Origin of the sequence: Qipengyuania sp. NPDC077563, from assembly GCF_044901345.1 — a bacterium.
Taxonomy (GTDB): domain Bacteria; phylum Pseudomonadota; class Alphaproteobacteria; order Sphingomonadales; family Sphingomonadaceae; genus Qipengyuania; species Qipengyuania aestuarii.
Map to the genome: position 1 here is coordinate 613930 of NZ_JBJDPC010000002.1, position 113510 is coordinate 727439.

Genomic DNA, 113510 nt, shown 5'->3' on the forward strand with positions numbered 1-113510 from the left:
ATGCGACTGCTCGACGATCCGGATGATCTCGAACTTCTCGGATGCGGGATACCTCATTCGTCGTCTCCCCAAGCCCGGTCATGCTTTTTTTGAGCAGCCGGTTCTCCAAGATGAGATCGGCCACGCATTCCTTCAGATCGCGCTTCACGGCGCAGACCCTTCACCTCGTCCGTGGTCGCAGCACGCGCAGTGTCGCCAGCCAGGCGGCGCTTGCCTGCTTCCATGAACTCCTTGGACCAGGTGTAATACAGGCTCTGCGCGATCCCTTCACGGCGGCACAGCTCGGCAATGGAGTCATCGCCGCGCAGGCCATCAAGGACGATCCTGATCTTGTCCTCGGCTGAAAAGTGTCGGCGGGTCTTGCGCCGGATGTCCTTCACTACCTGTTCGGCAGGGGCCTTGGTCCGCGATTTTGCATTGGAGGATTTGGGCATCGTCTTCGTTCCTTCGTCACTACGACGAAGCCCAAACCCTCCTTAAATCACAACCTCAAATCTGTGCCATAGGCGCTGACGGGAGACAGTAAAGGTACAGGATGATCTCAAACCCTCCGACGCTCTGAGTATCGTCAAGAATGGTCCTCAGACCTTTGAGGGGCGTAGGCTGGGACTGTTTGTATCTGAAGGGGCGCCAGCGGCCCTGGTGAGAGGACTGCGCTCGGCGGTAAAGAAGGCCGATGCGGTTTGTGAAATCGTGACACCCAAGATCGGCGGTGTAATGCTTGATAACGGTGATAAATTGGAAGGTGACGAGAAGATCGATGGCGGCCCATCGGTTCTCTACGATGCTGTCGCGCTTGTGATGAGCGAAGAAGGCGCGCAGCACCTCGTTGACGACGCACCATCGCGTGATTTTTTGACTGACGCTTTTGCGCATTGCAAATTTATCGCGTTCAACGAGCCGGCACGCGCGATGTTCGAAGCGGTCGGACTGGCGGGCGATCTCGACGAGGGTTGCGTTGAGTTGACAACCCAGAAATCAGCACGCGCTTTTATCGACGAGCTCGGACCGTTGCGTTATTGGGAACGTGAAACGGCTGTGGATGCAGACGCTTGACCTACTAGCTTTTCGCTCTTTGCACACCTTCCAAAAGGTCTACCTCGAGCTGGCCTCCGTGCAACATCGCTATGTCGCCAGTCGTCTCAAGCACCACGGCACGCACGGCTGAAAAGCGAAGAACGTTTGCTTCGCGCAGCTTGGCAATAAGATCGCTTCGCGCAACACGGGTGCGCCCTAGCGCGCGCTCGTCGATCACACCATCGCGCATTAACAAGATGGGCTCATTCTGTATGACCTGTTCGAAGGTATCGGACTCCTTTCCGATGCGTGCGATCGCCCACTGAACCGCAAAGATCGCTGCAAGGGCAAGGAGCGCCTGACTGAATACAGTCCAGGTCGAAGCCTGCGCAGCGCCGGCGAGCAAGGATCCGGATGCGACCGTGATGACGAAATCGAAGTTCGTCATCTTCGAGAAGGACCGCAATCCCACTAGGCGCACCAGACCAATAACTCAAAGCACCGCGAGCGCGGTCAATGCGGCGCTTCGCACAAGAAGATCGGGCAGACTTCCGTCTACGAACATTTTCTCGTCTCAATTATTGGTTTGATCGGATCGGCAAACTGCCGCTCTACCGCTTCGTCAAGGGACTTTGCTACATGCTCGCGATCAGCGCGCGACAAAGATTCGTACACGGTTGGCACAAATAGCCTTTCTCCCGCGCCTTTGTAGGATGTGAGGTAAGTCCAGTCATTCCGTCGCGCTACACCCGCGGCATTTGCGATTTTGTCCAAAATAATCCCCGGCTTCGACACTAAAGTTTCGTGTGACACAAAAGCATGAGCACCCGCCTGATCGGCTACTGCGATCCAGTTTTTCAGCTTGGCCGTCCGCTTAGCGATCGCGTTGGCGAATGGTCTTCCGGTCGACGGACAGCGCTCTTCGATGATGGGGTGTGATAGAAATCGCAATTTGACGAAACGCCCCAAAAGTCATCGTCCCAAACACTTTCCCATGGCGCGCGGATGAAATCGGAAAAGGCGAGCTTCTTAAGATCGGAGTCAGCATGCCACGGGTTTCTGTGCAGGCTTCGTAACCATTGATCTGGTCTGCGTGCGATGACGAGTACCAGCACGTCATTGGGTAAGCTGAACCACTCCGGCACCAGCCAGTGCTTGAAGCCGTATTCTTCAGTAAACGTCAGTTCGGGGAAATTGGCTTCGATTAATTTGATCAGCGCGTTGGTACCGCTGCAACGCTGACCGTAGACTTGAACTCGCCGGATCATGAACCGCCTCATTTGTTCTTCGCATGTTCCCCTAGGCGACTACCAACTCGGGGAGATTTCGGACCGAAAAATCGTGTGATCTTTGTTATGTTGCAGAAACTTAAGCGGTACATTCGCGTAGAGCTCGCATGGGTAAGCTGCGTCAACGTGAACGGGTGCCAATGGAAGTCGATGCGGAGCCACTGGTTTCGTCTCTTCAGACGCATATTGAAGACCAAAATTTTCCCTGCGTCGGCGCTAAGTCCGCGCTCAATTCCGGGCTACTTGAGGTACGATCGGCTTGGCAGCTGACAAGCGCATGGGACGATGTTTCGATCCATGAGGGTTTGCTTCGCTGGCGCGATCTCTATGAGAATGATCCAAGCGGACTTCGCAGTTTCGTGGTGGTCTTTTCCGGTCCGTTGGACCTAAGCGAAGAAGCGTTCGAATCAGCGATGTGGGAGCGATTGTCTTCTCTCGCAGCCAAAGATGGGTGGCGTGGGCAGCGCTATGATCCGAGCGTCAGCAGCGATCCGAGCGATCCGCATTTCTCTTTGAGCTTCGGGGGCAGGGCATATTTCGTAGTCGGAATGCACCCTAACGCCTCGCGGCCCGCGCGGCGCACGCGATATCCAACGCTCGTGTTCAATCTACACGATCAGTTCGAGCGCCTACGAGCCGAACAGCGCTATGAGAAGCTTCGCAAAGCCATTCTCCAGCGCGACGAACAACTCGCCGGGTCGATTAATCCAATGCTTGCCCGGCACGGGGAAGCGAGCGAAGCGCGTCAATACAGTGGGCGAATAGTGGGGGAAGATTGGGAATGTCCGTTCAAAGATCCGAGACAATAGGGAAAGAGCGGATCGAACCGCGTACTGGTGTAGCTTTCGAGCTCCGCGCTGGAGACGCTCTGACCGTGTTCGATCCGGAGGGATCGCAGGTGAGCGATCTCGTTGCCTTTGCAGCCGAAGATCCACGCGAATGGCTATCCAACGGACGCACCTTCGATTACGAAGAGACTATCGATCTCGGGATCGGATCGCGCTTGTGGTCGAACCGATCGCGCATCATGCTTGGTATCGAGGACGACACGGTCGGCAAACACGATTTTCTGCTCACCCCGTGTTCGAAGGACACCTTTTTACACTTCTACCCGGACAGACCCTCTCATCGTGGTTGCTTTGGAAACCTGGCCACTGCGCTCGAGCCATATGGTATCGACGAAGATCATATACCGACCGCGTTCAATATCTTTATGAACGTGCCGGTATCCTCATCCGGTACGATCGAAGTGTTGCCGCCGCTCAGCAAACCAGGCGACTTCATTCGCTTTCGCGCGAATATGGATCTGATCATCGGACTGACGGCATGTTCGGCCTACGCTTCGAATGGCGGCAGCTTTAAACCGATCGATTATCGCATCGAACCAGGAAAGCCGAAGCGATGAACTTCCTCGATATTCTCGAGTGGTATGGCGCGATTTCAGCGGTAGTCGCCGCGCTGGTCGTTGCGTCCAATATCTCCACCCGGGTATCGGGCTGGGCGTTCGTACTCTTCGTTACATCTTCAGCCGCATTGATAGTATGGGCTTTTATGAGCGAAGACGCCGAGGGCATTGGATGGCAGAATATCTGCCTTCTGGCGATCAATCTGTGGGGCGTCTATCGCTACTTGATTCGCGCTGAACCTGATGCAGGATCGACTGAAAGGAAGACTGCATGAAATCGGCCTGGATCTCCATTCTTGCTGCTGGGTTAGTTTTGGCAGTGGGTATTGGCGGCCATTATGCGAACGGGGCCATCTACTCCTCGCTTCATGCGCGCGAGATGATCGAAGCACTGAGTTCGCCGGCGCTTTATCTCGGCAGCGCAATCGCAGCGAGTTCAGCAACAACAATGGCACTAATGCTGACCCTTCTAGGGCTTGTCCGGCGGGTCGATTCCGAGTTCGACCAATCGATGTACAAGCGCGTCTATCATATCAGTTTACTCAGCGCCTTCCTACTGGGTGGCTCGGTCGTGATGCTGCTGCTGATGACTATGCCGATTGGGGAGTTCGATGAAATACCATCGGTCTGGTTCCCGAGCCTCTACAAGGTTCTCTACTGGCTGGTCGTAATTCTGAGCGCCATGCTAGTCGCTATGGTCGCGCTGCTGTTTACCGCCATCCGGACGCTTATTGTGAAGATCACGCCTCATGACGACGTCTGAACGGCATACCACTATGAGCTTTATGACCGCTGAAACTCAAAGGCTTTCCGGAATGCTTCATGCCTAAACGCCCGCTCGTCTTCTTCGCGCATCACCAGGGGCGTGGCCATGCCAATCGGATTATGGCTATTGCGGCGTACATTCCTCACGACCGCCCGCTTCACATTCTCACCGCGAAGCCCGACCAATTCGACGACATGCCGCGCCATTCGAAAATCACGCAGCTGCCTGATATGATCGGGGCGCCTTCGCGTAGCAACGCGCTTCACGAAGAGCCGACACCATCAATTATGCATTGTGTGCCATTGGGCGTCGACGAGATGCGTGAGCACATGCGGATCATTGCCAATACCCTTGGCGAAGTTGATCCTGCGCTCTTCGTCATCGATGTTTCGGCCGAAATTGCCCTACTGGCGCGGATTATGAGCGTTCCGGCCATTTCGATCCGCATGCATGGCTCTCGCAATGATACGGGACATCTGGCCGCTTACGAGGCTTCGGTAGGTATGCTCGCCCCCTTCGATGAAGTGATCGAGCAGGAAGACTATCCTGCCTGGGCACGTGAGCGCACCTATTACACCGGCGGACTGTGTACGACCGACGGTTCAGTGCTTGAACGCGAACTGGCACGCGAGAGGCTTGGTCTTCCAACTGACAAATCGATCACTTTGGTAATTGCAGGGGGCGGTGGGTCGGGGACTCCCTATGCGCCGCTAACGGTGGCCGCACGAGCCGAGCCCGATGCACTGTGGCTCATCGCAGGGCCTTTACACAAAGAGGGGCACGAGACCGATTTCGGGAATTTGCGCCAGCTTGGCTGGGTCGACAATCTGAACGAGTATCTTGCCGCAGCCGATCGCGTCGTCGCCTCGGCCGGCGACAACACCGTGCATGAGATTGCACGGTTCGCCAAACCGTTTCTCTGCATTCCTGAGTGGCGCTATTTCGATGAACAGCGCCGCAAGGCGATCGAACTCGACCGGGTTGGGGGAGCGATCTATCGCGAAACCTGGCCAGCGTCGATTCCGGAGTGGAAGGAAGCGCTTGCTGCTACAGATAATCTAGATACGGCCAATCTGGCGCAACTTCACGAGCCGGATGCAGCGCGACGAGCTGCGGAATGGTTGGAGGCGAAAGCCAGGGAGTACTGGACCGCTAGCTAAAGCGAATGTCCGACCCCTGCTGGGTAGCCTCGACCTCCTGCGCGCTCGGTTCGCGACGTACCTCTATCGCATCGTCATACCGCGTGATTAGGCCGCGTCTTTCGAAATCGTCGAGCCAATAGTCCATGCACCACTTGCCCCAACGCTCGCGAAAAAGCTGCGCGTTGCGAACGATAGATTGAAAATGTTGCAGAGGGGGTTTGTGTACGGCGTGATGCTGGTGAAAGCAGAGCGTGCCGCCAAGCCAAAATAACGGCGCTTCAATAGCTGCGAGCCGCTCGGCGAAATCGGTTTCTTCAGCGCTGTAGCCGACATAGGCTTCGTCCATTCCGTCCGCGTTGCGCCAGGTGTCGAAACTGAGCGCGAAAGCCAGTCCCCATAGCTCGCCGTAATCGTCGATTGGCATGGTTGCCTTGTTGAACACTTCGGGCTTGGCGGGATGTCTCACCGCTTCTTGCACCAACCGAGAATAGTCAGGTTTGGGATCGTAAGCGCTGAACCAACCATTTTTGCAGGCGGGAAGATATCTTACTTCCGGAAGATAGACCCCCGACCAATCCTCTTCGAATGCTTCATCCACGCGGCGAACAAATTCCGGATCGGGAATGCAATCGACATCGAGAAATGCGAGGATATCTCCGCTAGCCGCCTTGGCTGCTTTGTTTCGTGCCTTGGCTAGGGGTAGCGAATCGCCCGGCACATGAACACATCGGATCGGACAAACCGCCTTTTCCGGAAGTGTAGGGGGCTCGTCCTGCATATAGGCGACGACGATCTCGTCGGGTTGGCGAGTTTGCGAGGCCAACCCTGCAAGCAGATGGTCGAAATGATTCTGGCGTCCGCGAATGAGCGTCAGGATCGATAAAGACCGGTAATTGCTCACCAGCTGCCTGCCGATTGGTAGTGCCGCACGCCTTCGAGAACCCCGGCGGCATGCGTTTTCGACGCGACGAACGCATGGGACAGAGCGGGATCTTCGCCCAGGCCGTCCGACCAGTTTCCAACAATCACCGGATGAGGACAGGCGACGAGCATCGAACGATCGTTACCGCTATCACCGGCCACAACAACTCTTGACTGGGTCAGCCCCAATCGAGCTGCAGCGTGGACAACGGCCGCTTGCTTTCCCCCGCCACGCGGAAGGATATCCAGATACCGACCATGGCTGGCAATGATTTCGACCGCCAAACCTTCTTTATCGAAGGCAGCGCGAATTTCATCTGTTGAAAGCTCGCCCGTGAAGAAACTGGCTTTGCCGACTTTCTGCTCGAGCAAAGCCTGCGACCGCAAGTTTAGTCTTGTCGCAACATCGTGCACCCGTTCGTGGTCCCAGTCGCGTGCGAGTCCGGCCTTCCAGGCTTCATCTTCAACAAAACAGCGACGCTCCCGATCGTACCAGTGCATTGCCGTACCGACTCCGCTGATGATGACATCGGGGTTGGGAACCCCTTCCGCGGCAAGAATAGCTTGAGCGCTGTGGAAGCTGCGGCCGGTTGCAATGCCCAGCGCAATATTCTCGCTGTTCTTGGTCTGCCACCGAAGAAATTCGCGCAAAGCCTCCCGGTCGCCCAGCAGCGTATTGTCAATGTCGCAGACCAAAAGCCGGCCCCATGAGGGCGCATTTTGCGGGGGCGAAACCAGATCGTTCAGCAATCGGTGATAGATGCGGCAATGCGCTTGCCAATCATATGCACTCGCTGCGTCACCGCCGACAGAGGCATAGCGAATCCAGCTCTTGCGATCGGCAATGATCGAAAAGCAGGCGTCTGCGATCGCGCTGCGATCGGTCGGCTGAACCAATACGCCGTTTTCGCAGCGCTCAATGATATCATTGGGGCCGCCACTATCGGTTGCTACCACTGGGAGATGCGAAGCGGCTGCTTCGAGCAAGGTCAGCCCAAAGGGTTCGTTCAACGCCGGATTGACGAACACCCCGCCGCTTTCTCTCGCGAGCGCGTAATAAGCCGGTATGTCGCTTGGTTCATGGCTCTTTGGATAAGCCACATGGCCGTAAAGGTCGTGGGTTTCGACCGCGGCGATAAGCTCTTCGATAACCTCGCGGCATTCCTGTTCGAGTTCCGATAGCTGTGACCGGCACCCGGCAACAATAACCAAGTTTGCGCGTTCGCGCAGTTCTGAGTGTGCAGCATAAGCTTCAACGAGCGCGACCAGGTTCTTCTTACGTACAGGCCGCGCGATCGCGAGGATGATGGGTTTCTCAGAATCGCATAGAAATCTTGCAACATCGCTGCGGACCTTGTTGCTCACAGGCGCATTCTTGAACCGTTCCAAGTCGCAGCCAGGCGGGATGACGCGAATGCGGCCGCTATCTATCTTCGAGTAGTGGGCGTACTGGGCTTCCGCTTCGTCCCGCGAACTCGAAATGACGCCGCTCGCCTTTTCAAGCACTCTCTCTTCGATTTCGATCCGCCGTTCGAGTTCATCACTCGTCGCACCATTCGCCTGACGCTTTACGGCTCCCAAGGAATGGGCGGTAAAAACATAGGGGATGCCCAGTTCCTCAAACGCTGCCCGCGCCAGGATACCAGCATCGGCATAATGCGCATGGATGATGTCGGGTAGCTTCGGACAGCTTTTCAGATAGTCGAGAAAGGCTTTGCAAAGCGCGTCATGCTGTTCGTGCAGTTCCTCTTTTGTCAGGTAGCCTTCGTTGCCATCGGCAAGCCGCACAAGCCGAATGTCGCCGCGGATCTCGCCCGTTCCGGGGGCAAACTCATCGGAAAGTGCGGGATCTTCAAACCCACGCGTTACGATATCGATCCGATCAATCTCCGGGTCCAGTGCGCTCGTCTCAGCAAGCTCAAGCAGATATTTGATATGCCCGCCTGTATCAGCGGTAATGCCATAAGGAACATCGCTAAGGGTTAGGCATCCCTGCAACGCGATATGGCAAACAAACATCCAGAACCACCTTTCACAGGGGGTCTAACTGGCGTAACCCATTCTTGTTTCTAATGAATCGAGTAATAAATGTTACATCGCCTAAAGATCGCGCATATCGCGCCGGTCATATATCCGGTCCCACCTAAACAATATGGAGGAACCGAAAGGGTCATCGCCGATCTGGTGCGTGAGCAGACATACGATCATGATGTAACCGTGTTCGGACCCGCCGATTGCAAGATTGAGCGCGCGCAGTTGATCGGCGACTATTCCTCGGTATCCGCATACAAAGAAAACGTAGCACAGGCACCGCCGGGGTTACCGGCTGAACTGGAAGCGCAGCAGCTGTGCGATCTCGTGCGCTACGCGCGCGACTTCGATATTCTTCACCTGCATGGAAGCGCTCATGCGAGCGGAGTTTGTGCTGTTCTCGATGTTCCGGCGGTGCGCACTATCCATTGGCGTGCAGACGAACCAGATCATGTCGAACACTTCCGCGCTTTTCCCAGGGAGAAGATCATCGCCATTTCGCACGACCAGTCCCGCGCGGTGCCGCACTCCTCGCTCGCCGGCATTGTCCATCATGGGCTGCCGAAGGATCGTTATACGCGAGGCGAAGGCTCAGGTCGCTATCTCGCCTTTCTAGGCCGCATGACCGACCAGAAGCGTCCAGATCGAGCCATTCAGGTCGCGCACAATTCCGCGCTCCCGCTAAAGCTCGCTGGGCCGATCGATCCGGGCAACCCAGACTATTTCGTCCAAAAAGTCGCGCCGCATCTTGGCAAAACCATTGAGCACATTGGCAGCGTAGATGACGCACAAAAGCAATCCCTCTTAGGCGATGCAATGGCGTTTATCTTCCCAATCGACTGGCCCGAGCCATTTGGCCTGGTGATGATCGAAGCGATGGCCTGCGGGACGCCGGTTATTGCATGGAACCGAGGCAGCGCTAACGAAATCGTCGAAGATGGTCTTACCGGGTATGTCGTGAACTCGATCGAAGAAGCGGAGCGCGCGATCGAAAAGGTTCAGGAGCTCGACAGGCAGCAAATCCGCGGGCGGTTTGAGGAGCGCTTCTCCTCAACGCGAATGGCGCGTGAAACCATCGATATTTATCGAGACGTACTCGCTCAGTGATCATAGAGGCCATCAAGAGCAAGTTCACCTTTACCATAGAGATAATCGGGCGAGAATTGTGCCAACTTGCACAAGCCAACTTCATCGAGAATTTCTATTACGCCGTCACCTTGTGCGATGAGCAGACCGCGCTCGCGCAGCATACGAAAGCTGCGATTGGCATGCACTGTGGTAATGCCGCACGCTTCGGCGAAATCGCGTTGTAGCAAGGGTATCGGGAAATTCTGCCCGTCATAGCGCCCGACTAGCCTCAATCGCTCGATTAGCTCGCAGACGAGATGCGCAATGCGTCCCTCCGCGTTAAGCCGACCAAGCCGGAATATCCATGTTCGATACATGGCAGCATCGAGCATGGTGGAAAACCACATAACTCGTCCAAGATGTGGATACTGATCCACTAGCTCTGCCATTGCTTTATGCGGCACCTGCGCCACTTTCACAGCGTCCAGTGTCCCGACCGAATGGTCCAGATGCTTCATGGCAAAGCCATGCAGATCGACGAAATCTCCAACGATATTAACCCCGACCAGTTGTCGCTCGCCCTTCTGGTCGTCCAACTGTCGAAGCATGGATCCTTCGACGATGAAGTAGGAGTTTTCGATCCGCTCTCCGCGCTCTACAAGTGTCTTTCGCGGTTCCAAATCGTCTTTCGCGGTTCCAAATCGACGGTGCGCGCGACCGCATTATCCAAGGCACGTTTTTCTTCGTCGCTTAAGTCGTGCCGCAGACGACCCTTCAAAAATAAATCGGTAAGCATGGCGATCCTTTCGCAGCGGACCAAATTGCGTCAGTTCGCGTTTTGGGATCGCTATGTCATTGTTCAGCCGTTGATATGGCTGGTTCGCAAGTTGCAGCTTCTCATGCTGGTGTTTGTCGATTCTAGCAAGGGTCACGATTTGAGCGGCCGACCCAAGAACTATCGATGCGCGGTGTTTGTGGCTTTGGAAACCACCGACCCTGTAGTGAAGCCATGAACGAGCGTGGAAAGAAGGATCGTGAAACCGACCGTTGCCCACAATTCGCCTTCATCGACAAGATCGAGCTGTCCTCCAGCATAAGCGAGATAATAGATCGAGCCCAGCCCGCGCACACCATAAAAGGAGATGATCGCTCGTTGCCGAAGAGATAGATCGCTGCCGAACAGCGATACCATTCCCGTCGCTGGCCGAATGAGAAAGATGAGCGCGCAGCCGAGCAGCGCATGAGGCCAATCAAGGTAGGGCCATAGCACCGGCAAAGCACCGCCGAGCAGGACCAACAGGATTGCTGTCAACGCATGCTCGAGTGCTTCGGAAAAGCTATGTAGGCGCGTGTGATAATCATGATCTGATTCCCCGCGCCGCAAAATAAGTCCCATCGCAAACGCTGCAATGAGCCCATATCCTTCAATCAATTCGGTCGCGCCGTAGGTCAGAAGAACGGCGGCAAACGCAATCACGCCTGAGGACGTTGTTGCAAGCGGATTGTTGCGGGGGAGGGCGAACAATACCTTGCCCAGAAGCCATCCAGCGACAAATCCAGCGAGAGTGCCGATCACTATCTTGTAAATGACGTACAGCCCGAACCATTTCCATAGCCACTCTTCGGCTGCGCCTGTTGCGGCAACAAGGAAAATGCCGAGATAGACGAATGGGAACGCCAGTCCATCATTCAGGCCCGCTTCGGTCGTTAGCGCAAAGCGTACTGGATGTTCGCCACCCTCGAGCGGCGGACCCACCTGAACATCGGCAGCGAGCACGGGATCGGTTGGCACCAGGACCGCTGCGAGCAACACTGCACCAGCTAGTGTCATACCGATCAGCATTCCACCGAGGGCCACCACCAGAATGCACAACGGCATCGCTATCAACAGCAGCCTGATCGCGCGACCATTTAGCAAAATCGGCAATGCGATCGAGCCGAAGGCCCGTTCCAAACAGCGCTATGATAACGGCAAGTTCGGACGCAAATTCCAAAAAACGGGCTGATCAAGCGGGCTGAAGGCCTCCGGTACGCCTGGCAAAAGACCGAAGACCGCCAGTCCACCGAGGATCAACAGTCCGGAAGCTGCTGGTTCGCGACCTGAGAAACATCGTGGAAGCCAATAAGCAAAAACGATCGCCAATCCGCACCCTGCGAGCAGGATGTGGTAAGGTGCAAAAGCGAAGAAGGGTTCGTCCACGACTATGAGCGTATGAACCGAAATGCGACGATGCGGAACACCGTCACATCAAGAACCAGATCGCGATGAGCAGCAAAACGGCTGCGAGGGACATCAGGCTAGCGATAAGCTTCATATTGAACTGCTTGATCGGCTCGATCTCGTGCGGATCCATACGTTCGATCACGCTGCACGCCTTGTTTTCGGCAAGGTAGAAAATTGTGATGCCGACGACAATAAAGACGCTGGCAATCGCGCGTGCCACCCATGCCGGTTCGATCTTCGTGAAGACCGCATTGAAGGCCAGGCCAATACCGACCGCAGCCATGCCGGTGCGCATCCATCCTGCAAAGGTGCGTTCATTCGCAAGGATCGTTCGGTCTTCGGCTAAGTCGGTGCGCTGTTCGCTGAGATCTTCACCCGACGCCAATGGATTGCTCCGCAAGAACGTCGATCGCCTGCTGCTTGAAAGTCATTCAATACTTCGCTGGCGGATCGCTTGCCGGAAAACTCTCGTCCAGAGCCTGGTCGGTTTCGTCCCAATTTCCCTTGGTCTCATCACGGGTTGCTTCTGGACCGGCGTTGCGTACACCATCGTCGGGTTCCCCTTTAGCGTAGGCTGGCGCGCTTCGTTTCTTCGAGAATTGACGATATCCGAAATACCCCAGTACGCCCAAGGCGGCAAGTCTCATCAGCATGTCGATTTCCTTTCGCGAACGATTTGAGAACGCGAAGATAGCTACGCAGTTTCTTTGGAGTAACATTTATCAATCAGCATGTTCGCCTCGGTCGCTGAATACGTCGGAGACGAAAGTCTGGCTCCGAAGTAGGGCCATTGTCATTATGGGTGCTTCTAGCGTTAGTAGAACTAGCTATCCGTCTGCCTGCGGACGGCCACCGACATTGGCAAGAATTTGCGGTTCTTCGGGCCGTTCGTCACTATCGGCGATAACGCTGAAACTGGCATCGGTTTCCAGAATGACCCACTTAGCCTGGCCGATCTCGTGCAAACCGTTTTCGCGCAATGCGCCCATGATTTCCGCGTCACTGATGCGTTCCTTCCGCATGTTGTCGCGCAGATAATCGCCGTTATCAACTAAGAGGGTTGGCCTCGCCTTAATAAGGTTGGCGACCATATCGCTTCTCAGCACGATGCTCGTCGTCAGCCATTGGAGGAGCATGAGCCATGAGGCTGCCACCAAAGCGTCTGCGACCGAGACGTTTTCGAGAAGTATGCCAGATGTAACCAGGCCGCCCAGAGCCACAGTTATAATCCAGTCGAAATTGTTCATCTGCGAAGTGGTGCGTTTCCCCGAGATTCGTACGAGAATGATGATCGCCAGATAAATCACCGTTGCCGAAAGCAGAATATCTTCCAAGCGGTTCACACTGTTGAACCACGTATTGATGTCTCCGGTCATGGCCGTAGCCCCTTCTGATTGGGTTTCTGCATCTATTGCGCAATTGCTCTAGCGTTCGTCGACTGACACCGAGTTGATAAATGTTGGTCCGAAAGTTCGGAGCCGGACCCGGCGGCATCCCATTGTTTGGTCGTGGCATTTCGCAGCAATGGAGGATGAAGGTGGACGAAATACCAGTGAAGAAGAAGACGACCATGGTGGCCATGGATATTGCTGGCATTGGTGTTACTGGCCGCACTCTTGTTTTGATTGGCGACAGCTGCCGACGATGACGATGCGGTAGTCGATACCACTGCCGAGCTTTCCGATGCTTCCCATCGAGCAACGGTCGTAAACGATGACCTTCCTACCGCGACGGTTGCTAAAGCGAATTATGCGCTTGGCGACGTAGTCGAGAACCCGACAGAATTTATCGGACGAGACGATTTTAGCGGCGGGGTGAGCATGCCCTCGGTTCCGACCGATCGCGGCTTTTGGATCGAAGCGGACGGCGCGCGGCTTTTCGCTGTGCTTATCGCTCGCCTTCGCGAAGTGCCGGTTGATATTAATGTCGGTCAAAAGCGTCGCGTTGCGAAAGGCATGCTGCGCGATGCGACGTTCATCGCTGACATTCCAGGTGAAGAGCTCGAAGCCGACACATTGGCGAGCCTTGAGGATGAAGATGTCTATCTTGTGGTCCACGAAGACGACATCGAAATCACCGGTCGCAGGGCGTTTGAAAGTAAGTGACGTGACCCCCAGCTTTCCCCCAGCTGGGATTAGAGCCGGGCGGTTGTGTTGCGCATAAGCGCGGTTGAAGCAATGGGCTGCGTAGCGGAGCCCGTAGGGCGTAGCGGAACAGGCCATTGCTTATCCAGTTCAGCGGCGAACGCCGCCGGTGTTGCGTAACCGAGAGACGAGTGTAGTCGCTCCCGATTGTAGTCTTCGACCCAGGCCGCGATCTCGACCCGGGCATGGGCCATGCTCAAGAACAGCGTCTCGTTGAGCAATTCGGCGCGCATGCGGCCATTGGAAGCGCAGCTGGCCGAAGGCGTACCTCTCGACATAGCCATTCTGCATCGGCCTTCCGGGCGCGATGTAATGCCACTCCACGCCGACCTCGCCGCACCATGCCAGCACAGCGTTGCTGGTGAGCTCGGTGCCATTGTCGCTGACGATCGTGCCTGGCTTGCCGCGCTGTTCGATCAGTGCGGTCAGCTCGCGAACGACACGGCGACCAGAGATCGAGGTGTCCGACACCGCGCCAGGCACTCCCGGGTCACGTCATCGACCACGTTGAGCACCCGGAACCGTCTTCCCGAAGCCATCTGGTCGTGAACAAAGTCCAGGCTCCAGCGCTGGTTCGGCAAGGCGAGCACCCGAGCAGGCGCCCTCGTGCCAACGACACGCCTGCGACTGCGTCGTCGTCTGACCGCCAACCCTTCCTCACGGTAGAGCCTCTGGGTCTTCTTCCGGTTGATCATGTTCCCCTCCCGACGCAGCAGGATGTGCAGACGGCGATAGCCGAACCGGCGACGCTCATTGGCCAGCTCGCGAAGCTTCTCGCGAAGCTCGGCATCATCGTCCCGGGTGGAACGGTAACGCACGCTCTTGCGATCAGCATCGATGACACGGCACGCCCGCCGCTCGCTCATCCCGTGACAGGCCTGAAGACGAACGACAGCTTCCCGCTTCGCGGCGGGCGTCAGAACTTTTTTGCCAAGAGATCCTTCAGCGCCGCTTTGTCCAGTATCGCATCGGCCAGCAGCCGCTTGAGCTTCGCGTTCTCGCTCTCCAGCTCCTTGAGCCGCCGGGCACCGGAGACCTCCATCCCGCCATACTTCGACTTCCAGTTGTAGATCGTCGCTTCAGATACACCGTGCCGACGGGCCAGGTCAGCGGTCCTGGCTCCCGCCTCCGCTTCCTTCAGCACCCCGATAATCTGCTCTTCTGAAAACCTCGTACGTTTCTTCGTCTGTCCTTCCTTCAAGGCCAGACTCTAATCGCTCGTGGAGGAAAATCAGGGGGTCACGTCATACCCGGCGAGATTGGCTTGCACAGCCTGCTAAGACTCAATTTGTAACTTCATCTTATCAGGCTATTTCTAACTAGATGAATCTTTATCTCCTGTTCTTTGATCCGGATTATGGTCCAAAGGACCTCGACTTGTGTGGTGACGGCATCAGATTGCGTGACGGACTCTATCTCATCCAGAGCGAACTGACCCGCTCAAAACTGTATCATCGGATCAAATGGCAACTGAAGGATGGCGCGGCACTTCTGGTCGCCCCGTTGGCGGATGACCCCAAGTTCAAAGGAATGGAAGCTGGGTCGCTGAAATGGCTTAGGGACATCGAAAGTTAAAACCTTCCTGCGCTTACTTCACATTTTGCGGCGGTCGCTGCCAGCGACGAATTTAAAAATCGCCGTAAGTCACAGGTCCTGATAATTACTGCTACCAGCTTTCTTCTGGCGGCAATTATCATCGCTCACAAGACCCGGCCAACCGGGTGATCCTGATCGCGCCGGCAATCCTGCAAGGTCTGCTGTTCGGCTACGCCGCCACCTATGACCTTACCAGCGTGCCTTACGCGCTTGTCGATCAAAGTCACAGCCAGGAATCCACGGAGCTGCTAGCCCGGATCGATGGGACCGGTGTGTTCCAGAGGCAGGCGACATTGGCCAACAATGCCCAGATTGCAGATCAGATCGACAGCGGCAATGTCGTCCTTGCCATCAGTATTCCGTCTGACTTTGCCAGCAGGCTGGGTGCAGGGGAGGCCGCCCCTGTTCAGGTGATACTGGACGGTCGCAATTCGACAACCGCGGGCACGGCAGCGTCCTATATCGCTGAAGTTGTGGGCAGCCTCAATGCAGAGCGCGGCGTGCGCAGTCCCATCACCATCACACAGCGAGCGTGGTATAACCCCAATCTGGAATCGCGCTGGACCATCATGCCTGCGCTGATCGCTGCGCTTTCCATCCTGCAAACCCTGTTGCTGTCTGCCCTGTCTGTGGCGCGGGAGCGGGAACAGGGCACCTTCGATCAGCTCCTGGTAACGCCGCTGACGCCGATCCAGCTCATGATCGGCAAGGCTGGGTCGCCAATTGTGATCGGTCTGGTGCAATCGACACTGATCCTGCTGCTGATCCGCTTCTGGTTCCAGGTGCCGATGAACGGGTCTTACCTGCTGCTCTACTTTGGACTGCTGAGCTTCACCGGCGCTGCCGTCGGCATCGGCCTGTCGATTTCCGCGGTGGCGCTGAATATGCAGCAGGCGATGCTCTATACCTTCTTTCTCATCATGCCGCTGATGCTGCTTTCCGGCCTGCTGACACCGGTGAGCAATATGCCGCAGGTTCTCCAGATCGCGACCTATGCCAACCCGCTACGCTTTGGCATCGACATCGTGCGGCGGGTCTATCTGGAAGGCGCGCAGTTTTCCGACATCGCCTTCAATTTCATCCCATTGATGGCAATTGCATTGGTCACCTTACCGCTGGCGGCATGGCTGTTCCGCAACCGACTGGCGTGAAAGGCAGGTTCCCTGATATGAACACTCAACCGAACTCCGCGCTGAAATACAGTCTGGCGCTACTTGCCACAGCTGCGCTCGGCGCCTGCACCACCGTCGGCCCTGATTTTGAGAAACCTACCGTGGCCGCTCCGCAGGACTGGTCGGATTGGCGCAGCGGTGACGAAAGCCTGCGAATCCCGGTTTCTGATCGGGATATTCTCCCCGCCGACTGGTGGACATCGTTTAACGATCCGATGCTGAGCGGTCTGATAGATCGGGCTTTCACCGCCAGCCCCGATCTGCGCACCGCCGCCATTCACTATGCGCAGGCGCTGGTTGCGCGTGGCAATGCGGACGCTGGCGATTTGCCGCAGGTCAACGCTAGTGGCCAGGTCAGCCGTCAGCGGCAGAGCGAGAACGGCGCTGCGACCCGCATTGCCAAAGGGTTGGGCGGCAACGGTTCCGATCTGATCGAGTTGCTGGGCGAACCGTTTACGCTTTATCAGGGCGGGCTTGATCTTTCATGGGAGATTGATCTGTGGGGCAAGGTCGCCCGCTCGATTGAGGCAGCCGATGCAGACCTGGCGTATCAGGCTGCCTTGCTCGACCTTGCAAGGCTCAGCATCGCCAGCAATGTGGCGCAGGAATATTTCAACCTGCGCGCCACGCAGCGCAAAGTGGCCATGACCCGCGCCGATATCGCAGCCTTGCAGGAGCGGGTCGATTTGCTGTCAGCGCGTGCGAAGCGCGGCCTCATCAGCCAGTTGGAAGTGCAACAGCAACGCAGCGCCTTGCAAGCCATGCAAACGCAGCTGCCGCAATTGCTGGCGCAGGAAGCCGCTCTGACCAACCAGCTTGGCTTGCTGTTGGATGCACGTCCCGGCGAACTGAGTGATGCCCTGCATCCACCCGCCGCGTCGCCCGATGCCGCCTATCCCGATCTGGCGCTTGGCCTGCCATCCGAACTTGCGCTGCGCCGCCCCGACATCCGCGCGGCGGAAGCCCGGCTGCACGCGGCAACGGCCCGGATCGGAGTAGCCAAAGCAGATCTTTATCCCAGCATCAGGCTGGGCGGCAGTGTCGGACTTGAATCCGTCGGCGGGTCGAACCTGTTCGAGCTGGCCAGCGGCACTTACGGCATCGGCCCCAGCATCAATCTGCCCCTGTTCGATGGCGGCAGGCGCAAACGCACCGTGCAACTGCGTGAGCTAGATCAGAAAGAAGCCGCGATTGCCTTTCAGCAGACGGTTCTGAAAGCATGGCAGGAAATCGACGACGCACTCAACGCCTATGGCGCGGAACGGCGCAACAACGCCAGCCTAGCAGAGCGCGTCGCAACAACGGACGACGCTTGGGAACTGGCGGAGGCGCGCTATAAGGGTGGGCTGACTTCCTATCTGGAAGTCCTCGACGGCCAGCGTTCGTGGCTACAGGCCCGGCGTGACCTGATTGACAGCGATAACCGGTTGCAGACTGGTTTCGTAAAAATCAATGCGGCCATCGGCAATATTCCGCTGCATCATCCGGCCAGCTCATAGTCGCACATGCCAATCGGAAGTTTGGCGCGCTCCATTCTTTGTCGCTTAGTGGTGGGCAGCTTTCTCCGTCTGTGATCTGAAACCCGACAGTCTGCTTGCGGCCCAAGATCGGTCGGTCAGGAATGCGCCCTAATGTCGGCCATTTGAGCTCGCTTGAATCTTTTCCGAAAGCTGCCTGTCGTCAGCATCAGCCCAGATGGCAGCTTCGCACCTTAGCAACCACTCCTTGCGATCGGCGTGCTGACCCCCCCGAGAGTGGGCGTCGGTTCAGCACAAGGGATCGCTGCAAATGTGCGCTCCTATTGCGACCGCCTTGGTCGGCAGCGCCGAGGCATTGCATAACAAATGCAACGATAACGGGTCGGTATCCTCGCTAGAACGGGGATAGTTGTGAGGCTGCGATTAATAGAACTTATACAGTTCTCGCGCCTTCGCGTTGGGATTGTCAAATGGCTCGGAGAAAAAGGGCAAGAAGCCATGTGCATTAAGCTACAATGGCGAAATGCCTCGCCAACTCGTGCGTGATGCGGTGCAGCTGCCGTGTTTCTCGGTCGATGCAGCACAGGGTCGTGTCCACTTCGGCGACAGACACGCTGCCGCGGCTGAACTGTATTTCGAATTGCGAGCGGGACCCACGAAAGCCCCTGAGGAGGACTTTCGCCTCGAGCTGGTCGCCGAGAAACGCCTCGCTGCGATATCTGATGTCGTGGCGCAGGGCGATCCATGCGATCTTTACGACCTCCTCCGCCGGCGCATGTGCGACCCAATAGGCGGTGATCGCCTGCTGCACCCAGGTCAGATAGACCGCATTGTTGACGTGATCGAGCTCGTCGATCGCATCAGGGCCGACCGTGATGGGATAGACGAAAGCCGAACCGCCCTCCTGCCCGCTCTGTGGGTTCATGGGCTCGCGCCTTCGTCCCATGCGCCGTCGCCAATCCAGCGCAGGGCCGTGAGCGAGGGCATGAACATGTATTCTCCGCCGCGCAGCCGGTTGAAGGTGGTCACGTCATCGATTTTTCGGCGCACCGGCGTTTCGGGAATGGTGAAAGTCCCGGGCGTCTGGTGCAGACCGACGATCGGATCCCGTTCTTCGCCCAGGTCGACGAAGTTGCCACGGTTGATCCATTCCTGCTGGAGAAATTCGATCGTATCGAATGCCCTGGCGCTGATGAAAATGAAGAACAGCCCGCGATCCTCCTGCGCATCGGACTCCGACGTCACGTCGCGGCTCCATTTCGGACCGTAGGTAGATGAGCGCCTGATGATGCGGTGGATGTTCACATCGCTGAGGATCGTAAGCTGGCTGTCGCGCGGATTGAGGCGGCGCATATGCGCGGCGTGCGGGCAGACGAGGCCGCGATGATCGTCTTCGTAGGAGAAGTCGTTGTTGCGTCGGGAATCGGCGCCGAGTTCCGGATCGTCCCGGTCCGGCGCTAACGGCAATGGCGCACCGCTCTGCCACCGGCCGAACATCTTCGCGGCTATATAATCCTGCTCTCCTTCGTCGGCGGATTGCTCGCGCAGGAAGTCGTTAAACGCGCCGACGCGGCTCTGATATTTTCGCAGCACGATGTATGACCCGTTGCGCCCAAGCGGTGCGGGTTGCGGTATGGCGAGCGGGCTACCGGTCTCGCTGTTCTCGCCCAGGATGAATTCTCCAGGCGCGATCGCGCGCTCCTGACCGGGCAAGGGGTCGACCCCGCTCCCGTCGACCAACGGCTGCGAAATGCTGTCGCGAAAGCCGAAGGGGTTCTTTGCGTCCTCGTCGGCACCGAAACGGTGCGTACCGATCAGCGTGATGCCGGTGGATTTTTCCAGTTCGGCCTCGGCCTTTGCCAGCACGTCGTCGAGCGCATCGTCGTCGCGCGCATAAATGGTCAATGCGATATGGCAAGTGCCGGGGCGATAGGGATCCTCCCATGTTTCGGGCGCGTTTTCGCCGAAATCGCGCAGCTGCTCGGCACGAGCGGCCATGCCCTGCTGGAAGGCCAGCGGAAAACTCGCCAGCGAGGTCTGGGGCAGCCCGAGTGCCTCCAAGCCGTCATAGCTGATGGCGACGCCGGTCCACGAATCCAGTTCGTCCGTCCAACCCGATGCAGCAGGAATATGGTCGGCCAAACGGCGTAAAAGATCCCGCCCGTCGGCAGGCTCGTCGACATGGATCATCGAATGGATGCCGACATAGGGTTCGGGCCGGGATCGCAGGATCAGCGCCTGGATATCGTCGAGCTGGAGCTTGACCTTGTCCGGGCGGAAGCGGGCGGAAAGATCTTGCAGAATGCCCATGTCAATAATCCACGCCTTCGGGTTGCGCGATGGCCGTGCTCAGCTCGTCGAGAGCCTTGCGCGTGGCGGGGTCCGTATCCGCATTCGCCCGGGATTTTTCGAGGAAGTCCTCCAGCGCGTGCTCCATCCGCTGGTACCGACGTGTATCCACAACCGTCACTTGCGGATTGGCCACAAACCATCCCGATGCATCGATCTGGTGATCGGCGATAAAGTCCTTCACCTTGGGGCTGTCGATCCCCGGCCAGCCTTCGACATTGGCGAACAGCAGGTCCATCAACCCCGGAATCTTGGTGGCGAAATCGTTGATATAGGTGTCCCAGTCGCCATCATAGGTTGTGGCGAACAGGATGCGCGTGTCGTCGTCGAAAAATACGAAGCGCATATCGTGCAAGGTCGACACCCGCTGCGCGCCGTCCATATTGCCGTTGGTGAGGTCGAAGATGCGGCGCAGGCGGTCCGCCCCGCCGGGTTTGACCTTGGCGATGGCGGTCAGTTCGGACACATTGCCCGACTGCATGCCTGCGCGACCCGCCTTATTGGCGGTACCCTTGTAATCGGGATTGTGGTCGCGGATCATCGCTTCCAGCGCGATTTTCGCGAGCTGCGGCAGGTCTTCTGCCAGCTCTCGCGCGCGACGGCGGATTTCTTCGGGCTTGCTCTCATCGGAAAGACGCGGATCGGTGCTTCTGGTCATGGCGCGCTCCTTTTGCGCTTGGTGGTCAATCGGGAATGTCGGACAGGGCCTGCGGCTCTGTGCGCGGGCGATCGTTCTGGGCGTGACGATAGGTGCTGGACCGTTCGTAGGCCGCGCGGCGAATGCGCATGATGCCGCCCAGCGGGCGATGCGCCTCGACGCCGTTCCATGGATTGAACGACAGCACATCGTCGCCGAAAACCTGGCGTGGCGGGCTGTAGGGGGCCTGGCTGTCGAAGCGCAGCGTGGCGATGGCACGATGGGGAGACTTTTCCTCTTCCCAGAACACGGCAGCATCTTCCACCGGCATCGTTTCGAGATCGGTGCAGAGCTGCGCGCGCATTTCATATTCGGTGCCGTTCGCGCGGAAAAAATCGCCGATTACGTCGCGTATGGTCGAATATTGGACGCCTTCGAGATCCCGACCGGTCAAATCGCGCACGGATTGGGATTTCGGGGCGAGCGACAGTTTGGCGACATGGTCGCCGAACCGGACAGCGGCCTGCGTATGATAGGTTTCGCCGAGAGGATGATTGTTGTCGCGCGCCAACCCCTCGAGCGTCGCGCTCGGCACCTTGCCCACCGCTTCCACCGCATCCTTCGCGCCGCGCGCCACGCCGGCAACGAGGCGTTGGAAGAAATCGGGCGCATGCGCGTTCTTTTCGAGCAGACCCAGCATCTGCTTGTATTTCGGGATCGTGCCGAAGGCGAGCACCGGGAAATTCACCATCAGGAAATCCTGGTTCTCGCCACCGATGTCGGGCGAAAGCCGGTCACCCGGAACGCCGATCACTTTGATCGCGAAACCGCGCGGGGCCGGAACCTCGTCCGAATGGATATCGCCCGGCGCGGACGAAAGCCGCGCGACGACCTCGTAGGTCTTCGGAGAAGCGAAGATGCCCTGCGCAAGCTCAGCCGACAGACCGTCGTGCACGGTCATGCTACCCTTAAGGATCGCGTGCGATTTCGCATGGGCATCGCGATGGGCGTGCCGATGCCGTTCGAACGCGTTGCGCGCCGTCGCATTCATCTGTTCGACGATCTCGCGCGTCAGCCGCTGTTCGTCGGGATCGACTTGCTCGACATCAGGGGTGAACCGTATGGGCTGCATGGGCAACAACTCCTGCCTGTTTTGCCTGCTGAAAAGGATCGACGGGAAACCGATCCTCTGGCCGGGCATTTGAAATATCAAGTGATATCTGAAAATTTGGTTCCGAAAATCAGGACTTTTGAGACGGATCGAGCACCATGAGCGGCGAAACCACCACCAAATCACGTCGGCAAAGCCAGGCGGAAACACGCGCCAAGCTGATCGAATCAGCCGAGCGGCTGATGATCGCCCATTCCATCCCGGCACTTTCCGTGCGCCAGCTCTGCGCCGACGCCGGATTTACGCAAGGCGCCTTTTATTCGAACTTCGAGAGCAAGGAGTTGCTGCTGCTCGAAGTCATGGAAGGTCACTTGGCCGAACAGCGGGACCGACTGGAAGACCTCGCCGCCTCGATCCCGGAAGCCGATATCGACCAGGCCATGCAAACGCTTGCTGCGTGGCTAGCCGACATCCCCGATCGCCAGGCCTGGGCAGCGCTGGCGCTGGAATTGCAGCTCTATGCCTTTCGCAACCCGGAATTCCGCGCGCAGTACAAGGCTGCGGAGGCGCGTGTAACGGCCCAGTTCCGGGTTCTGATCGAAGGCCTGGCCGCCCAGTTTGGGCAGCCACTCCGCTTGCCCGCCGATGTCATCACCGAAACCTTGCTCATACTCTGGCATACCGCGGTCTTGCGATCGGGCGACGGCACCCAGCCGGAAGAAAGTTACGTGAAGGTCTTCAGGCAGATCATGTTCGGCGAACCGTCAGCCGGATAGCGTTGCGTGACCGCCACCATACCGCGTCACCCTTGTCCGGTTTCGTCCTTGCGCAGGTAAAGGGTCTGTGTCGGGAAGGCGAACCCGATGCCTGCCTGTTCCAATCGCTCGTAGATGTCGAGCATGAGATCGTTGCGGATTCTCAGGCTTTCGTCGAAATCGGCGGTCATGATGTAGGCAAAGGTTTCGATCGCCAGCGAGTCCGTTGCAAAATAACGTAATGTCGCCCGGCGCGGCTCCGGGGCGATGTGCTCGTTCTGTGCGAGCGCCTCTTCTATCAGGCCAATCCCTTCACGCAGCTTGGCCGCATCCAAGGCGTATTCGAGGCCGATCGTCTCGTTGAAGAGGAAACGTTCGCGCTTGGTATAGTTTTCGATCTGGCGTGAGGAAAAATCGCCATTGGGGATCGTGACGACGGTTCGTTCCAGCGTCCTGATCCGGGTCGACCGCATCCCGATATCCTCGATCGTGCCGAGCACATCGCCGACCTTGCACACATCCCCGACCTGCACCGGCCGGTCGGCCAGCACGGATACGGTGCCGACCAGGTTCTCGACCGTCTTCTGTGCACCCAGCGCCAAGACCAGACCGCCGATGCCGAGCGCCGCCACACCAGCGGTGACATCGAAGCCGAGCGTGTCGAGGATGCCGAGCGCCCCCAGGACCAACAGTCCGGCCTTGATAACCCGGCGGGCAAAGACGATGACAGACGCGCTCTGGTACCGCGCGCGCCGCGTCATGCGCAGCGACAGCCACCGGGCGAGCGCATCGACCAGGCGGAACAGGAACCACAGGAACACGATCCACGCTGCAATGCCGAGATAGCGCAGCACGACCTGACGCGCGACGATCGAGATCGGCGCAGCGTCCGACCACAGCCGGAAACTGACTATGGTGACAACCAGCGCCAGCGGCGGCAGGGCGGCATCGAGGACCCGGTACACCGTCCCATCGCGCGAGAGGACCTGCCGCAGACCGAGCAGGACCAGCGCGGCCAGCAACCGGGTCGCGATGAAGACGGCGATCAATAGTCCCAGCAGCTTGACCCAATCCAGCGCAGGGGCACCGGCGACGATAGCCTCTTCTTCCGGGATCGTCTGCGGTTCGATTTCCGGAAGCGCCTGTAGCGTTTCCGCCGACAGCCGCCAGATGGCAGGCCCGTCCGTGCCGCTGCTCTGTGTCAGCAGAATGGGTATCTCGCCCCCGGCGAGTGTCCCGACCTGTTCGCGTGTCGGGCCGAGGCCATCGTCGAGCCGCCCGTTGGGCTCGTTGGCCAGTTCCTGATAGGTGGCGAGCGTCCCGCACGCATCGAGCGCAGCGCGCAGGCGCGGCACGACCTCTGCGCGATCCATACCGGCAGGCAGGTCGAGATAGGGATCGAGGGCACCAGGATCTTCGCTCGCCAGCACGCCCAGCAGATTGGTCACGGTCGATCGCGGCGTTTCCCGCCCGAAGGGATCCATCGCCACCTGCGCCTCGGCGGCGTCCCCGGACGACGGAAGAATCGACGTCGCGGCGAAAGCTGCGACGCCGCAAGTGAGTAGTACGGTTGCCAGCAAAGCGTGGAAAAAGGCGAGGATCTTACGCATTTTGGGGGAATGTTTGGCGCGCGAGTGGCGGTTTTTCAACAGCAGACGTGCTCACCATTGTGGTACAGGTAACCTCCTGCGCTGGAGAGCTGTCCTGTTTGCCCGAGCAGGCGGGTAGGACACGCGCGCGCCTCCAGCGTCAGATATCGAGGCACAGCAAGAAACCGAAGTCGTAGCATATGGCTCGCTCGCGTTCAGCGTGATCAGTATTGCGTAGCGGCTATCGGTTTGGGCGGTTTGCTTCAAGGCCACAGCGCGCGCAAAACCTCGTCCACCAACGCGTCTTGCGCCTGCGCGTCCACCTCTCCCGACCGCATTGTCGCGGCCAGTCGTCCTTCGGTGGCCAGATGCGCCAGTCCGTGCGCGGGGGCGATGGCGGCGATCAGGCGCGGATCCAGTCGCTCGAACTCGGGGGTCGGCACGCCGAGGCCGCGTGTTCCGGCAGCGGCGGCGGCGAGCGGGCGCATCGCCCGATAGGCCGCAGCCCGTAGGTCATCGTCCTCCAATTCGATCAAGTCGGTGCGGCCCATCAGGCGGAAACGGCCCGTGTTGTCGCGCGCGAACCTAACATAGACGGCGGTCAGCGCGCGCAGCGCCGCGTTGCCTTCCAGCCCCTCTGCCGCGCCCGCCAGTTGCTTGCCCAGTGCCTCGTAACTGCGCCGCGCCACCTGCGTCAGCAAGCCCGCCATGCTGCCGAAATGATGCGTTGGCGCGCCGGGGGATACGCCCGCCTTGCGCGCTGCCTTGCGCAGCGTGAAGCCTTCCACGCCTTCTGCGGCGATGATCTCTTCCGCGGCGGAAATCAGCGCGCTGCGCAGGTCGCCATGATGATAGCTGTCGCGTTTCGTCTTGGTCATGAGGGCAATCTGGCACGCAATCTAAACAGTGTCTAGACAAAGCGCGCGAGGTATCTATACAGTGTTCATATCGATTTGGGCGCAGGGGCTTTCGCCCCTCACCCCCGACAGGAAGGATACAGCAATCATGACTCAACGCGCTCTTATCGTCGGCCTCGGCATCGCCGGAATGGCCAGCGCCATGTCGCTTAAGAAGGCCGGGTGGGAACCCGTCATCGTCGAACGCGCGCCTGAGCGGCGGACAGGCGGCTATTTCATCGGCCTTCAGGATGCGGGCAAACATGCGGCGGAAAGGCTGGGCGTGCTGCCCGGCATCCATATCCGCACGCCCGAAGCCTCGCAGAATTGGCACATGACGAAAGACGGCGGACGTGTGCGCGTAGCCGGGTTCGCCGACCAGCCGACCACCTGCCACGCTGCTGCGCGGTGATATCGAAGAAGGGTTGTGGAACGGCGTCGACGGGCAGGTCGAAATCCGGTTCGGCACAAGCCCCGTGGCCATTGTCGAGCGCGCGGACGGCGTCGATGTGACGCTGGATACGAAAGACGGCAGTTCAACGATCGAGCGCTTCGACCTGGTGATCGGTGCCGATGGCCTGCGCTCCACCGTGCGCAAGCTGGTGTTCGGCCTGCAAGAGAAGTTCATGCATTCGCTGGATGCGGTGATCTGCGCTTATCAGCTAGAAGAACAGATGGAGACATTCCGCCAGCGCGACGGAGTAATCCTCAATCAGGATAAACGCTCGCTCTGGGTCTTCCCGCTGCAGGATCATACGCCGACGGCGCTCTTTGCCTATCGCACCAAGGATGTAGATGCGCAGTTCGAACGGCCTGGGGTGGAAACGCTGCGCGATGTCTTTGCCGATATAGAGCCCCACTCCATCGTGGAGGAAGCGCTGGAGGATCTGTCCAACGCGCCCGACTATCTGTTCGATTCGGTCCACACGGTGGAGATGGACCGCTGGCACAAGGGCCGCGTGGTGCTGGTGGGGGGCAGCGCATGGTGCCTCACGCTGTTTTCCGGCATGGGCGCGACAGCCGGGTTGATGGGCGGGCAGCAACTGGGTGAAGCCCTTGCCGCTCAGAACGGCAATGTGCCCGCCGCGCTGAAAAGTTGGGAAGCGGGCTTGCGCCCCTACCTTGAAAAACAGCGCAAGACCGTGTGGCTCAAATCGCAGATGTTCGTGCCATCGAACGGGTTTTTCTTCGTCCTGCGCCGACTGGTCTTGCGCTTCGGCGGGCGTTATCTCGCGAAGCTTTCAGCAGTGCATCAGTCGCCGGTAAACAAGTAATCGGTCTTAAATCTGCACGGATGGATGTCCGCTTCAACTCAAATCATGTTCAAAACCGGACAGACCGCTAGCGGCCCCTTAATGCAGCGGAAGAACAGCAAACGGCAATTGTTGCTTTCCCTCGCTTCCTATCGCGCATAGGTGGGTGCGAGCGGTCGCGACGCGAGGTTTGGCAATTGAAACGTAGCTTATCGAAGATCCTGCTCGCGCTATCGACCCTCCCGATGGCGAGTGCTGCCGTCGCGCAGCCGGGCATTAGTTACGAAGCTGCACGAGTTGCGGCGCAGGCGCATGCTCCTGCGCGTGAAGCCGCCGATCTTTCACTCGCCGCGGCCGAGGACCAGGCGGCCGCGCTCGACAATCTCTATCGCCCGACCATAACCGCCTCGGCGAGCGCGATCGCATACCAGAAGTCGCTGAGCGTCGACCTGACCGGCGCCAAGGCGGACGTGGCGCGGCAGGCCGGGCAATTCCTCGACGGACTTCCCGGCCAATTCCCGCCCGAGTTCTCGGCGGTCGTGGCGGCAGTCGCGTGACGCGTCGAAAGCGCCTTGCCGGACCTGCTTGGCCCGCTGCCCGACCAGCTGGACTACACCGCGAGAGACGTCATCGTGCGCCCGACGCTGAGCGCGGTCATGCCGCTCTATACCGGGGGTGCGCTCGAGGCGGTTTCGGAGGCGGCGCGGGGCGGGGTGACGATCGCGAAGGGGCGCAGCCAAGCAACCGTAGCCGCGCGGGAAGTGGCGCTGGTCCAGCGCTATTTCGGACTGCAACTGGCGCGCAACCTGCTCGCGTCGGCAGACACAAGGCTGACCGCGAGCGAAAACCACTTGTCGAGCGCGCAGAAAATGGAAAACGCGGGGATCTTGCCGCACTCCGCCGTGCTCGACGTGACGGTGCTGCGCGATGCGGCCCGGCGCAGCCGCGATCGCGCTGCGCGCGAGGAGGGATTGGCGGTGCTCGCGCTCGAACGGATGCTGGGGCGACCCGTAGAGGCGGTCGCCACGCCACTGTTCGTCAACACCGCACCGCTGCCCCCGCTTGCTCAGTTCCAGGCCGCGGCGCAGGCCAATGGCACCGGCCAAGCGAGCCTCGCCAAGGGCCAGCGTGAGGTGGCCGAGGCGGGTGAAAAACTCGCCCGTGCGGCGCGGCGACCGCGCGCCTATGGCTTCGGGGCCTATAGCGTAGATCCGGCGACCAATCTTCCGACCGAGCCCGACTGGGTTGTCGGCGCGACCGTCAGCTATACGCTGGTGTCGCCCTTCGACCGGGAGCGGATGCTCGCCGCCGCGCGCACGCGTGCCGCCGCCGCTGTCGCCGACGAACGCGCCGCTGCAGACCTGGTCGCAGGCGAGGTCGAGCGGGCCCATGCCATGGCGGAAGGCGCACGCACGGCCTTCCTCTCGATGGATTCGAGCGTCGCGGCGGCGCAGGAGAACCTGCGCCTCCAGGATATCGCGTTTCGCGAGGGCGTGGGCACGACGGACCGGCTGATGGCGGCGCAAGCCGCGCTCGCCACCGCCGAAAGCGAGCGGGCCGCAGCGGCCTACGAATACGATGTGTCGCTCTCCGCGTTGCTGGCGGCCAGTGGCACGCCCGGGCAAATGGGCGATTATGCCCGCCGCGAGGACAGGGTGATCGTCGATGGCAAGTGATGGCGAGATCGAGGGCGAGGGGCAGACATCGGGAGGCGAACCCGCGCGCTCGCAGCGCCCGGCGCTCATCGGCCTGGCTATCGCGGTGCTGATCGCGATCGCCGGACTGTGGTTCGCCTCGCGGCCGGCGCCCGCGCCGCTCCAGGGGGTGGTCGAGGCGGAGGAAGTGGGCGTGGCTACCAAGGCGTTCGCCCGGATCGTGTCGCTCGCCGTCGACGAGGGCGACCAGGTCCGCCAGGGGCAAATCCTCGGGCAGCTATCGAGTCCCGCGCTCGACCTGCTCGTCAGCCAGAGCGAAGCCGGGCTGACCACTGCCGACGCGCTCCAGGCGCTGGCTGACAAGGGCGCGCGGCCGGAGGATATCGCGAGCCTGCGCGAAGTCTCTACGGCTGCCGACGCAGCGGCCAATCTCGCCAGTGTGACCGCCCGGCGGATGGAGCGGCTCTATGCCCAGGGCGTCATTTCCGCCCAGCGACGTGACGAGGCGGTGGCCGGTCGCACCGCTGCGGTCGCCAATGCCACGGCGGCACGCACGCAATACCGGCGGGCAGTGGCTGGTCGGCGCGAGGAAACCAAGGCGATCGCCGCGGCACAGGACGAGGCGGCGGCAGAACGCCTCGATGCCGCGCGCAAGGCAGATGCGGAAAAGCAGCTTATCGCGCCCATGACCGGGAAGATCGAGCGCCGCCTTGCCGGGCCGGGCGAGGTGGTCGGGCCGGGCGTGCCGGTGTTCCGCATCATCGACGCTGCGCATCCTTACGTCACCCTGCGCGTGGGCGAGAGCCGCCTTGGGGGCCTTCGCACGGGGGGACGCCTGACCGGCCGGGTCCCGGCACTGGGCGAGCGCGAGCTCGAATTCGTCGTTGCCTCGGTCTCCGGCAGCGCCGGCTTCACCAGCGAGCAGGCGACGCGGCAGGGCGGCGATTACGACGCGCGCAGCTTCACGCTCCGGCTGAACCCCGCCACGGGCGAGAGCGGCCTGCTGCCAGGCATGAGCGTGCTGTTCGACTGGCCGCAGTGAGCCGCTTCCGCGCCGCGTTGCTCCGCGAACTGGCGCTGATCCGCGCCTCCCGCGCGCTGCTGACGGCGATCACCGTGGCACCGGCGCTCTCGCTGCTGATGATCGCAGCGATGCTGTCGCGCGGATCGCTCGGCGATCTCCCGATCGCCATCGTCGACGAGAGCCACAGCCCGGCCAGCCGCACCCTGGCGAATGACATGGTCGCACAAGGCGGGCTGGCGATCGCGGAGGCGCCGGCCAACGAGGCGGAGGCGGACCTTCTGCTGCGCTCGGGCAAAGTTTGGGCGTATGCGGTCATTCCCGCGACCTTCGGCGACCCGCCCCCGACCCCCGAGCCGGTGAGGGTTTCGGTCAACGCGACCTACCTCTCGGTCGGTTCGACGGTGGAGCGCGAGATGCGCCGGGCGGTTCTCGGCGCCTTTGCCGGGCAGGTCCAAGCCGCGGCGGCACAGCGCGGGATTGCGCTTGATCGCGAGAACCTGCCCGGGATCCAGGTCAACCTCCTGTTCAATCCGCAGTCGAGCCTCGAATTCTATCTCGAGGCCCTGATTCAGCCGGCGATCCTCCACCTCGTCGCCGCCTGCGTCGGGGCGTTCGTGGTCGCGAGCGAATTTCGCGGCGGGTCGCTCGCGCGGTGGGCTGCCGAAACCGGTGGCGGCGCCAGCGCATGGGCGGGCAAGTACCTGCCCTACTTGGCTGCGCTCGGCTGGTGGGGTGCAATGTGGATGATCTGGCTGGTCGGCATTCGCGGATGGCGCATGGAGGGGTCGCTCGCCTTTGCCATGACGGGGCAGCTCGCGCTGCTGGCGGCTAGCCTGGCGCTGTCCGGCGCGATCGCGGCGCTGACCCGGCAGAGCGGCGTCGCCTTTTCCGCCAGCGCGCTCTACGCGGGATCGGCGCTCGCCTACTCGGGCGGGTCGCTGCCGATCGAAGGCTCCGCCGCGCCGGTCGTGTGGTGGAGCCAGGCCTTGCCCTTCACCCATTACCTGCGCCTGCAGATGGACCAGTTCCTCGGTTCGCCGATCGCCGTCGACCTGCCGGGTCTGGCGCTGCTGCTGGTCTATGCAGCGGCCGGCTTCGGCCTGTGCCTCGTGGCGACGAGGGCCCGGCGATGAGGATCGGCCAGGCGTTCTTCGGCACCCTGCGCGAAGTCGCGCGCCAGCGCGACGTGGTATCACTGATCGTCCTCGCGGTCTTGCTCTACGGCATCTACTACCCCGCACCCTACGCCCACCAACGCGCGCGTGAGGTGCCGATGGCTGTCGTCGACAACGAAAACAGTACACTGACGCGCGAGCTGGTGCGGGCGATCGATGCCAGCGATGGCGCCGCTGTCGTTGCCGAGCCGAACAACCTTGCCGAGGGCCAGCGCCTGCTGAAGTCACGCAAGGTGGAAGCGGTATTGATCATTCCCCGGGGCGTGACCCGCGCCGCCCTTCGCGGCGAGAGCCCCCGGATCGCGCTCTGGCTCGACGGCGTCTACCTCGTGCGCGCCAAGAGCATCGGTGCCGCGGTCGAGCGTGCGCTGACCGATATCTTCGCCGACCTCGGCGAGGCCTATCTCGGCAGGCGCGGGCTCGCCCCGCCCTTGATCGTCACGCAAAGGTTCAATCCCGGCGGCGGCTATGCGAACTACATCTTCCCCGCGGTGACTCCCGTGATCCTGCAGCAGACCTTGCTGTTCGGCACCGCCGTCTTGCTGGCTTACCGCCGCAGGCGCGGGCGCGCGGCCTTCGCGGGAGCGGGCGAGCTGCTCGGCACCTGGCTCGCGCTGGCGGCACTCTCGGCGATCGCGGCGGTGCTCTATTTCGGATGGTTCTTCGCCTTCCAGAGCCTGCCGCAACAGGCAAGCGCCGCCGTGCTCGTCGCGATTGCGCTGGTCGTCGGCGGGGCGACTGCCGCCTTCGCCATGGCCATTGGATCGCTGTTTCGCCAGGCCGAGGCGGCGCTGCTGATCCTGATCCCGACGACCTTGCCCGTGTTCTTTCTCACGGGCGCAACCTGGCCGCGCGAGGCAATGCCGGGCTGGGTCGCAGCCGTGGGCAACTTGCTCCCCGCAACCCACGGCGCGCGTGCATTGCTGCTCGTCGACCAGATGGGCGCCCCGCTTGCGGCGGTACTGCCGGTCCTGGGACGCCTGGCGCTGATCGGCGCGATCTACCTCGGGCTTGCCTATATTATCGGGACCAAGGCAACTGCGAATGAAACCGGACCTGTTGGAGCGCCGCGAGGGAGAGTGCGGGGTTTCTTTGGGTGAGCCGGCCGCGATCCAAACCCCCGATCGAACATTCACCGTGGGCAGCTTTGAGAGCGACCGGCCCTAGCCGACACCTGCACATTTCGAGGTGTCGAATAAGGCCTGCCAGTAATGCTCTTAAATGGGTCAGAATTCGCTGAATGGTTCGGATGGACGCTGAGCGCGCTCAATTGGTTGTCCGAAGGACGGCCGCTTTGCGCATTCGGAAGGCCAAGACCAGACAGACCGCAAGCGGCCCATGTCTTGCCATTGAATGGGAGGTTGCGGCCATGACACTGGCCGCACTGCAGAGCGGTTCGGCGCGCCAGAATAACGCTTCAACGAAAATGCCGGAGGATGGGGGTATCGGTGGGGGTATTTTGTCACCGCGCATCTGGTTTGTGATTGCAATTCAAATGGTTATATATTCTCTAAACGTCCCTCCTCCGCTACCAATATCGGATCGGATCGGTAAAGGTCCTCTTTCCCTAGAGCATTGCACAGGGTTCAGCCCAGCCGGCGGTACTATCGTGCTGTGATCAGGCGTCCGATATCGCCAGCATCTGCCGCGTCGAGCGAAGTGCGCTTTCGAAGGGTGCTTGCGTCCGTTGGATCTTCACCATCACACTTGCGCCTAGCCAAAGGTTGTAGAGCGAAGCGGCGACATCGCGAGCATCTCCGTCGAACTTTACCGAGCCATCTACAAGTGCCGCTTTCAGCGCGCTCTCCAGCCGAGAAACGATGCCGGACGTGCCTGACTTGAGCGCAAGCCGCATGGGTTCGGACAGATCGGAGACTTCTGCGCCCAGTTTCACTGCGAGACAGCGGCCCTGACAATCGAAGGCTGCCTGGTTCTCGCGCCAGTTGGCGAAATAATACATGAGACGGTCTGCGCCGCTCGCTTCGGGCGCGGACAAGATCTCATCCATCTCGGCGAGATATTTCTCGAAATAGGCAGCGACCATGGCCTCGCCGAAAGCATCTTTCGAACCGAAGTAGTGGTAAAACGACCCCTTGGGCACTCCGGCCTCCGAGAGGATCTCGGCCAATCCGACCGCGGAATATCCTTTTCGTCCCATGATCGCCTGTCCGACCGACAGGATGGCCGATTTGGTGTCGTGGTGGGGTTGAGTGGCAGCCATCACCCCCATGTAGGGACGCTTGCACCTCACGTCTATGAGATGGGGCTTAGAGGAGGTCGCGCGAGCCGTGGAAGTTGCCGAAAAATCATAAGATTATCAGGAGCGGTTGGCTTTCGCGGCGGTCCGGAAATTAAAATCGCCGGCGGTACTAGACGATCGGTCTAGTCATTCCTAAATCCATTTTGACAGAGGGCCACGGTGGCGCGCTTCGAAATCGGAGTGAGCACCTTCACTGGGCCTGTTATTCACCATCGGCCGCTCTGTGCCGCACGGAAGGAGATTATCATGAAGGTACTGATGGTACTGACATCGCACGACACACTTGGCGATACAGGGAAAAAGACCGGCTTCTGGCTCGAAGAACTCGCCGCGCCATATTATGCGTTCAAGGATGCGGGCGCGGAAATCACGCTGGCCTCGCGGCTTGGCGGACGCCCGCCACTCGACCCGAAGAGCAATGAACCCGATGCAAAAACCGACGACACGCGGCGCTTCGAAGCCGATGAGGCGGCGATGAAGCAGCTCGGGGAAACCGTGAAGCTGGCCGATGTGAACGAAGGTGATTTCGATACGGTGTTCTATCCCGGCGGCCACGGCCCGCTGTGGGATCTCGCGGAAGACAAGACCTCGATCGCCCTGATCGAAAGCTTCGTTGCAGCAGAGAAACCCGTCGCGCTGGTCTGCCACGCGCCCGGCGTCCTGCGCCACGTCAAGTCCGCAGACGGAACGCCGCTGGTTCAAGGCAAACGCGTCACCGGTTTCACCAACACCGAAGAAGAAGGCGTCGGACTGACAGATGTGGTCCCGTTCCTCGTGGAAGACGAGCTGAAGGCGAAAGGCGGCAACTATTCCAGCGGCCCCGACTGGGGCCCCTACGTGCTGGAAGACGGATTGCTGATTACGGGGCAGAACCCTGCATCGTCGGCACCCGCTGCGAAAGCGTTGCTGGAGGCAGTTAAAAACGCCTGATGACTGGCTGGTTTAGCGTAATGCTCGGCGAACGACTTCTCCCGGTGTGCTCAGTCGCATCGGGAGAAGTCGTTTCTGTCGTGTACGGCCAAAGATATATTGGGCCTGGTGTCGGTCATCCGATCGCGGATGGTGCCGAATACCGGGCCGGTGCGTAGAGTAGGCATGGAAAAGACTGTCGAAGATCTTCAGCGTGACATGCAGGCGGCCGCAGATGCTCTCGATTTCGAGGAGGCACGGCGCATCCGCGATCGGATCAATCTGATTCGCGGCGGAGCGGATGCTGAAGCGGCTGCCGAGGCAGACACGAGCGGCCTCGCGCGTCAGCGACCGGGAGCAATGGGGCTGGGCACGAGCCGGCAAAGGCCGGTTCCTCCGCCAGAGTGGAAGCCGCCCAAAAAGCCAGATCCCATGACGGCCAATCGCAATCGCAAGTAACGACCGGCACGGGTACATAAGGCGCGATGTCGCTTAGCGACTTCGACGCTTGCCAACGGAAACTCTGACAATCAATTTTGGCGTTTCTGCGCTAGACCGCGGAAAACAAAACCAACCAGCACAAGCAGGCACGTCGCCCAGTAGACCGGCACAAAAGCCGCCTCATTCCCGATGAGGAGGCGTGCGGCGAGTGTGGTGACCAAGCCTGCCGGTACACCCACGACCAGCCCCCACCAGCCCGCCCGCAAAAGAGGCGCGCCCGAGCCTTGTCGCTCTCGCTTGTTGAGCCAGATGAAGGTCCCTGTCGCGACGACGATGCAGAGCGCTAGCCCGAACAGGATATAGGCGATCTTGACCGGCAATCCGCCAAAATTGCCGAAATGCAGATTATAGACCGACGCCGCCAGTTGCTGACCGATCTCACCGTCGGCGAGGCCGGCTGTGCCATGAAACCGCCCGTTGGCGTCGAAGGCATAGTATTCGCCGAAGATCAGGCGCTGCGGATGAAGGCCGACAATCTGGACATGCTGACCGACCGTGCCGGGATCGTGGAGTATGACGTAGGAAGGCCGTACCTCCGGGAATTCGCGCGCCATATATTCAAGTGCGGTTACCAGATTGGCCACAGGCGCAGGTGCCGCGTTCTCGGCAGGCTCGTCGCCGAAAACCGGGGCGATGGCGGCTTCGCTGTCGCCTTCGTACCCTACGTAGGCCAGGCCGCCTGCAGTCACATAGAACAGCCCGATGACCGATCCGGTCAGCGCAATTGCCAGTGCGAAGGGCAGGGTCCAAACCGCAAGCCGGTTGTGCCAGTCCACGGTTGCCACTTCGTCCCGGCGGCGGGCACGCAGACGGAAGGCGTCCCGGAAGATGCGCGGATGCGCCAGTATTCCCGAGATACTGAGGGCGACGATCATGGCACCGAACGCGCCCACCAGGGTCATGCCGATGGTTGCGGGCAGGTTGAGCCGGTAGTGGAGTGCAAGCAGGAACTCGGCCCAAGCATTCTTTTCGGGCTCGACGACCGCGCCGTCTCCGTCGACGTGAAAGGCCTGCGTGTCGGTCGTCACTTTCGTACGGGGCAGCGATGGCACCGGCAGATGAACATAGAGATGGGTGGTGGTCGGAGAGCCTTCTTCCCGCTGCAGCACGTTCTGCGCTGCCCGCTGGACGCTGGCTGGAGCGATCGTCGCCATTTCCGGCGCGCCCGGCTGTTCGAGCCTCTGCCACTCCTCGTAGAGCACGACTGCGGTACCGCTGACGCAGATCAGATAGAGCAGGGCACAGCAGATCAGGCCGATGGCGGAATGGGCCGCCAGGCTTCGCTGGACCAGACCGGTCTCGGCTTCCTTTCTCATACCACCGCTCCCTGGACCAGAACCAGTGGGAGGCAGGCGAGCGCTGGCGCCGAAAGCCAAGCAAATTGTCTCATACGCGACCTCATGGTGAGGACGGCGAAGGAGAGGAGGGGCCAGGCGAGCGGGACGAAGGCGAGCACCGTGACATTCGCATTGGCTTCAGAGCCGCCGGTGGCCGCAATGAGGTCGCGGAGGGTCAGCGCGATCACGAGGCTGGCGAGGAGAGAGAGCGGACCGGCGATGAGGAAGGTGGCCAAGGCCTTGCCGGTGGATCGTCTGGCCGCGGGAAGGCTGCGGGCTTTCGGGGCGGATTTCTTCCGCTTTGCCAAGGGTTTGGCGGCATCGAGTAGCAGGAATACCCCTGCCGCCGCCATGGCGCAAAGGCTGACATTGGCAACACCCCATGCGCCGGAATGCGACCCGGCTGCGAGCACAGCCAGAAGGACCGTGCCCCAGCCGAGGGCGTTGAGCGTCGAGGACCTTCCGGTCCGCCCCCACGACACGCGCAGGATCACGATTCCGATCACGGAAAGCGCGAGAGCGAACCAGATAAGCCCTTGACCTAGCATCAGAACTTATACGCCAGCGAGCCGTTGATGCTGCGCTTTTCGCCCGGATAACAATCGCCCCGGACGAGGCAGACGGAGAAATATTCCTCATTCGTCACGTTGCGGGCGGTCAGCCGAAGCTCGAACTGGCCGAAATCGTAACCCGCCGAAATGTCGCCGACGGTGTGTCCATCGACCCGGTAGGTCAGCAGGCTGCCATCGAAGGCGGAGAGGCCGTTGCTCTCGTTCCCGCCGACAGAGCGAACGCCGCCGCCCAGTGAAAACCCGTTGAGCGCTCCGGTGAAATTGTAGAGAGCGAAGAGAGAGGCCTGCCAGTCGGCAATCGACGTCAGGCGGTATCCGTCGGGATCCTTGGTATCAAGATAGCTGACATTGCCGTCCAACCGCAGCCCGCCGACCAGCGCATTGGCTTCAAGCTCCACGCCGCGCACCTTCGAGACGCCTTCCTGCTGGCTATCCCCGCCGACAAGCGAATTGGGGTTGGGCAGGTTGGACACCTCGATATCGAAAGCGCTTAGTGTGACCAGCGCGTTGACGCCGCGCGGCTGGTATTTGATGCCGACTTCATATTGCCGTCCTTCCTGGGGAAGCAGCTGTTCATTGGTCAGCGTGTCGATCCCGACGACGGGCTCAAAGCTTTCCGCATAGCTGGCGTAGGGCGAAATGCCTGCAGGACCGCGCCAGAGCACGCCGACGCTGAAGCTGGTGGCATCGTCTTCCTGGCGGCTGCCGTTTTCCACGCGGTTGGTCACATTGTCGAAGCGCACGCCCGCATTGGCCACCAGATTACCGAGGCTCATCTGGTTGGATATGTAATAGCCGGTCGATTTGACGTAGTTGCGTGGGCCATTGCCCTTCATGCTCTCGACCTCGGCCACGGTCGGCACGCCGGCATACTGCGGATCGAAGGCGTTCAGAGTGCCGAGGTCCGCGAGATATGCCGTATCGGAATCGGTGAACACGTCCTGATACTGAACGCCTGCCAGCAATTCATGCTCGATCGGACCAGTGGTGAAATCGGCGCGGGCGCGGACGTCGAAGGCCATCTGTTCGCTGCGATTGTCGGCGAGATAGAAGGTCCAGCCGCCATTGCCCTCGGCATCGATGCGGGGCACGCCATTCCCGCGGAAGGAAATCCAGGCCTGCCGGTAATCGGCATGGGTATCGAGATAACGTGCGACGCCTTCGACCGAGAAGATGCTGTTGATCTGCTGCTCTGCGATCAGGGTAAGCGCCAGGCTTTCGGTATCGTAGGCGTTGAAGCCTGGTGCGCCGTGATAGCTGTAGGGATCGATTTTCTCGCCGCTGGCGCTTTCCAGAAGCGTGCCGGTGACCGGTAGAAACTGGTGCGCGGTATCCGAATTCTGGTCGGAATAATTGGCCAGGATCGTGATCTCGGTGCCGGGAGCGGGGCGGGCGGTAAAGGCCGGTGCGATGACCAGCTTGTCGTCCGAAACCTCTTTGATCTGCGTATCGGAATCGCGCAGGAGGCCCACGAAGCGGAACTGCGCGCTGTCTTCGGCGCCCGGAATGGCAATGTTGATGTCCGTGGCGATCTGCTTGCGGTCGAAACTGCCGTAATCGACGCGGACTTCGCCTTCGCTGGTGCCGTGGGGGCGCTTGGTGACGACATTGATGATGCCGCCGGGCGATCCTGCACCGTACAGGACGGAGGCGGGGCCTTTCAACACTTCGACCTGCTCCAGCGTGTAAATGTCCTGGCGGGTGTTATTGTAATAGCCGAAGAGATACTGCAGATTATCGCGGTATTCAGGCGCATCGAGGCCGCGGACCTGGGCGAAATCGCCCCTGGTGGAAAAGCCGAAGGGTTCGGCGGTGACGCCAGCGGAATAGGTGAGGACATCGTCCAGCGATTGCGCGCCCTTTTCCTGGAAATCGCGCGCGGTTTCGATGGAGATCGAACGGGCTGTTTCCATGATCGGCGTATCGGACTTGGTCGCACCGAAATCGGACAGCGCGCCCGTTACGATGATCGTGGTTTCTTCGCGCTGGTCTTCCCGATCGCCAGTCTGCGCCGATTGCGCGTAAGCCGGAGCCGCGCTCAGTAATGCGATCTGCGCGGTGGTCGCCAAAAGCGAAAGCCTCATTTCAAAAATTCCCTGTTCCTTGACCCTGGATTGATCCGTCGCGTGCGAATCGATTGAGGGCCTGCTATTGAGAACAATTATCAATTGCAAGTCTTGTGAGAGAATTTGCGGATTGGTGCCCAAGTTAAGCGATCGCTAATCCTGTCCATACTTGGACAATCGGACCACGCCCGGGCGCCGCGTCCGATTAAGCGTGCAAATGCTTATCGCGTCTTTAACTGTAAAAAGTGGCTGTTCAGGCGGATTGCGCGCTTCGGCGCGAACCGAGCAGGCCGCGCGCGATTACTTGGGCCTGTATTTCTCCGGCACCTTCGAAGATATTCAGTATACGCGCATCGCATAAGACCCGGCTTATCTCATATTCGAGCGCGTATCCGTTGCCGCCATGGATCTGCAGCGCATTGTCCGCACTCGACCACGCCACGCGGGCGCCGAGCAGTTTCGCCATCCCGGCCTCGATATCGCAACGTTCGCCGCGATCCTTCTGACGCGCGGCGGTCCATGTAAGTTCGCGGGCGATCACAAGTTCGCAGACCATCAGAGCCAGCTTGTCCGACACACGCGGAAACGCCAGCAACGGTTTACCGAATTGCTGGCGTTGGGTCGCATAGGACAGGCCGAGGTCGAAGGCATTCCAACCCACGCCCAGTGCCCGTGCGGCGGTTTGGATGCGGGCGCCTTCGAAGGTGCGCATTAGTTGCTTGAAGCCCTCACCCTCGACGCCGCCCAGCAGGCCGTCTTCCGCAATCTCGAAACCATCGAAGCCGAGGGTGTATTCCTTCATGCCGCGATAGCCGAGCACTTCGATCTCGTCGCCCGCGATCCCTTCGTCGGGGAAGGGATCGCTATCGCTGCCGCGGGTCTTTTCGGCCAGCAGCATGGAAAGGCCCGCATATCCCGGGGCCGCAGGGTCGGTGCGGCACAGAATGGTCATCAGATCGGCGCGCGCGGCATGGGTGATCCATGTCTTTGCCCCGTCGATCCGCCATGCCCCGGTGTTGGTCTGCCGCGCTTTGGTGCGCACCGAGGCGAGGTCGGAACCGGTATCGGGTTCGGTAAACACCGCGGTCGGCAGGATCGATCCATCGGCGATGCGGGGCAGGAATTTCGCCTTCTGTTCGTCCGTGCCGTTCTGACCGATCAGTTCGCCCGCAATTTCGGACCGGGTGCCCAGCGATCCCGCGCAAATCCAGCCGCGCGATAATTCTTCGGAAACGAGACACATGGCCAGCTTGCCGAGGCCAAGACCGCCGTGTTCTTCTGGAATGCAGACGCCGAAGACACCCAGTTCGGCCATTTCCCTGACCACATCCAGCGGAATGAGAGCATCGGCCAGATGCCACCCATGCGCATGTGGCGCGATGCGTTCGCTGGCGAAGGTGCGGAACTGGTCACGGATCATGTCTAGCGTGTCGTTTCCGGTGCCTTCATAGGGGCGTTCGCCATCGGCCAGCCTGCGCGCCAGTTCCGCCCGCTTATCCGGAGTGTTTCCCGATAGGGCGCAGTGGGCGGCCGCATGGCTCGCGGCGAGGGCGAAGGCTTCCTGCTGCAAGCCGAAATCGGATGGCCGTACGATCTCGCTCTGGCTCATCGCCACGCCGCTGAAGATCTGGGCACAATATTCGCCCATCCCGATGTCGAGGACGAGGCGTTCCAGATCGCCAAAGGCGTCTGCGTGCCGGGCTCGATCTGCCCAGTCGCACAACGCGCCAAGCGCTTCGACCTGCGTGGCGATCCATGCATAGCCGTGAAGCCGGTGCTGCTCGCGTTCGGCGATCGCGGGATCGACCTTGCCGGCTATCGAAACGATTTCGCCGACTTTGTTGCGCACCATGCCGCTGAACTCAGCGGCTGACCGGGCAGCGGACCGGGCGAGGGCGAGGCTATCGGTCACTGCAGGCTCGCCTTTGCTTCCATCGCCACCACGCCATCGCAGCGGATCGCCTGATAGACCCCGTCGCTTTCGCGAAGCCACACCGGCTGGCCCAAGAAGAGCGGCGCCATGGCGCGGAAGGAAAAGCTGGCAAGCGTACCGCTGCGCTGGGCAAGCGCGGCGAGCTTTGCCGCCGTGAAGGGGCCATGAATGACCAGCGCGGGATAGCCCTCGATTTCGGTAGCATAGGGCCGGTCATAGTGGATGCGATGGGCGTTCGCCGTCGCGGCGGAGAAGCGGAACAGGTTCACCTCCTCCGGCTCCCAGATTTCGCCCTGCGGCATGGGGTTCTCCGGCACGGGCATAGGTGTCCGTTGTCCGTCCGCACGATAGACATAGGTCTGGACTTCGCGCACGCGAACCAACCCGTCCTGCTCGAGCCGCTTTTCAACTTTCGCGAAGATTAGGTCGCCCGACCCGCCGAGCTTGTGCGTCAGCGCGATAATCTCGCTGGTCTGGCGCGTCTTTTGGCCGATAACGAGCGGCGAAGGGAAATGCATTTCGGAAGCTGCGAACATCCGCCTCGGCAGGCTGACATCGGGCAGGAATGACCCGCGCTTCGGGTGACCGTCGGGACCGATCTCGTCATCGGCCGGGGAGGGAAGGAAGCACGCCCAATGGGCAAGCGGTGGGAGCGTGGACTGTCCGTCGTAGCCTAGGGCCTGCGCGTAACGTCGTAGCGGGGCGGGGTGAAGCGTTTCCTCCTCCACCAGTTGGCGGCCAACCGCCTCCTGCCATTCGGCAAGCTGCGCCGGGGTAACGCTAGCCACCGCTCAGGCGCCCTTGAACTCGGCCTTGCGTTTCTGGAGGAAAGCCATCGCGCCTTCGACCGCGTCCTGCGTGCTGCCGGCCCGGCGCTGGGCCCTGGCTTCGGCGGCCAGCGTGGCGGTGAGATTGTTTTCCAGCCCGTCGCGCAGGACCTGTTTCATTGCGCCCAGCGCCACGGTCGGCCCCTGCGCCAGCCGCTGGACGAGTGCGTCGGCCTCGCTTTCAAGGGCATCATCCTCGACGCATTTATAGATCAGTCCGATCCGTTCCGCTTCCTCTCCGGGAATTTTCTCGCCCAGCATTATCATCCGCGTCGCCTGTGCCATGCCGACCAGGCGGGGCAGCATCCAGCTCGACCCGCCATCGGGCACCAGGCCGATATTGGCGAAGGCCTGCAGGAAATACCCGCTCTTGCCGGCGATCACGAAATCGGCAGCCAGCGCGATCGAGCACCCGATCCCGGCGGCAGGACCTTGGACCACGGATACGACCGGGACGGGCAGGCTGGCGAGAGCCTGAATCATCGGATTGTAATGGTGGGACAGCGAGCCGAAGGCGCGGTCTCCGCCGCTCACCGACATCTTCGAATTGGTAGCGAGATCGGCGCCCGAACAGAAGGCGCGGCCCGCTCCACTAAGCAACACGGCGCGTGCGCCGCCGAGATCGGTGATGGCAGCGAAAATCTCGTCCGCCATCTGGGGCGGGCAGGCATTGAGCCGCTCGGGCCGGTCCAGCGTGATCTTGAGGACATCGCCTTCACGCTCGCTACGGATCATTTCGAAATCGCTCATCGCTGTCTCCCGCACAAAATCTGGTTTGGGCTTCCTTGGGCAAAAGGGTCTGTAAATGCAACCGACTGCGATGTTCGGTGGCCGGGGAAATGCGGATTGGGTTTCAGGCGAACTGCCACAGCAGCATCGCCATGGCGAACATGACGAAACCGGCGATGGTGGCGCTCAGCGTCCAGCTGCGGAATGTCTCCGCCTCGGTAAGCCCGAGATATTGTTTGACGAGCCAGAAGCCGGTGTCGTTGACATGGCTCGCGATCGAAGCGCCTGCACCGATCGAGACGGTGACCAGCGCGATCTGTGCCGGCGAAAGTCCCGCCGCGGTTATCAGCGGCGCAGCAAGCCCTGCGGCAGTAACCATGGCGACCGTTGCCGATCCCTGTGCCACGCGGATGAAGGCGGCGAGCAGGAATGCGAAGACCGGTACCGACAGATCGAACGCCGAGACGGCATCGGTGATCTGCGCGCCCGCTCCGGACTGGATCAGGACTTCCTTGTACGCCGCTCCCGCACCAACCACGAGCACCATGAGACCCGCTGGCGCGAGAGCACGGGTCATGACATCGGACACGGTCTGCAGCGGCGCATCAAGGCGCAGTCTCAGCCACAGCCCGACGAAGGCACAGGCGATGATAAGCGCGGTGAACGGATGGCCGACGAATTCGAGAACGGTCCGCGCCGGTCCTTCGGCGAGGATGCCGCTTGCCAGCGCGGCGAGCAGGATGAGCGACAGCGGTATGATCATGCCCGCCAGCGCCGGGACGAAGCTGATATGGGCAAGTTGGGGCGCTTCCTCGTCGAAACGCGGGGGCGGGCCGCTCTCTCCGAAGCCCTTCTGCCCCTGGGTCAGCATGGCAAAGACCGGTCCGGCAATGACGGCGGCCGGGATCCCGCAGGCAAGGCCATAGATTGCCAGCAGTCCGTAATCGGTCCCGATGAGCTCGGCGACGGCGACCGGCCCGGGATGCGGGGGCAGCAAGGCATGCATCGTCAGCAGCCCTGAAAGCAGGGGCAGGGCGAAATACATGACGCGCCGCTTCGCCCGCAGCGCCAGAGTGATGACCAGCGGAGCAAGCACGATGAAGCCCACGTCGAAAAACAGGGGGATGCCGACCAGCGTGCCGATGACCACCAGTGCCCAGGGCGCGCGGCCTTCGCCGAACGCATCGAGCAGCCGGTTTGCCAGCACCCCGATGCCGCCACTCGCTTCCAGCAGTCCGCCCAGCATGGCACCGAGCCCTATCACCACCGCGACGAAGCCAAGCGCTTCCCCGGTCCCCTTGCGCACGGCCGAGAGCACGTCTGCTGGTGGCGCGCCGAATGCGATGCCCGTGGCAAGCGCGACGATCAGCAGGGCGATGAAAGCGGGAACTTTCCATCGCAGTACCATGATGATGAGCACGAAGATGCTGACTGCCACGATGGCGAGGCTGGACCAGGGTTCAGCCATCACGCCACCGTCACGGTCGTAAGACGAGCTGCACCGGCGATTTCGCCTGGGCCCACTTCCCTAGCTTCAGGATTCTCCAGCCTGCCGCGAAGTCGGATATCCTCCGATGACGCGCCGACCATGATCTCGACCGATCCGGGCAAAATCTGCCAGCCGCCGCGCCAGACGGCAAAATGCTCAGGGTCGAGCGTGAAGGTCACTCGCCGGGCACCGCCAGAGCGGATCGCCAACCGCGCAAATCCGCGCAATTCCTTCACCGGCCGCGCCAACCCCGCGACGGGTGCGCGGATATATAGCTGCACGACTTCGTCCGCATCGCGCGCGCTGGTGTTGGTCACCGTCGCTGCAATTTTCCATGCCAGCGAGCCGCCTTTGCCTTGTGGCACGACACTCAAATCGGAATAGCGGAACTCGGCGTAGGACAAGCCATGGCCGAAGGGAAAGAGCGGTCCGATAGCTGCATCATGATAGCGGGCGCTGTCCTTCGATAAATCCGGATTGGCCGGGCGACCGGTCGGCGGATGCGCGTAATATTGCGGCACCTGCCCGGTGCTGCGCGGCATGCCCATCGGCAGCCGCCCCGCAGGAGACACTTCGCCGAACAAAACATCTGCAATTGCGGGGCCGCTTTCATTACCTAGAAACCACGTTTCCAGCACCGCTGGAATGCCGTCCAGAACCTCTTCGAGCGCAAGCGGGCGGCCATTCATCAGGATAGCTACGATTGGCTTGCCGGTTGCCCGAATAGCGTCGACCAGCCGTTTCTGGGGGCCGGGCAAGCCAATATCCGACCGGCTGCGGGCCTCGCCTGAATGGTCGAAATCCTCTCCCATGACGAGCAGCACGACATCTGCATTTCTTGCCGCCTCGACAGCGGCGGCAATACCGCTCGTACCGGGATCGCGCGGAGAGACGCCCGGCGCATAGGTGACCGTTCGGGATTCCAGCGCAGCCCGCAGCGTAATAGATTCGTCCATCTGCCCGCGCGCCCGCCACGATCCGATAGTGGAGGACGCATCGTCGGCAAGCGCACCGACCAGCGCGATCCGCGCATCGCTGCGCAGCGGCAGGGCGTTGCCTTCGTTGCGCAGCAGCACGATCGAGCAGGTCGCTGCCTCGCGCGCCACCGCGCGGTGTTCTTGCGAACCGAGGACCAGTTTTTCCCTTTCTGCGTCACCAAAGCGGAAGGGATCGTCAAACAGTCCCAGCCGGGCCTTCGCATGCAGAATGCGGCTCACCGCTTCGTCGACCAGCGGCAGCAAAGTATGATCGGCGGCCAGCGCTTTTTCGAGATGATCGGCATAGGTTTCGCTGGTCATGTCCATGTCGACACCCGCGCGCAGCGCCAGCGCCGCGGCCTCTACCGGGTCGCTTGCCGCTCCATGCGCGACGAGTTCGAGGATGGCGTTCCAGTCGCTGACCACCAATCCCTGATAACCCCATTGATCGCGCAGGAGCGACCGGACCAGATCGGCATTGCCGGTAGTGGGGACGCCGTTCAATTCGTTGAACGCGGTCATGAAACTGCCGACGCCCGCAGCAATCGCGGCCTGGAATGGCGGTAGATAGACCTCGTGCAAGGTTTCATTTGAAATGTCGGCACGGTCGTAATCGCGCCCGCCATCAGCGGCACCATAGGCGCCGAAATGCTTGGCGCACGCCAATAGCACGTCCTTGCTGGCAAGATCGTCGGTCTGGAAGCCGAGGATTTGCGCTTCGGCCATGCGCGATCCCAAATATGGGTCTTCGCCGGCCCCTTCGACAACGCGGCCCCATCGGGCATCTCGAGCGATGTCGATCATCGGTGCGAAGGTCCAATGCAGCCCGCTGACGGACGCCTCGACTGCTGCGACGCGGGCGGCGCGGCGGGCCATTTCGGGATCGAAGCTTGCGGCCATGCCCAGCGGCACCGGCATGATCGTTCGATAGCCATGGACCACATCCATCGCGAAAAGTAGCGGGATACCAAGCCGCGATTCTTCGACCGCTATGCATTGTAGGCGGGCGAGAGGCTCTGCTCCAGCGACGTGGAGATAGGATCCCACTCGGCCTTGGCGGACTCGGTCCAGCGCGGCATCATCAATCCGGGAATTCAGCGCTTTCTGACGACCGCCGGCGAGCTGGGTCATCTGGCCGAGCTTTTCAGCCAGGCTCATCTGCGCGATTAAATCGCGGACCCGCTGCTCGTGTTCTTCCGATGCAGCGACCTTGCTCGCTGCGAGGGCTGGGAAGCGGGTGCTTGCCGCCAGCAGCGCGCTGGCCGCGAGAAAGGCGCGGCGCTTGATTACGGGATTCATCGCGCGGGCCAACATGTCGACAGAATATCCGACAACTGACTATTCCGACCAGAGTCGCGCCCGCCGGGTGAATTTGGCATGTATCGCGAGGTGACGGATCTCCTGATCCGCGTGAACGCAACCCGACCCACCTTCGCCATCATTTTCCCCTCGCCATGGGCATGGCGGCTGGTGCCAGTGCCTTATGTCCGGCTCCCAAACCGTCTCGTCATGGTAGCGGTAACATTAAAAAGCGATCTGCCAAAGGGGCTATGCGCAAAAACTATCTGGTCCGCGCATCACCGCGTGACATCGCTGCCGCCTTCGATGGCTGCGGCGAGTTCTTCGCGGTTTGCGCGGCAGAAATCGCCTGGCATGAAATGCTTGAGCGCGGAAAGTGCAATTCCGCTTTCAACGGCTCTGCTCACAGCAGCGGGATCATCGAGCCACACCGTGAGTACGCCTGCGCTGAAAGCGTCTCCGGTGCCGATCCGGTCGATTATCCCGGTCAACACGTGTTCCCTACTTTCGGCGCTATCGGAGGCGGTGTCCATTCGCGCGACGAGACGATGTGTACCGTCCGGCTCGATATGCCGGGCGGTCGAAGCGATTGCAGACAGATTCGGGAATGCGTCGAATGTCTCCAACACGGCGTCACGCCGATACTGGCCCCCTTCGGCGCCAATCTCGCGCCCGAGGAGCAGCGCCATGTCTTTGTGGTTTCCGAAAAAGATGTCCGCCAGATCGACAAGTTCGGCGATCTCCGGACGCGAATCGCGATCCGTTAGCGCCCAGAGCGACGGACGAAAGTTACCATCGAAGGAGATGGTCAATCCGCGTTCCCTGGCAGCGTGAGCGAGTGCGCGCGTCGCACGGGATGCGTCGGCGCTCACGGCCAGCGATATGCCCGAAAGATGAAGGTGGCGCGCCCCGTCCAGCAGTGCTGCATCAGGCACATCGCAGGATGCGAAGGAACTCGCTGTCCGGTCGTAAAGCACTTTGCCACCGGCAGCGCCCTTTGCAGGGGTGAGATAATAAACGCCCATCCGCCCGGCTTTGGTCGATATTCCGGAACAGTCGACGCCTTCACCGCGCAGCGCCCGGACGGCGTTAAGGCCGAGATCATTGTCCGGCAAGGTGCTGACCATCCGGGTCGGGAAGCCGAGATTGGCGAGTGCAGCAGCGACATTGGCTTCCGCTCCACCGACATGCAGATCGAACCGGGAAGCATCACGCATGGAGTTGCCCGCTGCGGCGGAAAGCCTGAGCAATACTTCGCCGAAGCAGACAATGGTGCCGGCTTGCGCCTTCATGACAGCGGCTGGCCCTGGCAGGGAAGGGCAGGGGCTAGCGGACGATGGGGCCCGAAGATGAAGTCGAACGCCGAGAGGTCACGTGAACGCGCGAAGAGCGGATGCGTCATACGGTCAACTTCTCCTCCTGATGGCTGTGCCACACTGACTGCGCGCCACTTTTAGTCACAAGACGTTCTGAGCTACGATACAAGTCGCGGCTGCAGATCATCATACTGCACAAGAGAGCCTTGCTCATCTAGTGATAGTTGACCACCATTCCTGATAAGGGGGCGGCTGGTTATCGGCGAATGTTACTCACCCCAATGATCTGGAGAGGTACAGCTGCCAGCCAGAAACCCCCGGCCTGGCGAGGCGCGGGTCTCGAGTTCCGGACTATGTCGGGAAGTGCTGGCTGGGGTGGCAGGGATCGAACCTGCGAATGGCGATACCAAAAACCGCTGCCTTACCACTTGGCTACACCCCAGCAGGCGGTCGCCCCTATAGCGCGCCTATCGCGAATGTGAAGGGGCGATTTTAAACCTTTTTGCCATCGAAATCAGCCGCTGAGTGACGCTCGCGAAGCTGCGTGTCTTCATCGCCCCAAACCTTAGTCACGATCCTGCCGCGCTTTACCGCAGGGCGCTCCCCGATTTGTTTCACCCAGCGTGATACGTTTTCGTACTCGTCGATAGAGAGGAAGGTCTTCGCCTCTTCGTAGATCGTACCTTCGATAAAAGGTGCCATCCAGGGCCACGCGGCAATGTCGGAGACTGTGTACTCACTGCCGCCAAGATATTCGCTGTCCTTCAAGCGCTGATCGGCGACATCGAAGAGCCTCTTCGTTTCCATGGCGTAGCGGTTGATCGGATATTCGTACTTTTCCGGCGCGTAGGCATAGAAATGGCCGAAGCCCCCGCCGATGAAAGGGGCGCTGCCGATTTGCCAGAACAGCCAGCTGAGAACTTCGGCGCGTGTATGGTCGGTTGGCAGAAAGGCACCGAATTTTTCCGCCAGATGCATCAGTATGGCGCCACTTTCGAAAATGCGCAGCGGTTCGGGCCCGGTGCGATCCAACAGTGCGGGGATCTTGCTGTTCGGATTGATATAAACGAAACCGGAGCCGAATTGCTCGCCTTCTCCGATGTTGATCGTGAAGGCATCGTATTCTGCGCCCGAATGTCCTGCTTCCAGCAGTTCCTCGAACATGATCGTCGCTTTCACGCCGTTGGGCGTTGCGAGAGAATAGAGCTGAAAGCCATGTTCGCCCTCGGGCAATGCCTTCGTTTCGCGGGCACCGGCTGTAGGGCGGTTGATGTTGGCAAATTTCCCACCGCTCACGGTGTCGGCGTTCCATACGGCGGGCGGTGTGTAGGTGGCATTGGCCATGTTATATCTCCTGTTTGGCGGGGCGATATGCCGCTCAACCGTTCGTCGCAAGATGGGGAACGCTAGCACGCTTCCCATGGTTGTTTGCCTTGCCATGACGAAGCTCATCTATGTCGACGATCAACTGCCAGGAATCACCCGCAAGGGTGCCGGTAAGGGGTGGGCGTATTACGATCCAAGGGGGAAACTTATCACCGACAAGGCAGAGAAGAAGCGCTTGAACGCTGTCGCTTTGCCGCCGGCCTATACCGATGAATGGTTCTGTCCTGCGCCCAACGGCCATATCCTAGCCACCGGGATCGACGCGAAAGGGCGTAAACAATACCGCTATCACCCCGATTTCCGGGCTGAACGGGAAAGCGAAAAGTTCGACAAATGTCTGGCGTTCGGCAATCTTCTGCCGCTGGTCCGCAAAAAGGTCGAAGAAGATCTGAAAGGCCGCAAGCTTACGCGCGAGCGGGCTGTGGCCAGTGTAGTTCGTTTACTCGATCTTGGTGCCATTCGCGTTGGCAATGAAGGATATGCTGAACGTAACAAGAGCTATGGTGCGACTACCCTGCGTCGCCGTCATGCCGAAGTGACGGGCAAGACGCTGAAGCTGCGCTACAAGGGCAAGTCTGGCAAGATGCGGGAAGTGACGCTGACGGACGGCAGTCTCGCGCGAATGGTGCGCAATATGCAGGACCTGCCGGGCCAGAATGTCTTCAAATATGTCGATGACGATGGCGAGGTGGAAACGGTAACCTCCAGCGACGTAAACGAATATCTCGAAGCCTGTATGGGTGAGCGCTTTACCGCGAAAAATTTCCGCACCTGGCACGCCAGCGTGCTCGGGTTCGAAACGCTGCGCACCGGTGATGGCGAAATCCCGATGAAAAGCTTGCTCGAGTGCGTGGCAACCCATCTGGGCAATACCCCGGCCGTGACCAGGAAGAGCTACATTCACCCGGCGGTGATCGATCTGGTAGGGCGGCAGGAAGATTGGCGCCGAGGCGTGAAATTGCCGCGTGCGACGCGCTGGCATACGCGAGAAGAGCGGGCTTTGATTGCGATGCTGCAGGTCTGCCCAAGCGCGGCCGAGCTACTCGCGGCATAAAACATAAAAATCCTAGGCATTTAAGCCGCAAACCTCTAAAGTGTCGCTAACGGCCCTTTCGGTTGACTTTGTGGCGTTCGAGCGACGACACCCTGATTGACCTGCGCGCTCCAGGACACGGCATATGCAAAGACTTGCCAATTTCGACGTCAGCCGACAATTCGTTGGCAAGTGGAGCAAGGTTGCTGCGCAGACGACGTTCGGCATTATTTGTGCGGCGTCGATGGTCGGCTTGCGAACGCTATACGATCTATGGGCACCGACGTCTGGCCCTTTTGCAATGATTTATCCCACCGTACTGCTCGCCACTTTATATGGGCATTGGCGCGCGGGTGTTGCTGCCTTCTGTGTAAGCTTCGCTTGGGCGTGGTATTTCGTACTTCCTGCTCCCCAGTCTTTTCTCTTCACCGAAGCTACAGATCCGGCGCGTGTTTTGCTGAATGGGGTCTGCGCAATAATCGTGATTATTTTCGCGGAGGCTTTCCGCCGTGCAGCGCACAGCACCATGGACACGATCAGGGAAGAAGCAGACCGCCGGCTTACCTTGCTGGCAGATCTCGAGCACCGAACGAAGAACAATTTCGCCCTTGTCGCGAGCATGCTCGAGATTCAGAAGCGGCGAATTCCCCATGCTGAACTGCACGGGCCGCTGGATGATGCGGTCGGTCGCGTGCGCACTTTTGCCGACGCTTATTCCGGTCTGGCGATGGAGCAAGGCAAGGAAAAAGACGTGGCGATCGGACCGTACCTCGACATGATGCTTACCCGTCTGGAACGCGCTGCCCTGCCGCAAAACGTTCGGCTATTTCGCGAGATCGACGACATCAAGCTTTCGCGCGAGACTGCGGTCGCCATCGGCCTCTACCTGAACGAGGCGGTGTCCAACGCAGCAAAATATGCCTTTCCCGACAACCGCGCCGGGACGCTCGCAGTTTACTTTCACTGTCGTGACGGGAAGTGGCGCCTCACAATCGAAGATGACGGAGTTGGCGAGGAGGCGCTGTCACAAACGCCGGGAGGTTTGGGCAGCAAGCTGCTGTCGGCCTTCGCGCAGCAGGCGGGAGCCACGCACCACGCAGGCCCGGTACTCAACGGCTTTCGGACAGAAATGCGGGTGGCCGACGAAGTACTTGCCTAGAGTATCCTGAAGAGATACCGGCTTGCCATGCATTTGGCCGGCGCAAAAATCAGGGCATGGCGCGAAGCGCAAGAGCCACCTCTGAGCGCGGAGGAATTCGGCCAGAGATACGGCGCTCCGCATCCTTGGCCAAGTCGTACCGTTTACGGGTGGGAAGCCAAAGGCCGCATCGCTCGTTCGTTCATACAGAAACGGCTCGCTGAACTAGGCATCTGCCAACTGGCGGATTGGCACGAAGAGGCCGCTACCGAAGCGGATGTTAAGAAAGACCCATCACCGATGGATTTAAACGATCTACATCCTTTCTTTGACCTGCATACGCATGGATTCGTGCGGGTCGCGACGGCAACGCCCAAGGTCCGGACGGCTGACGTCGCTTACAATGCCGAAGGCATTTTGGAGCAGGCCCGCAAGGCGCATGATCGCAATGTCGACTTGCTGCTCTATCCTGAACTCTGTCTTTCTTCCTACGCGATCGACGATCTGCATTTGCAGACCGCGTTGCTCGATGCTGTCGAACGCCATTTGGCTGAAATCGTCGCGGCTTCCGCAGAGCTCACCCCGGTCCTCGTCGTTGGCGCTCCCCTGCGCCGCAACGGACGGATTTACAATTGCGCGGTAGCGATCGCGAATGGTGCTGTCCTTGGGGTCGTGCCGAAAAGCTATCTGCCGAACTATCGCGAATTTTACGAGAAGCGCTGGTTCAGCCATGGCCGGGCTTGCATCGGGCTGGAGATTTCCGTGAACGGCAGATCGGTTCCGTTCGGAACCGACCTTATCTTCCAGGCACTGGAACTTGCAGGTTTTACCTTCGGCATGGAAATCTGCGAAGATTTCTGGTCGCCCAATCCGCCCGGGACGCAAACTGCCCTAGCGGGAGCGACGATACTCCTGAACCTGTCCGCGTCCAATATAACGATCGGCAAGTCCGACGAGCGGCACATGCTCACACGGGCCAGCTCCAGCCGATCTGTCTGCGCCTATGCGTATTCGGCCAGCGGTTATGGGGAGAGCACGACCGATCTCGCCTGGGATGGACAGGGGATGATTTACGAGATGGGCGATTTGCTGGCGGAAAGCGTTCGCTTCGACCACGCGCCCGAGCTGTCCGTTGCCGATGTCGATACCAAGCGCATCCTCGCAGAACGTATGAGGATGCAGACCTGGGGCGATTCTGCGGATGCGGAGGGCAGGCCAGAAGACAATTATCGTCGTATCGAATTCAGTCACGACGTTGAGCGCCGCGACATTGGTCTTGAGCGTCCCGTCCGCCGTTTCCCCTTCGTACCCAATCGGAGGGAGAAGCTGGATGAAGATTGCTATGAGGCGTTCAACATCCAAGTCGATGCGCTCATGCGCCGGATTGAGGCGACGCGGCCGAAATGTCTGGTGATCGGGATATCCGGCGGTTTGGACAGCACGCATGCCTTGCTGGTAGCTGCCAAGGCGATGGACCGGCTGGGGCGTCCGAGAACCGATATCCGCGGCTATACGATGCCCGGCTTTGCCACGTCGGACCACACCAAATCCAATGCCTGGAAACTGATGGATGCCTTTGCCATCACGGCCGAAGAAGTCGATATCAGGCCAGCTGCGAGGCAAATGCTGGAGGATATGGACCATCCCTTCGCCAAGGGTGAGGAAGTCTATGATGTCACCTTCGAGAACGTGCAGGCGGGCCTGCGTACCGATTACCTCTTCCGGCTGGCAGGCCATCATGGTGGCTGGGTCATCGGTACGGGTGATCTGTCCGAACTGGCGCTTGGCTGGTGCACCTATGGGGTAGGGGACCAGATGAGCCATTACGGCGTCAATTCCGGAGTTCCCAAGACGCTGATCCAGTATCTGATACGCTGGGTTACAACGACTAACCAGTTCGACGAAGGCGTGGACGAGGTGTTGGGAGCAATCCTCGACACCGAGATAAGTCCTGAACTCGTGCCCGCTGGCAAGGACGGAATCATCCAGTCCACCCAATCGATTATCGGTCCCTACGAACTGAACGATTTCTTTCTTCACCATGTGATCCGCTGGGGTCAGAGCCCGAGCCACGTGGCGTTTCTGGCATGGCACGCATGGAAAGATGCGGATGATGGGCTCTGGCCTATCGGTTTTCCCGTGGAAGCCCGCAACCAGTATGATCTGGCAACCATCCGCAAATGGCTGGAGAATTTCGTGAAGCGGTTCTTTGGCTTCAGCCAGTTCAAGCGGAGCGCATTGCCAAACGGACCGAAAGTCAGCGCTGGCGGCGCGCTTTCACCGCGCGGGGACTGGCGCGCGCCAAGCGATGCCGTGGCGGACATCTGGCTCGACGATGTCACGAGAAACGTGCCGGAAAGCTTGTAGGCTTTCCGGCACGTCACTGGTCACATGGGGCAAGGGAGGATTATGCGACCAGCTGTTCCACCTTCTCATGGGCCTCGGCGATCTTTTCTTCTCCGCCTTCGCCCATGATGCCATCGGCCGCGACGATTTCCACATCATGCATGCCGAGGAAGCCGAGGAAGAACTTGAGCCAGGGGCTCATGAAATCGACCTCGCTGCCAATCGGCGTTCCGCCGGTCGCGGCGGTGAGATAGACCTTCTTTCCGGTCAGCAGGCCTTCGGGACCGTTTTCGGTATAGCGGAAAGTCGTTCCGGCGCGGGCGACAAGGTCTGCCCATGCCTTGACCGTGGCAGGCACTGAAAAATTGTAGACCGGCACGCTGAACACGATGGTGTCTGCCTGCTGCAGTTCGTCGATCAGCTCGTCGGCGATCTTGGCCAGTTCGTGCTGCTCGGTCGACCGGTCGGCATAAGGAGCAAGGTTGGCTGCGAAGCGATCAGCATCGATATACGGCAGATCGTTCTTGGAAAGGTCGCGCGTCACTACGTCGGCGCCCTGGCTCTCGGCAAGTTTGCCGACAAGCTTCTGGCCCAGACCGCGGGATACGGATTCTTCGCCACGAATGCTGGCGGTGATGTGAAGAATAGTGCTCATAGTCAGTCTCCTTTTCAGGCCGCGTCCACGAGGACGAGTTCGCTATCCTCGAGCGCGGTTATGGTAATTGTTTCTTCCTTGGTGATGGCCACACCGTCGCGGGCCTTCGCTTCCGTATCTCCCACTCGGATGCGCCCGGTCGCCGGCACGAGATAGAGATGACGATCCGCCTGGCGTGGGACGTAAGTCACGCTTTCGCCGGCCTTGATAGTGGCTCCCAGAACGCGGGCGTCGGTGCGGAGGGGGAGGGCATCCTCATCATTGTCAGCACCACTGGCGAGCGGGATGAAAGCGCCCGCACGGTTGCCTTTCGGAAATTCCCGGGCTCCCCAATCGGGCTCGCCGCCACGTTGCGTAGGAATGATCCAGATCTGGAAGATGGTCGTTTCCTCGTCTTCCAGGTTGAATTCCGAGTGGGCCACGCCGCGGCCCGCGCTCATCACCTGAACATCGCCTGCTTCGGTACGCCCTTCATTGCCCATGCTGTCGCGGTGGGTAATGGCACCGGTGCGGACGTAGGTGATGATCTCCATGTCCTGGTGGGAATGGGTCGGAAAGCCGGATTGCGCCGCGATAACATCGTCATTCCAGACGCGCAGGGCGCCCCAGTTTACGCGGGCCGGATCATGATAGCCCGCAAAGGAGAAGTGATGATGGGCATCGAGCCAGCCATGATTGGCTGCACCGAGGCTTTCGAATGGTCTGTGTTCGATCATAGCGGTCTTCCTTTCGCAGGACTGCCTTGTTCTTTGGAAATAGAGATTGCTCGTCATTCCGATAACTGCGATAAAACACACCAAGATGTTCAGGAAATCCGAACAATGAAACTTGGGGAGCCGAGCCTCGATCAGCTCAGGATATTCCTCGCCGTGGCCGAAGAAGGCAGCTTCGGTGCAGCGGCACGGCGAATGGGCCGTGCGGTATCCGCTGTCAGCTATGGCATCTCGCAGATGGAAACGCAGCTTGGCGTGACCCTTTTCGAACGCGAGGGATCGCGGCGGCCCGTCCTCACCGAAGAGGGGAGGGGCCTGCTCGTAGAAGCCAAGGCGGTGGCCGATGGCATCGATCATTTGTTGGCCAAGACGCAAAGCCTTCACGCAGGCCTGGAAAGCGAGGTGTCACTGGTTGTCGATGTGATGCTGCCGGGCGACGTGACGGCCAGCGTGCTGCGCGATTTCCGGGAAATGTTTCCGACAGTCGCCCTTCGTCTGCAAGTCGAAGCATTGGGGGCGGTGGCAGCCTGCGTGCTGGACGGAGGCGCGGATCTTGCCATCGGGGGGCCGGTACTGTCCGACCATGCAGAACTCGAACGACAGGCAATCGGCGCCATCGAACTGGTACCCGTTGCAGCACCCGATCATCCACTTGCGAGCGCGGGCGTAGAGCCGGGAGAGAGCCGCCGACATCTGCAACTGGTCCTGTCCGACCGATCGTCTTTGACCCAGGGGCGTGAATTTTCAGTGCTTTCACCCCAAAGCTGGCGACTGGCAGATCTAGGAGCCAAGCATGCACTGCTGAAGGAGGGGATCGGCTGGGGTAATATGCCGCGTCATATGGTGATGGACGACATCACCGCGGGGAGGCTTCGCGAGCTCGACCTGCCTGAAAAACCGGGTGCGAGTTATACGTTGAGTGCGCTTTGGCGCCGCAACGAGAGGACCGGGCCCGCTACCAGCTGGTTGATCGACACAATTCGGGACCGGTTGGGGAATTGCAGCGGCGTCGATGCTTCGGTCAGTGGGACCGCCTAGAGCTTCGTCACCCAGCCCTGAGTATCTTCGAAAGAGCCTTTCTGGATGCCCACCAGTCTTTCACGGATCTTGTGTGTCATTTGCCCGGTGCCACCGGTCCCGATGGTGAAGTCTCCATCAGGGCCAAGCACCGTGCCAACCGGGGTAACTACGGCAGCTGTGCCGCAGGCCATCGTTTCCAGCAGCTTTCCTGTCGTCGCATCGGCACGCCACTGGTCGATGCTGTAAGGTTCTTCGCGCACCTGCAGACCTTCCTCGCGAAGAAGCTGGATCAGGCTGTCGCGGGTGATGCCGGGAAGGATCGTGCCGGTCAGCGGAGGAGTGACGACAGTGCCGTCATCGAACACGAAGAACAGGTTCATGCCGCCCAGTTCCTCGACCCATTTCTTTTCAACCGCGTCGAGGAATACGACTTGGTCACAGCCATTCTCTATGCCTTCGGCCTGGGGAACGAGGCTGGCAGCGTAATTCCCGCCGGTCTTGGCCGCGCCGGTGCCGCCGGGCGCAGCGCGGGTGAAATTGCGGCTGACCCAGATTTTTACCGGCTTTGCACCGCCCTTGAAATAAGGGCCAACGGGACTGGCGATGAGGACATATTTGTATTGCCGCGCAGGGCGCACGCCGAGGAATGCCTCGGAAGCGAACATGAAGGGCCGCAGGTAAAGCGAGCCGTCAGGGTCGGACGGCACCCAGTCCCGGTCCTTGGCTACTAGCTGGCGGATGGACTCGAGGAAAAGTTCTTCCGGCAATTCGGGCATTGCCATCCGTCTCGCGCTCTCATTGAAGCGGCGCGCATTTTGTTCGGGCCGGAACAGGGCGAGGCTGTCATCGCCTTGCTTATAGGCTTTCATGCCTTCGAAAATTTCTTGGGCGTAATGCAGCACGGCGGCAGCAGGATCGAGCGCGATGGGTTCGCGCGGGCCGAGCGTTGCTTTATGCCAGCCGCCCTTATCAGCATCGTAATCGATCACGACCATGTGATCGGTGAACAGCTTGCCAAAACCGGGATCCTTCAGTGCTTGATCGCGGGTTTCTCCGGGGACGGGGGCGGCGTGGGGAAGATGCTCGAAATCCATGTCTGGGCGGTTACTGGGAAGGGCAGGACGACGCAAGTATCGTACGCTTGAAGATGGGCCTGAAAATGAGAAGGCCAGCCTCTCGCCCGTGGAGAGACTGGCCTTCGCATGGTCAGCGGCCGGAAGTGCCGCTCACGTCGCCTTACTCGGCAGGAATGTTACCGAATATGCTCCGTAGGGATCTTCACCGACCTCGCTACTGAACCATGAGACATCGGATCACCTCCTTTCAAGCTTGTGAGCTGCATCCCGCATTTCACTGGGGATGAAGATCGCGTTCGCCGCCGATCTTGAGATCAATTTGAGTCTTTCCGCAGCACAAAACAAGCCTTGTAAAAAAGTTTTCCCACGTCAGAATTGTCGTTTGTGGCTCGGTAATATTTCCAGGCCATTGTCATGACAGGTTTACGCCGAACTCGCAGGCGATGAACCGGAGGCGGGACTCGGCCTATCGGCAATCCTCTATAACGCGCGTCACTTCGCCCCAGGCGGGAACGTAAAGTGTGGGAAGGCCTGAGGTTTCCACAGCGAATCGACCTTTCGTCAGAGCCATGGCATCGAGCAGAGGATCGCGGGCCTGAAGGCTTGTTCTTACCTGCGGAAGCTGCCCACTGACCTGTTGCGCCGCCAGCGAGCGTTCGGTCGTTTCCGTCAGTATCCGTAAGGAAGCGTTGGGTCCAGCCGTTCCAGCGCGGGAGAGCACCACCTCATTTCGCGAGCGATCGCATCGCAGCGAGAATTTCGGTTCCGTTTGAGATTGCCCATAGAGAGCGACTGAACCGCTTCCATTCGATCGATAAGACCAATCGCCGGCGGTCCGCGGCGCATCCATCCAGTTCGAATATTTGGGAATCGAAGCGGGAGGAGGTGCCGTTGGGGGCGATGGTTCCTTTTGCACGGGCGCAGGGGTGGGGGCCGGGGTCGAATCCGGTGCCGGTACGCAGGCCGCCGCGAGCAAGGCGCTCGACAGGACAAGGACACGGGCGATGGCATGTTCAGAGGCTTTCATGCCAGACCAATGCCCGCTAGGCGCTCTGGTTTCATGTAAGTGAGCAGGAATGGCAAAGAAACGTCGTCTCGATCAGATGCTCGTCGACCGGGGACTGGTCGAAAGTCGCACCCGTGCGCAGGCGCTGGTGATGGCCGGCCTCGTGTTTTCAGGTGAAGAAAAACTGGTGAAACCCGGCCAGCAGATGGCCGAAGATGCACCGCTGGATGTGCGCGGGCGCGACCATCCCTGGGTCAGCCGGGGCGGTATCAAGCTAGCCCATGCGATCGAGCATTTCGGTCTAGATCCCAAGGGTGTCACCGCGATGGATATCGGCAGTTCTACCGGCGGCTTTACCGATGTCATGCTGGAGGGCGGGGCAGATCATGTCTTTGCTGTCGACAGCGGCACTAACCAGCTTGCGTGGAAGCTTCGGCAAGATGAGCGTGTCACCGTGCTCGAACAGACCAGCGCGCGAGTACTGACCCCCGAGATGATCGACCGGCCAGCGACATGGGTCGTGTGTGACGCCAGTTTCATAGGGCTTGCCAAAGTGCTTGAACGCCCGCTGGAACTGGCGGAGAGAAAGTGCCGCCTCGTCGCGCTCATCAAGCCGCAATTCGAGGTCGGACGCGAGGAGGTCGGCAAGAAGGGCGTGGTCAGCGATCCGGCACTTCATGCGCGTGTGTGCGAGGAGGTCCGCGCTTGGGTGGAAAGCCGTGGATTCTTCGTGCAAGGCATCGTGGAGAGCCCGATCACCGGGCCGGAAGGCAATGTCGAATTCCTCATTTCCGCTTACCGCGATTGACGTAGCACCAAGCCTCGCTCTAGGCGCTCAGCGCAAACGTACCCATTGGAGAGAGCATGTCCGCCAATATCGCCGAAATGGAACGCCGCCGCGATGCTGCCAAGCTCGGCGGTGGTGAAAAGCGCATCGCTGCGCAGCACGCCAAGGGCAAGCTGACCGCGCGCGAGCGGCTCGATATACTGCTCGATGAAGGGAGCTTCGAAGAGCTGGACACCTATGTCGAGCATGATTGCGTCGATTTCGGCATGCAGGACCAGAAGATCCCCGGTGATGGCGTGGTCACCGGTTCGGGCACGATCAACGGTCGTCTGGTGTACGTTTTTTCCCAGGATTTCACTGTCTTTGGCGGCTCTCTTTCCAAGCGTCATGCGGAGAAAATCTGCAAAGTAATGGACACCGCGATGAAGGTCGGTGCGCCGGTCATCGGTCTTAACGACAGTGGCGGTGCGCGCATCCAGGAAGGCGTGGCGTCGCTCGGCGGCTATGCCGAGGTGTTCCAGCGCAACGTGCTGGCGAGCGGTGTGGTGCCGCAGATCAGCCTCATCATGGGGCCGTGTGCCGGCGGTGCGGTTTACAGCCCCGCCATTACCGACTTCATCTTCATGGTGGAGGATAGCAGCTACATGTTCGTCACCGGCCCCGAAGTGGTGAAGACGGTGACCAACGAGGTGGTTACGCAGGAAGAGTTGGGCGGGGCGAAGACGCACACCACCAAGACCAGCGTTGCCGACAACAGCTTCGAGAACGACATCGAAACGCTGCTCGCGACGCGCAATTTCTTCGACTACCTCCCACTATCCAATCGCGAGGATGTGCCCGAACGCCCGACCAGCGATCCGTGGGACCGGCAGGAAGACAGCCTCGACACGCTGATCCCCGATAATGCCAACCAGCCCTATGACATGCACGAAGTCATCCGGAAGACGCTGGACGAGGGCGAGTTTTTCGAAATCCAGCCGAACCACGCCGCCAACATTATCTGCGGCTTCGGCCGGGTGGAAGGGCGCACGGTGGGCGTAGTGGCGAACCAGCCGATGGTGCTTGCTGGCGTGCTCGACATCAATTCATCGAAGAAAGCTGCGCGCTTCGTGCGTTTCTGCGATGCCTTCCAAATCCCGATCCTGACCTTTGTCGATGTGCCCGGCTTCCTGCCTGGAACGAGCCAGGAGCACAACGGCATCATCAAGCACGGCGCAAAGCTGCTTTTCGCCTATGCCGAGGCGACCGTGCCCAAGATCACCGTAATCACCCGCAAGGCCTACGGCGGCGCCTATGACGTTATGGCCTCCAAGCACCTGCGCGGCGACCTCAACTACGCATGGCCTACCGCCGAGATCGCGGTGATGGGCGCGAAGGGTGCAGTGGAAATCATCTTCCGCCAGGACCGCGACGATCCGGAAAAAATCGCCGAGAAGACGAAGGAATACGAAGACCGCTTCGCCAATCCGTTCGTTGCGGCTAGCCGTGGTTACATCGACGAGGTGATCTACCCGCACTCCACAAGGCGGCGCATTGCGCTGGGTCTGAGAAAGCTGCGGACGAAGCAGCTCGAGAACCCGTGGAAGAAGCACGATAATATTCCGCTCTGAGACTTCCCCAGAAGCGGAAGCCGTCTCGAACTTTTGCTTCTAACGATAGCCATTGCACGACCTGCCGCTAGGTGTCGGCGTCCGCTGCAGCGTGCCTGATGTGTGTCGCCTAGACAATACACCTCCTTTTCGATACCTTGCCTGTCGTTAACCAGGAGGAGGTGTTTCGATGAAGAAGAGCTTTCTTGCGGCATCCGCGCTTGCCGCGTCGACCATGATGACCGGTGTAGGGCACGCCGAACACCATGCTTTGTCCGAATACGAACTCATCGACAGGACGGACCTGTTCGGCAATCCCGTCGCATCACAAGGACGGATCAGCCCTGATGGCGACTGGGTCAGCTGGATTGCGCCTGACGATGGCGTGATGAATGTCTGGGTGGCCCCTGCTTCTGACCCTTCGAAGGGGACCGTCGTCACCGACGACCGTCACCGCGGCATTTCAAACCACCTCTGGTCGGTAGACAGCAAATATGTGCTGTTCGTGAAGGATAATGACGGGGACGAAAACTATCACGTCTATGCGACCGATCCCCGTACTGGGGCGACACGTGACCTTACCCCGCTTCCGGACGGCATCCGTGCACAGCTGATGGGTGTGAGCCGCGACCGTCCGGGCGTGATCCTGGTGGGCACGAATGAAAGAAACCCGCAGCTGACGGATCTTTATGAATACAGTCTGTCGACGGGCGAACGTAAGCTGATCGCGGAAAATCCGGGTTACGCGTCTTTCATTACCGACAACACTTACAAGCCGCGCATGGCAATGGTGCCTCAGCCTGACGGGGGGATGAAAACGGTCTTCCTCAACGAGAATCTGACGCCGGGAGAAGTCTTCGCCGACATTCCCAGCGAGGACATGCTGAACACCAATATCGTCCAGTTTTCGCGGGACAACGATACGGTCTACATGATCGATAGCCGGGAGCGAAATCTGGCCGCTGGTGTGGCTGTCGATCTGACGACGGGTAAACGGACCGTTCTGGTCGAGCCCGAGAAGGCCGATCTCAGTGACATCATGGTCGACAACGAGACCTATGAACCAATCGCTTACGCAATGAACTACCTGAAAAGCGAGTGGACTGCGATGAACGAGGAAGCTCAGAGCGAGCTCGATTTCCTCGATGCCAATCTCGAAGGGGAGTTTTCGGTCAGCTCCAGAACGCAGGACGACAAGACGTGGATTGTTTACGAAGGCGCGGCCCAGGCTCCAGGACAGTATTACATCTACGACCGCGAGGCAGACACGCTGACGCCGTGGTTCGCCACGCGTCCTGACCTCTCGGAAGCCCCTCTGCAGCCGATGCATCCGCTAGAGCTCAAGTCTTCTGACGGAAAGACGCTGGTTTCCTACCTCACTCTTCCGCCGGGCAGCGATCCGGACGGAGACGGGCGACCGGACAAGGCCGTCCCCATGCTTCTGTGGGTCCATGGCGGCCCATGGTCGCGTGACGGGTACGGCTACAATACGGTCCATCAGTGGATGGCAAATCGGGGATATGCGGTTCTCAGCGTGAATTACCGCGGTTCGACCGGGTTCGGGAAAGATTTCACCAATGCCGCGGTCGGCGAATTCTCCGGTAAGATGCACGACGATCTGATCGATGCAGTCGATTGGGCGGTCGAAGAAGGCATTGCGCAAGAGGATAAGGTGGCGATCGGCGGCGGAAGCTACGGAGGCTATGCGTCTCTGATCGGCGTCACTTTTACACCTGACCGCTTCGCCTGCGGTGTCGATATCGTGGGGCCTTCAAGTCTTGCGACCCTGATCGAGAGCTTCCCGGAATACTGGAAGCCGTTCCTGGCCGGCACCTGGTACCGTTATGTCGGCGATCCGTCCGACCCGCAGGCGCGCGAAGCGATGATCGCTCGGTCTGCAATCAGTCGGATCGACGATATTCAGGCGCCGCTGCTGGTTGGCCAAGGCGGAAACGATCCCCGCGTGACCAAGCCGGAAGCGGACAATCTGGTATCTGCCATGCAGGACAAGGGTCTGCCGGTCACCTACATCAATTATCCCGATGAAGGGCACGGTTTCCAGAAACCGGAGAACCGGCTCAGCTTCTTTGCCGCGATGGAAGGCTTCCTCGGCAAATGTCTCGGCGGGCGGGTCCAGCCTATCGGCGATGCTTTCGAAGGCAGTTCGGCAGAAGTTCTAGCCGGTGCAGAATATGTGGATGGCCTGGGAGACGTGTCGAAAGGCGGCTGATTTCCCAGCTTTGTGATTGCATAACAGGGCGCGGTTCCGTTAGCGGGGCCGCGCCACTTGTTTTTCGGAGCTGCGACATGAAACTCGGCCGCCTCAATCACATCGGTGTTGCAACACCTTCGATTGAAGAAAGTATCGCCTATTATCGCGAAACGATGGGTGCGGTCGGAATTGCCGATCCGTTTGATCTGCCTGAGCAAGGCGTGAGGGTCTGTTTCGTCGACACGCCCGATAGCTCCGGCGAGGTTGGCAAGGGCACGCAAATCGAACTGATCGAACCGTTTGATGAAAATTCTCCCATCAACGGCTTTCTGGCGAAAAACCCTGCAGGGGGTCAGCATCACATCTGCTATGAGGTGGAGGATATCGGCGCGGCCCGGGAATGGTTCGAAGGCAAGGGCAAGCGGATCCTCGGACCCACGCGTATCGGCGCGCATGGCACTCCCATTTTTTTCCTGCACCCAAAGGATATGATGGGACAGCTCACCGAAATCATGGAAACGCCCAGGAAAAATGCGCATGGGTCAAACTGACGCCTGCGCGATTGGAAATGCGATGACAGACAAGCCTAGCTATGACGACTGGAAAGCCCGCGCCGACAAGGAGGTGAAGGGCCGTGACCTCACCTGGCACACGCCCGAGGGCATCGCCGTTAAGCCGCTTTATACGAGCGAAGATACGGAGAGCCTCGATCCCGGCGTGCCCGGCATCGCGCCGTTCACGCGCGGACCCTATGCCTCGATGTACACCGGGCGTCCGTGGACAATTCGTCAGTATGCGGGCTTCTCGACTGCCGAGGAATCCAACGCTTTTTACCGCCGCAATCTCGCGGCGGGTCAGAAGGGCCTGTCGGTCGCGTTCGACCTTGCCACGCACCGCGGCTATGACAGCGACCACAGCCGCGTGGTGGGCGATGTCGGCAAGGCAGGCGTGGCCATCGACACCGTGCGCGACATGGAGATCCTGTTCGACCAGATCCCGCTCGACACGATGAGCGTTTCCATGACGATGAACGGCGCGGTAATTCCCGTGCTCGCCTTCTACATCGTCGCGGCGGAGCGACAGGGCGTCTCGCAGGACAAGCTCGCCGGGACCATCCAGAACGACATCCTCAAGGAGTTCATGGTCCGCAACACCTATATCTATCCACCCGAACCGAGCATGCGGATCATCTCGGACATTATCGCATATACCTCGGCCAACATGCCGAAATTCAATAGCATTTCGATCTCGGGCTATCACATGCACGAGGCCGGGGCGACGGCGGTGCAGGAGCTGGCCTTCACCATCGCCGACGGCAAGGAATACGCCAAGCGCGCGATGGAGGCGGGCCTCGATCTCGATGCCTTCGCGCCGCGCCTGTCCTTCTTCTGGGGCATCGGCATGAACTTTTTCATGGAGATCGCCAAGATGCGCGCCGCGCGCCAGCTCTGGCATGATGTGATGGACGATCTGGGGGCGCAGAACCCGAAGTCGAAGATGCTGCGCACGCACTGTCAAACCAGCGGCGTTTCGTTGCAGGAACAGGACCCTTACAACAACGTCATCCGCACAACGATTGAAGCGATGGCGGCCGTGCTGGGCGGGACGCAGTCGCTCCATACCAATGCACTGGACGAAGCCATTGCACTGCCGACCGACTTTTCCGCCCGCATCGCGCGCAACACGCAGCTGGTGATCCAGGAAGAAACCGGCATCACCAATGTCGCCGATCCGCTGGGTGGCAGCTATTATATCGAAAGCCTGACCGCCGCGCTGGTCGAAAAGGCCAAGGCGATGCTCGATGAGGTCGAGGCGGCGGGCGGCATGACCGAATATGTCGCCAGCGGTGAGCCAAAGGCGCAGATCGAGCGCGCAGCGGCGGCCAAGCAGGCCAGCGTCGATCGCGGCGAGACCGTGATCGTGGGCGTGAACAAATATCGCCGCGATAAGGAAGACGAGATCGACACGCTCGATATCGACAATCACAAGGTTCGCCAGAGCCAGATCGCCCGGCTCGAGGAAGTGCGCGCCAAACGTGATGAATTCGCCTGCCGCGCCGCGCTCGATGCGCTCGCACGCGGCGCCGCGCAGCGCGAAGGCAATCTGCTGGCCCTCGCGGTGGAAGCCGCACGCCACGATGCCACCCTCGGCGAAATCAGTCAGGCGATGGAAGATGCCTACGGCCGGTATGACACCGTGCCATCACCTGTCCGCGGGGTCTATTCCGAAGCCTATTCAGACGACAATCGCTACGCCCAGGTCGTGGAAGGCGTAAAGGCGGTCGAGCGGCGGCTGGGCAGAGCACCCAAGCTGATGGTCGCCAAGATGGGCCAGGACGGTCACGACCGCGGTGCCAATGTCATTGCCAGCGCTTTTTCCGACATGGGTTTCGAAGTGGTGTCCGGCCCGCTGTTCCAAACCCCGGCCGAAGCGCGCGACATGGCGCTAGAAAACGATGTCGACGCCATCGGCGCAAGCAGTCTCGCGGCTGGCCACAAGACGCTGATCCCCGAACTCATCGGCTTGCTTAAGGAAGCGGGCCGCAGTGACATCAAGGTGATCGCCGGGGGAGTGATCCCGCAGAAGGATTACGACTTCCTGCGCGATGCCGGGGTGCAGGGGATTTACGGCCCGGGCAGCAACGTGATCGAATGCGCTGCGGACGTGCTACGCCTGCTCGGCCACAATATGCCGCCCGCGGGTGAGGATCTGGACGAGGCGGCGGAGTGAAATGCTGTTCCCATTCCGTCATTGCGGGCGCAGCGAAGCAATCCAACTGATGTCGTTTCCGGCAACACTGGTGGTTCATCGCGGCAGCGCAGAAGAGGCCGAAATGAGAATCTTTCATCGCGTTTTAATGCTATGCTTCGAATTGCTGGGATTTGTCGCACTAGCGATCATGGCCATTATGCTGCTTTCACTGGTTGATTTAGGGGGCAGGGGCCTTGGGCTTTATTTCGCCGCGATCGGTGTAGGCCTAATTACATGTGCGTTCATGCTTTTTTATGGCGTGACCCGATTTCATCAGATTTTGGAAGAAGATAATTGATAGACGCAAAAGCTAACGGGCTTTCAATCCGTACCGACTGGACCCGCGACGAAATCGCAGGCCTCTTCGAACTTCCGTTCACTGAGCTGCTTTTTCGCGCGGCTACCGTCCACCGCGAGAACCATCCGCCCGAGCAGATCCAGCTCTGCACGCTGCTCAGCATCAAGACCGGCGGGTGTCCTGAGGATTGCGGCTATTGCTCGCAATCGGTGAAGGCCGACAGCGGCGTCGAGGCGACCAAGTTGATGGAGGTGCAATCGGTCCTCCAGCGCGCGGCGCAAGCGAAGGATCAGGGCAGCCAGCGCTTCTGCATGGGCGCAGCATGGCGCAACCCGAAGGACCGCGACATGCCCGCGATCGTCGAGATCGTGAAGGGCGTGCGCGCCATGGGGCTGGAAACCTGCATGACGCTGGGCATGCTGACGCCCAAGCAGGCGGACATGCTCAAGGAAGCCGGGCTCGACTATTACAACCACAATGTCGACACCGGGCCGGAATATTACGAGCGCGTGATCTCCAGCCGCAAATACGAGGACCGGCTCGATACGCTCAAGAACGTGCGCGACGCAGGCATCAACGTGTGCAGCGGCGGTATCGTGGGCATGGGCGAAACGCGCGATGACCGCGTCGGCTTCGTCCACACGCTCGCCACTCTCGAACGCCATCCCGAAAGCGTACCGGTCAATGCTCTCGTGCCGGTCAAGGGCACGGTGCTGGGCGACATGCTCGCCGATACCCCGCTGGCCAAGATCGACGATATCGAATTCGTCCGAACCGTGGCGGTCGCGCGCATCTGCATGCCGATGAGCATGGTTCGCCTGTCGGCCGGGCGCGAAAGCATGAGCGAGGCGACGCAGGCACTGTGCTTCCTCGCGGGCGCAAACTCGATCTTCACAGGGGACAAGCTGCTGACCGCTCCCAATGCGGGCGACGACAGCGATGCGGCGCTCTTCGCCAAGCTTGGAATGACGGCTTTACAGCAGGAAGAACCGATGCGGGCGTGCAAGGTGGTGGAGCCGGCCGAGTAACCAGCGGCCCGTTTTTACGGCACTGGATCGACAACCACTGCTCTAACTGTGAGGTTGCTAAAGGGGTTCCTGCGCTAAGTGAGAGGATAACCTCTAGAGCGCAGGGGCTTACGCAATGCGGTTAATCGGCTATGCGAGCCGGCAACGGGAAGAGAACCGAAGGCAGATATGTTCAAAAAGATACTGATCGCAAACCGCGGCGAAATCGCCTGCCGTGTCATCCAGACCGCCAAGCGCATGGGGATCGCCACCGTGGCGGTCTACTCGGACGCCGATGCCCGCGCGCCCTTCGTGAAGATGGCGGACGAGGCGGTGCATATCGGTCCGGCTGCTGCTGCCGAAAGCTATCTGCTTGCCGACAAGATCATCGCGGCGTGCAAGGAAACGGGCGCCGAGGCGGTCCATCCGGGCTATGGCTTCCTCTCCGAGCGCGCGAGCTTCGTCGAGGCGCTGGCGAAGGAGAACATCGTCTTCATCGGCCCGCCTGCCAATGCGATCGCTGCCATGGGCGACAAGATCGAATCCAAGAAGCTGGCAGCCGAAGCTGGTGTGAACACCGTGCCAGGTTCGGGCGGAGCCATTGCGGACACCGCCGAGGCGCTCGAATGGGCGAACAAGATCGGTTATCCGGTGATGATGAAGGCCAGCGCCGGCGGCGGCGGCAAGGGCATGCGTCTCGCCTGGAACGATCAGGACGTGAAGGACGGCTTCGAAGCCACCCAGCGCGAAGGCAAGAACAGCTTCGGCGACGAGCGGGTTTTCATCGAGAAGTTCATCGAGGATCCGCGCCACATCGAAATCCAGATTCTGGGCGATCAGCACGGCAACATCGTCTATCTCAACGAGCGTGAATGCAGCATCCAGCGCCGTCACCAGAAGGTGGTGGAAGAGGCCCCGTCGCCCTTCGTGACGCCGGAGATGCGCAAGGCCATGGGCGAACAATGCGTCGCGCTGTCGCGTGCAGTGAACTATTTCAGCGCCGGGACGGTGGAACTGATCGTCAGCGGCGCCGATCCGACCGGCGAGAGCTTCTACTTCCTCGAAATGAACACCCGCCTCCAGGTGGAGCATCCGGTGACGGAAGCAATCACCGGTGTCGATCTGGTCGAACAGATGATCCGTGTCGCTGCAGGCGAAAAGCTGCCGTTCACGCAGGACGATATCGGCATCGACGGCTGGGCGATCGAAAATCGCGTCTACGCCGAAGATCCCTATCGCGGGTTCCTGCCGTCCATCGGGCGCCTTGTTCACTACCGGCCGCCGGTCGAAGGCTGGACCGACGACGGAGCCGAGAACGGGCGCCGCGGCGTCGATGGCGTAAGGGTGGACGACGGCGTGTTCGAGGGCGGCGAGGTCAGCATGTTCTACGACCCCATGATCGCCAAGCTCGTCACCTGGGGCGAAACCCGCGACGAGGCGGCCGACAAGCAGGTGCAGGCGCTCGATGCCTTCCGCATCGAAGGGCTGGGCCACAATGTCGATTTCCTCAGCGCCATCATGCAGCATCCGCGTTTTCGCTCGGGCGAACTTACCACCGGCTTTATCGCCGAAGAATATCCCGAAGGCTTCATGGGTGCGCCGCTCGATAAGCAATTGCGCCGCGTGCTTGCCGCCGTGGGCGGAGTGATCGCGACCGCCGATGCCGACCGGGCGCGGCGCATCGAAGGTCAACTCGCCGCCGATCTCTATGCTCCGGGCGACTGGACGGTGCGGATTGGCGAGCGCGAGGAAGGCTCCACCAGCCACGAAGTGCGGCTGGAGGAAGATGCCCCGACTGTCGACGAAGAGCCGATCACGATCGAGATGCAGTATACGCCGGGCGAAACCATGGTCGACGTGGCGCTGTACGAGAATGGCGCGGATGAGGATTCCGCGCCGGTCGAAACCTACACTTTCCAGCTCAAGCCCACCCGCACGGGCTATGCGGTGACGACGCGCGGGGCTACGCACACGCTGCGTATCCTGCAGACGCGTGTCGCCCATCTGGCGAGCCACATGATCGAAAAGACGCCGCCCGATTTGTCGAAGCTTCTGATCTGCCCGATGCCCGGTCTGCTGGTGAAGCTGCATGTCTCCGAGGGTGAGGAAGTCCAGCCGGGACAGCCGCTCGCCACGGTGGAAGCGATGAAGATGGAAAACATCCTTCGCGCCGAAAAGCAGGCGACTGTGAGCAAGGTCAACGCTGCCGAAGGCGACAGCCTCGCTGTCGACGAGATCATTCTGGAGCTGGAATAATATGCATCTGTCGCATGCGAGCGATGCGCCTGCTGCGGAACAAACCGACTTCGCCACTTTCCTGAAGGCCGATATCCGCGTCGGCACGGTCGTTTCGGCAGAGGATTTTCCGGAGGCGCGCAAGCCTGCCTATAAGCTGATGATCGATTTCGGGCCGGTCATCGGCCGGAAGAAAAGCAGCGCTCAGATCACGGCGAATTACACGCGGGAAGAGCTCATCGGTCGGCAAGTCGCGGCGGTCGTCAATTTCCCGCCGCGCCAGATCGGGCCGCTCATGTCCGAAGTGCTGACACTCGGCTTTGCCGACGAAGCCGGCGAGGTAGTGCTGTTTTCGCCGGACAAACCGGTGCCGGACGGTTCGCGCCTTTTTTGAAGACCGCCGTTTGAATTTCCCGCTTCGTGACGAGTACTAATCGGCCAGATCGAGGTGATAGCATTGGTTATGCGGCCCGTTCTCGTATTGTGAAAACGCGTCTCCGGGCATGAAGCCCCGCCTTCGATATAGCGTGATCGCCGGGAGGAATTCCTCGCTGGTGCCTGTTTCGAGGCTGACGCGGGAAAAGCCCTCGTTCCGGCAAATCTGAAGGAGCTCTTCGAGAATCGCCTTCGCCACGCCCTTGCCGAGGTGATCGGGCAGCGTCCGCATGGATTTGAGTTCGACACTGTCGTTTCCAAGGCGCTTCATTGCCCCGATACCCATCAGCGCCGCACCATACCACGCGCCTAGCACGGTCGTGTCGGGGCCGGAAAGTCCTGCAATGTCCAGCGCCCAGCTTGTGCCGGGAGGGGATATACGGTGCATGTCCCGCTGGTGATAGGCGATCAGCGCCCGGACATCGGGATCGTCAAGCCTGGCTTGCTCGACCTTCACCGCTTCAATGCGCCTGCAATTGGCCATTGAGAAAAACGGCGATATCGGCCAGGTCGACGTCCTTTGCCAGCCAGGCATCGCCAATTCCGCGCAGGAGGATGAAGGGCAGGGTGCCTGCATCCATCTTCTTGTCGTGTAGCATATGTCCGACAAGCATATCCCCGGTCGCGTCCATTCCCAGCGCTGCGATCTCGCTCGGCAGGCCGGCAGCATCGATCGCTTCGGTAATCCGCTGGCTGTCTGCCTCTCTTAGTTCTCCGCGCCGCGCCGAATAACGCGCGGCGAGGACCATGCCGAGCGCTACCGCCTCACCGTGAAGCAGGCGTTCGGAAAAACCGGTTTCAGCCTCGAGCGCATGTCCGAATGTATGGCCGAGATTGAGAAGGGCGCGTGTCCCGGTGGTCTCGCGCTCGTCTTCTGCCACGATGCGTGCCTTGGCCGCCACGCTGGTTCCCACGGCGTGTTCGAGCGCGGAAGCCTGCAAATTCACGACATCCGGGCCGTTTTCTGCCAGCCAGTCGAAAAATTCCGCGTCCCCCAGAACGCCGTATTTCAGAACCTCGGCATAGCCGGCGCGCAATTCACGCTGTGGCAGGGTGGACAGCGTATCGAGATCGGCAAGAACCAGTGACGGCTGGTGGAACGCGCCGACCAGATTTTTGCCGGCTGGCGTGTTGATCGCGGTCTTGCCGCCGACGGAACTGTCGACTTGGGCAAGCAGCGTAGTCGGCAGTTGGACGAAGCCGCAGCCGCGCTTCAGGATGGCGCAGGCGAAGCCGGTCAGGTCGCCGACCACTCCGCCGCCAAGGGCAAGGACATGGTCTCCGCGCTCGACTCCCTGCTCCAACAACCACTCGGTCAGTCGGGCAAGGCTTTCCCAACTCTTGGAGGATTCGCCGGGCGCCACCTCATACCACTGCAGTTCTCTGCCCGCAATTTGCAGGGACGCTTCGATCACGGCGCCCCAATGCGATTTGGCATTCGCGTCGGCAACGATCGGCACATTCTGTTTGCGCAGAAACGGCGCGGCATGGTCCGCAATATCCTGCAGCAGACCGTGCGCTACCTTTACCTCGTAACTGCGACCGGCCAGCTCGACGGGGATTATTGCCATCCACTCAATTCCTTCAGCAATTTCTCGACCGTCGCTTCGTGCGGGCCGTCATCCGTAACGATATGGATGTGAGCTTGCGCATAGGCCGCGCTTCGCAATTCCTTCAAATCGCGCAGAATGGTCCGCGGATCGCCAGTCTTGAGCAGCGGGCGTGTGTCCTTGCGCGACGTTCGCTCGACCAGCGTGTCGATGTCGCAATCAAGCCATACGGCGATGCCTTTTTCGAGGACAAGCGTGCGCGTTTCGCCATCCACGAAGGCGCCGCCGCCGGTCGCGATTACACCGTGGCCTTCTTCCATCAGTCGGGCGATTACGCGCCGTTCGCCAGCGCGGAAATAGGCTTCGCCATGGGCGGCGAAAATTTCCGATATGCTGCGATCGGCAGCACGCTCGATTTCTTCGTCGGCATCGATGAAATCCACGTCGAGCGCATTTGCGAGCCGCCTGCCGACAGTGGTTTTGCCGACGCCCATCAGCCCGACCAGCACGATCGGCCGGGCTGTGGCGGACGCGGTTTCGAAACCTTTGGCAGAAGAGTTCGCGTTGTTCATTGCCGCTCGGCCTATAGATGCGCTAGGGCGCGGGCAAGGCACATGGATATTTGCACGAGGATACGAAAAACTTGGTCGTGAAACGTTCCGCCCTTGGCTGGATCGCGCTGCTGGCGGTCCTCGGCATTCTGGTCGCCGCCTGGATCGATGGCGGCGAAGAGCCGCTCCGGCCAATGAGCCATTCGGTCCAGGTACCGGAGAGCGCGCTGTGAAGCGGGGTCTGCTTCTTGCGGGGGCAAGTCTTGCTCTGACCTCGACCGTCGTTCTGGCGCAGCGGGCACCGGAAAGCATCCTTCCGCCCGCCACGCAGTCGCCAGCTCCCAGTCCGGAGCCAGCGCCCGCACCGGCTCCTGCACCCGCGCCTGCGCCCGCTCCGTCACCGACAGAGGGCGAGGTCGTACAGCCGCTGCCGTCGCGATCTGCTCCGGCCCCGGTCGACACGTCGAACGTCAGCCCGTCGGACATCCCGTCAGCCGCGGAACTGGAAGCGATGACCACTTCCGAGCTGGACGAACTGTTCGGGCTCAAGCCGCGCTACGACATTCCCCCGGGCGCCCAGCGTTCGACCGAGGAAATCGGCGTTATCGGTCCGGGCGAGGGCGGCTTGCCCACAGGTTCGCTTGCTCGCCAGCCCGGCTCGATCGTGCAGGCGGCACTCGCTGCCTCGCAGGGACCGGTTATATCGCGCTGGGGTCATATCCTCCTGCGCCGCGCGCTCGCGAGTAGGCTCAATGCCCCGGCAGGCATGAGCGATGTCGACTTTGCGGCGCTGCGTGCCACCACTCTCAATTCCATGGGCGAACATGCCGCCGCACGCGCGCTGGTCCAGGACATCGATGCCGCGAATTACAATGGCGCGCTCGTCAATGCCGCTCTGGGTGCATACCTCGGGACGGCGGACATCGTGGGCGCCTGTCCGGTCGTCCGGCTGGACGGGGTGAGCGGCGAGGGGCTGCAATGGTCGATGCTGGAGGCGATCTGCGCCTCTTTCGCGGGTGAAGCATCGGGAGCGCAGAACGATCTGCGCCGTCTGCTCAACCGCACCGAGACTGACCGTATCGATGTTCTGCTGGCGCAGCGCTATGCCGGATCCGCCGGACAGGGGCGCCGGGCAGTCACGATCGAATGGGACGGCGTGGAAGAGATGAACCCGTGGCGGTTCGCGCTGGCCAATGCCCTCAGCATCGATCTGCCCGAAGAGCTTTCGGAAGATCTGGGCCCCTATTACCTCAAGTCTTCGGCGCTGATTCCTGCGCTTCCGGCCGTGCAGCGGCTGCGCGGCGCGGACGAGGCGGCTGCGGCAGGCATACTGTCAGCCGAAGCAATGGTGGACCTCTACTCGCAGCTCTATGCCATGCGCGCCAATGAAGAGCAGAGCGCCGGCCTGACCACTGCCATTCGGCTCGGCGATGCCTATACCGAAGCCTCTGCGGCGGAGCGGCTCGCCGCCATCAAGGACGTGTGGGGCGGTGACGAAACGGATTACGGCAGGCTCGTGCTCACCGCATATGCCGCGGCCCGCCTGACTCCCACTGCGGATTTCCAGAGCGACTCCGGCAGGCTGATCGCTTCCATGCTCACTGCCGGTCTCGATCGCGACGCCATGCGCTGGGCCGATGTCGTGGACACCGGCTCTGTCGGCTGGGCCTTGCTGGCGCTGGCCAACCCGGCTGGCGAGGAAGTGAGCGATGGGGATTTCGGCAGTTTCGAGGATGACGATGGCTCGTCGGGCAAGCGCAAGTCGCGCATGCTGCTGGCCGGACTGTCGGGGCTTGGCCGTTTCTCTTCGGGCAATATCGCGGAATATAGCGATACGCTCGGCGTGGACCTGTCCGCACCCACCGCTTGGACGCGAATGATCGACCGTGCGGCGGCCGCCGACAATGCTGCCCTGGTGACCATTCTCACAGGCCTCGGCATGCAGGGAACCCGGTGGGACCAGATGACGGCGCGCCATCTCTACCACATCGTTGCCGCGCTCCAGCAAGTCGGGCTGGAAGCGGAAGCACGGATGATCGCTGCGGAGGCGGTTGCACGCGCCTGAGGGCTCCGATGACCGGTATCGACGACTTCCTGGCCATGCTCGCAACCGAACGCGGAGCGGCGCGCAACACGCTGCTCGCCTACGGCCGCGACCTGCGGCAGGCGGAAGAGATGGCGGGTAGCGAGCTGGCCTCGCTCAGCGCCGCGCAGCTGGCCAAGCTGGGGCAGGGATGGTCCTCGCTGGCGCCGTCGACCATGGCCCGCAAAATTTCTGCCCTGCGGCAATTCTACGGTTTCCTCGTCGATGAAGGCGAGCGCGAGGATGATCCCACCCATGCCTTGCCGCGCCCCGCAACCCGCCGCCCGCTGCCTAAGATACTGTCGCATGATCAGGTGGAGGTGCTCTTCCAGTGCGCGGAGGCAGGAGCGGAAAGCGATCGGCCAGAGGCAGTCCGCCTGCTGACCATGCTCGAGTTGCTGTACGGATCGGGATTGCGCGCCACCGAACTGGTCTCGCTGCCGCTGTCGGCGGTGCCGCGGGACGAACCATTCCTGACCGTCACCGGAAAGGGGGGGCAGGCCCGGTTGGTCCCGATCAGTTCGCGGGCCAAGAAAGTGCTGTCGCGTTGGCTGGCCGTCCGCCCCGCCGATTCCCGCTGGCTGTTTCCGTCGCGCAGCGGCCATCTGACGCGCATTCGCCTGTTCCAGCTGCTGAAGGACCTGGCGGCGCGCGCGGACCTGCCGCCTGAAAAGCTCAGCCCGCATGTGCTGCGGCATGCTTTTGCCACACACCTGCTGGAGGGCGGGGCGGACCTGCGCGCCTTGCAGACGCTGCTGGGACATGCCGACATCGCGACCACGCAGATATATACCCATGTCGATGCTGCGCGGCTGGTGAAGCTGGTAAACGAACGCCACCCGCTTGCACGCGCGCGCGCCAGCGACTAGCGGGGTGGCGATGATTTCCTATCTCGAATTTGAAAAACCTGTCGCGGAACTGGATCAACGCATTGCGGAACTGCGTGCGGCAGCGGAAGGCGACGATGTCGATATCTCCAACGAGCTGAAGCGGCTCGAGGTGAAGAGCGCCAGCCTGCTCGAAACCACCTATGAATCGCTCTCGCCGTGGCAGAAAACGCAGGTAGCACGCCATCCCGCGCGGCCTCACTTTCGCGATTATGTCGAACATGCATTCGACGAATTCGTGCCGCTCGGCGGCGATCGCACTTATGGCGAAGACGAAGCGATCATGGGCGGCCTCGCCCGGCTCGGCGGCCGCAAGGTGGTGCTGATCGGCCATGAGAAGGGCAACGATACGGCCAGCCGGATCCGGCACAATTTCGGCATGGGCAAGCCCGAAGGCTATCGCAAGGCCATCCGCCTCATGGAAATGGCCGGGCGGTTCGGCCTGCCGGTGGTGACGCTGGTCGATACTTCCGGCGCATTTCCCGGCGTCGAAGCCGAAGAGCGCGGTCAGGCCGAAGCCATTGCCCGGTCCACCGAAGCATGCCTCGCGCTGCCTGTGCCCATGGTGGCCAGCATCGTGGGCGAGGGCGGTTCGGGCGGCGCGGTCGCCCTTGCCAGTGCAGAGCGTGTGCTGATGTTCGAACATGCGGTCTATTCGGTCATTTCGCCCGAGGGCTGCGCCTCGATTCTCTGGCGCACGGCGGAAAAGGCGCCCGACGCAGCCGAAGCGATGAAAGTGACGGCGCAGGATCTCGAACGCCTCGGCGTCATCGATCGCATTGTGGGTGAGCCGGTCGGCGGCGCGCACCGCGATCCGGTTGCCGCGGCAAAGGCGCTGGGCGAAGCGATCGGCGAAGAGCTCGACATGCTCTCGCGCAATTCTGCCGACGAACTGAAACGGATGCGTGAAGAGCGGTTTCTGAAAATCGCCGGCTGAGGCACTTGTGGCCTGCGGCGAGCGGGAACAACCGTATGCTACTTAAGTTTCTCCTTGCATAGTTACAACTTACGGGCGTGGGGATGTCTCTGCTCGCCTGTGCAAGGGGAGCCCTAAATGCCCAGCTTCAAATCAATCGCCGCCGCGTCGACCGCTACTGTTTCGCTAGCCTTGGGCGGCTGTGCCGCTCTGCCGGGCGGTGGCAACATTCCCAGCGCCTCTGAACCGATCACCCAGAGCGAGGCGCAGATGGGGGCGCAGGCACACCCCGAATTGCTCGCCGAATTCGGCGGCGCGATGACCGGATCCCAGGCTCAATATGTGGAGCAGGTGGGCAAAACGATTGCAGTCCAGTCGGGCCTTGGCAATGCCCGCGACAGCTTCACGGTCAGCCTCGTCAACAGCCCGGTAAACAACGCTTTCGCCATCCCCGGCGGCTATGTCTACACGACGCGCCAGCTCGTTTCGCTTATGAACAATGAAGCGGAACTGGCCGGCGTTCTTGGCCACGAAGTCGCCCACGTCGCGCTGCGCCACTCGCAGCGCCGCCAGGCCGCTGCGCAGCGCAATTCCCTGCTGGGTGCCGGTGCAGCGATCCTTTCGGGCATTCTGCTCGGCGGCAATCCGCTGGGCCAGCAGATCGGGCAGGCGGCCCTGCAGGGTTCGCAAATGCTGACGCTGAAGTTCTCGCGCAGCCAGGAACTCGAAGCAGATACGATGGGCATCCAATATCTGCAGAAGGCAGGTTACGATCCGCGCGCGATGGCCACCGTTCTCGCCAGCCTCGCAGCGCAGAACGCTCTCGATGCCAGACTTCAGGGCCGCGACAACGCCAGCCTGCCCGAGTGGGCGTCGACTCACCCGGATCCGGCCAGCCGTGTGCAGGCGGCGGCAAGCCAAGCTCAGGGAATGACCGGTGTAACCAACCGCGATACGTTCCTGACCCGCATCGATGGCCTGACCTATGGCGATGATCCGTCGCAGGGCATCGTCGAGGGGCGTCAGTTCATCCATCCGGAACTGCGCCTCGCATTCACTGCGCCGCAGGGATTCTACATGGTCAACAGCACCAGTGCTGTCTCGGTCAACGGGCAGAGCGGGAAGGCACAGTTCTCGCTGGCGCCGTATAACGGCAATCTCCAGACCTACGTGAATTCCGTCTTTGCGAGCCTGAGCCAGCAGCAACAGATCCGTCCGGGCAATATCCAGACGACCACTGTCAACGGCCTGCCAGCAGCTTATGGTACGGCGCGCGTCAATAACGGGAATGGCCAGGTCGATGTGACGGTCTTCGCCTATGAGTTTGCGAGGGATCGTGCCTATCACTTCCTGGCAATCACTCCTGCCGGCGGCGCCAGCACATTCAATTCGATGTTCTCGTCGGTGCGCCGTGTCTCGGCTTCGGAAGCGGCCAATGTCGTGCCCCGTGTGCTGGACGTAGTGACCGTGCAGCGCGGCGATACGGTCAGCTCGCTGGCGCGGCGCATGGCTTACGGCAGTGCGCAGGAAGAACGCTTCCGGGTGCTCAACGGGCTTGCCTCTGGCGAGGGCGTGACTGCCGGGCAGAAGGTAAAGATCGTGGTTCGCGGCAGCTGATCTTGTCTCCGAACTATTGAATTCAAATAGAAAAGGGCGGCGAGGTTTCCCTCGCCGCCCTGCTTTGGATGATTCGTTGCGGAAACGAATAGTGGGTTTAGGCGTCGCCATCCGGCGCAGGGGTTTCGGTGTTAGCCCGTTCCATCTCACCCGAAACCTTGTCAAAGGTGTTATTCAGATTGTTGCCGAGCGCGCCCATGGCGGCCATCGCAGCAACTGCGATCAGAGCAGCGATCAGGCCGTATTCAATTGCGGTCGCGCCTTCTTCGTTCTTACGAAGCGTCTTGATGAATTTCATTTTATGTCTCCTGGTTCAGTCTTCGATACCCGACTCTCACCGCGTCCGACGGCTCGAGTTATCCTCGTTCTGACACGAACTGATTGACAAAACGCTAATCAGGTCGTGTTTTCTTCGCACGTCACTTGTTGTTGGCACTGTCCACCTTGGAACTGACATTTGTCCACATGGAGATGGTCTCCTGTCCGAAGGTCTTTACGGCACCAACAAGTGCCAAGAAAATCAGCGCGAGGATCAGCCCGTATTCAACAGCGGTCGCGCCCCGTTCATCGTGTCCCAATGCTTTCAAATATCGGACCACTTGGTTTGTCCCTCTTGTCGTTTCGTAGCTGACATCCTTCGACTAGGGGGGCAGGTCTTAAGAAAGTCTTTTCACGGATGACGAGATTGGAAAAAATTCCGACATGGATGCCGGTTGTCGCTGTCAGGCTCGTGGATGACAGGGGGCGCTGGCTTATGCATCGCCGTCCGCCGGGCAAGCATCATGCGGGACTGTGGGAATTTCCCGGCGGCAAGGTGGAAGGCGGCGAAACGCCAACAGAAGCTTTGGTGCGCGAGGTGCACGAGGAGCTGGATCTCAAGATCGAATCGAGGGACCTTGTGCCCGAAACTTTTGCGCAGGAAGCGGTGAGCGAGGGCCGCCCGCCAATTGTCATACTTCTTTACACCTGCGCTTCCTGGAGCGGGGAGCCTCGACCACTAGAAGGTGGGAAGCTTGGCTGGTTCCTGCCCACCGACGCTGCATTGCTCGACCGGCCGCCGCTGGATATCGCCCTGATGAGCCGATTGCTTGAAAAAATTGCAGATTAGGTGTTGCCAAGGTCTCAGCTTCTGCCTATTGGCCGCCCTCCGACGCGCCAGTAGCTCAGCTGGATAGAGTACCTGACTACGAATCAGGCGGCCGGAGGTTCGAATCCTTCCTGGCGCGCCAAACAAGCCCATGACCCTCAGCGGTCGTGGGCTTTTTTGGTTTCTGGTCTCTTTTGCAAGGCGAGTTGGGGATTGTCGTCCCGGCCCTCGAGCCCGATCTCTCAAGTATCGAGGCGCCCGTCAGTCCGCGCCGCGTTCCAGTGCGTGCATGTCGTCATCGCTGAAGCCGAAGTGATGGCCTGCCTCATGGATCACCACGTGCCGGACGAGATCGTCCATCCGCACGCCGGTCTCGCGCCATTCGGCGATCAGCGGTTCGCGGAACAGCCAGATACGCGCGGGCATGCGGTGGCTTTGCCAGATCGAACGGTCGGGCAGGGCCTCTCCCTGATAGAGGCCGCTCAGTTCCCATTTGTTCGTCAGATCGACCGCTGCCAGCCGTTCCGCCGTGGCGAAATCCTCGACCTGCAGGACGATATCACCCATCTGCTGGCGGAAATGGTCCGGTAGCGAAGCGACGACCGCTTCGGCCATCTGCTGCATCTGCGCTCTGGTGGGCGCTTCGGGCTGGTTCGTCATGAAACGGATATGCGATCCGCCCAGTGTCCTTTCAAGAATGACCCCGTTTCAAGAATTGCGGAACCGGCATACCCGCCGCCTGTTCTGCAACCGAAGGAGTTTAGCGAACATGGCCGACACCAAAGAGATTTTCGATCGCCTCAAGCAGGATCACGACAAGCATCGCGAACTGCTCGACAAGCTGCTGCAGACCAGCGGCGACAGTGACGAGCGTGAACAGCTGTTCGAACAGCTCACCAAGGAGCTCAAGTCGCACGCCGCCGCAGAAGAGCAGGCGCTGTATTCAACCATGCTCCGCAAGCCCCCGACCACCGGCGAAACCCGCCATTCGGTTGCCGAGCATCATGAAATCGAGGAAGCGCTGAACGATCTGGCCGCAACCGACATGTCCGAAGGCGGCTGGTTGACGAAGTTCAAGACGTTCGACCACGATTATCGCCATCACATCGACGAGGAAGAGGAAGACCATTTCCCCGATTTCGCAAACTATCTCGACGAGAAGGACCTGGAGCATATGCGTTCGGTCTTCGATCGCCGTAAGAAAGAAGAGATGAGCGAGGCGGAAATGACGCCCGAGAAGAAAGAGGACGCGAAAGAATAAACGTGCTGGATGAGGGGGCAAGAGATGCGGGCGAGGAAACGCCCGATCCGAAAACCATTTCGACGCTGGAGGACGGCGAGTCCTCCAGCGTCTGGCGTTTCGCGAAGGTCGACCGGGCGGCGGTCCTGATCGATGCGGCGGATTATTTCGCCGCCATGCAGGAGGCCATGCTCAAGGCGCGTTACCGCATCTTCCTGATCGGATGGGATTTCGACACGCGCATCCATCTCGCCGAAGGGCGGCGCTGGTGGCAGCGCAGCTACAAGCGCGAATATCCGGTCCGGCTGGGCAGCTTCATCAGCTGGCTGGTCCGCCACCGGCCCACGCTGGAAATACGGATGCTGAAGTGGAGCTTCGGCATCTTCAAATTCGTGATCCGCGGATCGATGTGGTGGGACCTCACCCGCTGGGCCCGCCATCGGCGAATCGATTTCAAATTCGACAGCGCGCATCCCACCGGATGCAGCCACCATCAGAAGATCGCCGTGCTCGACAATTCGCTGGCCGTGTGCGGCGGCATCGACATGACCGTGAAGCGCTGGGACACGCGCGATCACAATGAGGACGAGCCCTTGCGCAAGACACCGCGCGGAGGCCCTTACGAGCCTTGGCACGATGCGACCATGATGATGGAAGGCGAAGTTGCCGACGCGCTGAGCGACCTCGGCCGCGATCGCTGGATCAGGGCGGGGGGCACGCCGCTGCTGCCCGTCCAGCGGACCGACCGGAGCCTGTGGCCCGACGGGCTGGAGCCGACTTTCGAGAATATCGAAGTCGGCATCGCCCGCACCCGCGCGGCCCACCGTGACTGGGACAAGGTCGACGAGATCGAGACCCTGTTCGTCGAGCATATCGGCCGCGCCAAGAAGTTCATCTATGCCGAAAGTCAGTATTTCGCATCGCGCGCGATCGGCGAGGCGATGCTGAGGCGCGTGCAGGAAGACGATCCACCCGAAATCGTGATCGTCCATCCCCGCCATGCCGATGGCTGGCTGGAACAGCAGGCGATGGATCACGCCCGGGCGCAGCTGGTCCGCTGTATCGAGGAGGCCGACAAGAAAGGCCGCTTCAGCATCTGGACGCCCTATTCCGGCATCACCCCGATCTATGTTCACGCCAAGATGATGATCGTCGACGACCGGATATTCCGCATCGGTTCGGCCAATATGAACAACCGGTCGATGGGTCTGGACAGCGAATGCGACGTCTTCGTGGACTGCGAGCGGGAAGGAAACGGCCATGCCGAAGACGCGATCCGGCGCATTCGCCACTCTCTTCTGGCCGAGCATTGCGGCCTGGAAGAAGACGAGATCGGCGATCTGCTCGAAACGCATGGCTCGATGGCGACCATGATCGATCATTCGATCACCGATGATGGCCGCAATCTGGTGCGCTACCACCCGCCCGAACTCAATGAAGTGGAAGAGAAGGTGGCGGAGAGCGGCCTGCTGGACCCGGGAGACCCGGAGGACCTGTTCGAGCCATTTGCCAAGGGCGGGCTTTTCCGCAAGGGAAGCCGTCTCGCGCGCATGCGCGAAAGGATCAGAAGGAAGAAAGCGAAGTGAGCAGCCTCGTAGGGCCCGACGAAGACAACCCGCTGGGCAAACCGCCCGTGCCGGAACATGTGCAGGATGCGATCCGCACGCTGATCGAATGGACCGGTGACGATCCGACCCGCGAAGGCCTGCTCGATACGCCGTCGCGAGTCGCGCGCGCGTGGAAGGAATATTGCCAGGGCTATGACGAGGATCCGGCCATTCACTTGCGCCGCGTGTTCGAGGAAGTGGGCGGTTACAACGAAATCGTCCTGCTCAAGGACATTCCCTTCCAGTCGCATTGCGAACACCACATGGCGCCGATCATCGGCAAGGCGGCGATCGCCTATCTTCCGAACGACCGCGTGGTCGGCATTTCAAAGCTGGCCCGCGTCCTGCACGGCTTCGCGCGCCGCCTGCAGGTGCAGGAGCGCCTGACCGCCGAAGTGGCCGACTGCATCTGGGAACATCTCAACCCGCAGGGCGTGGCCGTGGTGATCGACGCACAGCACAGCTGCATGACCGCGCGCGGCGTGCGCACTCCGGGAGTCGGCATGGTCACCAGCCGCATGATGGGCACATTCCTCGACGATCCGCGCAGCCGGGAAGAAGTGCTGAAACTGATGGGTTACGGCTAGTCCGGGGCCCAGGCTGGCCGCCCGGTCAAGGCGTGGGCCGGTTCGCCGGTCCTCTCTTGCCGAAGGCCGCCAGCACATCGATGCCCGCTCCCTTGATGGTGGTGCGGTTTCTTCCCTTTGCCTTGGCTGCATACAGACGCCGGTCGGCGAGCTTGATGATCTCGCGCAAGTCGCCCTCGGCCTCGTCCAGTTCGCCGATGCCGGCACTGAATTGCAGGACATAGCCTGGCGCAAAATCAAATTTCGCGCGTAAGGCGGCATTGCGGATACGCTCGATCGCAGCAGCTGCCTCGGCGGCGCGGGTTCGCGGGAAAATCACGAGAAATTCCTCGCCGCCCCAGCGGCCCACGATATCCTGATCCCGCATTTCCGCATTCACGATATGCGCGAATTCGCGCAGCACCTCGTCACCGGCATCGTGGCCATAGGTGTCGTTGCAGCGCTTGAAGTGATCGATGTCGAGCAGGGCCACGGCGGCGCGCGGCTTGGTGGTGCCCGCGTCCCGCAAGGCTTCGTCGGCCTGGTCGAGAGTGGCCCTGCGGTTCGAAAGATTGGTCAGCGGATCGATCATCGCCAGTTTGCGGAACTCGCGGCGGTGTTGCAGCAGCGTGAAGACCAGCAGCCCCAGCAGCAGCAGGATCGTGACGGCGCCGATCACAACAGCCAGTGCGAGCCTCCTGCTGGCCTGGCCCGACAATTGTTCCTTTTCCAGATCGGTTTGCAATTCTTGTGTCTGGAAGCGGGCCTGCGCGATGACCGTCGCATTGCTTTGTCTGCGCTCGTAAAGGTCTTCGTTGATTTCCCCGGCGCGAACGGTGTCCTGATAGGCTTCGGCGTAACGGCCGAGGGCATAAAGCGCTTCGGCGCGCACTTCATATGCCGCCGCCTGCTGCTTGGCGTTGGCTCGTTCAGCCCTTTCCGCAATGGCTTTGTTCAGCACGGATACCGCTTCCGCAGGCCTGTCCTGGCGCAGGAGAAGAGATGCCTTGGCGGTGCTGGCGAACATTGCCGTCGGTTCTCTCGGGCCGTTAAGTGCAGCGAAGGCAAGGTCGCACGAAGGCTGAGCCCGTTCGATCATATTGCCATCCAGGGCTGCCTGACAGGCACCCAGTTCGGCGTAGGCCACTGCATAGTCGTTGCCGTAGCTTCTGGCTTGCTCGATGGAAGCTTCAAAGTCTGCCAGGGCGGCCAACCATTGGCCCATTTCCAGTTCGATAAATCCGCGGATGACATATTCGTTCGCGGCAAGATCATACAGGTCCTTGGCCACGAAATAGGAAAGCGCCTCGGAATGAAGTTGCTTGGCGTATTCGTACTGATGACCTTCGGACAGGATATAGGCGAGAAGAGATGCTGCTTCGGCCCGCGCGCGGCTGTTTCTTTCGGCATCACGGTCGCGGTAAGCCTGGCTGGCGAACTCGAAAGCCTCGCGCCATTCGTCGTCCATGGATTTGTAATAGGCCAGATCAACGCCGAGACAGGTTTTCTGCCCGGAACTGGCGGGGAGAGTTGCGTGCGCCTCGGCTATGGCATCGAGCCTGCGCGATCGCGCCGTTCCGTCATCGATCTTCGCTGCCCTGCTGATCGCAAGGAAAAGCTTGATCGGATCGCCTTCCGGTAAGGGGGCAGCGATACGGTTGGCGGCGTTGATCGCAGAAGTACCCGGCTGCCCGGCCATGGAATAGGCGATCGACTGCGCCAGATAAAGATTGGCAATCCTGCGCCGATCGGCAGAATCGGTGCGTTCGATGGCCTTATCGATCCAGGCAATTGCCGCTGCGGGATCGCGCCCGACTTCATTCTCGGCCTCTATCACCAGCGGATCGTCGCTGCCGATGCAGCGCGCCGAAGCCAGCGAGGGAATGGCGAGAGAAAACAGGCCCATAGACATGGCGGCCGCCTGCCACCACCTGCAGGAAATCCGATCGTTTGCCATCCTCCTGCTCTCCCCAGCACTCAGGTCGCATGACTTCGTCAGGACATGGGACGAAACTAACCTCGCCTCTTCGCTTTTCATTAGACCAAAGTGATAGACCTGTCAGGCCCGGTAAGGAATTAAGGGGTATCGCCCAGCGGACTTTCTGTTCAATCGGCGCGGCCGGGCATCTTCTGCAAAACCATTTTCCTACACCGATCGTTTCTGCTCCATCCTGCCGGATGACCGGAATCCCTGCCCATCGCTGCCGCCGCCGTCCGCCCTATTTTCATCCCGTGCCACTCAGGCCGCGCAGCGATGGCTGGACGCTGGAGCGGCAATGCCGTTTCCTGGCGGCGCTTTATGTCACGGGATCGGTCAGCGCCGCGGCGCGTGCTGCGGGCATGTCGCGGGCGAGCGCCTATGGCCTGCGCGAACGGGCCGGTAGCGAAGGTTTCGCCTTTGCCTGGGACCATGTGCTCAGCGCGCCGGGAACGCGCCGTTCCAGCCGCCCGAAACCCGACTGGCGGAAGTTGACAATCGAAGAGCTGTTTCGATGGGTCGACGACGGGCTGGTGCAGCCGGTCGTCTATCGCGGGAAGATGGTCGGGATTCGGCAAAAACCCGACATTTCCGCACTGTTGCGGCTGGCGCGGCGGGGTGCCGGCCTGCCACGCAAAACAGGGGCAGGATCGTGAACCCCGCCCCTGTCAAAGTTTTTGAAAAGGCCCCGGTCGGTGTCACGCGGCCCGGGGCATCCCGGCTTACATCTGGCCGAGCATGTGGTCCGCGCTGGAGACCGAGAAGTCGCCCGGCTCTTCCACGTTCAGTTGCTTCACCACGCCGTCTTCGACCAGCATGGAATAGCGCTGGCCGCGCTTGCCGAGACCGAAGCCCGAACCGTCCATCGTCAGGCCGACCGCTTCGGCGAAGTCGCCATTGCCGTCTGCCAGCATGGTGATGTCGTCGCTGCCGGCGGCCTTGTTCCAGGCGCCCATCACGAAGGCGTCGTTGACGGCGGTGCCGACGATCTCGTCGACGCCCTTGGCCTTCAGTTCGTCGGCCTTTTCCACGAAGCCGGGAAGGTGGCGGGCCGAACAGGTCGGGGTGAAGGCACCCGGAACCGAGAACAGCGCCACGGTCTTGCCGGCGAAATATTCGGACGACTGGACCTGTTCGGGACCTTCTTCGGTGGCCTTGACCAGCGTTACGTCGGGCAGGCGATCGCCTACGTTGATTGTCATCTTGGAAACTCCTGTATGTCCCATCCTGCCACGCGACTTAATGCGCTGCGTCAGCCTTGCAAGCCATCGCATGGTTAAGATGGCTTTACCGCGGGGCTTTAAGTGTCGGTAAATTTTCCACCCTAGGCCTTTCCTGGCGAGCACGGGACGCTCGCTCAGGGAACACAGTATTATGCATTTCACGAAGAAATTGGGGGTTGCTTCCATCGCCGCTGCTCTGGTGCTTGCACCGACGGTCGCCAGCGCGACCAGCCAGGACGAACAGGTACGCCGCCTCGACATCATGCTCATGGTGACATCGCTGCGGTGCCGGATGGGTGCGGACGATTTCCAGCCGCATTACCGCAAGTTTTCGGCCACGCACATCACCGCGCTGAATTCGGCCGCACGCCGGCTGGAAGGCGGCCTCGTGGCCGCGCATGGCACGAAGGGCGCCAAGCGTGCCCTCGACCGGATCAGTGTCGGTATGGCGAACGAATATGGTCAGGGCCACCCGTGGCTCGGCTGCGCGGAACTCAAGGAGATCACCGAGGATCTCTCGAAGAACAGCGATCCGGCTGTTCTCGCACAGGCTGCCGACGAACTGCTCTGCCCGGCACCGCGCAGCGGAGGCCTGTGGGCGCGGCGCTGAAGGCTTTTCGGAGCCGGGTAGGGGCCGGGCGGACAGCTTGCCCTCCTATCGGCGAGAGGCTAGGGCGGCGCCATCAAGGTGCCGCCCATTTTCATGTGCGGCACATCTTCTATCGAGATTGCAAAGGACCGCCCGTGGCCCAATTCAACGATTACGTTATCAAGGACATCAACCTCGCCGATTACGGCCGCGAGGAAATCCGCATCGCCGAAACCGAAATGCCGGGCCTGATGGCCACGCGCGAAGAATATGGGGAGGCGCAGCCGCTCAAGGGCGCGCGCATCGTGGGCTCGCTCCACATGACCATTCAGACGGCCGTGCTGATCGAAACGCTGGTAGCGCTGGGCGCGGAAGTACGCTGGGCGACCTGCAACATCTACTCGACGCAGGATCACGCCGCCGCCGCCATCGCCGCGCAGGACATTCCGGTCTTCGCCATCAAGGGTGAAAGCCTCGCCGATTACTGGGACTATGTCGGCAAGATCTTTGACTGGTCGAGCGAAGGTGACGAAGACCTCACAGCCAATCTCATTCTCGACGATGGCGGCGATGCCACCATGTTCGCGCTGTGGGGTGCGCGGATCGAGGCGGGCGAGGAAATGCCCGAGCCGCAGAATGCCGAGGAAATCGAAATGCAGCGCGCGCTGAAGGACTTCCTCAAGCGCAAGCCCGGCTATCTCACCAAGTCGGTCAAGGCCATCAAGGGCGTCTCGGAAGAAACGACCACCGGCGTTCACCGCCTCTATCACCTGGCCAAGGGCGGCAAGCTGCCGTTCCCGGCGATCAATGTGAACGACAGCGTGACCAAGTCCAAGTTCGACAACCTCTATGGCTGCCGCGAATCGCTGGTCGATGCCATCCGCCGCGCCACCGACGTGATGCTGTCCGGCAAGGTCGCCTGCGTCGCCGGTTACGGCGATGTCGGCAAGGGCTCTGCCCAGTCGCTCCGCAATGGCGGCGCGCGCGTGCTGGTCACCGAAATCGATCCCATCTGCGCGCTGCAGGCAGCGATGGAAGGCTTCGAGGTCGTGACCATGGAAGAGGCCGTGAAGCGCGCCGACATCTTTGTTACCACCACCGGCAATGAAGACGTCATCACCGCAGAGCACATGAAGGCGATGAAGCCGATGGCGATCGTGGCCAACATTGGTCACTTCGACAGCGAGATCCAGATCTCGGCGCTCGACAATTATGAGTGGACCGAACTGAAGCCCGGCACTGACTTGGTGAAATTCCCCGATGGCAAGGAAATCATCGTGCTGGCCAAGGGCCGTCTCGTGAACCTCGCCTGCGCCACCGGCCACCCCAGCTTCGTGATGAGCTGTTCCTTCACCAACCAGGTGCTGGCGCAGATCGAGCTGTGGAAGAACACCGACGCTTACAAGAACGACGTCTACGTCCTGCCAAAGAAGCTCGACGAGAAGGTCGCCGCGCTGCACCTCGACAAGCTGGGTGTGCAGCTTACCAAGCTCAGCCAGGGCCAGGCGGATTACATCGGCGTTCCCGTCGAAGGGCCGTTCAAGCCTGAGCATTACCGCTATTGACAGGCGGCAGGGGCGGCCCGGCTTGGCGTCGGGCCGCCGCCATAGCGGCTGCATCTGCGGTTGCATCGAGCCCGCTAGCGGCATAGCTGGCTTGTAATGGAAACCACGCCTGTATTCCTGCCCCTGATCGGCCTGCTGCTTGCGCTGTGGGCCGGGGCAGCGATATTCCTGATGCTGAAAGCGAGCCGGGAAATCCGGAGCGCGCGTGCGCATCGCAACGCCGCGCGGCGGCTCGCCCGCATGGTCGAGGACGGGCCGGCGATCGCGCTGCTGGTGCGGTCCGACGGGCGGATCGAAGCGCCGGATCGCTTTGCGCGCTGGATCGGGCTCGACACGGTGCCGGAATATCTCACTGAGTTGTCCCGCGCGGATGGAAGCGGCCTTTCCGAAGAGCAGGTGGAAGAGCTTTCCTCCCATGTTCGCCGGACGCAAAAGACTGCCCGACCCTTCAAGATGGTGCTCCGGCCCATCGGTTCGCGAAAGACGCTCTCGCTAAGGGGAGCGCTGGCGGACCCGATGGTATCCCCCAGCGGGGCCGCGCTGGTCTGGGCGTTCGACTTCACCGAAACCGAAGAAGAGTTGGCCCGGCTCGGCGAGGAAGCGGCCCGCGCCCGTGACGATTTCGCAGCCCTGGTCGGTTTGATCGAAGCCGCCCCCATGCCCATGTGGTTCCGCGGGTCGGACATGCATCTGCGGCTCGTCAACAAGGCCTATGTCGAAGCGGTCGGTGCCGAAAGTGCAGATCGGGTCGTGGCGGACCAGATAGAATTGGTGGAACAGATCGGCGGTCGCAGTGCGGCGCAGGTGGCGCAGCAGGCGGCGGATCGGCGCCAACCCATCGAACGCATCCTCTCCGCAACGATCAACAACGCCCGGCGCACCGTGCGTGTCACCGACCTTCCTCTGGTCGGGGAAGGGATTGCGGGCTACGCGATCGATATCGAGGAGATGGAGGAGCAGGCACGCGAATTCCGTGCTTTCCGAGAAGCGCAGCGCTCGATGCTCGACCAGCTTTCGATCGGGGTTGCTCAGTTCGACTCGCGCCAGCGCATGACCTTCGCGAACCAGCCCTTCCACCGCACCTTCGCCCTGCCGCCGGGCGTGGTCGGGGATCGCATTCGCTTCGATCAGATGCTGACCGTGGCGCGCGAAAACGGCAAGATCCCGGAGGTCCGCGATTTTCCCAGCTGGCGCAAGGAACTGGGCGAGTGGTTCCAGAAGGACGAGCCAGAAGAGTTCAACTGGCCACTCCCCGACGGTACGCATCTTCGCCTGGTTGCGCAGCCGCTGCCTGACGGGGGGCTGGTGATGATCGCGGAAGACCACACCGAACAGCTCGCTTTGTCCGCCACTCGCGACACTTTGCTCAGAACCCGCACAGCGACGTTTGACAGTCTCTCCGAAGCGCTGGCGGTGTTTGCGCCTGACGGCCATCTCGAACTGTGGAATCGCGGCTTTCCGATCGCCTGGGGTATCGAGAGCGAAGCTCTGGACGGGCACCCGCAAGCCGAACAATTGCTTGGCAATATTGCCACACAGCTGGCCAATCCCCAAGAGGTCGGCAAGATCGGGCAAACCATTCGCGCCGCCACGCTCGACCGCAAGAACAACCAGCATACTGTCGAACTCGCCGATGGGCGAACACTCACTTATAGCGGGGTGCCACTGCCGGACGGGAACGGCCTGCTCACCGTGCTCGATGTAACGGCCTCTCAACAGGCAGAGCAGGCGCTGAGAGAACGTAACCGCGCACTGGAAGAGGCGGATGCGGTGATGACGCGCTTTCTTGCGAGTATGTCTTACGAATTCAGGACACCGCTGACCACGATCGGGGGCTTTGCAGAACTGCTGACCCAAGGGGTGGCGGGCGATCTTTCGCCCCAGGCCAAGGAATATGTGCAGGCCATCACCACTTCGGTCGAGAAGTTGACCGAGCAAGTGGAGAACGTGCTGGACTTGTCGCAATCCGAAGCCGGACTGATGCCGTTGCGAAAGACCAAGGTTCAGGTGCTGCCGTTCCTGGAACAGATCGTTCGTCAGCGGGAAGACGCCATTATCGGTGCGGGACTATCTCTCGATCTCAATGGCAATCCGCAAAAGTCGATAGAGGTCGATCGGCAGCAATTGGAGCGGGCAATCGGCCAGCTGCTCGATAATGCCATCGCTCATACGCCGCGCGACGGGAAGATCATGATCGAGATCGCGAAGCGTCGCGGAGTGAATCGTATCTCGATCACGGATACCGGGGAAGGCATGAGTCAGCACGAAATGACCCGTGCGCTGGAAGGGATTCGCATGAGCAGCGATGGCAAGGGGATCGAACGGCGGCATGGCCTTGGGATTCCGCTCGCCCGGCAGCTGATCGAGGCGCACGGCGGCACGCTGGACTTCCAGAGCAGGAAGAACGCCGGAACCACTGTGACGATCACGCTTCCATGATAGTGGATCTTGCCGATCTCGCCGCCATGGAAGCCTTTGGCGAACGTATTGCAGGCCAACTGCGGCCCGGTGATGTCGTCGCGCTGTCTGGCGGGCTGGGTGCCGGCAAGACGACGCTGGCCCGCGCGATCATCGCGGCACTCGGCCACCGGGGCGAGGTGCCCTCTCCTACGTTTACCATCGTGGAAACCTACGATCATCTTCGCATTCCGCTGGTGCATGCGGATTTCTACCGACTCGATCATCCTTCTGAGGCGGAGGAAATAGGCCTCGATGATTATCGGGAAGGGGCGGCCTTGCTCGCCGAATGGCCCGATCATGCCGGCGGCTTCGAACATGAGGCCACTTGCCTTTCAATCGCGCTGGAAACGGTGGGAGAGGGCAGACAGGCCATTGTGAAGCCAGGCAAGGCTTGGCAAAGCCGCATGCCATGAGCGACGCCATATTCGACGACATCCAGACCTTCCTCGGTGCGACCCGCTGGGAAGGTGCAGAGATCGCCCCGCTGGTGGGCGATGCCAGCTTCCGCCGCTATTTCCGTATCCGCCGTGGTGGGCAGAGCGCGATGCTGATGCACGCACCTCCGCCGCATGAAGATCCGAAGCCCTTTCTGCATGTTGCCGAATGGCTCAATGCCAATGGTCTGCGCGGACCCGAAATCCTACGCGAGGACGCGTCGCAGGGCTGGGTGCTGACCGAGGATTTCGGCGACACGCGCATGAAGGAATGGGTCGACGATCATCCCGGTGACGAGCATGACATCTACGCCAAGGCGATCGACACGCTGGTTCAGCTGCACCGCCTGCCTCCCGGCCCGTTCGAACCTTATGATCTGGCCGTGTACCAGCGCGAAGCGGCGCTCTTCCTGGAATGGTACTGCCCAGCAGTCGGCCTGACAGTCGATGAGGCAGGGTGGGAGGCGGCCTGGGAAGAGGTGCTCACTCCGATGCTTCCGCGTCAGAATCCCGGTGTGACGGTGCTGCGTGACTATCACGCCGAAAACATCATGCTGCTGGAAGAGGGCGCTCTCGCAGGCGAGCAGGGCCTGATCGACTTCCAGGACGCGCTCGTCGGCCATCCCGCTTACGACCTCGTCAGCCTTCTTCAGGATGCCCGGCGCGACGTGTCCCACCAACTCGAACATGACATGCTGTGCCGCTACCGCGCAGCAGCCGATCCTGGCGAGCATTTCGAAGCCGATTACGCGCGGCTCGGGGCCCAGCGGAACGCGAAGATCGTCGGCATCTTCACGCGCCTGTTCAAGCGCGACGGCAAGCCGCGCTATCTCGGCATGATCCCGCGCGTCTGGAAAGCAATGGAACGCGATCTGGCGCATGAAGCCATGGCGCCGGTCGCGGCCTGGTTCGACGCCAATATTCCGCAGGATCTGCGCGATGCGCACGGGGGGAAGATTTCGTGAGCCGCCTCGTTTCTGATACCGCGATGCTGATGGCTGCCGGTCTCGGCAAACGGATGCGCCCGCTCACGGCAACTACGCCGAAGCCACTGGTGCGCGTCTTGGGCAAGCCGCTCATCGACCGCGCCCTTGACCGGGTCGAGGATGCGGGGATCGAAAAAGCGGTGGTCAATGTGCACTACCTCGCCGAATCGATCGAGGCGCATCTCGGGCCGCGCAAATCCCCGGCGGTGCAATTCTCTGACGAGCGTGAGGAATTGCTGGAAACCGGCGGCGGAATGGTCACGGCGAAGGCTGCGGGGATGCTTCCCGATCCGTTCTTCGCCTGCAATGCCGACAGCATCTGGCTCGACGGTCCGCGCAACGCCTTCGAAGAATTGTCCGCCGCTTGGGATCCCGAACGGATGGACGCGCTGCTGCTGGTGGTGACGCACGCACGCGCGCGGAATTTCGATGGGTCCGGCGATTTCTACATGGATGGACGGGGCCAGCTCACGCGCAAGCTGCCGGGCCGCATCGCGCCCTTCATCTACACCGGTATACAGTTGGTCTCGCACCGCTTGCTTCGCGATGCGCCGGACGGAAAGTTTTCGACCAATGTCCTCTGGGACCGGGCGATTGAGGAAGGGCGCTTGTTTGGCATCGCCTTCACCGGCATGTGGTACGAAGTCGGCACGCCGCAGCATATTCGGCCGACCGAAGAGGCGCTGACGGGTGGCTGAGGCGCGGGGCGGGCCGCAAGTCTATTCCATCGCCGCGCACAGAGGCTTCGCCGACGCGCTCGTGGCCGGGCTGGTACCCCGGTATGGAGACGGCGAACTGGGCCTCGCGCGACTAACCCTGCTGCTGCCCAGCTCACGCGCCCGGCGCACTATCTCCGAAGCGTTCATCCGCCATGCTGGCGGTGAGGGCCGCGCAGGCCTGCTGATGCCGCGCATGGCAGTGGTGGGTGATCTGGATCTGGACGAGGCTCTGGGGCCGCTGCTCGATCCGCTTGGCACGAGCGATATAAAACCCGCGATCGATCCGCAGCGGCGCATGTTCGCGCTCGCAAGGCTCATTGCCGAAGAGATGGGTGACGATGCCCCCAAGGGCGCGACGCTGCTTAGGCTGGCGCGCGAAACCGGCGCCACGATGGACCGTTTGCTGGTTGAGGATGTAGGGCCCGAGCAATTGCTCGATGAAAAGGTGGTCGACATCTTTCCCGACCTGTCGGAGCACTGGCAGCAATCCATCCGTCTGTTTGCGAACGTGCAGGTTAAATGGCTCGCATGGCTGGGCGAGAATGGCATGCTCGACGCTGCCGCGCGCCGAAACCGCCTGTTCGACAAGGCGCGTGAAATCTGGAAGGCGAACCCGCCTGCGACGCCGATCGTGGCGGCGGGTGTCACCAGCGCTGCTCCAGCTTTGGCGCGCTTGTTACGGGTTGTGAGCGAATTGCCGCAAGGTGCGGTAATTCTTCCTGATTTCGATCTCACAATGAACGCCGCCGTGTGGGAAGAATTGGGCCGTGCTGGCGCTGCACCGACCCCCGGCGATACCGTGTTCGCCCGCGAAGATGCAGTCACGCACCCGCAGTATCACCTCAAACTGCTACTGAGCCGGATGGGCGTCGCGCGCGAAGAGGTGCAGCCGTGGCACCGGAAGGGCATGACCGCGGCTCCGCCCGAACGCAGTCACGCGATATCGGCGTTGTTTCTGCCGCCCGAGGCGAGCAAGGTCTGGGTCGAACTGCCAGCCGAGAAACGGCGTCTGTCGGGAGTGCGCCTGATGGAGGCGGCCAATCCTGAGGAGGAGGCGCAAGCGATTGCGCTACTGGTCCGCGAGGCATTGGCGGAGCCTGAAAAACGTGTTGCCGTCATCACCCCGGACCGCCCGCTGGCGCGGCGCGTCGTGCACCATCTTGCGCGCTGGAACATCGTGGCGGACGATTCCGCTGGTCGTCCGCTCTCGCAAACTGCGGCTGGGCGGGCGTTTCTTCTTGCTGCAGAGGTCATGGCGGAGGGGGCGAGGGCTGTTCCCCTGATGGCATTGCTCGGCCACCCGCTGGTGGATGGCGGAATGGACCGCGGGCGCTGGTTACAGCGGTTGCGCAAGCTGGAACGCGAGCTTCGCGGGCCGCGCCTTATGCCTGGGCTGGAACCGGCGCGTTCGGAAATCGCCCGGCTGGCAGAGAGACAGCCGGACATGGCAGATTGGTGGAACATCGCAGAAACGCATGTGGCCCCACTGGTGGAAATCGACCGGGATTTACCGATTGATCTCGCCGACCTGATCAACACGCTTGCCGCCAGTGCCGAGGGGCTCTGTGGAGAGAAGCTCTGGGCACAGGAAGACGGGCGAACGCTTGCTGGCTTCGTCGAGGAGTTCCGCCTGCATGCGCGAGAGTCTGCTTTTCAGGCCGCACCGCGAGACATCGCTGCGGTGCTGGGCGATGCGATGGAAGAACGCGCCGTACGCCCTCCCTATGGAGGCCACGCGCGGGTCCAGGTTCTTGGCTTGCTCGAAGCACGCATGAACCGGGCTGATCTGGTAATCTGTGCCGGTCTCAATGAAGGTGTCTGGCCTGCCCGCGGAAGCATCGATGCGTTGTTCGCGCCGCCGGTCTTGCGCGCCCTGGGCGTCCCGGGCGGCGATTTCCGCATCGGTCTATCGGCGCACGATCTCGCAGGTGCGATGGGCGCGCCCGAAGTGGTGCTCAGCCGCAGCGAACGAGACGAGGGCGGACCCGCCATCCCCAGCCGCTTCCTCCTACGCGTACAGGCCTTGCTCGGAGACTTGCTGCCCAATTACGAGGACCGCAGAACGATCTCGCTCGCCCAGGTCATGACCCGCGCCCAGCCGGCGGCGGATTATCCGCGTCCGCGGCCTTCACCGTCGGCTGAACAGCGCGATGTCGACATCTCCGCTACGGCGCTCGATCGATTGTTGGGCGATCCCTACCAGTTTTTTGCCCAGAAGATCATGGGTCTGTCCGATCTCGATGCGCTCGACGCAGATCCGGATGCATTGTGGCAGGGCAATGTCGCGCACGAGATACTCGAACGCTGGCACTTGGCCCGCAACACCGACCCCGCAGCACGTATCGGGCCGATTATGGAGCAGGTACTTGACCAGCAGAATGCCGATCCGCTCATTCGCGGCCTGTGGCAGCCGCGCTTGCAAAAGGCGCTCGAATGGGTGGAGGCGAGCGTTTCCGCCTATGAAGAGCGGGAGGTGCTGGCAGTCGAAACCAAGGGTGCGATGACATTCGACGGCGTATTCGTCCACGGCCGTGCAGATCGCATCGACCGGCTGCCTAACGGAAGTCTTGCCATCGTCGACTACAAAACCGGCAAACCGCCCAGCGCGGCCATGGTAGAGGAAGGTTTTGCGCTCCAGCTCGGTATTCTCGGGCTCATCGCGGCAGATGACGGTTTCAAAGGCCTGACGGGCGAGCCCGGTGGTTATGAATACTGGTCGCTTGGCCGGGCCAAGGACGATAATCCTCACGGCTTCGGATATGTCGAAGTGCCGCTCAAGGTGGGCAGCAAGCGGAGCGGCATCGCGCCGGAGGATTTTCTGCCGCTCACCCGAGGCAAGCTGGGTGAAGCCATCGGCAAATACATCAAGGGCGATGCGCCGTTCACGGCGAGGGAGAACCCGAATTACCCTGCTTACGATACCTACGATCAGCTGATGCGACTTGAAGAATGGCTTCCCCGCCAGGGCGACGAGGAAGCAACAGCGTGAGCGGCAAAGTCTTTCCCTTGAAAGAAGCGCAAGCGGACAGCGTCAATCCGAAGGACAGTGTCTGGCTTTCTGCCAGTGCGGGAACCGGCAAGACGCAGGTTCTGTCCGCGCGCGTGCTGCGGCTGCTGCTGGAACGCAATGCTGATCCATCGCAGATCCTCTGCCTTACCTTTACCAAGGCGGGCGCAGCGGAAATGGCGGTCCGCGTAAATTCAGTGCTGGCGCGCTGGGTTCGCATGGATGCGGGTCAGCTAGCGCTGGAACTGGGCAATCTCGGCGCCTCGATTGATCCCGATACCCAGTCGCGCGCCCGGTCGCTTTTCGCCCGCGTTCTCGATTGCCCCGGCGGGGGCCTGCGGATCGACACGATTCACGCCTTTGCGCAATACCTGCTCGGCGCTTTTCCCAGCGAGGCAGGCGTGCTTCCCGGCAGCCAGCCGATGGAGGACCGGGATCGCGATCTGCTGAGCCGCGATGTTCTCTCGGATCTGCTGGCTGAGGGCCACCCCGGCACTCGCGATGCGGTCGCGGAAATGAGCCGCCGCAAGGGCCCCGATGCGGTACTCGGCTGGTTAATGCGCTGCGCGCGCCATAAGGAACTGTGGGATCAGCCGGGATGGCAGCACAGCCTTCGCGACCCGGTACGGCGCCTGCTCGGGGTGCCCGTGAATGCAGATGAGGCGTGGGTGGCTGATGCCTGCTCGGACGCGAACTTCCCGGTCGGTACGCTGCGCGCCATGCTGCCAGCCCTGGATGGATGGAAAACCAAGGCCGCCGAGACCAGCACATCCTTCATCCAGCGCTGGCTGGCTTTGGAACCAGCAACGCGCCACGCCGAACTAGGCGGCTTCACCCAGCGCAATTGCATCCTCAAAAAGGATGGCGAGCCCACCTCCATGAAAGGTGCGGAGAAGAACGATCCCGCGTTCCCGGGCAAGCAGCAGGAGATAGCTGCGGCGGTCGCGGCAGTGAACGAGCGGCGCGAACTGCTCGCACTTGCCGATTTTCTCGCTCCGCAGCTGGAGGCCGGGCGCGCCTTCGCGCTGCGTTGGGAAGAGGCGAAAGCGCGTGAAGGCTTCGTCGATTTCGACGACCTCATCCACCGTGCCGCCCGCCTTTTGTCGTCGAGCCAGATGGCGGATTGGATCCGTTACAAGCTCGACCGCAGCTTCGATCACATTCTCGTCGACGAGGCGCAGGATACGAACAAGGCGCAGTGGGCCATCGTGAAGGCACTGACCGATGATTATTTCGACGGACTCGGCGCGCGCGGTGATGCGGTCCGCACGATTTTCACGGTTGGCGATTACAAGCAGGCGATCTTCGGGTTCCAAGGCACCAGTCCGGAGAATTTCCGCGAGGCCCGCGACTATTTCCGCGACAAGATGGATACGGCGTCGGCTGCTGCGATGGAAAGCAGGGCGACAGACAGGGCGGCGCGGCTGGAGGAATATGACCTCGGCCGCAGCTACCGCACTAACCAGACGGTGCTGGGCTTCGTCGACCGGGCCATGGCCAGCATCGGGCACCAGGATTTCGGCCTAGAAGAGCCATCGCCCCCCCATATCGGTGCCGATGCGCCGGGTCTGGTGACGCTATGGAAAGAGGTCCGCATTGCGGAAGGCGAGGATGAGGCGAGCGAGGAGAATGGCTGGCTTGCGCGGCACGATCGCCTGATTGCCGACCGGATCGCGCAGCAGGTCGCCAGCTGGCTCGATCCCGCGGGCGATGGCTTTACTCTGGTCAAGGGGGAGGCGCGGCGGGCCGGTGCGGGCGATGTCATGGTGCTGGTCCAGAAACGGCGCGAGCTTGCATCGCTGATCGTGGCGCGGCTTTACGCGCATGGCGTGCCGGTGGCCGGTGTAGACCGGCTGAGGCTAGGCAACCCGCTGGCGGTCAAGGACCTGATGGCGGCAATCCGTTTTGCTGCACAGCCGCTGGACGATCTCACGCTCGCAAGCCTGCTTGTCTCGCCGCTGTTCGGCTGGAGCCAGGAAGAGCTGCTCGAATTCGGATGGCGCGAGAAAGGCATCCGCTTGTGGGAGCATTTGCGCAGCTCGGACCACCCGCGCGTTGCGGAGAGGGTCCATGGCTTGCGCGAAATCCTACGCCGTGCAGATTACGACAGTCCCCAGCAATTGCTGCACTACATCCTCGTCGGTCCGCTCGATGGTCGCCGCAAGCTGGTGGCGCGGCTGGGGCGGGAAGCAAACGATCCGGTGGATGAACTGCTGAACGCCGCCAATGCCTATGCATCTACACATGTGGCGAGCCTGCAAGGTTTCATCCGCTGGTTCGATGCCGGGGACGGCGAGGTGAAGCGCGAGGCAGGCGAGGGCGGCGATCAGGTCCGCGTGATGACGGTCCACGGCTCGAAAGGTCTCCAGGCCCCCATCGTGATCCTGGCGGATGCGGCGATCAGGCCCGATGCCTCGGGCGAACTCGCGCTGGAGGACCGGCCGCTTGGTGCGGAAGAGAGCAATATCATTCCGCTGCCTCCCCTGACCAAGGAGGAAAAGGTTGGTCCGCTCAAGGCCGTGGAAGAGCTCAACGCCACCCGCGCGATGCAGGAACACTGGCGCTTACTCTATGTGGCCATGACCCGCGCGGAAGAGGCGCTGTTTATCGGCGGCTCGCTTGGCCCGCGCGATGCCAAGAACGGGCCGCATGAAGATAGCTGGTACGCCCGGCTCTCGGCGCTGTTCGACGAGGATGAGGCGGTCGACGATGCGATCTGGGGCGCACGCTGGGAAACGGGCGAGCGGGCTCCTGCAGTGCCTGCCCGGGCGAAGGAGACGCAGGTCGCGACTTCTCAGTTGCCGCTATGGGCGCACCAGCCCGTCGGCCCGGAACCGCGGCCTCCACGCCCGCTCGCGCCGTCGGGTCTGGGTGAAGTTGAAGGAAGCGATCCGCCGCTCCCGCCGGAAGCCGCTGCCGGTGCGGCCCGGCGCGGCGTGCTAATCCACGCGCTGCTAGAGCGGTTGCCGGAAGTGGCACCCGAGCGGCGCGAGGATGCTGCGGCGAAATGGCTGGCCCGGCAGGCCAACGATCTGCCTGCAGGAGAGCGCGAAGAGATGCTTTCGCGCGCTCTGGCCGTGCTGGACGAACCGGGCTTCGCCGACCTCTTCGGGCCCGGCGCGCTGGCGGAAACCCCGCTTGCGGCGACGGTTGAGGGGCAGGTCGTAATGGGAACCGCCGACCGATTGCTGGTGACGCCTGACAAGGTGACCGTGGTCGATTTCAAGACCGCCCGCCGCCCGCCGACATCGCTCGACGCCATCCCGGATACCACGCTTCGCCAGATGGCGGCCTATGTCGCGGCGCTCGAGGCGATATATCCGGGCCGTGCGGTGGACGCAGCCGTGCTTTACACCCAGACACCCCAACTCATTGCCTTGCCCGCCGCCACTCTCGCGCCATACAAGGCCGCATTTGCCGATCGGCAGGAAAGCTTTCCCGCGATGGCCGTTGAGTAATTAGCCCACGCGTCCATATGGGCCGCCAAGACATTTGATTTCAGGAGTATTCCCATGTCCACCATCACTGTCACCGACGAAGGTTTCCAGAAAGACGTTCTGGACAGCGACAAGCCCGTTCTCGTGGATTTCTGGGCCGAATGGTGCGGCCCGTGCAAGATGATCGCGCCCGCGCTGGAAGAACTGAGCGAGGAAATGGCCGACCAGGTCACCATCGCGAAGATGGATATCATGGAAAACACCGGCGTACCGGGCCAGATGGGGGTCCAGTCCATTCCCTATCTCGTGCTGTTCAAGAATGGTGAGCCTGCCGCCCATATGCGCGGTGCAGCGCCCAAGGGCCAGCTCAAGCAGTGGCTTGAAGGCGCGCTTTAATCCTGCAATCCATATCCTCGCGCCGCAAACTTGTCTTGCGGCGCGACCTTGCTAAACGCTTGGAACCATGAAGCGCACGCACCTGCCCCTCAACGCCCTGCGCGTCTATGACGCTGCGGCCCGACACCTCAGTTTCACCCGCGCGGCGGATGAACTAGCGGTGACGCCTGCTGCTGTCGGCCAGCAGATCCGTGCGCTTGAAGACCATCTCGGCACAGTTCTTTTCCGCCGGACGAGCAAGGGCCTTGAGCTAACGCAGGAAGGGGCAGCCGGCCTCGATTCCCTGCGCGAGGGTTTCCTCAAGTTCGAAGAAAGCGTGTCCGCCATGCAGGCGGGTCAGGCGAGCGACAATTACACGATCGCATGCCCGCGTGAATTCTATGCCCAGTGGCTCGCACCCCGGCTGGCGGAATTTTCCAGAGACAATCCCGACGTCAAGTTCTCCTTCGTGGCGGACGAGAACGCCGATTTCACCGAAGCCAATCTCGATTGCGCCATCCGGCTCGTCGATGGGCCGGGTGATCTGCAGGGTACCGAACTGGCCGCGGCCCGCCGCGTGACTGTGGCGGCGCCGGGCGCACCCGATCGCTGGATCGACTGGGGACTGCCGCTGCAGGATGGGGTGCAGGCGCATGTTACCGTCAGCAATGCAGGGCAGGCTCTGTCCGGCGCAATGGCTGGGCTGGGCAAGGCTATCCTGCCCGAACTCCTTGCCAAGGAAGCGATTGAAGCCGGACGGCTCGAAGTGCTTGACGGTCCGGAAACCGGTACGCGCGCTTACTGGCTCGTCGCACCAACCCCGCAGTGGCGAACCAAGAAGGTGCGCTCCCTCGTCACGTTCCTTGCGGGTGAGTGACGTTCCAATCATCAGGACGGAGCGGTTCAAACTTCGCCCCCTGATGCACACGGATACCAAAGCGCTCTACCCTACATTCGCTGATGACGCCCAATGCCGCTATCTCTCCAGGCCTGCCTTCGAAAGCGAAGATGCGCTATGGGGATGGCTCGCAGAACCCGGATGGAACGGGCGCACCTGGATTGCCGAAGACGAACAGGGCGAAGTGACAGGGCGCTTCGTGGCGGTCCCCGGCCACGAAGAGGGTATTGCAGAAATCGGCTATGTGACCTGCGCTGATCGCCAAGGCCAGGGCGTGGCCCGCGAATGCACTGCGGCGCTGGTTCGCCACCTTGTCCAAACGGAAGGAAAGCGAAAGGTCATCGCCGAGGTGGATTTGGAAAACGTACCGTCTATCCGCCTCCTGACCCGCCTTGGCTTCACCCGAGAGGCCCTATTTCGTGAGCACGAGACCACGCACAAGGGGCTTTGCGATCTGGCGGTTTACGGTCTGCTTGCTTCCGATCCCCTGCCTTGAGTTCAAAAACCTTGTCTTGACGGGGCAGGGTCGCTGGCGCATGCGCCCAGATGTCGAAGGTTCTCCGGAGCGGTTTTTCGCTGCGGAGCTAAGACGGGAAGCCGGTGCAAAACCGGCGCTGCCCCCGCAACTGTAAGCGGCGAGCGGCGGTCCATTGATGTCACTGCGGCTCTGGCTTGCGGGAAGACGGACCGACTGCACCGACCCGTGAGCCAGGAGACCTGCCTTTGGCGCGATACTATCCACCGGCGGGGTGTCCGGTACGGATGCTTGCGGTGAACCATGGGCCGGACTTGATGTTCGCAGGACCCGTGCAGCTGCCTGCGCCCGTTCGTCCCCGCCCAGATCTTCGGGGAAGACAATCATGATTGCATATTTCGCTGAACGCCCTCTAGCTCCCGTGTTCGGGGAGGCTGCGTCGTGAGCGATGAAACGATGCCGACCAGCGAGGCCGCCATTCGCGTGACTGCGGTTCCGGCAGACGCCAATGTCTACGGTGACATTTTCGGAGGATGGCTGATGGCCCAGATGGACCTTGCCGCATCCGCCATCGCCTCGCGCCATTCCGGAGAACGAGCGGTAACGATCGCGGTGGATGGAATGACCTTCCATCGGCCGGTCTTCGTGGGCGACGAAGTATCGGTCTATGCCACGCTGAAAGAGGTGGGGCGCAGTTCCATGAAGGTCGCAGTTGCCACCTGGCGACGGGACAGGCATTCCGAAGAAGCCAATCTGGTAACCAAGGCCCGTTTCACTTTCGTCGCCATCGGGCAGGACCGCCGCCCGCGCTCGGTCAAACCGCTCGCGGTAGTTGCATAGGGATCACATGACAGAACCGGTCGCATCACCTTGTATCAAAGTCTGTCGGCTCGACGCCGACGGACAATGGTGCACGGGCTGCGGCCGCAGCCTGTCCGAGATCGCAGGGTGGGCGGATGCCGAAGACGGCGAGCGGCGTGCAATCATAAGCCGCGCGCAGCGTCGGTTGGACACCAACCGGGCGGACGTGGAGCGCTGACATTCTTACGTCGCGCAGATTTATAGTGCTTACGTGTGGGTTAGATGCGACCGGTCGCGTCGCTTTTAACAGCAAGCATTTGCCGCAATTTCAATTACATCGGCTGCACATTAGGAAGCAATAATGTAAAGAAAACATCATCTTGACCAAAAACGCCTTGTAATAATGCTAATCATTCGCAATAGCGCCTCCGGACATCAACGGAGGGCATTTTGCCAGATAACATGAGTAAGAACAGGGCAGGGACAAGCGCCGCCACCACATTGCTGGCGGGCGCATTCGGCGCGGCATTCTTGCCGTCGATTGCAGTTGCGGAGGAAGTTTCGGAAAGTCCGCCGCAGGGTGAAATCGTGGTCACCGGGCAGCGCCCCGACGTGAACGTGAATGCCGAGGAGTCGCCGTACAAGATCGATCGCTCGACTGATCGCAAGTTCACTGACGACGTTCTCGATACGCCGAAATCACAGACCATCATTCCCAAGGAAGTGATCGAGGACATCGGCGCCAACAGCTTCCGCGAAATCGTCCGCAGCACACCTGGCGTTACGCTCGGCACGGGCGAGGGGGGGAATGCCTTCGGCGACCGCATTTTCATCCGCGGCTTCGAAGCCCGCAACGACGTTTATATCGACGGCCTGCGCGATCCCGGCGTGACCAGCCGCGAGATCTTCGCTGTGGAACAGGTTGAGGTCGTCAAGGGTCCAAGCGCCATCTACGGCGGCCGCGGGACCACCGGCGGTCTGGTCAGCCTCCAGTCGAAAAAGCCGCAGTTCGGCAACGATTTTGCCGTCATCGAAGGCGGTGTCGGGACCGAGAACTATTACCGCGGTACAGTGGATGCCAATTACCAGCTTGGCGAGGCAGTCGCCGTGCGTGTGAACGGCCTCTATCACGACGCCGATACGCCGGGCCGCGACTATGTGGAAAGCGAGCGTTACGGCGGAACGGCTGCCATCACGCTGCGCCCGACCGATACGCTCGCTATTTCGGCGGACTATTATCATTACCGCCTCGACGGCGTTCCCGATTACGGTCATCCCTTCGACGCCACCACGCAGGAACCCTATCTCGTTGACCGGGACAATTTCTACGGCGTGGTGGGCCGCGACTTCATCGAAAACGGCGCCGATATCGGCACGGTCCAGTTCGACTGGACGCCGACATCCGGGCTGAGCTTCCACTCGGTGACGCGCTATGGCGAGACCTACAATCGCTACGCGGTGAGCGAACCGTCGCTCTGCATTTTCGAGCGCGATGCGGAGGGCCGGTGCCCGCGCGGTGGCGGAACGCCGGTGCCGGAGAGCGAATATACCGTCAGCCCGGCCATGAAGAGCAGCTGGCGCGACAACAGCTACTGGGCCAACAGCACCTACGCCGTCGCCGAAGCCCAGACCGGCGGCATCACGCACGAAATCGTCCTCGGCGGCGACTTCAGCGAGGAGACGATCCAGTCCTATCGCCTCAACGTTCCCTCGACCGTGGAAGATGCCAATGGCAACATCATCTCCGTCCCCGGCGGGCTGATCTACGATCTGTTCGATCCCGATCCCGTGCTCGGTTTCGATGTGCCCATCGGCCCGGATCTCGAAGCCGGTGTGACCACGACGAAGGCGACCAGCTATGCCGGTTACTTGCTCGACACGATCCGCTTTTCCGACGCCTTTCGGGTCATGCTGGGCGGGCGGATCGATACGTTCGACATCGATTACGCCAGCCCGAACTCCACGCTCAACTATTCGGAGGACTTCTTCAACTGGCAGGCCTCCGCGATCTACAAGCCGGCGGCGAAGGCCACGCTCTATGCCAGCTATGCGACCAGCTCCAACCCCAGCGGCGAGCAGCTCGACGGCAATGGCGCTTCCTACGACGGCATTTCCGATCAGACCATCGACTTCCAGCCCGAAGAGAACACTTCGATGGAAATCGGCGGCAAGCTCGAACTGTTCGGCGGTAATCTGCTGCTGACTTCGGCGCTGTTCCGGATCGAGAAGGACAATGCCCGCGAATCCGGCGGGCGCGGCCAGCCTTACACCAATGTCGGCACGCTGCGCTCGCAGGGCGTGGAGCTGGGCTTCAGCGGCACGGTCGCCGACCGGATCAAGCTGTTCGGCGGCTATACCTATACCGATGCCGAGATCACCGCCTCGGCCGATCCGGACAATGTCGGGCGGCGCTTCGCCAATATCCCCGAGCATACCGCGCAGCTGCTCGCCACGGTGCTGGTCACCAGCCGCTTCGAAGTCGGCGGCCAGGTCTATTACCAGGACGAGATGTTCGGCGGCACCCAGCTGGCCGGCACGGCGCGCGTGCCCGGCTATGCCCGCTTCGACGCCGTGGCGCGGTACCGCGTCAACGACGTGTTCGAGGCCCGCGTCAACGTGCTCAACGTCACCGACGAGCGCTATTACGACGCGATCTACCGCTCGGGTTCGCCCTTCAGCTACATCGCGCCGGGCCGCTCGGCCTTCTTCACACTGACGGCGACGCTGTGATCGGCTAACGGGAGCAGGACATGATACTCCAGATCGACAATGTCCTGAGCCCGGAGGAGGCGGCTGCCCTGCGCGGCCGCCTCCTCGCCGCCGAGTGGGTGGATGGCAACGTCACCAGCGGTGCCACGGCGGCGGGGGCCAAGCGCAACCGCCAGCTGCCCGAGGATGCGGCCGAGACCCGCGCCGCGCAGGCCGCGGTCAGCAATGCGCTCTCGGCCAATCCCACCTTCCTTGCCGCCGCCCTGCCGCACAGCATCTTCCCGCCGCTGTTCAACCGCTATGGCGAGGGCGAGACCTTCGGCCTCCATGTCGACAACGCCATCCGCGTCCACGCGGGCACCGGCGCGCGCATCCGCACCGATCTGTCGGCCACGCTCTTCCTCACCGAGCCGGATGACTATGACGGCGGCGCGCTGGAGATCGAGGGGAACGAGGGGCGCAAGACCTTCAAGCTGCCCGCCGGGTCCATGCTGCTCTATCCCTCCACCACGCTCCACCGGGTGACCGAGGTGACGCGGGGCGAGCGGGTGAGCTGCTTCATGTGGATGCAATCGCTGGTCGCCGACCATGCGCAGCGCGAGATGCTGTTCGATCTCGACCGCACTGCCCAGACCCTCGCCGCCGATCGCGGCAGCCAGGATGCAGAGGTGCTGCGGCTCACCCAGCTCTATCACAATCTCGTGCGGATGTGGGCCTCGTCCTGAGCCCGGCCCCTTTCGCCGCCCCCTTCGACTTGGGCAGCCCCGCCAGCACTTCGGCGCGGATGCGTTCATAGATCGGATGGCCCGGCCTGATTTCGCGCTCGTCCACGCGGAAGGCGCTGCGCCGGTTCAGCAGATAGATCAGCAGCCCATTGCCGCGGCCGCCCCAGCCGCTGACCGGATCATCGTCGAACCCGCCCTTCAGCGCGCGTTCGAGCCCGCAATCCTCCAGTCGCTCCGCGCCGTAACGCAGCGCCAGATCCCACGCCTCCGCAAACCCCTCGGCCCCCGGCTGCGCCCGCAATTTGTAGAGCGCCTCGATACTCTTGCCGATGGAAAGCGCCGCCTGCTTGACGATCCCGGTGGCCGCGAGCGTGGCGACGAAGCGCCGCTGCAGATCGGGCGTGATCGAATTGCGCCGCGGCTGCTTGTGGAGATAGGGCGCGAAGGCGAGCAGCGGATCGTCCGCCTCCGGCTCGTCCCCGATATGGGCGACGGCGGAGGTGGCCTGGCGGGCGATCTTGCGGGTTGGGGTCATGCTCGTTCTCCGTCATGGCAAGGAACCGCGCAGGGGAGGGCGCATCCCTAGGAGGGAGCGGGAGGAGCGAGGGTACCCGCACCGCACATCTTCTCCTTGTCATTGCGAAGAGCCGAAGGCTCCGCAACAATCCAAGGACTGGACCTAGCGCACAGGGCAACCACCGAATGTGCAGAGCTGCCGCTTCATGGAGTGGGTCGCTACCCTCGCAATGACGTGTAGGAAAATGGTTTCTATTCGCCGAATAGATCGAGCCGAGGCCGTTTTAAGGGAATTGTCCTCGTGGAGAAAGATCGTTGAGTGTCGGTCTGAAATAATAGAAGATGTTTTAGCAATAAAATTATTATTAAAAGTATAAATATTTTAGCAAAGACATTTTTAAGTTCAATGTATGTCGGCCTATGGAATGGGCACCCTTGCATACTCTCTACGTGATTTTTTGCGACTTTCGGCTTATCTGCTCTCACATCCTCAATTGCGAATTTTAGGATTGAACGCGTTGGAACATCAAAACAGCGGCTATTCTGCACCTCCCATCTTCGAGGCGGTAATTGAACTTCGCCTCGACCCTCATTTGTCAGACTCTCAGATAAGAAAATTGGCCAAGATGATGGCGCGAGAGTATCCGAATGTGCGTGACGAGACAGAGGTTGAGTTCAAGATTGACTTGATTGGTGAGGAACCGAAGCCCTCAGTGGTTAGTAAATCGCCCTCATTACGCCTTAGTAGTGATAATGAGGTAAATTCAGTCACCGTAAAAAAGGACAGGATATTTTTATCTAGACTAGCGCCTTATTGTGGGTGGGGCGAGTTCTTTGATCGTTTTTCATTTGTTTTAAAATCAATTAGCAAAGAATATAAATCGCGAAACGTGAAGAGGCTTGGTCTTAGATATAGAAATAGAATTGACATACCAATCGATGAGGCAGTTCCGGTGCTTCATTACGAGGACTATTTGTCGGCCCATATCACTTTACCGGAGGTTCTTGATCCGTTGGGGTTTTACACTTGGAGAATAGATAAGCCGTTCGAAGAGCTGGGCCTTCGGGCGATGGTGGCATCTGAGACAGTTCCGCCGGAAATTCCGAAGACTGGGGCTTTCTTGCTGGATATTGACGTTTACTTTTCGCCGAATATATCCTTTGGGAAAGTGGATTTTTCGGAAAGACTCCTGGAGATGAGGAATCTTAAAAATCGGATTTTCGAATCTGTGATCACCGACAAAGCTAGGGCGAATTTTCACTAATGGAAATGCAACCAATATCGGAGTTTACGCAATTAGTGCGGTATCAACCGTCCCTTGAGTGGCTCGATAGAAGTGGCCCGAAGGTGCGGAGCAATGACGATTTGTTTCATGGGGTCGCAGGCCCCGGGATCGTTCCGGCAGCTGTCGAAACAAGGCAGTCTGTCGAGGAAACGCTCTTTGTGGCTAGTGCGGATGCGAAAATTTGGATGTCCAAAGTAGCTATGAAGCTCGATATGGGCGTTCGGGAACGTTTGTTCCGGCAACTGGATATGCTCCACGATGCCGAAGAGTGGATGGATGATGGTAAGCCCATCCGCTTGGAGTCGTTTCAGTCGCTAGTTCGATCTATTTTGGTTCATCGTATCCGAAGTAATCCTGCACTTGCTCTGATGCCGAATGGAAATGTTTTAGCGCTGTGGAACTCTGAATTTGCGCGCCTGAGCGTGGAGTTCCTGCCATGTGACAAAGTTCGCTGGGCCGTGCATTCAAAAAGTGAAGTTAACGAAGAGCGGGCTGCGGGAATGACCTCGTTGATCCGACTTCGTGAGGTTTTGACGCCCTACAGTGGGGGAGCTTGGTTTGATGGTGGCTAGAAAGGCGATACCTGACGAAGATCATGTAAGTCGTTTCGCACCTTATAGCCGTCAATTCAGGGATCCGGAGACTGATGAACTCATTGGCCTGGCGCCTGCTGCTTGCGCAATAAGAGAGGCAGATAAGGGTGGCCTCTCCGTTAATTGGATTGAGTTTTATGGAGCGTTTAATGCGGCTGCCAAAAAAGCAGCCGCTATTGGCTATCGCTCGACTCTAGCAAAGAACAAATTGCCGTCGAAGGGGGCGTTCGGTTATGCAAATGTCGGCAAACTGCGGGAGGTGTGTGCACTCGCTGGCAAGAAGATTCGCGTGGTCCACGCTCCTGTTGATGGGAACGACGCGCATGCTGAAATTCGGCACTTTTCCGACGAAGACTTTGGCCTATTAGATGAGCTTGCGACCAATGCGTTCGTTGATTTGGATGTTGTGGCGGAAATGAAGTTGCCCTGATAGGTCGGTTAACAATGAGCATCGCTATTTAGACGGACCAAACGGTGAGATGGTTGGGGGCATAAGCAACGTACTTACGCGTTTGCGCGATGAGCACAACACACCTTGTAATCCCCCAATTCTCCCCACCTATACTCAGCTACCAGTCGCGATCGACGGTCTTTGGGGCGAGTTGCCTCCACCTCTTTCTTTTTCGCCTTCTAGCCCCCGCGCACAAGCGGTCGCTGATGGGCGCCTGCGCGAAGAAGAAAGGTCCATCTCATGACCCAGTACGGCACGATCCGCAGCTATGATGCTGCCAAGGGCAGCGGCACCATTTCGCCCGAGCAGGGCGGCGATGCGCTGACCTTCGAAAAATCCGCGCTCCAGCAGGAAGCCGCCGAGCCTGCGCAGGGCCAGCGCTTCAGCTATGAATTGCACGAGGCGGATGGCGGCCGGCATTCGGCCGTCAATCTCCACCAGCAGGAACAGGACGCGGGCGATCTCGCCGAAAACGAGAAGCGCAACCAGGCAAGACAGCAGGCAGGATGACCCCCTCCATCACCGGGCGCATTCCAGCGATGCGCCCGGCTTTTTGCCGTGCCGGCCGCGCGCTCCAGTGCGCCGCCGGTCTCATGCTTTTCCTCACCAGCGATTGGATCACCCATGGACCTCAACGAACTTCTCCACGCCCATCAGGTCGCGGTGATGCGCGCCAGCGCTCGCGGCGGATCGCATGCCGATGATGGCAATGATCATTTCGCCAAGGTCGCCGAATATGCCGAGCGCGTGCGCAAGCTGCGCGACTTGCGGCTTGCGGGCGAGGGCGGGGACCCCAGCCTGGGCGAACGTGCGCCGAACGCGCCGCAGACCATCATCTATGGCACTTATGCCGGAGATAAGACGCCGGGGGGCGGCGGTGACGGGGGTGACGATAAAGGCAAGCCCGGTCACGGCAGCGGCCATGGGGGCGAGGATGAAGGCGGGCAGGGCACCACCGTGCGCCCCGTGCCCACGCCCGACGAAGCGCCCGCACCGACGCCAGCCAACGATGCCATGCTGGACGAAACGGCAGTGCAGGGCGGGCCCGTGCCTGACGGCGAATACGATGTCGGCGGCAAGCGCTATACCGATCTCGACCTTGCGGTGTCGGAGCATCTGCGCCAGATGTCGGACCCCGGCGCGCGGGCCACCGACTGATCGGGTAGGTTCGGGCAGGGTACCGGACCATTCCGGCGGCGTTTCGGGTCGGTTCCGCCGGACTCCGGCACTTGACCGGAGCCTGTTCGGACAGTATGTGCGCCCCATCCGGTGCCGGGTTCGTCCCGCGCCGGGCAGATAGAGCTGAACATTGCCGGTCATGTCCCGGGGGCCTGTCGCAGATGCGATGAGGCTCTTTTCTATTGCAGCGAGGTAACTCGTTCGGGGCAGCCGTCAAAGTAACCCGGTGGCCGTGTGGGCCGATGGGTGGAGCGTTTCAGGCTCGTGCGAGAAAGGTCCGCTTGGCGGGCGTTTTTGGTTCGCTGGGTTCCCGCTTGCGCGGGAATGACGAGCGAGGGCACGAACCCGATAGCATCACCGATCACCCCCTAGTCGTCACCTTCACACGGTGAAGAGAAAGAACTCATATGCCGACAATCAACCAGCTGGTCCGCAAGGGCCGCGTTCCGCAGAAGGCCAAGAGCAAGGTCCCTGCAATGGAGCAGAACCCGCAGAAGCGCGGCGTTTGCACCCGCGTCTACACGACGACTCCGAAGAAGCCGAACTCGGCTCTGCGTAAGGTTGCCAAGGTCCGCCTGACCAACCAGCGCGAAGTCATCTCCTACATCCCGGGCGAAGGCCACAACCTGCAGGAGCACAGCGTTGTGCTCATCCGCGGCGGCCGTGTTCGCGACCTTCCCGGCGTTCGCTACCACGTCCTTCGCGGCGTGCTCGATACGCAGGGCGTGAAGGATCGCAAGCAGTCGCGCTCGAAGTACGGCGCCAAGCGTCCGAAGTGATCTGTCCGGGGGACAGGTCATCCTCGAAAAATCGCCATGTGCGATTTTATCGGGGATCCAGTCCTCAAGGCTTTTAGGAATTTACCCGGTCCTCGCTGGCTTCCCGCTTTCGCGGGAATGACGAACAGCTAGACCGCCGGGCAAAAGAAGGAATTCGTGCCATGTCACGTCGTCGTCGTCCCGAGAAGCGGGAAATCCTGCCTGATCCGAAGTTCAACGATCAGGTCCTGTCCAAGTTCATGAACAACCTGATGTATGACGGCAAGAAGGCCGTCGCTGAAGGTATCGTCTACACCGCGCTCGACACTGTCGAAGCCAAGGCCAAGGCGAACCCGGTCGAGCTGTTCCACGCAGCGCTCGACAACATCAAGCCGCAGGTCGAAGTCCGCAGCCGCCGTGTCGGCGGTGCGACCTACCAGGTGCCGGTCGAGGTTCGCCCCGAGCGTGCCCAGGCGCTGGCGATCCGCTGGCTGATCTCGGCTGCGCGCGGCCGTCCGGAAACCACCATGGCAGCACGTCTGTCGGGTGAGCTGATGGATGCCTCGAACAACCGCGGCAACGCCGTCAAGAAGCGCGAAGACACGCACCGCATGGCGGATGCGAACCGCGCGTTCAGCCACTACCGCTGGTAACTGGCGCTGGTAAGGCGAGGCAGGCTTGGGGCCGGGGGATCTCCCTCGGTCTCGAAACTGTCGCATTAATCCCTACATGGGGGTCGAGCTAGCTCACCCCCGACTTACGAGGAATTCCACATGGCCCGCGAATATCCGCTAGAGCGGTACCGCAATATCGGCATCATGGCCCACATCGATGCCGGCAAGACCACCACGACCGAACGCATCCTCTACTACACCGGCAAGTCCTACAAGATCGGCGAAGTCCACGACGGCGCCGCCACCATGGACTGGATGGAGCAGGAGCAGGAACGCGGCATCACCATCACTTCGGCTGCCACCACCACCTTCTGGACCGCGGAAGATCCGACCAAGGATCCGATGGGCGCTCCCGAAGACCTGCGTGAAGGCCAGCCCAAGCACCGCATCAACATCATCGACACTCCCGGCCACGTCGACTTCACCATCGAAGTCGAACGCTCGCTGCGCGTGCTCGACGGTGCCGTAGCCGTCTTCGACGGCGTCGCCGGCGTCGAACCCCAGTCCGAAACCGTATGGCGCCAAGCCGACAAGTACGGCGTACCTCGCATGTGCTTCGTCAATAAGTTGGACCGTACCGGTGCCGACTTCTATTACTGCGTCCAGTCGATCATCGACCGTCTCGGTGCGAACCCGCTGGTGCTTTATCTCCCCATCGGTGCGGAGAGCGATCTTCAGGGTGTTGTCGATCTCGTCAACAACCGTGGCATCGTGTGGCAGAACGAAGATCTCGGCGCAAAATACGAGTTCGTCGAAATTCCGGCCGAACTGGCCGACAAGGCTGCCGAATACCGCGAGAAGCTGATCGAGACCGCCGTCGAACAGGACGACGATGTCATGGAGCAGTACCTCGAAGGTAACGAGCCCGATGCAGCGACGCTCAAGCGTCTGATCCGCAAGGGTACCATGGCGCGTGACTTCGTGCCCGTGCTGTGTGGCTCGGCGTTCAAGAACAAGGGCGTTCAGCCGCTGCTCGACGCAGTTGTCGACTACATGCCGAGCCCGCTCGACGTTCCGGCCATCAAGGGCGTCAAGCCCGACAGCGACGAGGAAGACACCCGTCCTTCTTCCGACGAGGCTCCGTTTTCCGCGCTCGCATTCAAGATCATGAACGATCCCTTCGTGGGCTCGCTCACCTTCACCCGTATCTATTCGGGTCACCTCACCAAGGGCAGCGTCATGAACTCGGTGAAGGACAAGAAGGAAAAGATCGGCCGTATGTTGCTGATGCACTCAAACAACCGTGAGGACATCGATGAAGCATTCGCCGGCGACATCGTCGCTATTGCGGGCCTGAAGGAAACCACGACCGGAGACACGCTGTGTGCTTCGAACGCTCCGATTATTCTCGAGCGGATGGAATTCCCCGAGCCAGTGATCGAGCTGTCGGTCGAACCGAAGACCAAGGCCGACCAGGAAAAGATGGGCGTAGCACTCAACCGCCTGGCTGCCGAAGATCCTAGCTTCCGCGTCACCACCGATCACGAGTCGGGTCAGACGATCATCAAGGGCATGGGCGAGCTTCACCTCGACATTCTGGTCGATCGCATGAAGCGCGAATTCAAGGTCGAAGCCAATGTCGGCGCGCCGCAGGTCGCTTATCGCGAATACCTCGGCAAGCCGGTGGACGTCGATTACACCCACAAGAAGCAGTCGGGTGGTTCGGGTCAGTTCGGCCGCGTGAAGGTCAAGGTTGCTCCGGGCGAGCGTGGCCAGGGCTTCGTGTTCGAAGACGAGATCAAGGGCGGTAACATTCCGAAGGAATATATCCCTGCGATCGAAAAGGGTTTCCGCGAGCAGGCCGAGAGCGGCCATCTCGTCGGCTTCCCGATCATCGACTTTACTGTCACGCTTTACGATGGTGCCTACCATGACGTCGACTCGAGCGCGATCGCGTTCGAAATCGCCGGTCGCGGCGCCATGCGTGAAGTGGCCGAACGTTCGGGCATCAAGCTGCTAGAGCCGATCATGAAGGTAGAGGTCGTGACCCCCGAGGATTACCTCGGCGACGTCATCGGCGATCTCAACTCCCGTCGTGGCCAAATCCAGGGCACCGACACCCGCGGCAATGCACAGGCTGTTGAAGCCAACGTGCCGCTGGCGAACATGTTCGGTTACGTGAACGAGCTACGTTCCTTCACCCAGGGCCGCGCTCAGTACACCATGCAGTTCAGCCACTACGACGAAGTTCCGGCAAACGTGGCTCAGGAAGTCAAGGAGAAGCTTGCGTAAGCGAGGCTTCCAGTCTAGGGGCGGCGCCTGATTCCGCGGGCGCCGTTTCCAACCCGCAGAAATTCACTTTCAGATTAGAGGTTATTGGAAAATGGCGAAGGAAAAATTCGAGCGTAATAAGCCGCACGTAAACGTTGGCACCATCGGGCACGTCGACCACGGCAAGACCACGCTGACCGCAGCAATCACCAAGGTTCAGGGTTCGGCTGTCGATTTCGCAAACATCGACAAGGCTCCTGAAGAACGTGAACGCGGCATCACCATCTCGACCGCGCACGTCGAGTATGAAACCGAGAACCGTCACTATGCGCACGTCGACTGCCCGGGGCACGCCGACTATGTGAAGAACATGATCACCGGTGCAGCCCAGATGGACGGCGCCATCCTGGTTGTGAACGCAGCTGACGGCCCGATGCCGCAGACCCGCGAGCACATCCTGCTGGCTCGTCAGGTTGGCGTTCCGCAGCTTGTTGTTTACCTCAACAAGGTCGACCAGGTCGACGATGAGGAAATCCTCGAGCTCGTCGAACTCGAAGTTCGCGAACTCCTGAGCTCGTACGATTTCGACGGCGACAACATTCCGATCATCAAGGGTTCGGCTCTCGCCGCTCTCGAAGGTCGCGATCCTGAAATCGGCGAAAGCTCGATCAAGGCTCTGATGGACGCAGTCGACGAATATATCCCGACTCCCGACCGTCCGGTCGACAAGGACTTCCTGATGCCGATCGAAGACGTGTTCTCGATCTCGGGTCGTGGTACGGTTGTCACTGGCCGTGTTGAAACCGGCGTTGTCAACGTGGGTGACGAAGTCGAAATCGTCGGCATCAAGGACACGCAGAAGACCACGGTTACCGGCGTCGAAATGTTCCGCAAGCTGCTCGATCGCGGTGAAGCTGGCGACAACATCGGTGCCTTGATCCGCGGCATCGGTCGTGAAGATGTTGAGCGCGGCCAGGTTCTCGCAAAGCCCGGCTCGGTCAACCCGCACACCGAGTTCAGCGCAGAAGTCTACGTCCTCTCGAAGGACGAAGGCGGCCGTCACACGCCGTTCTTCGCGAACTATCGTCCGCAGTTCTACTTCCGCACGACCGACGTGACCGGCGAAGTGGTTCTTCCCGAAGGCACCGAAATGGTGATGCCGGGCGACAACGTGACGATCGACGTCAAGCTGATCGCACCGATCGCCATGGACCAGGGCCTGCGCTTCGCAATCCGCGAAGGTGGCCGTACGGTCGGCTCGGGCGTTGTCGGCTCGATCAAGAAGTAAGCTTCGGTTTCTCGAAGTCAGCTTCTGCTGAAATGACAGAGGCCCGCTTCCCACTGGGAGGCGGGCCTTATTGTTAATAGCGCATAAAAAACCATGGAAATGCACGGTTCGGCGCGTCCGGCGGAGGTGTGTTTCAACAGGCGGAAATCGGGGGTTGTCATTACCGGGTCTGCCCCGTATATGCGCCTCCACAGCGGAGATTCGTCTCCGGTTACTAGAATTCACGGAAGGTCGCCCGCAACCGGGAAACCGGGCTCACAGCGGGGCTGGCCTTTCTTTTTGTTTGCGGGTCACCTAAGGGCTCGCTTGGCTCTTTCGCATCGGTGTAGGTAATGGAAGCACAGAATATCCGCATTCGCCTCAAGGCGTTCGATCATCGCGTTCTCGATCAGGCAACTGGTGAAATCGCAGACACCGCACGTCGTACGGGTGCCCTTATTCGTGGTCCCATTCCCATGCCGACGCGCATTGAGAAGTTCACCGTGAACCGCGGGCCGCACATCGACAAGAAGTCGCGCGAGCAGTTCGAGGTGCGCACCTACAAGCGGCTGCTCGACATCGTGCAGCCCAACGCCCAGACTGTCGACGCGCTTATGAAGCTCGACCTCGCTGCTGGCGTGAATGTCGAAATCAAGCTTGCCTAAGCCAGCTCGATTGGTCCCCCTGCCGGACTGAAAATGGCAGGGAAGTTCAGGGGCGCTCGATAGCCCCGCCGGTTCGCAAGAACAGGCAAGACATCGGGATGCCGCCGGATTTCATCCGGGACTGCGTCCCCCGTCTGCTTCTCTCGGGAAGCAATCAGCCCGGACGGGGGCACGCATCGCACAATCGGGTTGGCACGCACCCTGGGGATGAGCCCTTTGGTGCCTCTGTTGAGGAGTTTGACGATGCGCACAGGCGTACTCGCAAAGAAAGTCGGGATGACCCGCCTCTTCCAGGAGGATGGACGGCACGTTCCCGTGACCGTTCTTTCGCTGGAAGATTGTCAGGTTACCGCACATCGCACGGAAGGCCGTGACGGCTATTACGGCGTTCAGGTCGGTTCCGGCGAAGCGAAGCAAAAGAATGTTAACAAGCCGCAGCGCGAAGCTTTCGCGAAGGCTGAAGTTGCCCTGAAGATGAAGGTTTGCGAATTCCGCGTCGACAGCGAGGAGGCTCTGCTTCCGGTCGGTGCGCGTATTTCCGCTGAGCACTTCGTTGCTGGTCAGAAGGTCGATATCACCGGTCACACGCAGGGTAAGGGCTTTGCTGGCGCAATGAAGCGTTGGGGCTTCGGCGGTCTTCGTGCCACCCACGGTGTCTCGATCTCGCACCGTTCGCACGGTTCGACCGGTAACCGTCAGGATCCGGGCCGCGTGTTCAAGGGCAAGAAGATGGCTGGTCACATGGGTGATCGCCAGCGTACGCAGCAGAACCTCGAAATCGTGCGCACCGACGCCGATCGCGGTCTGCTTTTCGTCAAGGGTTCGG

Annotated in this window: 110 protein-coding genes, 2 tRNA genes, 2 pseudogenes and 1 riboswitch (2 of these 115 only partly in view); of the genes and pseudogenes, 72 read left to right on the top strand and 42 right to left on the bottom strand. The window is 60.9% G+C overall.

Annotated elements, in window-relative coordinates; all coding sequences use genetic code 11:
* Positions 1-434 (bottom strand): annotated as a pseudogene (locus tag ACI2I1_RS08960) (IS3 family transposase); it reaches 924 nt to the left of the window's first position.
* 169 nt (positions 435-603) lie between these two features.
* Between ACI2I1_RS08960 and ACI2I1_RS08965 the strand changes: the two are divergent.
* Positions 604-1056 carry a hypothetical protein gene (locus tag ACI2I1_RS08965; RefSeq protein WP_404679158.1) on the top strand — a complete coding sequence of 151 codons (453 nt, stop codon included), beginning with the start codon at positions 604-606 and terminating at the stop codon, positions 1054-1056.
* Positions 1057-1060: 4 nt separating this feature from the next.
* Here ACI2I1_RS08965 and ACI2I1_RS08970 read toward each other — a convergent pair whose 3' ends face one another.
* Positions 1061-1465 (bottom strand): DUF421 domain-containing protein, encoded by a 405-nt coding sequence (locus ACI2I1_RS08970; protein WP_404678826.1) that lies wholly within the window; start codon positions 1463-1465, stop codon positions 1061-1063.
* A 409-nt stretch (positions 1466-1874) separates the two neighbouring features.
* On the bottom strand, positions 1875-2285 hold the full coding sequence (locus ACI2I1_RS08975) for a hypothetical protein (RefSeq protein ID WP_404678827.1): 411 nt from the start codon (positions 2283-2285) through the stop codon (positions 1875-1877).
* A gap of 161 nt (positions 2286-2446) precedes the next feature.
* Between ACI2I1_RS08975 and gntA the strand changes: the two genes are divergently transcribed.
* The 5 genes from gntA to ACI2I1_RS09000 are packed head-to-tail and all read left to right on the top strand — an operon-like array spanning position 2447 to position 5637.
* Complete coding sequence (gntA, locus tag ACI2I1_RS08980) at positions 2447-3115, top strand: guanitoxin biosynthesis heme-dependent pre-guanitoxin N-hydroxylase GntA (protein WP_404679159.1); 669 nt, start codon at positions 2447-2449, stop codon at positions 3113-3115.
* Positions 3088-3711 (top strand): DUF1989 domain-containing protein, encoded by a 624-nt coding sequence (locus ACI2I1_RS08985; protein ID WP_404678828.1) that lies wholly within the window; start codon positions 3088-3090, stop codon positions 3709-3711. The genes gntA and ACI2I1_RS08985 overlap by 28 nt, the downstream gene beginning before the upstream one ends.
* Positions 3708-3986 carry a hypothetical protein gene (locus tag ACI2I1_RS08990; RefSeq protein ID WP_404678829.1) on the top strand — a complete coding sequence of 93 codons (279 nt, stop codon included), beginning with the start codon at positions 3708-3710 and terminating at the stop codon, positions 3984-3986. Before ACI2I1_RS08985 ends, ACI2I1_RS08990 begins: the two co-directional genes overlap by 4 nt.
* On the top strand, positions 3983-4474 hold the full coding sequence (locus ACI2I1_RS08995) for a hypothetical protein (RefSeq protein ID WP_278321834.1): 492 nt from the start codon (positions 3983-3985) through the stop codon (positions 4472-4474). Before ACI2I1_RS08990 ends, ACI2I1_RS08995 begins: the two co-directional genes overlap by 4 nt.
* 59 nt (positions 4475-4533) lie before the next feature.
* Entirely contained in the window at positions 4534-5637 is a 1104-nt protein-coding gene (locus ACI2I1_RS09000) for a glycosyltransferase (RefSeq protein ID WP_404678830.1), read from the top strand.
* Here the strand turns inward: ACI2I1_RS09000 and ACI2I1_RS09005 are convergent.
* Positions 5630-6520, bottom strand: a complete 891-nt coding sequence (locus ACI2I1_RS09005) for a glycosyltransferase family 2 protein (RefSeq protein ID WP_404678831.1) — start codon at positions 6518-6520, stop codon at positions 5630-5632. The two genes, ACI2I1_RS09000 and ACI2I1_RS09005, sit on opposite strands and share 8 nt — an antisense overlap.
* On the bottom strand, positions 6517-8328 hold the full coding sequence (locus ACI2I1_RS09010; RefSeq protein ID WP_404679160.1) for an HAD-IIB family hydrolase: 1812 nt from the start codon (positions 8326-8328) through the stop codon (positions 6517-6519). Before ACI2I1_RS09010 ends, ACI2I1_RS09005 begins: the two co-directional genes overlap by 4 nt.
* On the opposite strand from ACI2I1_RS09010, the gene ACI2I1_RS09015 reads away from it, so the two are divergent.
* On the top strand, positions 8269-8526 hold the full coding sequence (locus ACI2I1_RS09015) for a hypothetical protein (protein ID WP_404679175.1): 258 nt from the start codon (positions 8269-8271) through the stop codon (positions 8524-8526). The genes ACI2I1_RS09010 and ACI2I1_RS09015 overlap by 60 nt on opposite strands.
* Positions 8527-8628: 102 nt before the next feature.
* On the top strand, positions 8629-9678 hold the full coding sequence (locus ACI2I1_RS09020; RefSeq protein WP_404678832.1) for a glycosyltransferase family 4 protein: 1050 nt from the start codon (positions 8629-8631) through the stop codon (positions 9676-9678).
* Here the strand turns inward: ACI2I1_RS09020 and ACI2I1_RS09025 are convergent.
* Positions 9672-10280 (bottom strand): Crp/Fnr family transcriptional regulator, encoded by a 609-nt coding sequence (locus ACI2I1_RS09025; protein ID WP_404679161.1) that lies wholly within the window; start codon positions 10278-10280, stop codon positions 9672-9674. The genes ACI2I1_RS09020 and ACI2I1_RS09025 overlap by 7 nt on opposite strands.
* On the opposite strand from ACI2I1_RS09025, the gene ACI2I1_RS09030 reads away from it, so the two are divergent.
* Positions 10167-10652 carry a hypothetical protein gene (locus tag ACI2I1_RS09030; protein ID WP_404679176.1) on the top strand — a complete coding sequence of 162 codons (486 nt, stop codon included), beginning with the start codon at positions 10167-10169 and terminating at the stop codon, positions 10650-10652. The genes ACI2I1_RS09025 and ACI2I1_RS09030 overlap by 114 nt on opposite strands.
* Here the strand turns inward: ACI2I1_RS09030 and ACI2I1_RS09035 are convergent.
* The 6 genes and pseudogenes from ACI2I1_RS09035 to ACI2I1_RS09060 all read right to left on the bottom strand — a co-directional run bounded on the left by ACI2I1_RS09035 (position 10595) and on the right by ACI2I1_RS09060 (position 15208).
* Positions 10595-11593, bottom strand: coding sequence for a cation:proton antiporter (locus ACI2I1_RS09035; RefSeq protein WP_404678833.1), 999 nt, complete (start codon positions 11591-11593; stop codon positions 10595-10597). The genes ACI2I1_RS09030 and ACI2I1_RS09035 overlap by 58 nt on opposite strands.
* A 289-nt stretch (positions 11594-11882) precedes the next feature.
* Positions 11883-12263, bottom strand: coding sequence for a YidH family protein (locus ACI2I1_RS09040; protein WP_404678834.1), 381 nt, complete (start codon positions 12261-12263; stop codon positions 11883-11885).
* 31 nt (positions 12264-12294) lie between these two features.
* Positions 12295-12516 carry a hypothetical protein gene (locus tag ACI2I1_RS09045; protein ID WP_404678835.1) on the bottom strand — a complete coding sequence of 74 codons (222 nt, stop codon included), beginning with the start codon at positions 12514-12516 and terminating at the stop codon, positions 12295-12297.
* Positions 12517-12690: 174 nt separating this feature from the next.
* On the bottom strand, positions 12691-13239 hold the full coding sequence (locus ACI2I1_RS09050) for a DUF421 domain-containing protein (protein ID WP_404678836.1): 549 nt from the start codon (positions 13237-13239) through the stop codon (positions 12691-12693).
* A 225-nt stretch (positions 13240-13464) separates the two neighbouring features.
* Positions 13465-14085 (bottom strand): hypothetical protein, encoded by a 621-nt coding sequence (locus ACI2I1_RS09055; RefSeq protein ID WP_404679177.1) that lies wholly within the window; start codon positions 14083-14085, stop codon positions 13465-13467.
* Positions 13998-15208, bottom strand: a pseudogene (locus ACI2I1_RS09060) (IS3 family transposase). The gene ACI2I1_RS09055 and the pseudogene ACI2I1_RS09060 overlap by 88 nt, the downstream one beginning before the upstream one ends.
* 122 nt (positions 15209-15330) lie before the next feature.
* On the opposite strand from ACI2I1_RS09060, the gene ACI2I1_RS09065 reads away from it, so the two are divergent.
* The 3 genes from ACI2I1_RS09065 (at position 15331) to ACI2I1_RS09075 (ending at position 18274) form a co-directional block, all read left to right on the top strand.
* On the top strand, positions 15331-15582 hold the full coding sequence (locus ACI2I1_RS09065; RefSeq protein WP_278321848.1) for a hypothetical protein: 252 nt from the start codon (positions 15331-15333) through the stop codon (positions 15580-15582).
* A 146-nt stretch (positions 15583-15728) separates the two neighbouring features.
* The gene (locus ACI2I1_RS09070) at positions 15729-16754 is read left to right on the top strand and encodes an ABC transporter permease (RefSeq protein WP_404678837.1); all 1026 of its coding nucleotides are present in this window, start codon (positions 15729-15731) and stop codon (positions 16752-16754) included.
* 17 nt (positions 16755-16771) lie between these two features.
* Complete coding sequence (locus ACI2I1_RS09075) at positions 16772-18274, top strand: efflux transporter outer membrane subunit (RefSeq protein WP_404678838.1); 1503 nt, start codon at positions 16772-16774, stop codon at positions 18272-18274.
* Between the two features lie 484 nt (positions 18275-18758).
* Here the strand turns inward: ACI2I1_RS09075 and ACI2I1_RS09080 are convergent, their stop codons facing one another.
* From ACI2I1_RS09080 to ACI2I1_RS09095, 4 genes are read right to left on the bottom strand one after another with little or no spacing between them, the layout of a single operon-like run.
* Positions 18759-19178: an acyl-CoA thioesterase gene (locus ACI2I1_RS09080; protein WP_404678839.1), complete on the bottom strand. Its 420-nt coding sequence runs from the start codon at positions 19176-19178 to the stop codon at positions 18759-18761.
* A complete protein-coding gene (locus ACI2I1_RS09085; RefSeq protein ID WP_404678840.1) occupies positions 19175-20563 on the bottom strand; it encodes a Dyp-type peroxidase in 1389 nt (462 codons plus the stop codon). Before ACI2I1_RS09085 ends, ACI2I1_RS09080 begins: the two co-directional genes overlap by 4 nt.
* 1 nt (position 20564) lies before the next feature.
* The gene (locus tag ACI2I1_RS09090; RefSeq protein WP_404678841.1) at positions 20565-21260 is read right to left on the bottom strand and encodes a hypothetical protein; all 696 of its coding nucleotides are present in this window, start codon (positions 21258-21260) and stop codon (positions 20565-20567) included.
* Positions 21261-21285: 25 nt separating this feature from the next.
* Positions 21286-22371, bottom strand: a complete 1086-nt coding sequence (locus ACI2I1_RS09095) for a catalase family protein (protein WP_404678842.1) — start codon at positions 22369-22371, stop codon at positions 21286-21288.
* Positions 22372-22508: 137 nt separating this feature from the next.
* Between ACI2I1_RS09095 and ACI2I1_RS09100 the strand changes: the two genes are divergently transcribed.
* Positions 22509-23126, top strand: coding sequence for a TetR/AcrR family transcriptional regulator (locus ACI2I1_RS09100; protein ID WP_185884396.1), 618 nt, complete (start codon positions 22509-22511; stop codon positions 23124-23126).
* 26 nt (positions 23127-23152) lie between these two features.
* Here ACI2I1_RS09100 and ACI2I1_RS09105 read toward each other — a convergent pair whose 3' ends face one another.
* A complete protein-coding gene (locus tag ACI2I1_RS09105; protein WP_404678843.1) occupies positions 23153-24715 on the bottom strand; it encodes a mechanosensitive ion channel family protein in 1563 nt (520 codons plus the stop codon).
* 242 nt (positions 24716-24957) lie between these two features.
* Positions 24958-25572: a TetR/AcrR family transcriptional regulator gene (locus tag ACI2I1_RS09110; protein WP_404678844.1), complete on the bottom strand. Its 615-nt coding sequence runs from the start codon at positions 25570-25572 to the stop codon at positions 24958-24960.
* 127 nt (positions 25573-25699) lie between these two features.
* Here ACI2I1_RS09110 and ACI2I1_RS09115 point away from each other — a divergent pair, with 127 nt between their 5' ends.
* From ACI2I1_RS09115 to ACI2I1_RS09145, 7 genes are all read left to right on the top strand, one after another.
* Positions 25700-26002 (top strand): hypothetical protein, encoded by a 303-nt coding sequence (locus tag ACI2I1_RS09115; protein WP_404678845.1) that lies wholly within the window; start codon positions 25700-25702, stop codon positions 26000-26002.
* A gap of 13 nt (positions 26003-26015) precedes the next feature.
* Positions 26016-26864 (top strand): FAD-dependent monooxygenase, encoded by an 849-nt coding sequence (locus ACI2I1_RS09120; RefSeq protein WP_404678846.1) that lies wholly within the window; start codon positions 26016-26018, stop codon positions 26862-26864.
* 176 nt (positions 26865-27040) lie between these two features.
* Complete coding sequence (locus ACI2I1_RS09125; RefSeq protein WP_404678847.1) at positions 27041-27400, top strand: hypothetical protein; 360 nt, start codon at positions 27041-27043, stop codon at positions 27398-27400.
* A 75-nt stretch (positions 27401-27475) separates the two neighbouring features.
* Positions 27476-28519: a TolC family protein gene (locus tag ACI2I1_RS09130; protein WP_404678848.1), complete on the top strand. Its 1044-nt coding sequence runs from the start codon at positions 27476-27478 to the stop codon at positions 28517-28519.
* Entirely contained in the window at positions 28509-29540 is a 1032-nt protein-coding gene (locus ACI2I1_RS09135; protein ID WP_404678849.1) for an HlyD family secretion protein, read from the top strand. The genes ACI2I1_RS09130 and ACI2I1_RS09135 overlap by 11 nt, the downstream gene beginning before the upstream one ends.
* The gene (locus tag ACI2I1_RS09140) at positions 29537-30655 is read left to right on the top strand and encodes an ABC transporter permease (RefSeq protein ID WP_215229093.1); all 1119 of its coding nucleotides are present in this window, start codon (positions 29537-29539) and stop codon (positions 30653-30655) included. Before ACI2I1_RS09135 ends, ACI2I1_RS09140 begins: the two co-directional genes overlap by 4 nt.
* Complete coding sequence (locus ACI2I1_RS09145; RefSeq protein ID WP_404678850.1) at positions 30652-31797, top strand: ABC transporter permease; 1146 nt, start codon at positions 30652-30654, stop codon at positions 31795-31797. Before ACI2I1_RS09140 ends, ACI2I1_RS09145 begins: the two co-directional genes overlap by 4 nt.
* A 518-nt stretch (positions 31798-32315) precedes the next feature.
* Here ACI2I1_RS09145 and ACI2I1_RS09150 read toward each other — a convergent pair.
* The gene (locus tag ACI2I1_RS09150) at positions 32316-32918 is read right to left on the bottom strand and encodes a TetR/AcrR family transcriptional regulator (RefSeq protein WP_404678851.1); all 603 of its coding nucleotides are present in this window, start codon (positions 32916-32918) and stop codon (positions 32316-32318) included.
* 285 nt (positions 32919-33203) lie between these two features.
* On the opposite strand from ACI2I1_RS09150, the gene ACI2I1_RS09155 reads away from it, so the two are divergent.
* Positions 33204-33887, top strand: a complete 684-nt coding sequence (locus ACI2I1_RS09155) for a type 1 glutamine amidotransferase domain-containing protein (protein WP_404678852.1) — start codon at positions 33204-33206, stop codon at positions 33885-33887.
* A 165-nt stretch (positions 33888-34052) separates the two neighbouring features.
* Complete coding sequence (locus ACI2I1_RS09160; RefSeq protein WP_404678853.1) at positions 34053-34325, top strand: UvrB/UvrC motif-containing protein; 273 nt, start codon at positions 34053-34055, stop codon at positions 34323-34325.
* A gap of 71 nt (positions 34326-34396) precedes the next feature.
* On the opposite strand, the gene ACI2I1_RS09165 is transcribed toward ACI2I1_RS09160, so the two are convergent.
* The 11 genes from ACI2I1_RS09165 to yghU all read right to left on the bottom strand — a co-directional run bounded on the left by ACI2I1_RS09165 (position 34397) and on the right by yghU (position 48256).
* The gene (locus ACI2I1_RS09165; RefSeq protein WP_404678854.1) at positions 34397-35683 is read right to left on the bottom strand and encodes a PepSY-associated TM helix domain-containing protein; all 1287 of its coding nucleotides are present in this window, start codon (positions 35681-35683) and stop codon (positions 34397-34399) included.
* Complete coding sequence (locus tag ACI2I1_RS09170) at positions 35680-36210, bottom strand: hypothetical protein (protein WP_404678855.1); 531 nt, start codon at positions 36208-36210, stop codon at positions 35680-35682. The genes ACI2I1_RS09165 and ACI2I1_RS09170 overlap by 4 nt, the downstream gene beginning before the upstream one ends.
* 41 nt (positions 36211-36251) lie before the next feature.
* Entirely contained in the window at positions 36252-38360 is a 2109-nt protein-coding gene (locus tag ACI2I1_RS09175) for a TonB-dependent siderophore receptor (RefSeq protein WP_404678856.1), read from the bottom strand.
* 235 nt (positions 38361-38595) lie between these two features.
* A complete protein-coding gene (locus ACI2I1_RS09180; RefSeq protein ID WP_404679162.1) occupies positions 38596-40194 on the bottom strand; it encodes an acyl-CoA dehydrogenase family protein in 1599 nt (532 codons plus the stop codon).
* Positions 40195-40250: 56 nt separating this feature from the next.
* The gene (locus ACI2I1_RS09185) at positions 40251-41063 is read right to left on the bottom strand and encodes a hypothetical protein (RefSeq protein WP_404678857.1); all 813 of its coding nucleotides are present in this window, start codon (positions 41061-41063) and stop codon (positions 40251-40253) included.
* A 3-nt stretch (positions 41064-41066) separates the two neighbouring features.
* Positions 41067-41852: an enoyl-CoA hydratase-related protein gene (locus ACI2I1_RS09190; RefSeq protein ID WP_404678858.1), complete on the bottom strand. Its 786-nt coding sequence runs from the start codon at positions 41850-41852 to the stop codon at positions 41067-41069.
* 103 nt (positions 41853-41955) lie between these two features.
* On the bottom strand, positions 41956-43299 hold the full coding sequence (locus ACI2I1_RS09195) for a gluconate:H+ symporter (RefSeq protein ID WP_404678859.1): 1344 nt from the start codon (positions 43297-43299) through the stop codon (positions 41956-41958).
* Positions 43299-45596: a glycoside hydrolase family 3 N-terminal domain-containing protein gene (locus ACI2I1_RS09200; RefSeq protein ID WP_404678860.1), complete on the bottom strand. Its 2298-nt coding sequence runs from the start codon at positions 45594-45596 to the stop codon at positions 43299-43301. The genes ACI2I1_RS09195 and ACI2I1_RS09200 overlap by 1 nt, the downstream gene beginning before the upstream one ends.
* Positions 45597-45874: 278 nt before the next feature.
* Positions 45875-46888: a sugar kinase gene (locus tag ACI2I1_RS09205; RefSeq protein ID WP_404678861.1), complete on the bottom strand. Its 1014-nt coding sequence runs from the start codon at positions 46886-46888 to the stop codon at positions 45875-45877.
* Between the two features lie 391 nt (positions 46889-47279).
* A tRNA-Gln gene (locus tag ACI2I1_RS09210) sits at positions 47280-47354 on the bottom strand.
* Between the two features lie 50 nt (positions 47355-47404).
* A complete protein-coding gene (gene yghU, locus ACI2I1_RS09215) occupies positions 47405-48256 on the bottom strand; it encodes a glutathione-dependent disulfide-bond oxidoreductase (RefSeq protein ID WP_404678862.1) in 852 nt (283 codons plus the stop codon).
* Positions 48257-48350: 94 nt separating this feature from the next.
* Here yghU and ACI2I1_RS09220 point away from each other — a divergent pair, with 94 nt between their 5' ends.
* The 3 genes from ACI2I1_RS09220 (at position 48351) to ACI2I1_RS09230 (ending at position 52836) form a co-directional block, all read left to right on the top strand.
* A complete protein-coding gene (locus ACI2I1_RS09220) occupies positions 48351-49352 on the top strand; it encodes a DNA topoisomerase IB (protein ID WP_404678863.1) in 1002 nt (333 codons plus the stop codon).
* Between the two features lie 124 nt (positions 49353-49476).
* Positions 49477-50490 (top strand): sensor histidine kinase, encoded by a 1014-nt coding sequence (locus ACI2I1_RS09225; RefSeq protein ID WP_404678864.1) that lies wholly within the window; start codon positions 49477-49479, stop codon positions 50488-50490.
* 279 nt (positions 50491-50769) lie between these two features.
* Positions 50770-52836 carry an NAD(+) synthase gene (locus ACI2I1_RS09230; RefSeq protein ID WP_404678865.1) on the top strand — a complete coding sequence of 689 codons (2067 nt, stop codon included), beginning with the start codon at positions 50770-50772 and terminating at the stop codon, positions 52834-52836.
* A gap of 40 nt (positions 52837-52876) precedes the next feature.
* On the opposite strand, the gene ACI2I1_RS09235 is transcribed toward ACI2I1_RS09230, so the two are convergent.
* Positions 52877-53470, bottom strand: coding sequence for an FMN-dependent NADH-azoreductase (locus ACI2I1_RS09235; RefSeq protein WP_404678866.1), 594 nt, complete (start codon positions 53468-53470; stop codon positions 52877-52879).
* A 14-nt stretch (positions 53471-53484) separates the two neighbouring features.
* Positions 53485-54186, bottom strand: a complete 702-nt coding sequence (locus tag ACI2I1_RS09240) for a pirin family protein (protein ID WP_404678867.1) — start codon at positions 54184-54186, stop codon at positions 53485-53487.
* A 105-nt stretch (positions 54187-54291) separates the two neighbouring features.
* Here ACI2I1_RS09240 and ACI2I1_RS09245 point away from each other — a divergent pair, with 105 nt between their 5' ends.
* Positions 54292-55221: a LysR family transcriptional regulator gene (locus ACI2I1_RS09245; RefSeq protein WP_404678868.1), complete on the top strand. Its 930-nt coding sequence runs from the start codon at positions 54292-54294 to the stop codon at positions 55219-55221.
* Here the strand turns inward: ACI2I1_RS09245 and ACI2I1_RS09250 are convergent.
* Positions 55218-56297 (bottom strand): branched-chain amino acid aminotransferase, encoded by a 1080-nt coding sequence (locus tag ACI2I1_RS09250; protein WP_404678869.1) that lies wholly within the window; start codon positions 56295-56297, stop codon positions 55218-55220. The genes ACI2I1_RS09245 and ACI2I1_RS09250 overlap by 4 nt on opposite strands.
* 1058 nt (positions 56298-57355) lie before the next feature.
* On the opposite strand from ACI2I1_RS09250, the gene ACI2I1_RS09255 reads away from it, so the two are divergent.
* From ACI2I1_RS09255 to ACI2I1_RS09295, 9 genes are all read left to right on the top strand, one after another.
* Positions 57356-58093 (top strand): TlyA family RNA methyltransferase, encoded by a 738-nt coding sequence (locus ACI2I1_RS09255; protein WP_404678870.1) that lies wholly within the window; start codon positions 57356-57358, stop codon positions 58091-58093.
* Positions 58094-58149: 56 nt separating this feature from the next.
* Complete coding sequence (locus tag ACI2I1_RS09260; protein ID WP_404678871.1) at positions 58150-59682, top strand: acyl-CoA carboxylase subunit beta; 1533 nt, start codon at positions 58150-58152, stop codon at positions 59680-59682.
* A 169-nt stretch (positions 59683-59851) separates the two neighbouring features.
* On the top strand, positions 59852-61891 hold the full coding sequence (locus ACI2I1_RS09265; protein ID WP_404678872.1) for a S9 family peptidase: 2040 nt from the start codon (positions 59852-59854) through the stop codon (positions 61889-61891).
* 77 nt (positions 61892-61968) lie between these two features.
* The gene (gene mce, locus ACI2I1_RS09270; protein ID WP_404678873.1) at positions 61969-62424 is read left to right on the top strand and encodes a methylmalonyl-CoA epimerase; all 456 of its coding nucleotides are present in this window, start codon (positions 61969-61971) and stop codon (positions 62422-62424) included.
* A gap of 22 nt (positions 62425-62446) precedes the next feature.
* Entirely contained in the window at positions 62447-64603 is a 2157-nt protein-coding gene (scpA, locus tag ACI2I1_RS09275; RefSeq protein WP_404678874.1) for a methylmalonyl-CoA mutase, read from the top strand.
* Between the two features lies 1 nt (position 64604).
* Positions 64605-64922 carry a hypothetical protein gene (locus ACI2I1_RS09280; protein ID WP_221541806.1) on the top strand — a complete coding sequence of 106 codons (318 nt, stop codon included), beginning with the start codon at positions 64605-64607 and terminating at the stop codon, positions 64920-64922.
* Positions 64919-65950, top strand: coding sequence for a biotin synthase BioB (gene bioB / locus ACI2I1_RS09285; RefSeq protein ID WP_404678875.1), 1032 nt, complete (start codon positions 64919-64921; stop codon positions 65948-65950). Before ACI2I1_RS09280 ends, bioB begins: the two co-directional genes overlap by 4 nt.
* Before the next feature lie 168 nt (positions 65951-66118).
* Positions 66119-68185, top strand: a complete 2067-nt coding sequence (locus ACI2I1_RS09290; protein ID WP_404678876.1) for a biotin carboxylase N-terminal domain-containing protein — start codon at positions 66119-66121, stop codon at positions 68183-68185.
* Between the two features lies 1 nt (position 68186).
* On the top strand, positions 68187-68558 hold the full coding sequence (locus ACI2I1_RS09295) for a tRNA-binding protein (protein WP_404678877.1): 372 nt from the start codon (positions 68187-68189) through the stop codon (positions 68556-68558).
* A gap of 36 nt (positions 68559-68594) precedes the next feature.
* On the opposite strand, the gene ACI2I1_RS09300 is transcribed toward ACI2I1_RS09295, so the two are convergent.
* The 3 genes from ACI2I1_RS09300 to ACI2I1_RS09310 are packed head-to-tail and all read right to left on the bottom strand — an operon-like array spanning position 68595 to position 70721.
* A complete protein-coding gene (locus tag ACI2I1_RS09300) occupies positions 68595-69056 on the bottom strand; it encodes a GNAT family N-acetyltransferase (RefSeq protein WP_404678878.1) in 462 nt (153 codons plus the stop codon).
* A 4-nt stretch (positions 69057-69060) separates the two neighbouring features.
* Positions 69061-70170 carry a 3-dehydroquinate synthase gene (aroB, locus tag ACI2I1_RS09305; protein WP_404678879.1) on the bottom strand — a complete coding sequence of 370 codons (1110 nt, stop codon included), beginning with the start codon at positions 70168-70170 and terminating at the stop codon, positions 69061-69063.
* On the bottom strand, positions 70161-70721 hold the full coding sequence (locus ACI2I1_RS09310) for a shikimate kinase (protein WP_404678880.1): 561 nt from the start codon (positions 70719-70721) through the stop codon (positions 70161-70163). Before ACI2I1_RS09310 ends, aroB begins: the two co-directional genes overlap by 10 nt.
* A 77-nt stretch (positions 70722-70798) precedes the next feature.
* Between ACI2I1_RS09310 and ACI2I1_RS09315 the strand changes: the two genes are divergently transcribed.
* The 5 genes from ACI2I1_RS09315 to ACI2I1_RS09335 all read left to right on the top strand — a co-directional run bounded on the left by ACI2I1_RS09315 (position 70799) and on the right by ACI2I1_RS09335 (position 76203).
* Positions 70799-70933 (top strand): hypothetical protein, encoded by a 135-nt coding sequence (locus tag ACI2I1_RS09315; RefSeq protein ID WP_282098236.1) that lies wholly within the window; start codon positions 70799-70801, stop codon positions 70931-70933.
* The gene (locus tag ACI2I1_RS09320) at positions 70930-72765 is read left to right on the top strand and encodes a hypothetical protein (RefSeq protein WP_404678881.1); all 1836 of its coding nucleotides are present in this window, start codon (positions 70930-70932) and stop codon (positions 72763-72765) included. The genes ACI2I1_RS09315 and ACI2I1_RS09320 overlap by 4 nt, the downstream gene beginning before the upstream one ends.
* Before the next feature lie 8 nt (positions 72766-72773).
* Positions 72774-73652: a tyrosine recombinase gene (locus tag ACI2I1_RS09325; protein WP_404678882.1), complete on the top strand. Its 879-nt coding sequence runs from the start codon at positions 72774-72776 to the stop codon at positions 73650-73652.
* 10 nt (positions 73653-73662) lie between these two features.
* On the top strand, positions 73663-74607 hold the full coding sequence (locus ACI2I1_RS09330) for an acetyl-CoA carboxylase carboxyltransferase subunit alpha (protein ID WP_404678883.1): 945 nt from the start codon (positions 73663-73665) through the stop codon (positions 74605-74607).
* 117 nt (positions 74608-74724) lie between these two features.
* Positions 74725-76203, top strand: coding sequence for a M48 family metalloprotease (locus ACI2I1_RS09335; RefSeq protein WP_404678884.1), 1479 nt, complete (start codon positions 74725-74727; stop codon positions 76201-76203).
* A 97-nt stretch (positions 76204-76300) separates the two neighbouring features.
* Here the strand turns inward: ACI2I1_RS09335 and ACI2I1_RS09340 are convergent, their stop codons facing one another.
* Positions 76301-76501: a Flp family type IVb pilin gene (locus tag ACI2I1_RS09340; protein WP_404678885.1), complete on the bottom strand. Its 201-nt coding sequence runs from the start codon at positions 76499-76501 to the stop codon at positions 76301-76303.
* A 121-nt stretch (positions 76502-76622) separates the two neighbouring features.
* On the bottom strand, positions 76623-76802 hold the full coding sequence (locus tag ACI2I1_RS09345) for a Flp family type IVb pilin (RefSeq protein ID WP_404678886.1): 180 nt from the start codon (positions 76800-76802) through the stop codon (positions 76623-76625).
* Between the two features lie 86 nt (positions 76803-76888).
* Between ACI2I1_RS09345 and ACI2I1_RS09350 the strand changes: the two genes are divergently transcribed.
* Both ACI2I1_RS09350 and ACI2I1_RS09355 read left to right on the top strand, forming a co-directional pair.
* Positions 76889-77311, top strand: a complete 423-nt coding sequence (locus tag ACI2I1_RS09350; protein WP_404678887.1) for a (deoxy)nucleoside triphosphate pyrophosphohydrolase — start codon at positions 76889-76891, stop codon at positions 77309-77311.
* Positions 77312-77355: 44 nt separating this feature from the next.
* A tRNA-Arg gene (locus tag ACI2I1_RS09355) sits at positions 77356-77432 on the top strand.
* Between the two features lie 119 nt (positions 77433-77551).
* On the opposite strand, the gene ACI2I1_RS09360 is transcribed toward ACI2I1_RS09355, so the two are convergent.
* Positions 77552-77950 carry a metallopeptidase family protein gene (locus ACI2I1_RS09360; protein ID WP_404678888.1) on the bottom strand — a complete coding sequence of 133 codons (399 nt, stop codon included), beginning with the start codon at positions 77948-77950 and terminating at the stop codon, positions 77552-77554.
* Positions 77951-78059: 109 nt separating this feature from the next.
* On the opposite strand from ACI2I1_RS09360, the gene ACI2I1_RS09365 reads away from it, so the two are divergent.
* From ACI2I1_RS09365 to folE, 3 genes are read left to right on the top strand one after another with little or no spacing between them, the layout of a single operon-like run.
* Positions 78060-78551 carry a hemerythrin domain-containing protein gene (locus ACI2I1_RS09365; protein WP_221541792.1) on the top strand — a complete coding sequence of 164 codons (492 nt, stop codon included), beginning with the start codon at positions 78060-78062 and terminating at the stop codon, positions 78549-78551.
* 2 nt (positions 78552-78553) lie between these two features.
* Entirely contained in the window at positions 78554-80116 is a 1563-nt protein-coding gene (locus ACI2I1_RS09370; RefSeq protein WP_404678889.1) for a phospholipase D-like domain-containing protein, read from the top strand.
* A complete protein-coding gene (gene folE, locus ACI2I1_RS09375) occupies positions 80113-80724 on the top strand; it encodes a GTP cyclohydrolase I FolE (RefSeq protein ID WP_221541791.1) in 612 nt (203 codons plus the stop codon). Before ACI2I1_RS09370 ends, folE begins: the two co-directional genes overlap by 4 nt.
* Positions 80725-80749: 25 nt before the next feature.
* Here the strand turns inward: folE and ACI2I1_RS09380 are convergent, their stop codons facing one another.
* Positions 80750-82609: a diguanylate cyclase gene (locus ACI2I1_RS09380; RefSeq protein WP_404678890.1), complete on the bottom strand. Its 1860-nt coding sequence runs from the start codon at positions 82607-82609 to the stop codon at positions 80750-80752.
* A gap of 272 nt (positions 82610-82881) precedes the next feature.
* On the opposite strand from ACI2I1_RS09380, the gene ACI2I1_RS09385 reads away from it, so the two are divergent.
* Complete coding sequence (locus tag ACI2I1_RS09385; RefSeq protein ID WP_404678891.1) at positions 82882-83337, top strand: hypothetical protein; 456 nt, start codon at positions 82882-82884, stop codon at positions 83335-83337.
* 66 nt (positions 83338-83403) lie between these two features.
* On the opposite strand, the gene ACI2I1_RS09390 is transcribed toward ACI2I1_RS09385, so the two are convergent.
* Entirely contained in the window at positions 83404-83883 is a 480-nt protein-coding gene (locus tag ACI2I1_RS09390) for a peroxiredoxin (protein WP_221541788.1), read from the bottom strand.
* 172 nt (positions 83884-84055) lie between these two features.
* Here ACI2I1_RS09390 and ACI2I1_RS09395 point away from each other — a divergent pair, with 172 nt between their 5' ends.
* The 15 genes from ACI2I1_RS09395 (at position 84056) to ACI2I1_RS09465 (ending at position 103084) form a co-directional block, all read left to right on the top strand.
* Positions 84056-84514 carry an S-adenosyl-L-homocysteine hydrolase gene (locus ACI2I1_RS09395; protein WP_404678892.1) on the top strand — a complete coding sequence of 153 codons (459 nt, stop codon included), beginning with the start codon at positions 84056-84058 and terminating at the stop codon, positions 84512-84514.
* A 134-nt stretch (positions 84515-84648) separates the two neighbouring features.
* A complete protein-coding gene (gene ahcY / locus ACI2I1_RS09400) occupies positions 84649-86058 on the top strand; it encodes an adenosylhomocysteinase (protein ID WP_404678893.1) in 1410 nt (469 codons plus the stop codon).
* 96 nt (positions 86059-86154) lie between these two features.
* Complete coding sequence (locus tag ACI2I1_RS09405) at positions 86155-88497, top strand: PAS-domain containing protein (protein ID WP_404678894.1); 2343 nt, start codon at positions 86155-86157, stop codon at positions 88495-88497.
* Positions 88494-88931 carry a tRNA (adenosine(37)-N6)-threonylcarbamoyltransferase complex ATPase subunit type 1 TsaE gene (gene tsaE, locus ACI2I1_RS09410; protein ID WP_404678895.1) on the top strand — a complete coding sequence of 146 codons (438 nt, stop codon included), beginning with the start codon at positions 88494-88496 and terminating at the stop codon, positions 88929-88931. Before ACI2I1_RS09405 ends, tsaE begins: the two co-directional genes overlap by 4 nt.
* A complete protein-coding gene (locus ACI2I1_RS09415) occupies positions 88928-89917 on the top strand; it encodes an aminoglycoside phosphotransferase family protein (protein WP_404678896.1) in 990 nt (329 codons plus the stop codon). Before tsaE ends, ACI2I1_RS09415 begins: the two co-directional genes overlap by 4 nt.
* The gene (locus tag ACI2I1_RS09420) at positions 89914-90636 is read left to right on the top strand and encodes a nucleotidyltransferase family protein (protein ID WP_404678897.1); all 723 of its coding nucleotides are present in this window, start codon (positions 89914-89916) and stop codon (positions 90634-90636) included. Before ACI2I1_RS09415 ends, ACI2I1_RS09420 begins: the two co-directional genes overlap by 4 nt.
* Complete coding sequence (addB, locus tag ACI2I1_RS09425; RefSeq protein ID WP_404678898.1) at positions 90629-93646, top strand: double-strand break repair protein AddB; 3018 nt, start codon at positions 90629-90631, stop codon at positions 93644-93646. Before ACI2I1_RS09420 ends, addB begins: the two co-directional genes overlap by 8 nt.
* Positions 93607-97122, top strand: a complete 3516-nt coding sequence (gene addA / locus ACI2I1_RS09430; RefSeq protein WP_404678899.1) for a double-strand break repair helicase AddA — start codon at positions 93607-93609, stop codon at positions 97120-97122. Before addB ends, addA begins: the two co-directional genes overlap by 40 nt.
* A 54-nt stretch (positions 97123-97176) precedes the next feature.
* Positions 97177-97497: a thioredoxin gene (gene trxA / locus ACI2I1_RS09435; protein WP_221541779.1), complete on the top strand. Its 321-nt coding sequence runs from the start codon at positions 97177-97179 to the stop codon at positions 97495-97497.
* Positions 97498-97564: 67 nt separating this feature from the next.
* Positions 97565-98353, top strand: a complete 789-nt coding sequence (locus ACI2I1_RS09440; RefSeq protein WP_221541778.1) for a LysR substrate-binding domain-containing protein — start codon at positions 97565-97567, stop codon at positions 98351-98353.
* Positions 98346-98870 carry a GNAT family N-acetyltransferase gene (locus tag ACI2I1_RS09445; RefSeq protein ID WP_404678900.1) on the top strand — a complete coding sequence of 175 codons (525 nt, stop codon included), beginning with the start codon at positions 98346-98348 and terminating at the stop codon, positions 98868-98870. The genes ACI2I1_RS09440 and ACI2I1_RS09445 overlap by 8 nt, the downstream gene beginning before the upstream one ends.
* A gap of 40 nt (positions 98871-98910) precedes the next feature.
* Positions 98911-99114, top strand: a riboswitch (cobalamin riboswitch).
* A 191-nt stretch (positions 99115-99305) separates the two neighbouring features.
* Complete coding sequence (locus ACI2I1_RS09450; RefSeq protein ID WP_404679163.1) at positions 99306-99689, top strand: acyl-CoA thioesterase; 384 nt, start codon at positions 99306-99308, stop codon at positions 99687-99689.
* Between the two features lie 7 nt (positions 99690-99696).
* Positions 99697-99888 (top strand): DUF1289 domain-containing protein, encoded by a 192-nt coding sequence (locus ACI2I1_RS09455; RefSeq protein ID WP_404678901.1) that lies wholly within the window; start codon positions 99697-99699, stop codon positions 99886-99888.
* Between the two features lie 224 nt (positions 99889-100112).
* Entirely contained in the window at positions 100113-102380 is a 2268-nt protein-coding gene (locus ACI2I1_RS09460) for a TonB-dependent receptor (protein WP_404678902.1), read from the top strand.
* A gap of 20 nt (positions 102381-102400) precedes the next feature.
* Entirely contained in the window at positions 102401-103084 is a 684-nt protein-coding gene (locus tag ACI2I1_RS09465) for a Fe2+-dependent dioxygenase (RefSeq protein WP_404678903.1), read from the top strand.
* On the opposite strand, the gene ACI2I1_RS09470 is transcribed toward ACI2I1_RS09465, so the two are convergent.
* Entirely contained in the window at positions 103038-103619 is a 582-nt protein-coding gene (locus ACI2I1_RS09470; RefSeq protein ID WP_404678904.1) for a hypothetical protein, read from the bottom strand. The two genes, ACI2I1_RS09465 and ACI2I1_RS09470, sit on opposite strands and share 47 nt — an antisense overlap.
* A gap of 406 nt (positions 103620-104025) precedes the next feature.
* On the opposite strand from ACI2I1_RS09470, the gene ACI2I1_RS09475 reads away from it, so the two are divergent.
* The 11 genes from ACI2I1_RS09475 to rplC form a co-directional block, all read left to right on the top strand.
* Positions 104026-104865: a TIGR04255 family protein gene (locus ACI2I1_RS09475; RefSeq protein ID WP_404678905.1), complete on the top strand. Its 840-nt coding sequence runs from the start codon at positions 104026-104028 to the stop codon at positions 104863-104865.
* Complete coding sequence (locus ACI2I1_RS09480) at positions 104865-105458, top strand: hypothetical protein (protein ID WP_404678906.1); 594 nt, start codon at positions 104865-104867, stop codon at positions 105456-105458. Before ACI2I1_RS09475 ends, ACI2I1_RS09480 begins: the two co-directional genes overlap by 1 nt.
* Positions 105448-105909 (top strand): hypothetical protein, encoded by a 462-nt coding sequence (locus ACI2I1_RS09485; RefSeq protein ID WP_404678907.1) that lies wholly within the window; start codon positions 105448-105450, stop codon positions 105907-105909. Before ACI2I1_RS09480 ends, ACI2I1_RS09485 begins: the two co-directional genes overlap by 11 nt.
* A 261-nt stretch (positions 105910-106170) precedes the next feature.
* Positions 106171-106440, top strand: coding sequence for a cold-shock protein (locus ACI2I1_RS09490; RefSeq protein WP_404678908.1), 270 nt, complete (start codon positions 106171-106173; stop codon positions 106438-106440).
* A 114-nt stretch (positions 106441-106554) separates the two neighbouring features.
* Complete coding sequence (locus ACI2I1_RS09495; protein WP_404678909.1) at positions 106555-107088, top strand: hypothetical protein; 534 nt, start codon at positions 106555-106557, stop codon at positions 107086-107088.
* 428 nt (positions 107089-107516) lie between these two features.
* Positions 107517-107888, top strand: a complete 372-nt coding sequence (rpsL, locus tag ACI2I1_RS09500; protein WP_006831873.1) for a 30S ribosomal protein S12 — start codon at positions 107517-107519, stop codon at positions 107886-107888.
* A 161-nt stretch (positions 107889-108049) separates the two neighbouring features.
* Positions 108050-108520 (top strand): 30S ribosomal protein S7, encoded by a 471-nt coding sequence (gene rpsG, locus ACI2I1_RS09505; protein ID WP_221541771.1) that lies wholly within the window; start codon positions 108050-108052, stop codon positions 108518-108520.
* A 120-nt stretch (positions 108521-108640) separates the two neighbouring features.
* Entirely contained in the window at positions 108641-110773 is a 2133-nt protein-coding gene (fusA, locus tag ACI2I1_RS09510; RefSeq protein ID WP_221541770.1) for an elongation factor G, read from the top strand.
* 91 nt (positions 110774-110864) lie between these two features.
* The gene (gene tuf / locus ACI2I1_RS09515; protein WP_224811412.1) at positions 110865-112040 is read left to right on the top strand and encodes an elongation factor Tu; all 1176 of its coding nucleotides are present in this window, start codon (positions 110865-110867) and stop codon (positions 112038-112040) included.
* A 332-nt stretch (positions 112041-112372) separates the two neighbouring features.
* Positions 112373-112684 (top strand): 30S ribosomal protein S10, encoded by a 312-nt coding sequence (gene rpsJ, locus ACI2I1_RS09520; protein ID WP_006831877.1) that lies wholly within the window; start codon positions 112373-112375, stop codon positions 112682-112684.
* Positions 112685-112927: 243 nt separating this feature from the next.
* A protein-coding gene (gene rplC / locus ACI2I1_RS09525; protein WP_404678910.1) for a 50S ribosomal protein L3 crosses the window boundary here: on the top strand, positions 112928-113510 show its 5' portion. It continues 275 nt past the right edge of the window; the window shows 583 of its 858 coding nt (coding positions 1-583); its start codon is at positions 112928-112930; its stop codon lies off the right edge, out of view.

Bases quoted from the DNA above. Each gene is read 5' to 3' on its own strand.
- ACI2I1_RS08970 (WP_404678826.1), bottom strand. From the start codon at position 1,465: ATGACGAACTTCGATTTCGTCATCACGGTCGCATCCGGATCCTTGCTC.
- ACI2I1_RS08975 (WP_404678827.1), bottom strand. From the start codon at position 2,285: ATGATCCGGCGAGTTCAAGTCTACGGTCAGCGTTGCAGCGGTACCAAC.
- gntA (WP_404679159.1), top strand. From the start codon at position 2,447: ATGGAAGTCGATGCGGAGCCACTGGTTTCGTCTCTTCAGACGCATATT.
- ACI2I1_RS08985 (WP_404678828.1), top strand. From the start codon at position 3,088: ATGTCCGTTCAAAGATCCGAGACAATAGGGAAAGAGCGGATCGAACCG.
- ACI2I1_RS08990 (WP_404678829.1), top strand. From the start codon at position 3,708: ATGAACTTCCTCGATATTCTCGAGTGGTATGGCGCGATTTCAGCGGTA.
- ACI2I1_RS08995 (WP_278321834.1), top strand. From the start codon at position 3,983: ATGAAATCGGCCTGGATCTCCATTCTTGCTGCTGGGTTAGTTTTGGCA.
- ACI2I1_RS09000 (WP_404678830.1), top strand. From the start codon at position 4,534: ATGCCTAAACGCCCGCTCGTCTTCTTCGCGCATCACCAGGGGCGTGGC.
- ACI2I1_RS09015 (WP_404679175.1), top strand. From the start codon at position 8,269: ATGCTGTTCGTGCAGTTCCTCTTTTGTCAGGTAGCCTTCGTTGCCATC.
- ACI2I1_RS09020 (WP_404678832.1), top strand. From the start codon at position 8,629: ATGTTACATCGCCTAAAGATCGCGCATATCGCGCCGGTCATATATCCG.
- ACI2I1_RS09030 (WP_404679176.1), top strand. From the start codon at position 10,167: ATGCAGATCGACGAAATCTCCAACGATATTAACCCCGACCAGTTGTCG.
- ACI2I1_RS09045 (WP_404678835.1), bottom strand. From the start codon at position 12,516: ATGCTGATGAGACTTGCCGCCTTGGGCGTACTGGGGTATTTCGGATAT.
- ACI2I1_RS09050 (WP_404678836.1), bottom strand. From the start codon at position 13,239: ATGACCGGAGACATCAATACGTGGTTCAACAGTGTGAACCGCTTGGAA.
- ACI2I1_RS09055 (WP_404679177.1), bottom strand. From the start codon at position 14,085: ATGGCCTGTTCCGCTACGCCCTACGGGCTCCGCTACGCAGCCCATTGC.
- ACI2I1_RS09065 (WP_278321848.1), top strand. From the start codon at position 15,331: ATGAATCTTTATCTCCTGTTCTTTGATCCGGATTATGGTCCAAAGGAC.
- ACI2I1_RS09075 (WP_404678838.1), top strand. From the start codon at position 16,772: ATGAACACTCAACCGAACTCCGCGCTGAAATACAGTCTGGCGCTACTT.
- ACI2I1_RS09080 (WP_404678839.1), bottom strand. From the start codon at position 19,178: ATGAACCCACAGAGCGGGCAGGAGGGCGGTTCGGCTTTCGTCTATCCC.
- ACI2I1_RS09085 (WP_404678840.1), bottom strand. From the start codon at position 20,563: ATGGGCATTCTGCAAGATCTTTCCGCCCGCTTCCGCCCGGACAAGGTC.
- ACI2I1_RS09090 (WP_404678841.1), bottom strand. From the start codon at position 21,260: ATGACCAGAAGCACCGATCCGCGTCTTTCCGATGAGAGCAAGCCCGAA.
- ACI2I1_RS09095 (WP_404678842.1), bottom strand. From the start codon at position 22,371: ATGCAGCCCATACGGTTCACCCCTGATGTCGAGCAAGTCGATCCCGAC.
- ACI2I1_RS09100 (WP_185884396.1), top strand. From the start codon at position 22,509: ATGAGCGGCGAAACCACCACCAAATCACGTCGGCAAAGCCAGGCGGAA.
- ACI2I1_RS09105 (WP_404678843.1), bottom strand. From the start codon at position 24,715: ATGCGTAAGATCCTCGCCTTTTTCCACGCTTTGCTGGCAACCGTACTA.
- ACI2I1_RS09110 (WP_404678844.1), bottom strand. From the start codon at position 25,572: ATGACCAAGACGAAACGCGACAGCTATCATCATGGCGACCTGCGCAGC.
- ACI2I1_RS09115 (WP_404678845.1), top strand. From the start codon at position 25,700: ATGACTCAACGCGCTCTTATCGTCGGCCTCGGCATCGCCGGAATGGCC.
- ACI2I1_RS09135 (WP_404678849.1), top strand. From the start codon at position 28,509: ATGGCAAGTGATGGCGAGATCGAGGGCGAGGGGCAGACATCGGGAGGC.
- ACI2I1_RS09145 (WP_404678850.1), top strand. From the start codon at position 30,652: ATGAGGATCGGCCAGGCGTTCTTCGGCACCCTGCGCGAAGTCGCGCGC.
- ACI2I1_RS09150 (WP_404678851.1), bottom strand. From the start codon at position 32,918: ATGGCTGCCACTCAACCCCACCACGACACCAAATCGGCCATCCTGTCG.
- ACI2I1_RS09155 (WP_404678852.1), top strand. From the start codon at position 33,204: ATGAAGGTACTGATGGTACTGACATCGCACGACACACTTGGCGATACA.
- ACI2I1_RS09160 (WP_404678853.1), top strand. From the start codon at position 34,053: ATGGAAAAGACTGTCGAAGATCTTCAGCGTGACATGCAGGCGGCCGCA.
- ACI2I1_RS09165 (WP_404678854.1), bottom strand. From the start codon at position 35,683: ATGAGAAAGGAAGCCGAGACCGGTCTGGTCCAGCGAAGCCTGGCGGCC.
- ACI2I1_RS09175 (WP_404678856.1), bottom strand. From the start codon at position 38,360: ATGAGGCTTTCGCTTTTGGCGACCACCGCGCAGATCGCATTACTGAGC.
- ACI2I1_RS09180 (WP_404679162.1), bottom strand. From the start codon at position 40,194: ATGGTGCGCAACAAAGTCGGCGAAATCGTTTCGATAGCCGGCAAGGTC.
- ACI2I1_RS09190 (WP_404678858.1), bottom strand. From the start codon at position 41,852: ATGAGCGATTTCGAAATGATCCGTAGCGAGCGTGAAGGCGATGTCCTC.
- ACI2I1_RS09195 (WP_404678859.1), bottom strand. From the start codon at position 43,299: ATGGCTGAACCCTGGTCCAGCCTCGCCATCGTGGCAGTCAGCATCTTC.
- ACI2I1_RS09200 (WP_404678860.1), bottom strand. From the start codon at position 45,596: ATGAATCCCGTAATCAAGCGCCGCGCCTTTCTCGCGGCCAGCGCGCTG.
- ACI2I1_RS09205 (WP_404678861.1), bottom strand. From the start codon at position 46,888: ATGAAGGCGCAAGCCGGCACCATTGTCTGCTTCGGCGAAGTATTGCTC.
- yghU (WP_404678862.1), bottom strand. From the start codon at position 48,256: ATGGCCAATGCCACCTACACACCGCCCGCCGTATGGAACGCCGACACC.
- ACI2I1_RS09220 (WP_404678863.1), top strand. From the start codon at position 48,351: ATGACGAAGCTCATCTATGTCGACGATCAACTGCCAGGAATCACCCGC.
- ACI2I1_RS09225 (WP_404678864.1), top strand. From the start codon at position 49,477: ATGCAAAGACTTGCCAATTTCGACGTCAGCCGACAATTCGTTGGCAAG.
- ACI2I1_RS09230 (WP_404678865.1), top strand. From the start codon at position 50,770: ATGGATTTAAACGATCTACATCCTTTCTTTGACCTGCATACGCATGGA.
- ACI2I1_RS09235 (WP_404678866.1), bottom strand. From the start codon at position 53,470: ATGAGCACTATTCTTCACATCACCGCCAGCATTCGTGGCGAAGAATCC.
- ACI2I1_RS09240 (WP_404678867.1), bottom strand. From the start codon at position 54,186: ATGATCGAACACAGACCATTCGAAAGCCTCGGTGCAGCCAATCATGGC.
- ACI2I1_RS09245 (WP_404678868.1), top strand. From the start codon at position 54,292: ATGAAACTTGGGGAGCCGAGCCTCGATCAGCTCAGGATATTCCTCGCC.
- ACI2I1_RS09250 (WP_404678869.1), bottom strand. From the start codon at position 56,297: ATGGATTTCGAGCATCTTCCCCACGCCGCCCCCGTCCCCGGAGAAACC.
- ACI2I1_RS09255 (WP_404678870.1), top strand. From the start codon at position 57,356: ATGGCAAAGAAACGTCGTCTCGATCAGATGCTCGTCGACCGGGGACTG.
- ACI2I1_RS09260 (WP_404678871.1), top strand. From the start codon at position 58,150: ATGTCCGCCAATATCGCCGAAATGGAACGCCGCCGCGATGCTGCCAAG.
- ACI2I1_RS09265 (WP_404678872.1), top strand. From the start codon at position 59,852: ATGAAGAAGAGCTTTCTTGCGGCATCCGCGCTTGCCGCGTCGACCATG.
- mce (WP_404678873.1), top strand. From the start codon at position 61,969: ATGAAACTCGGCCGCCTCAATCACATCGGTGTTGCAACACCTTCGATT.
- scpA (WP_404678874.1), top strand. From the start codon at position 62,447: ATGACAGACAAGCCTAGCTATGACGACTGGAAAGCCCGCGCCGACAAG.
- ACI2I1_RS09280 (WP_221541806.1), top strand. From the start codon at position 64,605: ATGCTGTTCCCATTCCGTCATTGCGGGCGCAGCGAAGCAATCCAACTG.
- ACI2I1_RS09290 (WP_404678876.1), top strand. From the start codon at position 66,119: ATGTTCAAAAAGATACTGATCGCAAACCGCGGCGAAATCGCCTGCCGT.
- ACI2I1_RS09295 (WP_404678877.1), top strand. From the start codon at position 68,187: ATGCATCTGTCGCATGCGAGCGATGCGCCTGCTGCGGAACAAACCGAC.
- aroB (WP_404678879.1), bottom strand. From the start codon at position 70,170: ATGGCAATAATCCCCGTCGAGCTGGCCGGTCGCAGTTACGAGGTAAAG.
- ACI2I1_RS09310 (WP_404678880.1), bottom strand. From the start codon at position 70,721: ATGAACAACGCGAACTCTTCTGCCAAAGGTTTCGAAACCGCGTCCGCC.
- ACI2I1_RS09325 (WP_404678882.1), top strand. From the start codon at position 72,774: ATGACCGGTATCGACGACTTCCTGGCCATGCTCGCAACCGAACGCGGA.
- ACI2I1_RS09330 (WP_404678883.1), top strand. From the start codon at position 73,663: ATGATTTCCTATCTCGAATTTGAAAAACCTGTCGCGGAACTGGATCAA.
- ACI2I1_RS09335 (WP_404678884.1), top strand. From the start codon at position 74,725: ATGCCCAGCTTCAAATCAATCGCCGCCGCGTCGACCGCTACTGTTTCG.
- ACI2I1_RS09340 (WP_404678885.1), bottom strand. From the start codon at position 76,501: ATGAAATTCATCAAGACGCTTCGTAAGAACGAAGAAGGCGCGACCGCA.
- ACI2I1_RS09360 (WP_404678888.1), bottom strand. From the start codon at position 77,950: ATGACGAACCAGCCCGAAGCGCCCACCAGAGCGCAGATGCAGCAGATG.
- ACI2I1_RS09365 (WP_221541792.1), top strand. From the start codon at position 78,060: ATGGCCGACACCAAAGAGATTTTCGATCGCCTCAAGCAGGATCACGAC.
- ACI2I1_RS09380 (WP_404678890.1), bottom strand. From the start codon at position 82,609: ATGGGCCTGTTTTCTCTCGCCATTCCCTCGCTGGCTTCGGCGCGCTGC.
- ACI2I1_RS09385 (WP_404678891.1), top strand. From the start codon at position 82,882: ATGACCGGAATCCCTGCCCATCGCTGCCGCCGCCGTCCGCCCTATTTT.
- ACI2I1_RS09390 (WP_221541788.1), bottom strand. From the start codon at position 83,883: ATGACAATCAACGTAGGCGATCGCCTGCCCGACGTAACGCTGGTCAAG.
- ACI2I1_RS09395 (WP_404678892.1), top strand. From the start codon at position 84,056: ATGCATTTCACGAAGAAATTGGGGGTTGCTTCCATCGCCGCTGCTCTG.
- ACI2I1_RS09405 (WP_404678894.1), top strand. From the start codon at position 86,155: ATGGAAACCACGCCTGTATTCCTGCCCCTGATCGGCCTGCTGCTTGCG.
- tsaE (WP_404678895.1), top strand. From the start codon at position 88,494: ATGATAGTGGATCTTGCCGATCTCGCCGCCATGGAAGCCTTTGGCGAA.
- ACI2I1_RS09415 (WP_404678896.1), top strand. From the start codon at position 88,928: ATGAGCGACGCCATATTCGACGACATCCAGACCTTCCTCGGTGCGACC.
- addA (WP_404678899.1), top strand. From the start codon at position 93,607: ATGGCTTCCCCGCCAGGGCGACGAGGAAGCAACAGCGTGAGCGGCAAA.
- trxA (WP_221541779.1), top strand. From the start codon at position 97,177: ATGTCCACCATCACTGTCACCGACGAAGGTTTCCAGAAAGACGTTCTG.
- ACI2I1_RS09440 (WP_221541778.1), top strand. From the start codon at position 97,565: ATGAAGCGCACGCACCTGCCCCTCAACGCCCTGCGCGTCTATGACGCT.
- ACI2I1_RS09450 (WP_404679163.1), top strand. From the start codon at position 99,306: ATGCCGACCAGCGAGGCCGCCATTCGCGTGACTGCGGTTCCGGCAGAC.
- ACI2I1_RS09455 (WP_404678901.1), top strand. From the start codon at position 99,697: ATGACAGAACCGGTCGCATCACCTTGTATCAAAGTCTGTCGGCTCGAC.
- ACI2I1_RS09460 (WP_404678902.1), top strand. From the start codon at position 100,113: ATGAGTAAGAACAGGGCAGGGACAAGCGCCGCCACCACATTGCTGGCG.
- ACI2I1_RS09465 (WP_404678903.1), top strand. From the start codon at position 102,401: ATGATACTCCAGATCGACAATGTCCTGAGCCCGGAGGAGGCGGCTGCC.
- ACI2I1_RS09470 (WP_404678904.1), bottom strand. From the start codon at position 103,619: ATGACCCCAACCCGCAAGATCGCCCGCCAGGCCACCTCCGCCGTCGCC.
- ACI2I1_RS09475 (WP_404678905.1), top strand. From the start codon at position 104,026: ATGGGCACCCTTGCATACTCTCTACGTGATTTTTTGCGACTTTCGGCT.
- ACI2I1_RS09480 (WP_404678906.1), top strand. From the start codon at position 104,865: ATGGAAATGCAACCAATATCGGAGTTTACGCAATTAGTGCGGTATCAA.
- ACI2I1_RS09485 (WP_404678907.1), top strand. From the start codon at position 105,448: ATGGTGGCTAGAAAGGCGATACCTGACGAAGATCATGTAAGTCGTTTC.
- ACI2I1_RS09490 (WP_404678908.1), top strand. From the start codon at position 106,171: ATGACCCAGTACGGCACGATCCGCAGCTATGATGCTGCCAAGGGCAGC.
- ACI2I1_RS09495 (WP_404678909.1), top strand. From the start codon at position 106,555: ATGGACCTCAACGAACTTCTCCACGCCCATCAGGTCGCGGTGATGCGC.
- rpsL (WP_006831873.1), top strand. From the start codon at position 107,517: ATGCCGACAATCAACCAGCTGGTCCGCAAGGGCCGCGTTCCGCAGAAG.
- rpsG (WP_221541771.1), top strand. From the start codon at position 108,050: ATGTCACGTCGTCGTCGTCCCGAGAAGCGGGAAATCCTGCCTGATCCG.
- fusA (WP_221541770.1), top strand. From the start codon at position 108,641: ATGGCCCGCGAATATCCGCTAGAGCGGTACCGCAATATCGGCATCATG.
- tuf (WP_224811412.1), top strand. From the start codon at position 110,865: ATGGCGAAGGAAAAATTCGAGCGTAATAAGCCGCACGTAAACGTTGGC.
- rpsJ (WP_006831877.1), top strand. From the start codon at position 112,373: ATGGAAGCACAGAATATCCGCATTCGCCTCAAGGCGTTCGATCATCGC.